Genomic DNA, 115,343 nt, shown 5'->3' with positions numbered 1-115,343 from the left:
TAACAGTAAACTATGAAGAGCGTTTATATGCAGTCGGTAAAATCCCAGGTGGATTCATTAAGCGTGAAGGCAGACCAAGTGAAAAAGCAATCTTGGCTAGCCGTTTAATCGACCGTCCGATTCGTCCTTTATTCGCAGATGGTTTCCGAAACGAAGTTCAAGTTGTCAGCGTTGTAATGAGCGTAGACCAAAACTGTTCTTCAGAAATCGCAGCAATGTTTGGTTCTTCATTAGCATTATCAGTATCTGATATTCCATTTGAAGGTCCTATTGCAGGCGTAATCGTAGGCCGTGTAGACAATGAATTTGTTGTAAACCCAACGGTAGATGAGCTTGAAAAAAGCGATATTCATCTGACGGTTGCTGGTACAAAAGACGCGATCAACATGGTTGAAGCAGGCGCTGATGAAGTACCGGAAGAAGTAATGTTAGAAGCAATTATGTTTGGACACGAGCAAATTAAAAAATTAATTGCGTTCCAAGAAGAAATTGTAGCAGCAGTAGGCAAAGAAAAAGTTGAAGTTGAGCTTTATACTGTTAATGCTGACCTTGAGCGTCAAGTTCGCGAAATTGCAGAAGGTGACATGAATCGTGCTGTTCAAGTTCAAGAAAAGCATGCGCGCGAAAATGCGATTAAAGAAGTGAAAAGCGCTGTAGCTGCAAAATTTGAAGAGCAAGATGTAGAAGAAGAAGTACTAAATCAAGTGAATGAAATTTTGTCGAAGCTTGTTAAAAGTGAAGTGCGTCGCTTGATCACAGAAGAAAAAGTACGTCCTGATGGCCGTAGTATTGACGAAATTCGTCCACTTTCTTCTGAAACAAACTTGCTTCCACGTACACACGGATCTGGATTATTTACGCGTGGACAAACTCAAGCGCTTAGCATCTGTACATTAGGTGCACTTGGCGATGTGCAAATTTTAGATGGTTTAAGTGTAGAAGAATCTAAACGCTTCATGCATCACTATAACTTCCCTTCATTTAGTGTTGGTGAAACTAGACCGATGCGCGGACCGGGTCGTCGTGAAATTGGACATGGTGCGCTAGGTGAACGTGCACTTGAACCGGTTATTCCAAATGAAAAAGATTTCCCTTATACAATTCGTCTTGTATCTGAAGTATTAGAGTCAAACGGTTCTACTTCACAAGCAAGTATTTGTGCAAGTACGCTTGCAATGATGGATGCTGGGGTTCCAATTAAAGCACCTGTAGCAGGGATTGCAATGGGTCTGATCAAATCAGGTGAACACTACTCGATTCTAACGGACATTCAAGGAATGGAAGATCACCTAGGAGACATGGACTTTAAAGTAGCAGGTACCGAAAATGGCGTAACTGCGCTTCAAATGGATATTAAAATTGACGGGTTATCTCGTGAAATTTTAGACGAAGCCCTTCAACAAGCGAAAAAAGGCCGTATGCAAATCTTAAATCATATGATGTCAACGATTGCTACGCCTCGTCAAGAGCTTTCTCAATATGCGCCTAAGATCCTTACAATGGCGATTAACCCTGATAAAATTCGTGATGTTATTGGACCAAGCGGCAAGCAAATCAATAAAATCATCGAAGAAACAGGCGTTAAAATTGATATCGAACAAGATGGTACAATCTTCATTTCTTCTATTGATCAGCCGATGAATGAAAAAGCGAAGAAAATCATTGAAGATCTTGTACGCGAAGTTGAAGTCGGCCAAATGTACTTAGGAAAAGTAAAACGAATTGAAAAATTCGGTGCATTTGTAGAAATCTTCAGCGGAAAAGATGGGCTTGTTCATATTTCAGAGCTTGCAGAAGAGCGTATTGGAAAAGTCGAAGACGTTGTAGCGATTGGTGACGAGCTTTTAGTTAAAGTCATGGAAATTGATAAACAAGGTCGCGTTAACTTATCTCGTAAAGCAATTTTAAAAGAACAAAAAGAAAAAGAAGAAAAAGCAAAAGAAACAAAATAATCTTCTTTTACTACTATATAGATATTGTGAAATCGTCCATACATGAAGAAAATCCATGTGTAGGGCGATTTTATCGTTTGTAGATGTTTGTTCTACCTTGTCCTCTTTATACATATTTTAAATGGTAAAGGGGGAAGGATAAGTGAAGAGAACCATTGTGCAATTTACAGCATTTCTATTTTTACTGGCAATTACATATAAATCTATTTATAATCCTTTTGCTGAAGCATATATAGAAGCACTTAAATCCGATGTACAACTTGTATCAGCTCAGCATGATGCGTTATATCAAAAGATTGAAGAAAAAGCAAAAGATTATGAAAAGCCAGCAGCGAATGCACGAATCGATCCCGTTTGGAAACGGGTTCCTGGCTATAACGGCATAAAAGTTGATCTTGCTGCTTCTTATAAAAATATGAAACCTGCGGGTAAATTTGATGAAAAAAAATTAGTGTACAAACAGGTTAGACCAAAGGTTCACTTGAAGGATTTACCACAGGAACCTATCTACCGTGGACACGATGAAAAGCCTATGGTATCGTTTACAGTGAACGTAGCATGGGGGAACGAGTATTTGCCTAAAATGTTAGAAGTGCTGAAAAAGCACCATGCTAAAGCAACCTTCTTTTTAGAAGGAAAATGGGTTAAAAATAATCCAGATATGGCAAAAATGATTGTAGACGCAGGGCATGAAGTGGGAAACCACTCTTATTCTCATCCTGATATGGCCACTTTATCGGCTAGTCAAATCAATCAGCAGCTTAAAAAAACGAATGATATTATTACATCTACTACGGGACAAAAAGTAAAATGGTTTGCTCCGCCGAGCGGCAGTTTTCGCCCCGAAGTAGTAACGCTTGCTTCTCAGTTAAAAATGAGTACAATCATGTGGACAGTTGATACAATCGATTGGCAAAAGCCAAGTTCAGAAGTGTTAATTAATCGAGTAATGAAAAAGATTCATCCAGGGGCTATTGTACTGATGCACCCAACTGAATCAACGGCTGAATCGCTTGACCAATTGTTAACCGATATTGAACGCAAAGGCCTGAAAGTTAGCGATGTGTCAACAATGCTAGATGAAGAAAGAATGATGAAAATACCTTCTTCTACTAAGAAGTAAGTGAGATAAGCAAAAGGGAGGCACTAGCTTGATAAAACGATATACGTGCAAAAATGGTGTAAGAATTGTATTGGAAAATATCCCAACTGTTCGATCTGTGGCCATTGGGGTATGGATCGGAACGGGTTCTCGAAGTGAACACCCTGAAATTAATGGTGTATCACATTTTCTTGAACATATGTTTTTTAAAGGAACAAAAACAAGATCTGCTCGTGAAATTGCAGAAAGCTTCGACCGCATTGGGGGACAAGTAAATGCATTCACTTCTAAAGAATACACGTGCTACTATGCAAAAGTATTAGACGAACACGCAGATCAAGCGCTAGATGTGCTGGCGGATATGTTCTTTAATTCTTCATTTGATGAAGAGGAATTAGCTCGTGAAAAAAATGTTGTATATGAAGAAATTAAAATGTATGAAGATACACCTGACGATATTGTACACGATCTATTAGGAAAAGCCGTATATGGTAATCATCCATTAGGGTATCCAATTTTAGGAACGGAAGATACGTTAAAAACATTTAACGGTGATTCGCTTCGTCAATATATGGAGCAAATGTATATTCCTGAAAACATCGTTATTTCAGTAGCTGGAAACATTGATGAGAGTTTTATACAACAGGTGGAAAACTATTTTGGTACATATACGTCAAGTCATTCCGCTCATCAATATGTTCAGCCTGAGTTCCATACAAATCATATTGCGCGCAAAAAAGAGACAGAACAAGCTCATCTTTGCCTTGGCTTTAAAGGTTTGCCAATCGGCGGAGAAGATGTATATAGCTTAATTGTATTAAACAACGTGCTTGGCGGAAGCATGAGCAGTCGTTTGTTCCAAGAAGTCCGTGAACAGCGCGGCTTGGCTTACTCTGTTTTCTCTTATCATTCTTCTTATCGAGACAGCGGTCTTGTAACGATTTATGGGGGAACTGGAAGCCATCAGCTCGACGTATTATATGATACGGTTCAAGAAACGCTTTATGATTTGAAAGACAAAGGTATTACGGATAAAGAACTTGCTAACAGCAAAGAGCAGCTGAAAGGAAACTTAATGCTGAGTCTTGAAAGTACAAATAGCCGTATGAGCAGAAACGGAAAAAATGAGTTAATGCTGGGCTATCACCGTTCATTAGATGAGATTTTAGACCTTGTTAATGCCGTGACTAAAGATAGTGTAAATGGTCTTGCACGAGATATTTTCAAAGACGAATTTGCGCTTTCATTAATAAGCCCGAGTGGAGATTTACCTAAGGGTTTTAAAGGAAATTAAACCATAAAAGTAAGGTTGGCTAAAATAATTGAGCCAGCCTTATTTTTATGTCATTTTTTGTATGGTTGTTCAATAAATTAGATGAAAGGAGGGATTTCATGAGATTAAGTGAGCTGAGTGGAAAAGAAATTGTAGATGTTAAGCGAGCAGAGCGTTTGGGTATTTTAGGGCAAACAGATCTTGAAATTAATGAACATACGGGACAAATTAATGCGCTTATTATTCCATCTGTGAAGTGGTTTGGATTTCGAAAACAAGGAGATGAAGTGCGAGTGCCGTGGGGGAATATCGAAAAAATTGGTACGGATATGGTGATTGTAAATGTTCATCAGCTAGAAGACATAAATAATGAGTCAACAAAATAACAAACGAGATGCTTCCTGCATCTCGTTTCTTTTATTTTCAGGGATAAAGATTCACCGATTCCTGTGTGTTTACATAGTATGTTGAAGAAAAGCAATAGGCATTCTAGGGCGTAATGATAGCACTTTACATCTCGATGGTTTAAGCGAAGGATACATCTATTTAATGTTAAAGAAGGTGAAAATGAAACATGTTAACGGATTTGCACATAGCTGTAATTGGCGGTGATGCTAGGCAGCTTGAAGTCATTCGAAAATTAATTCAATTAGATGCAAAAACCTCTCTTATTGGTTTTGATCAGCTAGATCATGGTTTTACAGGTGCGACGAAATATCAGATAGAGGAGCTGGATTTTTCAGATGTTGACGCCATCATCCTTCCAGTGCCTGGAACAAATCACGAAGGGCAAGTAGATACTATTTTTTCAAATGAAAAAGTAGTATTGACTGAAGAAATACTTCAAAAAACGCCTGAGCACTGCATTATTTATTCTGGTATTAGCAATGGGTATTTAAACGAATTAGTCAAAACGACAAACCGTAAACTCGTTCAGCTATTTGAGCGTGATGATGTAGCAATTTATAACTCTATTCCTACTGTTGAAGGTACCATCATGCTTGTTATTCAACATACGGATTTTACCATTCACGGTTCAAATATTTCTGTCCTAGGTTTAGGAAGAGTAGGAATGAGCGTGGCGAGGTCCTTTGCTGCACTTGGTGCCAATGTAAAAGTAGGAGCTAGAAAATCTGAACATTTAGCACGTATTGCTGAAATGGGTTTGCAGCCTTTCTATCTTTCTGAACTCGATAAAGAAATTGCTGATAGTGATATATGTATTAACACCATTCCATACCCCATCTTAACGGCTAAGACATTATCTAATGTCCCGACCCACGCGCTCATTATTGATTTAGCTTCAAAGCCTGGAGGAACCGATTTCCGCTATGCAGAAAAACGAGGAATTAAAGCTATTTTAGCACCTGGTCTTCCAGGGATTGTGGCTCCAAAAACAGCAGGTCAGATTGTCGCTAATGTATTAGTGAATTTATTAAAAGACGCTGCGGATGCGAGAGAGGAGAAAAAATAATGTCATTAAAAGGTAAAAGAATAGGATTCGGCTTGACCGGATCTCACTGTACGTATGATGCGGTTATGCCAGAAATTGAAAAGCTTGTTAATTTGGGAGCAGAAGTGTTACCGGTTGTTTCTTACACTGTACAATCCACAAATACTCGTTTTGGAGATGGAGAAGACTGGGTGAAGAAAATTGAGGAATTAACAGGTCACGCCGTCATCAATACAATTGTAAAAGCAGAGCCTCTAGGACCAAAGATTCCGCTTGATTGTATGGTAGTTGCCCCAATCACTGGGAATACGATGAGTAAGTTTGCGAATGCAATGACTGAATCTCCGGTACTCATGGCAGCTAAAGCAACGCTTCGTAATAATAAGCCAGTGGTACTGGGAATTTCGACTAATGACGCACTAGGGCTAAATGGTGTAAACTTAATGAGGCTAATGGCGACTAAAAATATTTATTTTATTCCATTTGGTCAAGATGACCCGGTGCTTAAACCAAATTCAATGGTAGCGCGTATGACGATGTTATCAGACACGGTGTACGCAGCGCTTGAAGATAAACAGATTCAGCCTGTTATTGTCGAAAGGTTCCGCGACGGTCAAGAGTCATAGGACATATATGCCTCTTGCTGTTGTATGAATCTGTTCAATACTGCGGCTGTAAGAGAACTCTCAATCTCAAAGAAGAGAAGATTTTAAAAATCTTCTCTTCTTTGACGCAATGAAGCATAATAATATGTTAAAATAGTCAGTATATGCAGATAAATGTTGAGTAGTTGAAAATTGTTGGAGGCGGTATTAAAATGACAAGAGAATTACATGTAGCAGTAGTAGGAGCAACAGGTGCAGTAGGACAACAAATGATTAAAACCCTACAGGAGCGTAATTTTCCAGTTGGTAAATTAACGTTATTATCTTCAGCTCGTTCAGCTGGTAAAAAAGTGTTGTTTAACGGAGAAGAAGTTGTTGTGCAAGAAGCAACTCCTGATAGCTTTGAAGGCGTGGACATTGCTTTATTCAGTGCAGGCGGCAGCATTTCAAAAGCACTTGCACCAGAGGCAGTAAAACGCGGAGCAATCGTTGTAGACAACACAAGCGCTTATCGAATGGATGAAAATGTCCCGTTAGTTGTGCCGGAAGTGAATGAAGATGCATTACACGCACATAACGGAATCATTGCTAATCCAAACTGCTCTACAATTCAAATGGTAGCAGCATTACAGCCATTACGCGAAACATACGGCTTATCTAAAGTGCTAGTATCAACGTATCAAGCCGTTTCTGGAGCAGGTGCTGCTGCAATTAATGAATTAAAAGAACAAGCTAAAGCTATTTTAGAAGAAAAAGAGTTTACACCGGAAATTTTACCGGTTGGTGGAGATAAAAAACATTATCAAATTGCTTTTAATGCCATTCCGCAAATTGATAAATTTCAAGATAACGGTTTTACATTTGAAGAAATGAAAATGATTAATGAAACGAAAAAAATTATGAGCATGCCTGAATTGCCAGTAGCTGCTACTTGTGTTCGTCTACCGGTTGTAACAGGTCATTCAGAGTCAGTTTACATTGAAATTGAAAAAGACGGTGTAACGGTAGCTGATGTGAAAAATTTATTGGCTGATGCACCTGGTATCGTATTGCAAGATGATCCAGAAAATCAAGTATATCCAATGCCAGCAGACTGTGTAGGTAAACGAGATGTGTTTGTCGGCCGTATTCGTAAAGATTTAGATCGCGATAACGGTTTCCATATGTGGATCGTTTCTGATAACTTGTTAAAAGGTGCAGCTTGGAATTCTGTACAAATTGCAGAATCACTTATTAAGCTTAGCTTAGTAAAATAAGCGCAACCAGAGTGTCTCGGAACATGATGAGGTGTAAGTATGAAAATAATCGTCCAAAAATTTGGAGGAACTTCCGTTCGTAACGAAGAAGGAAGAGCAAGAGCAATCTATCATTTAAATAATGCATTAAGTGAGGGTTACAAAGTAGTCGTTGTTGTATCGGCAATGGGACGAAAAGGTGAACCGTATGCAACGGATACATTGCTTTCACTTGTTGATGGAAATAAAGCGTCTCTTAACAAACGTGAGCTTGATATGCTTATGGCATGCGGAGAATTAATTTCATCGGTTGTGTTTACAAATTTATTAAACGAAAATGGGATTAAAGCTACAGCATTAAACGGTGCACAGGCAGGGTTTGTGACGAATGATGATTTCACCAATGCCAAGATACTAGAAATGAAATGCGACCGTTTGTTAAAAGAATTAGAAGAATATGATGTCGTTGTCGTAACAGGCTTTCAAGGGGCAACTGCTGAAGGTGATACAACAACGCTTGGACGCGGAGGTAGCGATACATCTGCTTCAGCGTTAGGTGCAGCCCTTATGGCTGATTACATTGACATTTTCACGGATGTAGAAGGTGTGATGACAGCGGACCCGCGTATTGTAGAAGATGCAAGACCGCTATCCGTTGTCACATATAACGAAATATGCAACATGGCTTATCAAGGTGCAAAAGTAGTTCACCCACGTGCTGTAGAGATTGCCATGCAAGCAAAAGTACCGATGCGCGTCCGTTCCACGTATGCTGATTCAGAAGGTACGCTCGTTACATCTCAAGGTGAAGCACAGCAGCGTGGAAGCGATGTGCAAGAACGCCTTGTAACAGGCATCGCCCACGTATCCAACGTGACTCAAATTAAAGTTTTTAGTAAAGAAGGCCATTATGATACGCAAGCAGAAGTATTCAAAGCAATGGCACAAGAAAAAATCAGCGTAGATTTTATCAATATTTCACCGAAGGGTGTTGTATATACGGTAACAGATGAAGCAACTGACAAAGCAATTGATGTGCTTCATGCGCTAGGGTATGAGCCGGCTGTTATTCGCAACTGTGCCAAAGTATCAACGGTTGGAGCAGGAATTGCAGGGGTGCCTGGTGTTACATCTAAAATTGTTACAGCTCTTTCTAGCGAAGGTATTCAGATTTTACAATCTGCTGACAGCCATACGACGATTTGGGTGCTTGTAAAAGAAGAGGATTTAAAGAAAGCCGTTAATGCTCTTCATGGTGCCTTTGACTTGTCAAAAGCACCGCAAAAGAGATAAACTACATGTTCCGTTAGCTATAAGCTAACGGTTCATTATATGAATAGGGATAATGCAATTTCAAGGAGTGAAAACATGATTGATTTTGGGAAAGTCGCAACAGCGATGGTAACGCCTTTTGATCATAAAGGAAATATTGATTTTGAAAAAACAACGCAGCTTATTAACTATTTAATCAGCAACGGTTCAGATGCGTTGGTTATTGCAGGAACAACGGGTGAATCTCCTACGCTTTCAACAGAAGAAAAGCTGGCGCTGTTCCGCCACTCAGTAAAGGTAGTAGATGGCCGTGTACCTGTTGTTGCAGGTACAGGAAGCAATAATACGTATGCATCAATTGAATTAACGAAAAAGGCAGAAGAAATCGGCGTAGATGCGATTATGATTGTAGCACCTTATTATAACAAGCCGAATCAGGAAGGCTTGTATCAGCACTTTAAAACAATTGCTGAAAGTACAGAGCTGCCTGTCATGTTATACAATATTCCAGGGCGATCCGTGATCAATATGTCTGTGGATACAATTGTACGCCTAGCTGAACTGCCAAATGTTGTAGCGTTAAAAGATGCAAGCGGCGACCTTGACGCAATGACAGCTATTATCGCACAAACAAGCGATGATTTTGCTTTATACAGCGGTGATGATGGCTTAACACTGCCGGTATTAGCAATTGGAGGAACTGGGATTATTTCTGTTGCCTCTCACGTTATTGGAAATGAAATGCAAGAGATGGTTAAGCTGTATGAGTCAGGAAATCCGAAAGAAGCAGCAAAAATTCATCAGCGTATTGTACCTGTGATGAAATCTCTTTTTGCGGCTCCAAGTCCAACGCCTGTTAAAACAGCTTTACAGCTAAAAGGGTTAGACGTAGGATCGGTACGATTACCTTTAGTTCCGTTAACGGAAGAAGAACGCCAAACGTTAGTCAGCACATTAAATACGCTATAAGCTATAAGTATGTTTTTTAAACGTCTCTTCATTGACCGTATATACGAGTTGATGAAGAGACGTTTTTTTCTTATAAGATAATAGAAGAGTAGATGACGGAAATAGACGAATGAAATTTCTTGTATTCCAATTCTTACTTCAGTTATAATGTAAGCAAATGAAATTGTACGGGTGAAAGTAAGTAGGAGGAACTTATGGTACTAGAAAAGACAGAAAATATTAAAATTTCAGCCTTGGGTGGAGTCGGAGAACTTGGAAAAAACATGTATGTGGTGGAAATCAATGAAAACATATATGTGTTAGATGCAGGGTCAAAGTTTCCGGGAGGAGAAATGTTAGGAATTGATATTGTCATTCCTGACATTACATATTTAGTAGAAAATCAGCAGAACGTAAAAGGCATTTTTGTTACTCATGGACACGAAGAGCAAATTGGGGCTATTCCCTTTATACTTCAAAAATTGGACGTGCCGGTATATGGTACAGAATTAACGCTAGCACTTATCAAAGAAAAGTTAAAAGAGTATGGAATTAAAAAATATGAAGCTTTACATCCTATCACTTCGTCAACGGTTTTATCGTTTGAAGGAGTGGATATTTCATTTTTTAGAACGCAGCACAGTATACAAGATTCAGTCGGCATTTGTTTACAAACCAATCAAGGTGCGATTGTATATACAGGTGATTTTAAATTTGATCAAAACTCAGTCAGCATTCAAAGCGCTGATATTGGAAAAATGGCTGCCATTGGGGAAAAAGGCGTCCTGTGTTTGCTTTCAGACAGTACAAATGCGGATAAGCCAGGCTATACAGTTTCCGAGGCCGTCATCGGACAAAATATTACCGACGCTTTTTATAAAAGCAAAGGTCGAATCATTGTTGCTGCATACAGTTCCAATCTGCACCGTATTCAGCAAATTATTCATGCCGCATATCAGCATGGCCGTAACCTGATCGTTATGGAAAAGAGTATGCTGAAAATCATTGATATTGCAGCAAAACTTGGACATTTGCAGCTGCCTGAGGATTTAATTGTTCCTGTGCAAAAGCTAAAGGATCTTTCAGAACATAAAACGGTTATTTTAACAACAGGTCATCACGGAGAGCCGATTTCAGGTCTTACTCGAATGGCTAAACAGTCCCATAAATTTATTCAAATCAAACAAGATGACACGGTGCTGCTGGCTGCTACACCCGTGGCGGGGCACGAAACGACCTTTTCAAAAACAATTGACGTCATCTTTCGTTTAGGAGCAAGCGTAGTGTTTGCTCAGAAGAAAGTGCAGGCTTCCGGACACGGCAGTCAAGAAGAATTAAAATTTATGATTAACTTAACAAAGCCGAAATATGTCATGCCTGTGAATGGAGAGTACCGAAAACAAAAAGCTTATGCAAAGCTAGCCGGTCAATTAGGAATATCAGAAGATCATATTTGTTTGCTTGAAAAAGGTGAGCGAGTTGAGTTTAAAGATGCTCGCATGTACCCTAGCGGTTCTATTCAAGCGGGAAATACGCTCATTGATGGACTAGGCGTCGGCGATATTGGGAATATCGTTCTGAGGGATCGCAGGCTGCTGTCACAGGACGGAATCTTAACGGTAGTAGTTACGATTAATAAACGTCAAAAAACAGTAGTAGCGGGGCCAGAAATCATCTCCCGCGGATTCGTCTATGTAAGAGAATCAGAAAAGCTTTTAGAAGAAGCAACGAAGATTGTTCAGCAAATTTTAGAAAAGTGTATGGAAGACAAAGTGATCGAGTGGTCTTCATTAAAATTAAAAATGAGAGAAAGTTTAAATCAATTTTTATATGAAAAAACCCGTCGTAAACCGATGATTTTACCGATTATCATGGAAATCTAATGTGAAGCCTTCCCGCTGGGAAGGCTTTTTATTTGCAGCTGATGCGGATGTAATAACTATGAGAAGTTCATACTACTATTATCAATAAGTGAAAGGAGCTAGAATATGTTTGAAAATAACGAAAGATTACATTCTGATGAAGCGCCTCAGCAGCCTAATAAAAATGAAGAAAGCAAGGGCGGAATATTAGATAAAATTCAACAATTGGGACAGACCAACGTGGCTCAGCTTCCTCAGGATTCTAATATTCACTGTTTAACGATTGTAGGACAAATCGAAGGGCACATGCAGCTGCCTCCTCAAAATAAAACGACAAAATATGAGCATGTCATCCCGCAAATTGTGGCGATTGAACAAAATCCAAAAATTGAAGGATTGCTTATTATTTTGAATACAGTAGGTGGAGATGTAGAAGCAGGTCTTGCCATTGCGGAAATGATCGCTTCGTTATCCAAGCCTTCTGTGTCCATTGTGCTAGGAGGCGGACATTCAATCGGTGTTCCAATTGCGGTTTCAACTGATTATTCGTATATTGCCGGTACAGCGACCATGACCATTCATCCCATTCGCTTAACGGGTCTTGTTATTGGTGTACCGCAAACATTCGAATACTTAGATAAAATGCAAGAGCGCGTGATTAACTTTGTGAGAGAACACTCTCATATTTCAGAAGAAAAGTTTAAAGAACTTATGTTTTCAAAAGGGAACTTAACGCGTGATATCGGGACAAATGTAGTTGGCGGAGATGCTGTTTCATACGGGTTAATTAACGAAGTAGGCGGAGTTGCTCAAGCAATCAAAAAATTGAATGAACTGATTGAGCAAGGACGTCAGAATGAGGAGCAGCTGCTGCAATGATTTTATATACAATGATGCCACAAGAACTGATTTTTCAGCAGTCTTATCATCAAGAACAATCTCAGCCAAAGCTTATTAATCATAATGGAATCCCGGTTATCGTTGAAGAAAATGAACAAAAACAACAGCAAATTGTGAGGGTTTTAAGCACGAATCCTCAAGATTATTTGAATGAAAATTATTATCCTGGTCAAATTTTGTCGTAAGGATTTCAGTATAATTATGGTGAATATGGTATAATGAATATGACGAAGAAGGCAGCCGCTGTATTGGCTGCTTTTTTATTCAACTGATAAAAGAAACAAAATCAACATAGGGTGTTGGACGTTGATTGGAGTGGAAAAATGGCAAAGAAAAAACGAAGAGGTCAAATAAAAAAGGATGAATGGAAACGCATATTGCGCTTTGAGCTTATTGGATTATTTTTATTAGCGTTAACGTTAATTGCCATGGCAGGACTCGGTGCTGTAGGACAGGCTCTTGTACTCGTGGTACGCTTATTTATTGGCGAATGGTATATGCTGTGTTTAATCGGAATGGTTATTCTATCTGTTTATATTATTTGGAAAAGAGAAATGCCTCCTTTAGTGACGCGGCAGCTTATCGGTACATACCTCATTATTTTATCTATTTTACTGTTTAGTCACGTGACGTTATTTGAAAATTTATCGAAAAACGGAACGTTTACAGATCCATCTGTCATTATGAATACGTGGGATTTGTATATGCTCGAAGCAACGGGACAATCGAATCACAGTGATTTAGGGGGAGGGATGATAGGAGCTATTATGTTTGCCATGTTCTACTATCTGTTTGATAGCTTAGGAACAGAACTTATCGCTGCCTTGCTTATTGTGATTGGGGTACTGCTCATTACCGGACGTTCGCTTCACGAAACGGTATTAAAACTTCTGTCACCTCTAGTTAATTTTTTAACAACGGAGTTAAAAGAAGGCTGGCAAGATATTCAGACGTGGAAACATAAGAAGAAAAAAGCCCCTAAAACAACAAAAAAGAGACGCCAAGAAAAAGCTGTTCAAGAACCTGAAGAAAGCGTGGAAATAGAAGTGGAAGCACCTTCGCCTCCAATTATTGAACACTTTGATTATGGAGAGGAAGAGTCTAGTCAATCTCCTGCTGCTCCTATAGCTCCGGTGCCTCCGGTTATGGAATCGAAGCCTGTAGCTGCTGCACCTCAACAGCCAAGGCCGCAAAAGGAACAGGAAGAAGAAAAAGCTCCTATGATTACCTTTACTGAAACGGAAAATAAAGAGTATGAGCTTCCTCCTATCAAGCTATTGACGATGCCAAAGAAAAGTAACCAGGCAAAAGAGCATAAAAACATTTATAAAAATGCCGAAAAGCTTGAAAAAACGTTTCAAAGTTTCGGCGTAAAAGCAAAAGTGGCAAAAGTTCACCTTGGACCAGCTGTTACAAAATATGAAGTATATCCTGATGTAGGAGTAAAAGTAAGTAAGATTGTTAATTTAAGTGATGATTTAGCACTTGCATTAGCTGCCAAAGATATTCGGATTGAAGCTCCAATTCCCGGGAAATCAGCGGTAGGAATTGAAGTGCCGAACGAAGAAGTAGCGATGGTTTCACTTAGAGAAGTACTTGAAGCGACTGAAAATAACCGACCTGATAAAAAGCTATTAGTTGGTTTAGGAAGAGATATTTCAGGCGAAGCTGTGCTAGCAGAGCTTAATAAAATGCCTCATATGCTTGTAGCAGGGGCAACAGGAAGCGGAAAAAGTGTGTGTATCAACGGTATTATTATTAGTATTTTAATGAGAACAAAGCCTCATGAAGTAAAATTAATGATGATTGACCCTAAAATGGTTGAGTTGAATATGTACAATGGTATTCCGCATTTATTGGCTCCTGTCGTAACAGATCCGAAAAAAGCTTCTCAAGCATTAAAGAAAGTTGTAAGTGAGATGGAGCGACGTTATGAGTTGTTCTCACACAGCGGAACGAGAAACATTGAAGGGTATAACGATTTAGTAAAACGTATGAATGATGATGGAGACGCCGATGCAAAACAGCCGACTCTTCCTTATATTGTGGTGATTGTTGATGAGTTGGCTGACTTGATGATGGTTGCTTCATCTGACGTCGAAGATTCGATCACACGTCTTGCTCAAATGGCTCGTGCTGCCGGCATTCATTTGATTATTGCTACACAGCGACCATCAGTAGATGTTATTACTGGAGTTATTAAAGCAAACATTCCTTCCCGAATCGCTTTTAGTGTATCTTCACAAACTGACTCTCGTACGATCCTAGATATGGGAGGAGCTGAGAAGCTTCTAGGAAGAGGAGATATGCTGTTCATGCCTGTTGGAGCTTCAAAACCTGTGCGTGTGCAAGGTGCCTTTTTATCAGATGAAGAAGTAGAAGAGATTGTTGATTTTGTAATTGCACAGCAAAAAGCACAGTATCAAGAAGAAATGATTCCAACAGATGCCCCTGAACAAGTCGATGATTTTGCAGATGAGCTGTATGACGAAGCGGTTCAGCTTGTGGCAGAAATGCAAACAGCTTCTGTTTCTATGCTGCAGCGACGCTTTCGAATTGGCTATAACCGGGCTGCACGCTTAATCGATGCGATGGAAGATCGTGGAGTGGTTGGGCCTTACGAAGGAAGTAAGCCGCGTTCGGTGTTGATTTCTCAGCAAAATGAAGATGTTGGATCTTAATAAGGTTATTAGAAAAGATGGAGCTGGGACAAAAGTATTTTAGCCTAAGTGAAAAACGAATCACTAATCAACATGTCTGATTAGCGGTTCGTTTTTTTTGTTAGGGTGAATATAGGTTTCATCCGTTTCGTTCCTTCTAGCAGTTGACTGAAAGACAAGGTGAAGACTCCTGCGGGAAAAGCGTAAGCGACGAGGAGGCCCATCGCCCGCCCGTGGAAACCGAAGTCCTGCACGGAAATCAACTGCGGTGTCGCAAGCGTTTCAGCTCATGTATCTTATTTGTTTGTCTTTAGATTGGATTCATTTAGTTATGTCTCAACCTCATTTTTTTATGGAAGAAGAGACGGTAAGAATAGTATTATACAAAAATATGTCATGCTAAATAAATAAAATAAAAACGAATATTAAAAAATTTAATGACTAAAATGTTTGGGTTTTATCTAATATTAGAAGAAAAGTAGGTTGTTAGGTATGCTGACATTAAAAAATAACAAAAATTCATTTTTTTTAAAAAATATTAAAAATTTTAACAAAAAATTAATATAACCTATTTATTTATCTGTCGAAAAATGATATATTATTTTCGATTAAGTAGTCGAACATCAGAGGTCTGATGACTTTTTAATATGGAGGAAGAGTGATGTCTATACGTGCGGATAATCGGCACTTGTATTTACAAGTGATTGATAAAATTAAACAAAATATAGAAAAAGGAATTTTTAAAGAAAAGGAAAGACTCCCTTCAGAGTTTGATTTATCAAAGCAGCTAGGGGTTAGCCGCGCAACGCTACGTGAGGCACTTCGCATATTAGAAGAAGAGAATATTATTGTTCGCAGACACGGCGTGGGAACATTTGTCAACACGAAGCCTACTTTTTTGTCAGGGATTGAGCAATTAAATAGTATAACACATATGATTGAACAAGCTGGTATGAAGGCCGGAACAATCTTCTTATCTTCTCAAATACAAGAGTTGTCTGAAAATGATTTAACACGTTTTGCTTGCGGGGAAGACGAACAGATTTTATTTGTTGAACGGGTGAGAACGGCAAACGGAGAGCCTGTTGTATATTGCATGGACAAGGTTCCTCAAAAAATATTGCCTGAAAATTTCGAATATAAACAGGAATCTTTGTTAGAAATTCTTGAAAAACAAGCAGGAAAGCACATTTCATACGCCGTGGCAAATATTGAGCCTCTAGGCTATCATGAAAAAGTTTCTCCTATTTTACAATGCGAGCCAGAAACCGCTTTGCTTGTGCTGAAACAAATGCATTATGACCAGTATGATGAACCCATTTTATATTCCATCAATTATTTTAAAGCAGATCAATTTAGTTTCCAAGTACTGCGTAAACGCGTCTAGTTTTTTTATGGTTAAATGTCAGAAAATTTACAACTATTTAATATTGTCCTTTTAAGGAGGTGTCAAATGTAGGTCACAGGGACGAAATAGAAAATTGGCTTTATACTTTTAAAACTATTCAGGGGGTTAAAACATGTTAAAACGTAAAACGGGACTTGCATTATCACTAGTATTAGCGGCAGGAACACTTTTAAGCGCGTGTGGCTCAAACGACGCAGATAAGAGCAGCGGAGATAAAAAAGCAGCGGATTTTAAAGTGGGAATGGTAACAGATACGGGCGGGGTAGATGATAAATCGTTTAACCAATCTGCTTGGGAAGGTCTAACAAAGTTTGGGAAAGACAACGGACTTGATGAAGGGACTGGATACAAATATTTGCAGTCTACAAAAGCATCTGAATACGAGAGCAACCTTTCTAAATTTGCTGAGAGTGGCTACAACTTGACGTATGGAATTGGCTTTTTGTTAAAAGAAGACATTAAAAAAGCAGCAAAGCAGTATCCAGATGCTAACTTTGCATTAGTAGACGATACATTAAAGTCAGAAAACTTAGATAACGTGGCGAGCATTCTATTTAAAGAAGAGCAGGGCTCTTTCTTAGTAGGTGTAGTGGCAGCGAAACAAACGAAAACGAACAAAATCGGCTTTATCGGAGGCGTTGAATCTCCATTAATCAAGAAGTTTGAAAACGGATTTAAAGCAGGTGTTAAATCTGTAAACCCAGACGCTGAAGTTATTTCTCAATACGCGGAAAGTTTTAACTCTCCAGAAAAAGGCTCAGCTATCGCTTCTACCATTTACAGCAAAGGCGCTGATATTATTTATCAAGCGGCTGGCGGTACTGGAAACGGCGTATTTACAGAAGCTAAAAACCGTTCAAAAGGCGGTAAAGACAAAAAGGTTTGGGTAATTGGAGTTGACCGCGATCAGCATGAAGAAGGTATGCCTGAAAACGTAACGTTAACTTCGATGGTAAAACGCGTTGACCTGGCTGTAGAAGATGTTGCAAAAAAAGCAATGGACGACAAATTCCCAGGCGGTAAAGAGGTTGTGTTTGGCTTAAAAGAAGACGGAGTGGGAATTGCTCCATCACAAGATAATGTAAGCAAAGATGCGTTAAAAGCAGTTGATGAGTATAAGCAAAAAATTCTAGACGGTGACATTACAGTGCCTCAAACGGATAAAGAATTTAAAGAGTTTGAAAAAACGCTTAAAAAATAAGCTGATATCTGTTAAGCAATGATTATATGAGTATAAAAGGCTAGTGAAAACTAGCCTTTTTCATAGCCGAAAAACGGAAGACAGAATCCTGTAGCAGGAAGGAATAGGGAGTGAAAGTAGTGGAATATGTTATTGAAATGCTAGATATTCGCAAAGAGTTTCCCGGTATTGTCGCTAATGACAATATTACACTCCAAGTAAAAAAGGGAGAAATTCATGCTTTGTTAGGAGAAAATGGTGCAGGTAAGTCAACGCTGATGAACGTTTTATTTGGGCTTTATCAGCCTGAAAAAGGGCAGATTCGTGTAAACGGCCAAGAAGTCAAAATCACGGACCCTAACGTAGCGAATGACTTAGGAATTGGAATGGTTCATCAGCACTTTATGCTTGTTCAAAACTTTACAGTCACAGAAAATATTATTCTTGGGAACGAACCGACGCGAACGGGGAAAATCAATATTAAAAAAGCAGCTCAAGATATTCAAGAGCTTTCAAATCAATATGGATTATCGGTAGATCCATATGCGAAGATTCAAGATATCTCAGTTGGCATGCAGCAGCGAGTGGAAATTTTAAAGACGCTTTACAGAGGAGCCGACATTCTTATTTTTGATGAACCTACTGCCGCCTTAACACCTCAGGAAATTACGGAATTAATTCAAATTATGAAAAAATTAATTCAAGAAGGAAAGTCGATTATTTTAATTACGCATAAATTAAAAGAAATTATGTCAGTGTGTGACCGCTGTACAATTATTCGAAAAGGTGTCGGGGTTGGTACGGTAAATGTGCAAGAGACCAACCCTGATGAACTTGCTGCTTTAATGGTCGGAAGAGAAGTACATTTTAAAACTGAAAAGAAAACAGCGACTCCAAAAGAAGCTGTGTTAACAATAAAAGAATTAGTAGTAGAAGACAGCCGAGGAGTAGAGGCTGTAAGTTCACTTGATCTAAGCGTTCGAGCAGGCGAAATTGTAGGCATCGCGGGTGTGGATGGAAATGGCCAAACAGAGCTGATTGAGGCAATTACGGGTCTAAGAAAAATAAAGTCGGGCTCGGTCACGTTAAAAAATCAAGAACTGTCTACGTTATCCACGCGTAAAATTACGGAGTCAGGAGTAGGACATATTCCGCAGGATCGCCATAAGCACGGGCTTGTATTAGATTACACAATTGGTGAAAATATCGGTCTTCAAACGTATTATCAAAAGCCGATGTCTAAATCAGGTATTTTGAATTATAAAGAGCTGTATAAAAAAGCAAAAGAGTTAATTGCAGAATATGATGTGCGAACCCCTAGTGAATATACGCAAGCGCGATCGCTATCGGGCGGAAATCAGCAAAAAGCCATTATTGCCCGTGAAGTAGACCGCAGTCCGGAACTATTAATTGCAGCTCAGCCAACGAGGGGGCTGGATGTAGGAGCCATTGAATTTATTCATAAAAAGCTGATTGAAGAACGAGATAAAGGACGGGCAGTGCTGCTCGTTTCGCTAGAACTAGATGAAGTAATGAATCTAAGCGATCGCATTGCGGTTATTTATGAAGGGAAAATAGTTGACATTGTAGATCCAAAAGAAACGAATGAACAAGAGTTAGGTCTATTAATGGCAGGCGGTACGCGTGAGAAAGCGGGTGGAACAGCATGAATAAACTTGTGAAAAATGAACGTGTAATGATGATTTTGATCCCTGTTGTATCGGCCATATTAGGACTCATTGCCGGAGCGGTTATTATGTTACTAGGCGGCTATGATCCAATGCTTGGCTATCAATCTCTTTTTGACGGGATGTTTGGGACGCCAAAAGCCATTGGAGAAACGATTCGTGCCATGACTCCTCTTGCTCTGGCCGGTATTGCGGTTGCGTTTGCTTATAAAACCGGTCTCTTTAACATTGGAGTAGAAGGACAGCTTTTAGTTGGCTGGTTGGCTTCAGTATGGGTTGGGTATGCGTTTGATTTACCAGCAGTCATTCATATTCCTTTAGCTGTATTAGCAGCAGCTGCAGCTGGAGCAGTTTGGGCGTTTATTCCAGGATTTTTAAAAGCAAAATTTCATGTTCATGAGGTAATTGTTTCCATCATGATGAACTATATTGCCCTTTACACCACGAGCAGCTTAATCCGTACGTATTTATACGCGGGTAATGAAAAATCGTATGATATTAAAGAATCGGCATCTTTAGCATCAAGCTTTTTAGCACAGTTAACCAATAACTCCCGCCTTCATTACGGCATTCTTATTACCATCGCTGCAGCCGTCGTAATGTGGTTTATTTTGAATAAAACAGCTAAGGGCTTCGAGCTAAGAGCCGTTGGTTTTAATCAGCATGCTTCACAGTATGCAGGAATGAATGTAGGCCGAAACATTGTGTTATCCATGGCGATTTCAGGCGCTTTTGCCGGGCTTGCCGGGGCTATGGAAGGGCTTGGAACATTTCAATATATGGGCACATTCACTGCGTTTACGGGTACGGGATTTGACGGTATTGCCGTAGCCCTTTTAGGAGCTAACAGCGCAATTGGAATTTTATTAGCTTCATTCTTTTTCGGAGGACTGCAAACTGCGGCTCCTCAAATGAACTTTATGACAGGCGTACCGTCTGAATTAATTCAAATTGTCATTGCGCTTATTATCTTTTTTGTTGCATCTGGTTATTTAATTCGCTGGGTGCTTGGCCGTGCAGGCAAGGGGGGAGCAAAATGAACTTCTTAGAGGTGTTAGCCATTATTATTCCAGCGGCGCTATATTCAGCTGCACCGCTTATCTTTACCGCGCTCGGAGGGATATTTAGTGAACGTTCCGGGGTTGTGAACATTGGATTAGAAGGGCTGATGATGTTTGGCGCGTTCACAGGTATTGTTTCAACCCTTTTACTTCAGGATTCATTAGGTGCTTGGGCCCCGTGGGTAGCAATAGTAATTGCGGCTGTTGTTTGCGCTGTGTTCTCGCTGATTCATGCTGTTGCAAGCATTACATTAAAAGCAGATCAAACTGTAAGTGGTGTAGCCCTGAATTTTCTAGCTGCGGGTCTTTCAATCTTTTTAATTAAAAAGATTTTTGGGAAAGGACAAACAGATTTTATTCAATTCCGTATCGATAAAGTAAGTATTCCAGGTTTATCAGACATTCCAGTAATCGGTAAAATTCTGTTTTCGAACGTTCCTATTACGTCTTATATTGCGATTGCGCTAGCTTTTGCTGTATGGTACATCATTTATAAAACGCCGTTTGGTCTCCGTCTTCGTTCAGTTGGTGAACACCCAATGGCAGCAGACACGATGGGGATCAAAGTTGTGAGAATGCGTTACGTTGGCGTTATGATTTCCGGCATGTTCGCTGGAATCGGCGGAGCGGTGTATGCCACGTCTATCGCTACAAACTTTGCAGCGGGAACGATTGCTGGACAAGGGTTCCTTGCTATTGCGGCCATGATTTTCGGGAAGTGGCATCCTATTGGTGCTTTAGGTGCAGCCATGTTTTTCGGATTAGCACAGTCTTTGAGTATCACGGGAGCTCAGATTCCGGTTATTCAAGATATCCCATCCGTCCTTTTAACCATTGCACCGTACGTATTAACAATCTTAGCGCTTACTGGTTTTGTAGGACGTGCTGAGGCTCCTAAAGCGCTGGGCGTTCCTTATGAAAAAGGCCGCCGCTAATAAATCCTCTATACGAGGTCTAACAATGACTAAAGTTGGATAAATATAGAAGGTGGAGACAAAGAAATCATATTCTTTTCTCCGCCTTTTTTTCATTGAGAGAAAGAATATGAAAAGAAATGAGGAAGCGCGCGGCAAGTTACTTGAAAATGTTTCCTTGAATTCGATATAGTGGTTATAAGACTAAAATTAGCGTTAAAGATTCAAAATAGAAGTATTGTCTAGTTAATACATCAAAATTTAAAAGGAGGTTTATATATGAAATTATTGACTGAACAAAAACATGAACTAGAAGGATTGACTGTTCATACCATTCAAACAGCTAAGTACAAAACAAACACGTTCATTTTAAAACTAAATGCCCCTTTAGATAAGAAAACGGTGACAATGCGTGCCCTTTTACCTTATGTGCTTCAAAGCGCTACCGAGTCGCTGCCGTCTACGACAAAGCTTCGTACATATTTAGATGAGCTTTATGGTGCTACTTTACAAGTAGACTTAACAAAAAAAGGTGATAACCACGATATTACGATTCGCATTGATATAGCGAATGAAAAATATTTGAAAGATTCAACTCCGCTTTTACAAAAAGCGTTAGCTCTTCTTGGCGATATTTTATTAAAGCCAGCAGTTGAAGGGGACTCTTTTTTAACGGATATTATGACAAAAGAAAAGCGTTCGCTTCGTCAGCGAATTCAAGCCGTATTTGATGATAAAATGCGCTATGCTAATTTAAGACTAGTTGAAGAAATGTGTAAGGAAGAACCTTACTCTTTACATGTAAACGGTCAAATTGACGATGTGGAAGAAATTACAGGTGAAAGTTTGTACGCCTATTATCAGCAGGTGTTAAAAGAAGATGCCATTCACCTTTATGCTATTGGAGATTTGCAAGTCGAAGAGGTTTTACAAACAGTAAAAGAAACATTTACTTTACCAAAGCGCGAGCAAAAAGACATTGAAGATTCTATCACGTCTAAAGAGATCTCGAACGTAAATGAAGTGGTGGAAAAACAAGAAGTCAAACAAGGGAAATTAAATATTGGCTATCGTACAAACGTTGTATACGGAGATAGACAGTATTTTGCTCTTCAAGTATTCAATGGGATATTCGGAGGGTTCTCACATTCCAAGCTATTTATTAACGTTCGTGAAAAAGCGAGCTTAGCTTACTATGCTGCTTCGAGAGTAGAGAGTCATAAAGGATTACTAATGGTCATGTCGGGTATTGATGCTAAAAATTACGACCAAGCTGTTACGATTATTAAAGAACAAATGCAGGAAATGAAACAAGGATCGTTTACAGACGGCGAAATCGCTCAAACGAAAGCCGTTATTCACAACCAGCTGCTTGAAACGGTGGATACTCCACGAGGACTAGTAGAGGTTATGTATCATAATGAATTAACGGGTAAAGATATTTCAATTGATGAATACTTAAAGCATATTGATGCGGTATCTAAGCAGGAAATTATTAAAGTGGCTGAGAAAATTGAAATGGATACAATTTATTTCTTAACAGGAACGGGCGGTGAAGAAAATGGAGAAAATTGAATTTTCGCAGCTTCAAGAACAGCTGTATCATGAAAAAATGGATAACGGGCTGCAGGTATACATTTTGCCAAAACCGGAGTTTAACAAAACGTTTGCCACTTTTACAACAAACTACGGATCGATTGACAATCAATTTGTACCGCTAAATGAAAATGAAATGACAAAAGTTCCGGATGGAATTGCCCACTTTTTAGAGCATAAATTATTTGAAAAAGAAGACGGAGATGTCTTTCAGCAGTTTAGTAAACAAGGTGCTTCGGCCAACGCATTTACTTCTTTTACCCGCACAGCTTACTTATTCAGCTGTACATCTAACTTTGAAGAAAATCTTGAAACATTAGTGGACTTTGTACAAGAGCCGTACTTCTCAGAAAAAACGGTAGAAAAAGAAAAAGGCATTATCGGTCAAGAAATTACAATGTATGACGACAATCCGGACTGGCGCTTGTATTTTGGTACCATTCAAAATATGTACAAAAACCATCCTGTTAAAATTGATATTGCTGGCACGATCGAATCGATTTCACATATTAATAAAGATTTACTGTACACATGCTATGAAACGTTCTATCATCCGAGCAACATGCTGTTGTTCATTGTAGGTCCTGTTGATGCGGAAAAAGTAATGAAGCAAGTTCGAGACAATCAGCAGAAAAAAGATTATAAAGAAATCTCTGACATACAGCGTCATTTTGACGAAGAGCCTGAAACGGTGGATCAAGAAAAACAAGTATTAAAAATGCCGGTGCAGTCTTCGAAATGTATGGTGGGTCTAAAAGCGAAAAATCCGCAGCGTTCAGGCGGAGAAATGCTTAAATACGAGTTAGCAATGAATATCATTTTAGATTATGCATTTGGAAAAAGCTCTTCGTACTATGAGGAGTTGTATGCAGACGGACTCATTGATGAAACGTTTGCGTATGATTATACGGAGGAAAGAGGATTTGGTTTTGCTCTTATCGGAGGAGATACGGATCAACCCGAACAGCTGTATGATCGAGTTAAACAAATTTTACTTGAAATGAAAACAAAATCACTAACAGAAGAGGAACTTGAACGTATTCGTAAAAAGAAAATCGGCGGATTTTTACGTTCATTAAACTCACCTGAGTTTATCGCTAATCAGTTTACACGCTATGCGTTTAATGATATGAATTTATTTGATATTGTTGAAACGCTAGAAAAACTGAAGGTAAACGAAATAAAAGATGTGCTAAACGAGATTATTGATGAAAAGAACTTTACGGTTTGTGAAGTAGTACCTAAATAAAGATGATTGTTGCCAAAAAAGCTGATGTTCATCAGCTTTTTTGCATGTAAAGGAGAGAAGGCTATGGAGAAATTTGCCCTTGTGACAGGTGCAAGCGGAGGAATTGGCACAGCGATTGCTAAGCAATTGGCTGAAGATGGATACTCGCTTATTTTGCACTATCATCAACGAAAAGACAAAATAGAGGCGCTTGCACATGAGCTAGCTGAAAAGGTGAAAACCGTGTTTACAGTACAAGCGGATTTATCATGTAAAGAGGGAGTGGAGAAGTTTTTAAAGGAGATTATTGTTCCGGTAGAAGTTATTATTCATAACAGCGGACGAAGCGTTAGCGGGTTAATGACAGATGCTTCGGCAAATGAAACCGAAGAAATGATCTATCTTCACATCACGGCTCCCTTTGTTATTACAAAAGCTTTGCTGCCTAAAATGATCAGTGCTAAAAGCGGACAAATTATCATGATTTCTTCCATTTGGGGACTTACAGGAGCTTCGTTTGAAGTTCTTTATTCAATGGTAAAAGGCGCCCAAAATACGTTTGTAAAAGCTTTGGCAAAAGAGGTTGCATTAAGTGGAATTCGCGTCAATGGAGTTGCGCCCGGAGCGATTGAAACGGATATGATGGCCAGCTATTCAAAAGAAGAGGTTAAAGAGCTGGCTGAAGAGATCCCTTTAGGAAGAATAGGATATCCAAAAGAAGTGGCAGATACGGTTTCATATTTAATATCTTCACGTGCTTCGTATATAACTGGACAAATATTATCGGTTAATGGCGGTTGGTACATATAAAGTGTGCATAAAATTAAAAACAAGGTACAAACTATGATATGAATAAACCTTAAGGAGGGCTACTCATGTCAGTATTAGAAAACTGGGATAGCTGGAAAGATTTTTTAGGCGACCGTTTACATCATGCACAAAACGAAGGAATGCAAGAAGAAGTTATTCATGATCTTGCTTATCAAATTGGTGGATATTTAGCAAACCAAGTTGATGCAAAAAATGATCAAGAGCGAATTTTAGCAGACCTTTGGAGCGTTGCTTCTAAAGAAGAGCAGCATGCGATTGCGAGCAGCATGGTGAAATTAGTTCAAAATAACGGATCAGTAAAATAAGTTATCGTTTCTAAAAAGGAGCTAATTCACCGCGTGTGAAAGCTCCTTTTTTCTTAGAATTAAATAGTACAAATAAATAAGCGCTTACATACATAACAAATGTAGAACTACTTGCCTTTAGGGTTTATAATATAATGGAAATCATTTATAGTTAAACTAGGTGAAAAAAAGGGGGCACCTCTCGAAGGCCAGCCAAGAAATGGGAGGGGTTTGATGGAGAAAATTGAGTGGTATTTAGAATATCAAATACAAAAAAATCGTCCGGGTCTTTTAGGTGATATTTCATCGCTTCTTGGAATGTTGTCAATTAATATTGTCACAATTAATGGAGTGGATGATATTCGCCGTGGATTATTGCTGCGCTGTGATTCACATGAGCAAATAGACAGGCTTGAATCTATTTTGAAAACAATGGATAATATCATTGTGACAAAAATGAGACCGCCTAAATTGCGTGATAAGTTAGCAGTGCGTCACGGTCGCTATATTCAGCGTGACGCAGATGATAAAAAGACATTCCGTTTCGTAAGAGATGAATTAGGTTTGCTCGTAGATTTTATGGCGGAACTGTTTAAACAAGAAGGTCATAAGCTTATCGGTATTCGAGGTATGCCGCGAGTAGGCAAAACTGAATCCATTGTAGCAGCTAGCGTATGTGCGAACAAAAGGTGGCTTTTTGTGTCTTCTACACTCTTAAAACAAACGATTCGCAGTCAGCTTATTGCTGACGAATACAACGCTGATAATATTTTTATCATTGACGGGATTGTATCGACCAAACGAGCGAATGAAAAGCACTGGCAGCTTGTTCGAGAAGTAATGAATGTACCCGCGACAAAAATCGTGGAGCATCCGGATGTATTTGTACAAAATACCGAGTATTCGTTAGATGATTTTGCCTACATTATTGAAATAAGAAATGACCCCAATGAGAAGATTACATATGAAATAATGGAAGGTCCTCAAATGTTTCAAGACGGTGGATTATCGATGTTTGATTTTTAGCATAATTGGTAGGTGTTAGCATTGACAGAGTTAGGACAAAGGTTAAGACAAGAACGAGAAAGCAAAGGATTGTCGTTAGAGGATTTACAAAAACTAACGAAAATTCAAAAACGCTATTTACTTGGCATTGAAGAAGGCAATTATGAGGTTATGCCAGGGAAATTTTACGTACGAGCGTTTATTAAGCAATACTGCGAAGCAATTGGGTTGGACACAGATGCTATTTTTGAAGAATACAAATCAGACATTCCTTCAACTCAAACAGAAGACATGCCGCAGCAGCTTTCGCGCGTTCGCAGCCGCAAAGAAATTCCTCAGCATACAAAAGGAGTTTCAAAAGCATATGACTACCTTCCAACTGTTCTAGTGGTGGCGGGAGTTGTAGTTGTTGGGATTATTATTTGGGTAATCGCTCAAAATATCGTCTCGGATAAAAACAAGGAGCAGGCTAACCAAGAAGCTCCAAACAGCGAAGTTCAGCAGTCTAACACGCAGGAAGAAACGAATGAAACTACTGCAAAAAATGACAATAGCAAGTCAGAAGATGAACAAAGTGCTGCTGATAAGAAAGAACAAGAAAAAGAAAAAGCTGAAAAAGAAAAAGCCGCAAAAGAAAAAGCTGAGAAAGAAAAAGCTGAAAAAGAAAAGAAAGACAGCGGTAAACAAGAATACAAGGAAGTTCAAAAAACAGGCAGAAGTGCTACGTATGCTCTTTCCGGTACAGATGCATTTAACCTAGAAGTAACATCCACTCAAGCAGATACTTGGTTAGATGTGAAAAATGGAAAAGGAAATGCTTTCTTTAGCTCCATTCTAAAAAAAGGTGAAACAAAAGAATTTGATTTGACGAAAGAAACGGAAGCTCGTGTCAACATCGGTTATTCACCTGGAGTAGAGTTAAAAGTAAATGGAAAAGCGGTTGACTTGCCGTTTGATTCATCCAAGCAAGTTCGACAAGTTGTAACGATTCAATATCAGCCGGCAGAAGCACAGTAAACAGCCTGTTTTAAAAAGTGGTCAGGGTGTAAATAAAGATAATATGTGAATTAAACACTCATTCACGCTATAATAAAACCAAAGCCGTGCAAACAACTTCGTTTGCACGCTTTCAGTTTGTAACAGTAATTGGAGGCAGAAGAAGTGAATTTACCAAACAAGATTACCATTTCGCGAATTTTTCTAATTCCCGTATTCCTCATTTTTATGATGGTGCCGCTACCATTTGGCACAGTGGAGGCAGCAGGAAAAGAGATTCCGATCGCTCATCTATTAGGGGCGGCATTATTTATTATTGCATCTACAACAGACTGGATCGACGGATACTATGCAAGAAAGTACGATTTAGTCACAAACTTGGGCAAGTTTTTAGATCCACTAGCAGACAAGCTGTTGGTTTCAGCTGCGCTTGTAGCTATTGTTGACTTAGATTTAATTGCAGGTGCAGGATGGGCTGCTATCATCATTATTAGCCGTGAATTTGCTATCACAGGTTTAAGACTTGTACTAGCAGGGGAAGGAGAAGTTGTAGCAGCCAATATGTTAGGTAAAATTAAAACATGGACTCAAATTTTAGCTATTTCAGCTATTCTGTTGTACAACTTGCCTTTTGAATGGATTTCCATTCCGTTTGCTAGCGTAATGCTTTGGATCTCAGTGATTTTTACGGTTATTTCAGGCTGGGACTACTTTGCTAAAAACAAACAGGCTTTTGTTAATTCAAAATAAGTAAGATGGAGATGATATGATGAACGCTGAAATTATTGGAGTCGGCTCTGAGCTGCTGCTTGGGCAAATTGCCAATACAAACGCTCAGTATTTATCGAAAAAATTAGCCGAACTTGGAATTAATGTTTACTATCATACAGTAGTAGGAGATAATGCACAGCGCTTGAAAGAAGTGATTGCTACAGCTCAAACACGTGCAGAGTTAATTATTTTCACAGGCGGGCTTGGTCCTACAAAAGATGATTTAACAAAAGAAACAATTGCGAGTGTGCTAGGAGTAGAGTTGACAACAAATGCGGAAGCACTTGAAAGCATTGAAGCCTATTTCAAACAGTCAAATCGTATCATGACACCTAACAATAAAAAACAGGCAATTGTACTTGAAGGTTCGACAGTGCTCCCTAATGATTACGGAATGGCTCCAGGTATGGGGCTTACAGTAGAGGGAAAACACTATATGCTATTCCCAGGGCCGCCAAAAGAGCTCTATCCAATGTATGAAGCATATGGTCAAGAATTTTTAGCTCAAAAGCTTGAATTAAAAGAAAGTATTGAATCACGCGTTCTTCGTTTTTTCGGAATAGGAGAATCACAGCTTGAGACGGAAATTGAAGATTTGCTTGATGCGCAAACAAACCCGACGATTGCACCGCTTGCAGGAGATGGAGAAGTGACGCTTCGCTTAACTGCTAAGCACGCTGATGCTGCTGAAGCACAGCGCATGTTAGACGAAGTGGAAAAAACCATTTCAGAGCGCGTAGGCGAGTATTTATATGGATACGAAGCAACTTCTTTACATAATGAATTGGTAAAAGAATTAACGGCACAAGGCTTGACGATTGCTTCAGCCGAAAGTTTAACCGGCGGGTTATTCAGCGAACGTTTAACAACTGTTTCAGGTGCTGGAGAAGTTGTTAAAGGCAGCCTGGTAGCCTATCATTATGAAATCAAGCAAAATATTCTCGGAGTGAGCGAACACACGCTGAATCAGTACGGAGCTGTTAGCGAGCAGTGCGCGGCTGAAATGGCTCAGCGTATTCAACAGTTATACAAAACGGATATTGGCATCGGTTTTACGGGTGTAGCTGGACCCTCTAAACAAGAAGGACACCCTGTAGGAACAGTGCATATAGGGGTCGCTTATAAGGATCAAACTCCTCAAGTTTACAGTTTGCAGCTATCTGGAAGCCGCCAAGGAATTCGTTCACGAACGGTTAATTACGGCTGTCATTACGTATTGAAGACGATAAAAAAATAAAGAAAAAAGGCTGCTTAGTTTTACCAAAGCAGCCTTTTTTTAATTTTATAAAAAACGAACATTTATTCGCTTTTTGCTTGTCAAACGACCTAAAAACTAGTATAGTAAGTTATAGAAAGTTGTTAATTCGACATTGCTACTACATCGTAGTAAGTTTGCAGTTTATAGATGATTTCAAAGAGATAGAGGAGGAAATTGAGTGAACGATCGTCAAGCAGCCCTTGATATGGCTTTAAAGCAAATTGAAAAGCAATTTGGTAAAGGTTCAATTATGAAATTAGGTGAACAAACGGAAAAAAGAATTTCTACAATTCCAAGTGGTTCATTAGCATTAGATATAGCTTTAGGCGTAGGTGGATATCCACGTGGACGTGTGGTGGAAGTATATGGCCCAGAAAGCTCAGGTAAAACAACAGTTGCTCTTCACGCGATTGCAGAAGTTCAACAGCAGGGCGGACAGGCTGCATTTATCGATGCGGAGCACGCGTTAGATCCTGTATATGCTCAAAAATTAGGTGTTAATATTGATGAGCTGTTATTATCTCAGCCTGATACAGGAGAACAAGCTTTAGAAATCGCTGAAGCTTTAGTTCGAAGCGGCGCAGTAGATATTATTGTTGTTGACTCAGTAGCAGCGTTAGTGCCAAAAGCGGAAATTGAAGGAGAAATGGGAGACTCTCACGTGGGTCTACAAGCTCGTTTAATGTCTCAAGCATTGCGTAAACTATCTGGAGCTATTAACAAGTCTAAAACAATCGCTATCTTTATTAACCAAATTCGTGAAAAAGTCGGCGTAATGTTTGGTAACCCTGAAACAACTCCTGGTGGACGTGCGCTTAAATTCTACTCTTCAGTGCGTCTAGAAGTGCGTCGTGCAGAGCAGTTAAAGCAAGGAAATGATATCGTAGGTAACAAAACAAGAATTAAAGTTGTGAAAAATAAAGTAGCTCCGCCTTTCCGTGCTGCCGAAGTAGATATTATGTACGGAGAAGGTATTTCAAAAGAGGGTGAAATTTTGGATATCGCTTCTGAACTAGATATTGTCCAAAAAAGTGGATCTTGGTATTCATATAATGACGAGCGTCTAGGTCAAGGCCGTGAAAATGCAAAGCAATTCTTAAAAGAAAATACTGATATTCGTCAGGAAATTGCGGGACAAGTGCGTGAACATCATGGTTTAGACCAAGATGGAGAGCCAGCTCCTGAGGATGACGATCAAGGCGATTTAAATATTTAATTTGCTGCGAGATAAAAAAAGACTCCTCTATTTCAAAGAAGGGGTCTTTTTTTTGTAAAAATTGTTAATGCTAGAAAAGTAACATGCGAAATTTCAATATATACTGTAGAGGCAGGCTTGACAATAAAAATGCACAGATTTACAATTAAGATGTATATTTTCCCTTTTTAAAACATTTTAGCGTTTAAAAGCCTTTGTGTGTATATTGAAAGGTGAATACGATGTACATGCCGACATGAAATTTAAAACTTACAAGTTTATAGCAAGGGGAGGTGAAATGATGGATACTAATACAATCATCTTCGCTTTGCTTGGCCTAATCGTCGGTGCAGTTGTTGGCTTTTTTGTTTGTAAATCGATTGCTGAAGCTAAAATTGCGGGAGCAAAGTCTAGTGCAGAACAAATTATTGATGAAGGAACCCGCGAGGCGGAAGCTTTGAAAAAAGAAGCTTTACTAGAAGCGAAGGATGAAATCCATCAGCTTCGTACAGAGGCAGAACAAGATATTCGTGATCGTCGAGCAGAACTTCAAAAACAAGAAAATCGATTAATGCAAAAAGAGGAAAATCTTGATCGTAAAGACGAATCACTTGATAAACGTGAAGCGTTACTTGAAAAGAAAGATGATTCTCTTACTGTTAAACAACAGCATATTGAAGAGATGGAAAGCAAAGTTGAAGAAGTAGTACGTGCACAGCAAACAGAGCTAGAGCGCATTTCAAGCTTAACAAGAGAAGATGCAAGAGCGATTATTTTAGATCGTGTTGAAAATGAACTTTCCCACGACATTGCAATAATGGTAAAAGAAACAGAAAACCGTGCAAAAGAAGACGCCGATAAAAAGGCGAAAGAAATTCTTTCACTTGCTATTCAGCGTTGCGCAGCAGATCATGTTGCTGAAACGACTGTCTCAGTTGTTAACTTGCCAAATGACGAAATGAAAGGCCGAATTATCGGTCGAGAAGGTCGAAACATCCGTACGCTTGAAACTTTGACAGGAATTGATCTTATTATTGATGATACGCCAGAAGCAGTTATTTTATCAGGATTTGACCCAATTCGTCGTGAGACAGCAAGAATTGCACTTGATAAACTCGTTCAAGATGGTCGTATCCATCCCGCACGTATTGAAGAAATGGTTGAAAAATCTCGCCGCGAAGTGGACGAATATATTCGTGAAGTCGGTGAACAAACGACGTTTGAAGTCGGTGTTCATGGGTTGCACCCAGACTTGATGAAAATTCTTGGGCGCTTAAAATTTAGAACAAGCTATGGTCAAAATGTGCTGAAACATTCAATGGAAGTAGCGCATTTATCAGGACTTATGGCTGCTGAATTAGGTGAAGATGAAACGTTAGCCAAACGAGCAGGATTGTTACATGATATTGGTAAAGCAATTGACCATGAGGTAGAAGGAAGCCACGTAGAAATCGGTGTTGAATTAGCTACAAAGTATAAAGAACATCCGGTTGTTATTAACGCGATTGCTTCTCACCATGGAGATACAGAACCAACATCAATCATTGCTGTACTAGTTGCAGCAGCGGATGCATTATCTGCTGCAAGACCAGGTGCTCGCAGTGAGACGTTAGAAAACTACATTCGTCGTCTTGAAAAGTTAGAAGAAATTTCAGAGTCTTATGAAGGCGTTGAAAAATCATTTGCAATTCAAGCAGGGCGTGAAGTTCGTATTATGGTGAAACCAGATACGATTGGTGATCTAGAAGCGCATCGACTTGCTCGAGATATCCGAAAACGAATTGAAGATGAGCTGGATTATCCTGGCCACATCAAAGTAACGGTTATTCGCGAAACAAGAGCAGTAGAGTATGCAAAATAAAAATGAAGTGGCGTTTCGCCACTTTATTTTTTTTCGTAGAGATGAAGATGCAGATTAAGAATGAAGTATAGGAGCTTTTACATGAGAATTTTATTTATTGGAGACGTAGTTGGTTCTCCAGGCCGTGAAATGGTTGAAGAATATTTACCGAGATTAAAAAGAAAATACTCTCCGGGACTTACAATTGTGAATGGAGAAAATGCAGCTTCAGGAAAAGGAATTACCGAAAAGATTTATCGTCAGTTCTTACAAGCAGGGGCTAACATTATTACTCTTGGTAACCATGCGTGGGACAAACGTGAAATTTTTGATTTTATTGACGATGCAAAAAATCTTGTTCGTCCAGCTAATTTTCCTGAAGGTACACCGGGCAAGGGAATTACGTATTTTACGTACAATCAGCTTGAGGTAGCCGTGATTAATTTACAAGGGCGCACGTTTATGGCTCCGCTTGATTGTCCATTTCAAAAAGCAGATGAACTGATTGAAGAAGCACGTCAGCGCACTCCGCTTATTTTTATTGATTTTCATGCTGAAACAACAAGTGAAAAGCAAGCGATTAGCTGGTATGTGGACGGTCGTGTCAGCGCTGTTGTCGGCACTCATACGCACGTTCAAACAGCTGACAATCGTATATTGCCAAAAGGAACAGCCTACATCTCTGACGTAGGAATGACGGGACCTTATGACGGCATTTTAGGGATGGAGCGCGAAGCAGTTATTAAGCGTTTTTTAACGTCTCTTCCTGTTCGATTTGAAGTGCCAAAAGAAGGAAGAACGCAGCTTAGTGGAATCGTTATTGATATTGATCAAAAGACGGGGAAAGCAACAAAAACAGAGCGAATTTTAATCAACGAAGACCATCCGTTTTTTGAATAAAGGGAAAAAGTCAATGTGTCGAAAGACGATACGTTGGCTTTTTTATTTTGTCAAAAACGTAAAAAGAAAAAAGAAAGGTGTAGAAATATAAGTTTTTGAATATTTAGGAAAAACAAGCAGGAATACGTTTGACATATCGTGAATATAGTAACATTGAAATCAATTAAGTCATTGGTCTAATGATCTCTCATCATACATTGTAAAGAATAAGGAGGAGCTAGATATGGAAATATTAAAAGTTTCAGCAAAGTCTAATCCAAATTCAGTTGCTGGTGCCTTAGCAGGCGTGCTGCGCGAACGCGGCGCAGCAGAAATTCAAGCCATTGGGGCCGGGGCGCTTAATCAAGCAGTAAAAGCTGTAGCAATCGCAAGAGGGTTCGTTGCACCAAGTGGGGTTGATTTAATCTGCATCCCAGCTTTTACAGATATTCAAATTGATGGAGAAGAGCGAACAGCCATTAAATTAATTGTAGAGCCGCGATAATTATAAAAACCACGGACCTGTAAAGCGCAGAAGCCAAACAGGTCCTTTTTGTATAGAGCTAAAGGGGTGTGGGTTGTGATATTTGATGCTCATTGTGATGTATTGATGAAGCTCTGGTTAAATAAACGTTTATCTTTTACATATGATTTAGCGCTGCATGTGACGTTAGAAGGAATAAAAAAAGCAAAAGGGAAAGTTCAGCTATTCGCTATTTATATTCCAGAAGCGGTTCCGGCAGCTCAACGCTTTGATGTTGCGTTAGAAATGATCCAGCTGTTTCAGAGTCATATTTTATCGCTTCCCGGTGTGAAATGGGTTCGTTCAAAGCACGATATAGATAGCTTAAAAAAAGGTGAAATAGGAGCAATGCTGACGCTTGAAGGGTGCGATGCCATTGATACCAGTTTAGTTCGTTTAAAGACACTTTTTTCACTGGGTGTACGTTCAGTAGGTTTGACATGGAATTACAGCAATGCTGTGTGTGACGGTATTTTAGAACCTCGAGGCGCGGGGTTATCTTCTTTTGGAAGAGAAGTTGTTGAATTGAATAATGAACATAAAGTGTGGACGGATGTCTCTCATTTATCGGTAAGAGGTTTTTGGGATGTGATTGAGCTAGCGCAATATGTAGTGGCTACTCATTCCAATTCACACGTATTGTGTTCTCATCCCCGGAATTTAAGAGACGATCAAATTCATGCTTTAATAAAGCGAAACGGCGTGATTGGCATCACGTTTGTCCCTGAATTTTTAACGAGCTCTGCCAAAGCGCAAATAGCGGATGTGATCCGTCACCTTGATTACATGTGTGAAAGAGGAGGCGAATACTCCGTTGGTTTTGGCTCTGACTTTGACGGCATTGACAAAACGGTTCATCGTCTCGGAAGATATGAACAGTATACGAATTTAATCGAAGAACTCCTTAAGCATTACACTGAGGAGCAGGTAAAACGTTTTCTGTTTCAAAACTTTGCTGATCGTGTATGCAGCTAATAAAAAAAGAGCTTTTTCTTCTTGGAAAAGCTCTTTTTTTATAGAAGATATTTATATACTAATGCCTCATGTGAAGACAGAAAAGATCATTAAAAAACTTCATCTTATTCATTAAATATAAATATAATTAAAACGATTGAGAATTCAATGGAAAGGGTTGCATTTTTCTGGCAATCGGAATAAAATTGAAAACGGATTATGGAGCTGTTCACGCAGAAACGTATCCTGCACAGCGACAAGGTGCTGTGGGAGTTTTGCGGATGATTTTTGTTCGTGAAATGCAGAAGCAAATGAAATCGTTTGCTAATTTACTTTTTTCAGTTTTTATCAATAAAATAGATTTCTATATTAAGAGCAATTAAAGGAGTGGCGTTGATTTATGGTACAGCAACTTTCATGGAAAGTTGGCGGACAGCAGGGTGAGGGAATCGAAAGTACGGGAGAAATCTTTTCAACCGCTTTAAATCGATTAGGTTATTACTTATACGGCTATCGTCATTTTTCTTCTCGTATCAAAGGTGGACATACAAATAATAAGATCCGAGTGAGTACAACTCAGGTTCGATCTGTGTCAGATGATTTGGATATTTTAGTTGCGTTCGATCAGGAAACCATCGATGTAAACGTCCATGAGCTGCGCGTAGGAGGCGTTGTAATTGCAGATGCGAAATTCAACCCAAGTCTGCCCGAAACATGTACAACTGCTACGCTATACGCTGTTCCGTTTACAGAAATTGCAACGGAACTAGGAACGTCGCTAATGAAGAACATGGTTGCTGTAGGCGCTTCAAGTGCTGTGCTTCATATTGACACAGAAGTATTTGAAGAAGTAGTGCTTGAAATCTTCGGTAAAAAGGGCCAAAAAGTTGTACAAAAAAACATGGAAGCTATTAAAAAAGGTGCAGATTACATTCGTGAACAGCTAGGCGAACAATTAGAAACAATGAAACTAGATCCAGCGGATGGTAAAAAACGTATGTTTATGATTGGAAACGATGCGATTGCACTAGGTGCTTTAGCCGGTGGGGCTCGTTTTATGCCAGCATATCCAATTACCCCTGCTTCAGAAATCATGGAATACTTAATTAAAAAGCTTCCTCAATTCGGTGGAACTGTTATTCAAACAGAAGATGAAATCGCAGCATGTACGATGGCTATCGGAGCTAACTATGCAGGCGTACGTGCGCTGACAGCATCAGCTGGACCTGGTCTATCATTAATGATGGAGTCGATTGGATTAGCGGGCATCACTGAGCAGCCTGTTGTGATTATTGATACGCAGCGCGGCGGTCCAAGTACAGGGCTTCCAACTAAGCAAGAACAGTCTGACTTAATGGCTATGATTTACGGTACGCACGGTGAAATTCCGAAGATCGTCATGGCGCCAAGTACGGTTGAAGAAGCATTCTACGATACGATTGAAGCGTTTAACTTAGCAGAAGAATATCAGTGTCCAGTTATTATGCTAACGGATTTACAGCTTTCACTTGGGAAACAGTCGGTAGAACCGCTTGACTATAACCGCGTTGAAATCCGCCGCGGCAAGCTTCAGCAAGGAGAGCTAGAAGAGTTGGAAGAAAAACAATACTACAAGCGCTACCGCGTAACAGAAGACGGCGTATCACCACGCGTCATTCCAGGAATGAAGCATGGCATTCATCACGTAACGGGAGTAGAACATGATGAGACAGGAAAGCCATCTGAATCTCCGGTGAACCGCGATGATCAAATGAATAAGCGTCTTCGTAAAACAAAAGGAATTCGTTTTAATACGCCAATTCATGTTCACTCTCATGAAAAAGAGTCTGATATTTTATTTGTTGGATTTAATTCGACGCGTGGAGTTATTGAAGAGGCAATGGAACGTTTGGAACAGGACGGTATAAAAGTAAATCACGCTCACATTCGTTTAATTCATCCTTTCCCAGCTGACGAACTGCTTCCTTACGTGCAAGGAGCTAAAAAAGTAGTTGTCGTTGAAAACAATGCTACTGGACAGCTTGCTAATATTTTAAAAATGAATATCGCAAGTCATGATAAAATTCAAAGCGTATTGAAGTACGATGGAAATCCATTTCTTCCGCAAGAAGTATACGCAAAAAGTAAGGAGATGTTTGTGTTAAATGGCAACGTTTAAAGATTTTCGTAACAGTGTAAAACCTAACTGGTGTCCGGGGTGTGGAGATTTCTCCGTACAAGCAGCCATTCAACGCGCATCTGCTAACGTAGGTTTAGAACCTCATGAGCTTGCTGTTATTTCAGGTATTGGATGCTCTGGACGTATCTCTGGTTATATTAATTCATATGGTTTTCACGGTATTCACGGACGTGCGCTTCCAATCGCTCAAGGTGTAAAAATGGCTAATCGTGATTTAACCGTTATCGCATCTGGCGGTGATGGAGATGGGTTTGCTATCGGTATGGGACACACGGTACATGCGATTCGCCGAAACATCGATGTAACGTATATCGTAATGGATAACCAAATCTATGGTTTAACAAAAGGACAAACATCTCCTCGCAGTGAAGTAGGATTCAAGACAAAAAGTACGCCTGAAGGATCAATTGAGTCGTCTTTATCTGTCATGGAGCTGGCGTTAACTTCCGGGGCAACGTTTGTAGCGCAAAGCTTTTCAACGAATTTAAAAGAGTTAACAAGCTTAATTGAACAAGGCATTCAGCATAAAGGTTTTTCTTTAATTAACGTATTTAGCCCGTGCGTAACGTATAACAAAGTGAACACGTATGATTGGTTTAAAGAAAACCTAACTAGTCTTAGCACAATTGAAGGTTATGATGCAAACAATCGTATGCAAGCTATGCAGACGTTAATGGAGCATAATGGCTTAGTAACAGGGCTTATTTATCAAAATGCGCATCAGCCGTCGTATCAGCAGCTTGTTCACGGCTATAGTGAAGAGCCGCTGTCAAAAGCAGACTTAGGTATGACTGAGGAAAAATTTGATGAGCTAGTGGCTGAATTTATGTAAAAGAGGCTGCAATAAAAGCAGTTTAGTAGAGGGAAAATCCGAACGGTAAATTGAGATTCTTAATGGAGAATCCAGCTCGTTCGGATTTTTTCATAGTGATAGGTATAGAAAATAGGTATATGATTGTGTTCGCTACTTGAAAGTTATATACTATGTTAATGTGATGAGTTTTATGCATAAGCATAAGGCTGTCACATTTTTTTGCGATTTACAGGTGCAACGTGACAATTGTCATGGCGAAAGGAGATTTTTTTATGAACGAAAAACAACGTTTAGAAAGCAACCAAGTTAATCCAGCGGACAAAAAATCCGAAAAGGATTACAGCAAATATTTTCAAACAGTATACATGCCACCTTCTTTAAAAGATGCGAAAAAACGAGGAAAAGAAGAAGTTTCCTATCACAACGATTTTGCAATCGATGAACAGTTTCATGGAATGGGACAGGGACGTAAGTTTTATATCCGTACGTACGGCTGTCAAATGAATGAGCACGATACAGAAGTAATGGCTGGTATTTTTCTAGGCCTTGGCTACGAGCCGACTGACTCTGTTGAAGATGCTCATGTTATTTTATTGAATACGTGTGCGATCCGTGAAAATGCGGAAAATAAAGTGTTTGGTGAATTAGGACACTTGAAGGCCTTAAAGCGCGAGCGTCCTGAGCTATTAATCGGCGTCTGCGGATGTATGTCTCAAGAAGAGTCAGTTGTAAATAAAATTTTACAAAAACATCAGCACGTGGATATGATTTTTGGTACACATAACATTCACCGTTTGCCTCACATTTTGAACGAAGCATACTTAGCAAAAGAAATGGTGATTGAAGTATGGTCTAAAGAAGGGGACGTTATTGAAAACCTTCCAAGAGCACGTAAAGGCAGCGTCAAAGCATGGGTTAACATCATGTACGGCTGTGACAAGTTCTGTACGTACTGTATCGTTCCGTATACGCGAGGAAAAGAACGAAGCCGCCGTCCAGAAGATATTATCCAAGAAGTACGTCATTTAGCTGCTCAAGGCTACAAAGAAATTACGCTTCTAGGCCAAAACGTTAATGCATACGGAAAAGATTTTGAAGACATGACGTACGGCTTAGGCGACTTAATGGACGAAATCCGTAAAATTGACGTTGCTCGTATCCGTTTTACAACAAGTCATCCTCGTGACTTTGATGACCGTTTAATTGAAGTTCTTGCTAAAGGTGGAAATCTTGTCGATCACATTCACTTGCCTGTTCAATCAGGAAGCAGTGATATCTTAAAAATTATGGCACGAAAATATTCTCGTGAACATTATTTAGAGCTTGTTCGTAAAATTAAAGAAGCCATTCCAACGGCATCATTAACAACTGATATTATTGTTGGTTTCCCAAATGAAACGGATGAGCAGTTTGAAGAAACAATGTCGCTATATCGTGAGGTTGAATTTGATAGTGCTTATACGTTTATTTATTCACCTCGTGAAGGTACGCCGGCTGCTAAGATGCAAGACAACGTACCAATGGAAGTGAAAAAAGAGCGTCTTCAGCGTTTAAATGCTCTTGTAAATGAAATTTCTGCAAAGAAATTGAAGGAATATGAAGGTAAAGTTGTCGAAGTATTAGTAGAAGGTGAAAGTAAAAATAATCCGGAAGTATTAGCAGGCTACACGGAAAAAAGTAAGCTTGTAAACTTCAAAGCACCTAAGTCAGTGATTGGGCAACTTGTAAAAGTAAAAGTTACAAAAGCCAAAACATGGACATTAAACGGGGAAATGGTAGAAGAAACAGCAGAGGTGAAGTAATATGGCGCAGTATAACAAGAGTGACGTAATTAAACGTGCTCAAGAGCTGGCAAAAATGATCGCTGAAACGGAAGAAGTAGATTTCTTCAAGCGTGCCGAAGCTCAGCTTAACGAAAATCAAAAAGTGCGTGAAACCATTGCAAGCATTAAAAGTTTGCAAAAACAAGCTGTTAATTTCCAACATTATGGTAAGACAGAAGCGTTAAAACAAGTGGAGGCAAAAATCGATCGTTTACAGGAAGAGCTGGATGAACTGCCGATTATTCAGCAGTTTCAAGAGTCTCAAATAAACGTGAATGATTTGCTTCAACTTGTCGCTAACACTATTTCAAACACAGTAACAGATGAAATTATTGTGTCAACAGATGGTGATTTACTGCGCGGTGAAACAGGTTCACAGGTGCGAAACAGCCCTGGATCTAGCTGCTCATAAAGAAAAAATGCCTTAGCAAATTGCTGAGGCATTTTTTTGTGCATCACGTTGCACGAAAATTGGGCAGATTTTCTCTCTAATAATTGTCACGTTTTTCTATATCCTTGCATACAATGGAACATAGGTTTTTTATGCCTTAAACCTAGTTTCTTAAAAATAATGTGCAAACAAGTGAATGAGCCTGCATAGGATGAAATGAAGATAGTTTGAGGAGGGTATGCTCACATGTCACAACACTATAGAGAAATTATTACAAAAGCAGTCGTAGGTAAAGGTCGCAAGTTTACACAATCGTCTCATACGCTTGCACCGAAAAATCGACCAACAAGCATCTTAGGATGCTGGGTGATTAACCATGAGTACAAAGCAAAGAAAAGCGGCAGCAATGTAGAAGTTGACGGCAGATATGATATTAACATCTGGTATTCGTACAATAATAATACAAAAACCGAAGTTTGGACGGAAACCGTATCATACAAAGATAATATTAAGCTGCGCTATAAAGACGAAGATTCGATTGGAGACGATTACGAAGTAATTGTTCGCGTACTGCAGCAGCCAAATTGCCTAGAGTGCACAATTTCACCAAATGGCAATAAAACGATTGTTCAAGTAGAGAGAGAATTGTTGGCGGAAGTGATTGGCGAAACCAAGGTTTGTGTTGCAGTAAATCCGAAAGGCTGCGATGATGAAGACGAGTTTGATTTAGACGTAGATGACGATGAATTTGAAGATTTAGATCCTGATTTTATATTAGGAGACGATGAGTAACTAGGAAGAAGTTCTTCCTAGTTTTTTTATTTTTACTATTTTAAGAAAATTCTTATAAAAATAAAAAAATATATTGCTTTTTGTCGAATGCGCAGTGTATAGTAAATCTAAAGAAAATAATGCATTAATTTTCAGAAAATTTAGTTATATCAGATAAGTATTTTTGGGGGTTTACTATGAGCTTATTTCGTAAAAAATCAATTCAAACGTTAATTAGTGAAACCAACTCTAAAGGTGTTAAATTAAAAAAGGATTTAGGCGCTTTCGATTTAACGATGTTAGGAATTGGAGCCATTATCGGAACCGGAATTTTTGTATTAACGGGCGTAGCCGCCGCTGAACATGCCGGTCCAGCTTTAGTTATATCTTTCATTATGTCAGGACTTGCGTGTGTGTTTGCAGCTCTTTGTTATGCGGAGTTTGCCTCAACAGTTCCCGTTTCAGGAAGTGCATACACTTACAGTTATGCAACATTTGGTGAATTAATTGCTTGGATTTTAGGGTGGGATCTTATCTTGGAATACGGTCTTGCTTCTTCTGCTGTAGCGAGCGGATGGTCGGGGTATTTCCAAGGATTGTTAGCAGGGTTTGGCATACATTTTCCAAAAGCTTTAACAAGTGCATACAATCCTGCAAACGGCACGTACATTGATATTCCAGCAATTATAATTGTTTTCTTAATTACCTTGCTTTTAACACAAGGAGTAAAAAAATCTTCACGTTTTAATGCTATCATGGTTATTATTAAACTGGCTGTTGTACTTCTGTTTATCGGGGTAGGAGTTAGCTATGTTAAGCCAGAAAACTGGACGCCGTTTATGCCGTTTGGTTTCTCGGGAGTAGCGACAGGAGCAGCAACTGTATTCTTCGCCTACATTGGATTTGATGCTGTAGCAACAGCGGCCGAGGAAGTACGTAAGCCTCAGCGAGATATGCCAATTGGAATCATCGCATCTCTTGCGATTTGTACAGTCCTTTATATCGTCGTATCGCTTATCTTAACAGGAATCGTCCCTTATACTGAATTAAATGTTAAAAACCCTGTAGCATTTGCTTTAAGCTACATTAATCAAGACTGGGTAGCAGGATTTATTTCATTAGGTGCAATTGTTGGTATTACAACGGTATTACTCGTTATGATGTATGGACAAACTCGTTTATTTTATGCGATCAGTCGAGATGGTCTATTGCCGAAGCCTTTTTCAAAAATCAGTGAGAAAAAACAAACGCCAGTAGTAAATACGTGGATTACATGTTTACTAGTATCTATCTTCTCTGGTTTAGTACCATTAGGAAGATTAGCAGAGTTAACAAATATCGGTACTCTTTTTGCTTTCATGACTGTATCAATTGGAATTTTATATTTACGTAAATCAAAACAAACTTCAGAATCGACTGGTTTCCGCGTACCGTTCGTGCCGGTGATTCCAATTTTAGCTTTTGTGTTCTGTTTATACTTAGCACTTCAGCTTCCAAAGTTAACATGGATTAGTTTCGTAATTTGGCTTGTACTAGGGCTAGTGGTTTACTTCTTATACGGACGTAAGCATAGTCATTTGAACAGCAGTAAATAATGAAAAGCTTCGGACAAGCTTCTTCCTTCGTCCGAAGCTTTTTTATTTGTTTGATGAAAAGAAATTGAAGATTGTTCTATTTGAATAAATTAAGTTTAAGAAAGACTTATGTTATAATACGTGTAGCAAAAACGCACAACTAGATGTGGTATGGAGGAATAGTATGGCAGCGTATACGCCAATGATACAGCAATATTTGAGAATTAAGGCAGAGTATCAAGATGCCTTTTTATTTTTTAGATTAGGTGATTTTTATGAAATGTTCTTTGAAGATGCTACGACAGCTTCTCAAGAACTTGAAATAACATTAACAAGTCGAGACGGAGGAGGACAAGAGCGAATTCCGATGTGCGGGGTTCCGTATCACTCTGCTCCTACGTATATCGAGCGTTTAATTGAAAAGGGATTTAAAGTAGCTATTTGTGAGCAGGTAGAAGACCCTAAGCATGCAAAAGGTGTTGTAAAGCGAGAAGTGGTGCAGGTGATTTCACCCGGAACACTGATGAATGAACGCGGACTGCATGAAAAGGAAAATAACTATATTTGTTCTGTTACTGCGTTCGAGGATCAAACGTTTGGTCTTGCTCTTTCTGATTTGTCTACAGGAGAAAACAGCGTAACGCTTGTTAGTTCATTTCACGATATCGTCTCAGAGATTTATGCAAAAGAAGCAAAAGAAGTCGTTGTAAGCTCTGAGTTTCCTGCTGACTTATTACAAACACTAAAAGAGCGCATGACGATTACCATTTCTTATGAGAATAGTACAGATCAAGTAGAAGGACTAGATTATTTAGTAGAGTCGCTTCAGCAGCAAAAGCTTATTACAACGTTTGCGCGTATTCTTCAGTATTTAACTCGCACGCAGAAGCGTTCGCTTGAGCACTTACAGCCCGTGCAGTTTTATCAAATCAATGAATATATGAAAATTGATTTGTTCTCTAAGCGAAACCTAGAGTTAACCGAAACGATTCGTTCAAAAGGAAAGAAAGGCTCGCTTCTATGGCTATTAGACCAGACCGTTACGGCAATGGGCGGCCGTTTATTAAAAAATTGGATTGACCGTCCGCTTTTAAAACAAGCGGATATTGATAATCGTTTGAATATGGTAGATGTCTTAATGAAACAGTTTTTTGAACGAGAAGAACTGCGTGAGTTGTTAAAAGACGTATATGATTTAGAACGCTTAGCTGGTCGAGTAGCTTTTGGGAATGTAAATGCTCGTGATTTAATTCAATTAAAAAAATCATTGCAAAATGTGCCTCATATTCAAGAGGTTGTGAATCGTTTGAATCATCCTTATGCCACAAAGCTTGTTGAAGACATTGATCCTTGTGAGCGATTAGCTAATCTTCTTGAAAGAGGATTAAAAGAGCACCCTCCTTTGTCAATTAAAGAAGGAGACATTATTAATGACGGCTATCATGAACAGCTTGATCAATACCGAGATGCAAGCCGAAACGGAAAAACGTGGATTGCGTCACTTGAACAGCAAGAGCGTGAGAAAACAGGGATTCGCTCACTGAAAATTGGTTATAATCGCGTGTTCGGCTATTATATAGAAGTAACGCGGGCAAATCTGCATCTTTTGCCTGAAGGAATGTATGAACGAAAACAGACGTTAACCAATGCAGAACGTTTTATTACGCCTGAGCTGAAAGAAAAAGAAGCGCTGATTTTAGAAGCGGAAGAGAAAATTGTAGAGCTGGAATATGAATTGTTTTTACAAATTCGTGAAGAAGTAAAAGCATATATTCCAAGGCTGCAAGAACTTGCTAAAAAAGTAAGTGAGCTTGACGTACTGCAGTGCTTTGCAAAAATCAGTGAAGAACGTCATTACACTAAGCCTATTTTTTCAAGTGAAGACATTTCGATTCAAAATGGACGCCATCCAGTAGTAGAAAAAGTAATGAATTCGCAGGAATATGTGCCAAACGACTGTCAAATGACAGATGATAGTTCAATTTTACTGATTACAGGACCAAATATGTCTGGTAAAAGTACGTACATGCGTCAGGTCGCTTTAACGGCGATATTAGCTCAAATTGGCTGTTTTGTGCCAGCTGACGAAGCGGTTCTGCCGATTTTTGATCAAGTGTTTACACGTATCGGAGCAGCTGATGACTTAATTTCAGGTCAAAGTACGTTTATGGTCGAGATGCTAGAAACGAAGAATGCAGTGACAAATGCCACTCAGTCGAGTCTGATCCTGTTAGATGAAATTGGACGGGGCACGTCTACGTATGACGGAATGGCTCTTGCTCAAGCAATTATTGAATACGTTCATGAACATATTGGCTGTAAGACACTATTTTCTACTCATTATCATGAATTAACCGTACTCGATGAGTCGCTTCCTGCGCTTAAAAATGTTCATGTAAGCGCGGTTGAAAAAAATGGGAAAGTCGTCTTTTTACACAAAATCAAAGATGGTGCCGCAGATAAAAGCTATGGTATTCACGTAGCGGAACTAGCAGAACTTCCAGATCCGCTTCTGGAGAGAGCTCGCGTCATCTTACACGATTTAGAACAATTTTCTGAGCGTGAACCTGTACGTCAGGCTCCAAAAAGAGAAGAGATAACACAACAAGTTCCACAAGAAGGTGCTTCTTTGGTTCAAGAAGAACGTGCAGATCGTAAAAAAGCAGATGAAGCCAATCAGCTTTCGTTCTTTGAAATAGAAGAGAAAAAAGAAAAGCCTGCGCTTTCAAAACGTGAAAAAGCAATTATCGATCGTTTAAAAGAGCTCGATATTTTAGAAATGACGCCTTTAGACGCAATGAATGCGATGTATGAACTGCAAAAATCATTAAAAAAGAAATAGATTGAGAGGAGTGAGTCTGTGGGTAAAATTGTGCAGCTTTCAGACGAACTTTCAAATAAAATTGCTGCCGGAGAGGTTGTTGAACGACCTGCTTCGGTGGTGAAAGAACTAGTCGAAAATGCTATTGATGCAAACAGTACAGTTATTGAAATTGAACTAGAAGAAGCTGGGCTTTCAAAAATTCGTATATTGGATAATGGAGACGGCATTGCTTCTGAAGACTGCTTGACCGCTTTTAAAAGACATGCGACAAGTAAAATCAAAACAGAACAAGATTTATTTCGAATTCGAACGTTAGGATTTCGCGGTGAAGCTTTGCCAAGTATTGCTTCGGTTTCAATGCTTGAACTCAAAACGAGTACGGGAGAAGAAGCCGGCACTCACCTTAAACTTAGAGGCGGAGAAATCGTTCATCACGAATTAACGTCAAGCCGAAAAGGTACCGAACTTGTTATTGAAAACCTATTTTTTAACACACCTGCACGTTTAAAATATATGAAGACGGTAAACACGGAGCTTGGTAACGTAACGGATGTCGTCAATCGCCTTGCGATGTCTCATCCTGAAGTTTCAATTCGGCTGATGCATCAAGGAAGACAGCTTCTGTATACGAACGGAAGCGGAGATGTGCGCCAAGTGCTTGCAGCTATTTATGGAATGGCAGTCGCCAAAAAAATGATTCCGATTAACGTTCAGTCTCTTGATTATGAAGTGAATGGTTACGTTGCCCTTCCTGAAATTACACGAGCTTCTCGCAACTATATGTCCACCATTATTAACGGTCGTTTTGTTAAAAACTACGGGTTGTTAAAAGCGGTACAGCAGGGCTATCATACCCTTTTACCTATCGGCCGTTTTCCAATCGTGTTTTTAACCATTACAATGGACCCTTTGTTAGTGGACGTGAATGTTCATCCAGCGAAACTAGAAGTGCGTTTAAGTAAAGAAGCGGAGCTGTTTGAGCTTATTGAACAAGGAGTAAAAGCTGCTTTTAAAAAGCAGCAGTTAATTCCGGATGCTGTAGTACCAACCAAGTCAAAATCAGCTGTGCAGCCAACTGAGCAGCAGACCTTTACATTTGATCATCAGTCTAAACCGTCTGGCTATCAGCCGTCTGATACGGTTCGCGAGCCTAGCTTTAAGGAGACTACCGCTCGTGTAGACGAGATCATGCCGCCTGTTAAAACAGAGGTCATACGTCAAGATGAAGAACTTGAGCCAACGTTTCGAGAAATAGAACACTATGAAGAATCGGTGGAAGAAAACGCACCTATTCCAGAACCAAACCGTTCAGCCAAAGAACAGCCAGAACCGCGTGTTCCTGCGATGTACCCAATTGGACAAATGCACGGAACGTATATTTTGGCACAAAATGAAAAAGGATTATTTATTATTGATCAGCACGCGGCGCAGGAGAGAATTAAGTACGAATATTTTAAGCGAAAGCTTGGAGAAGTAGATTCAGAAGTTCAAGAACTGCTTATGCCGCTTACGCTAGAGTTCTCGGGAAATGAAGCCTTGATTTTAGAAGAATACAAAGACATGCTTGCTGAAGTAGGAGTCTTTTTAGAACCGTTTGGACAAAACTCCTATATCGTTCGTTCACATCCGCAGTGGTTTCCAAAAGGAGAGGAACAGGAAACCATTGAAGAAATGATTCAGCAAATCTTTACGATGAAACGAGTCAATATCGAGAAGTTACGAGAAGAAGCGGCTATTATGATGAGCTGTAAAGGATCGATTAAAGCGAATCATCATTTGCGAAACGATGAGATTTTTGCTTTACTTGAAACGTTAAGAAAAACAACGGATCCATTTACGTGTCCGCACGGACGACCAATTATTATTCATCATTCGACGTATGAAATGGAAAAAATGTTTAAGCGAGTGATGTAAGCAATGCGGCTAGCTGCAGCTAGCCGTTTTGTTGAATAAATCATGACCATTTGGATAAAATGGAATGATGTGAATGCCTATAGATGAAAGTAGTGTTGTTATGACGGGAGAGAAACCAAAACTTATTGTCATTATTGGACCAACTGCGGTTGGTAAAACAAAATTAAGCATTGAACTTGCCAAACAGTTAGACGGAGAAATTATTTCAGGTGATTCGATGCAAATTTATAAAGGGATGGATATCGGAACAGCAAAGGTGTCAGAAGAAGAGATGCAGGGTGTTCCCCATTACCTGATCGATATTAAGGAGCCGGATGAATCGTTTTCTGTGGCAGAATTTCAAGAGATTGTAAGAAAACAAATCGATGATATTCATGCTAAAGGAAAAATGCCGATGATTGTTGGAGGGACGGGTCTTTATATTCAATCCGTTATTTATGATTATCAGTTCACAGAAACGCCTAGTGATGAAAAAGTTCGTGAACGAATGGAAGTATTTATTAAAGCTCATGGCATTGATCCCCTGTATGAGAAGCTCAAAGAAATTGACCCAGACAGTGCGGCTGCTATTCATAAAAATAACCATCGCCGTGTAATTCGAGCGCTTGAAGTTTATGAAGTAACCGGCAAAAAATTCAGTGACTATACAAAAGAACAGTCGCAAGAGTTATTATACGATGTAACCATTATTGGACTTACAATGGATCGAGACGTATTATATGAGAGAATTAATCACCGAGTCGATATGATGATGCAGGCTGGACTGCTTGAGGAAGTCAAATCATTGTACGAAAGTGGTCTGCATGATGTACAATCAATTCAAGCTATCGGCTACAAAGAGCTTTATGCTTATTTTGAGGGACGCTGTACGCTCGAAGAAGCCGTTGAACAGTTGAAACAAAATTCACGCAGATATGCAAAGCGTCAGTTAACATGGTTTCGAAATAAAATGCCTGTAAAATGGATAGAGATGGAAGTTGACAAATTTCCCGAAAAGTTTGCTGAAATTTTTACATATATTGCAGGAAAGCTGAAGAAAGAAGCGAATTAAGTAAACAGATAGAGAAACGAGGAGGCCGAATAATGAAACAATCAGTTAATATTCAAGATCAATTTTTAAATCAATTACGTAAAGAAAATATCTATGTGACGGTATTTCTTTTAAATGGTTTTCAATTAAGAGGACTAATTAAAGGATTTGATAATTTTACTGTGCTAATTGAATCTGAAGGAAAACAGCAGCTGATTTATAAACATGCGATTTCGACATTTGTACCAAATAAAAATATTACAGTAGAACTTGAATAGAGATTAAAGAGAAGCATCCGCATATTCGGATGCTTTTTTTATGTAAATAAAGGCTTAGAAAAGTTTCTTAACATTGTTTTTACTCATTGAACATAAACCTTATAATAGACGATTATTTCTTCGGTAATAAGAGATCATTGTCTTCGTATCGTTCATCGCATGCAGCTATGCGATACAGAGAAGTGGGATGAAACGAGAGGTGAACATGGTGGAACAGCCGATAACTCTTAAAAATAATGGGCAAATTAATATCATTTTAAATAATGAAACAAAAAAGGAAAAATCGTATACGACATCAATTCCGCGTCCTGCCAAAAAAGCTGTGATAAATCATGAGCCGCTTCGGGAAATTGAACGAGAAATGAGCGGACTGGTTGGAATGGAAGAATTGAAAAAAATGATAAAAGAAATATATGCGTGGCTATATATTAACAAAAAAAGAGAGGAACAGGGCTTAAAAGCGGGAAAGCAGGCGCTGCATATGATGTTTAAAGGAAATCCAGGAACAGGGAAAACGACGGTAGCCCGCCTGCTGGGTAAATTATTTTTGAATATGAACATCTTGTCTAAAGGACATTTAATTGAAGCAGAGCGTGCAGATTTAGTTGGAGAATACATTGGTCATACCGCTCAGAAAACGAGAGATCTTGTAAAAAAAGCGCTTGGAGGTATTTTATTTATCGATGAGGCTTATTCTCTTGCAAGAGGGGGAGAAAAAGATTTTGGAAAAGAAGCGATTGATACATTGGTCAAACATATGGAAGATTCAAATGATAAGTTTGTATTGATTTTAGCTGGTTATCCAAGAGAAATGGAAAATTTCTTAAGTCTTAATCCAGGACTGCGCTCTAGGTTTCCGTTTATTTTTGATTTTCCGGATTATGATGTTAATGAACTGATGGACATTGCGGGTCACATGATGAATGACAGGCAGTATCAGTTTAGTACAGAGGCCTATAAAAAGCTAAAAGATCATTTTATGGACGTGAAGTACAATCAGACGCCTAGGGATTTTAGTAACGGTCGATATGTGCGAAACATTATTGAACGTTCCATACGTACTCAATCCATGAGGCTTTTAGAAGAAGAAAGCTTTGAACGTAACGAGCTTTTAACTTTAACGTCAAGCGATATTCAGCTGTGAAAAAAAGCCTTTCGTCATGAAAGGCTTTTTTCTACATATTTGGTTGTCGAATCGTTTTAATCGGCAGGCGCCATTTGTAAATGTATGAACACATCCGAAGGCCTACAAGCAAGATAAATAACGTATAAAGTTCTACAGGCGTGTTTGTAATATGGAGCCCTACGCTAAATCCTGCGATAATCGCCCATACGGCATAAATTTCATCTTTAAGAACAGTAGGCTTTCGGCGTGCTAATAAATCTCGGATAATCCCCCCGCCGCTTCCTGTTAAGACCGCAGCTACAATAACCGCGCTAAGCGGATGGTTCATATGAGTGGCATAAAGCGCTCCTTGAATCGCGAATGCTGCAAGGCCAATGGCGTCCGAAAAATTTCCCCATCGCTTCCAATGTTTTAAGATATTGTTTGGAAATAAAAAAGTGGCAGTGATAGATAATAAAGCAATTTGAAAAAAGAGTCCTTGTTCCCAAAGGGCAGACACCGGTACACCGATAAGCAGGTTTCGAATGGCTCCTCCGCCAAAAGCCGTTACGATTCCGAGTATGTAAACGCCTAAAATATCATATTCCTCTTCCATCGCAATGAAAGCTCCGCTGATTGCAAAAGCAATCGTTCCAATAATGCTAAGTACGTCCCAAGTCATGATGCTATCCCCTTTATTCTGTTTTCACCAAGTAGCGACTATTATTTTAAAATCAGGCAGCCTGATTCAAATTTCGATAAGTAAACCAATTCAAATTGTATACAGAATTTCGTGATATTTCAATGTTTTTTTAATCATCGTTTTATAGATTTTAAAAAGGGTGTTAAACTAGTAAAAGACAATGTATTCTGTCTCTTTTGCAAAGATGGAGAAATGGAGATTTTTTTGATATGATATGAATGATTTGTCAATTTAATAGTAAGGGAAGGAAAAATCTTTGACAGCAGAAATGAATACTGAACTTGAACGCGTAATTTTAGTCGGATGTCAGCTTCATGACGATGACGAACGTTTTGAATATTCAATGGATGAGCTAGCATCTTTAACTGAGACTGCAAAAGGCGAAGTGCTGGTAAGGTTAACGCAAAAGCGCGATCGCATTCATCCAGCTACTTATATTGGAAAAGGGAAAGTAGAAGAACTTGTGGCTCTTGAAGAAGAGTTAGAGCCTGATTTAATTGTATTTAATGATGAATTGTCACCCAGTCAAATCCGCAATTTGTCAGCAGGGTTATCTGCGCGTGTTATTGACCGCACGCAGCTGATTTTGGATATCTTCGCACAGCGTGCTCAAACGCGAGAAGGAAAAATGCAGGTGGAACTTGCTCAATTAAATTATCTGCTGCCTAGGTTAGTAGGACAAGGTACCGCTTTGTCGCGTCTTGGAGGCGGAATTGGAACAAGAGGTCCTGGTGAAACGAAACTTGAAAGTGACCGCAGACATATTCGCCGTAAAATTGATGAAATTAAGCGTCAGTTAAAGACAGTGGTAAGTCACCGCGAACGTTATCGAGAAAGACGTAAGCGTAATCATGTCTATCAAATTGCAATTGTGGGCTATACGAACGCTGGTAAATCGACGATCTTTAACCGCTTAACAGAAGCTGGTATTTTTGAAGAAAATCAGCTGTTTGCAACTCTTGATCCAACGACAAGACAGTATACGCTTCCGTCAGGATTAACGGCGCTGTTAACGGATACGGTTGGATTTATTCAAGATCTTCCAACAACGTTAGTAGCCGCGTTCCGTTCAACACTTGAAGAAGTAACCGAAGCTGACCTTGTTCTGCACGTGGTAGATTCATCTAATCCAGATTACAACAACCACGAAAAAACAGTGCATCGCTTACTAGAAGAGCTGAACGTAACGAACATTCCGATGCTAACAGTTTACAATAAAGAAGATATGCAGCATGAACTATTTGTCCCATCCGCTTCAACATCGTTATCAATGAGCGCTTTTAAAGCTACGGATTTAGTGAAGCTTGGGGAAAGAATTCAAGAAGAAATGAAAAAAGAAATGGCGTTTTTTCATGTGCTGCTGCCGGCTTATGAAGGAAAAATGCTCGCTGAACTAAAAACGGTCTCTATTCTTGAGTCGTTAAAGTTCAATGAAGAAACTGAGAAGTATCAGTGCAAAGGGTATATTGCAAAAGAGCATCCCCTTTACAAAAAGCTACAAACGCTTGAAGAAAGTTGAGGAACAAAGAAATGATGTTTGATCAGTTAAAAAACGGGGCACGCATTCGGGAACTTGCTGCAAAAGTAGAAAAGCAGATTAAGCCCGTACATGAGAAAATTGACGAGCGTATTGAAGCAAATCAATTTCGAGTGCTGCAAAGCTTTCAGCAAAACCGAGTGAGTGATTCACATTTTAATCCGACAACGGGGTATGGCTACGACGATCTAGGCCGCGATACGTTGGAGAAAGTATATGCGGACGTTTTTGGAACAGAAGCATGTCTAGTGCGTCCGCAAATTATTTCAGGCACGCATGCAATCGGCATTTCGCTGTTTGGTGTACTGCGTCCTGGAGATGAACTATTATATATAACCGGAAAGCCTTATGACACGCTTGAAGAAATCGTTGGCATACGAGGAAGCGGTGTAGGTTCTTTAAAAGAATATAACATTAGCTATAAATCAGTAGATTTAACTGAGGAAGGTCAAGTGGATTTTGAAGAAGTGAAAGCGTCTATTCATGAGCATACAAAGATGATAGGCATTCAGCGTTCAAAAGGGTACGGCATTCGTCCTTCTTTTACAGTCGCTCAAATAAAAGAAATGATTTCGTTTGTAAAGAGCATTAAGCCTGACGTTGTTGTATTTGTTGACAACTGCTACGGTGAATTTGTAGAAACAATCGAGCCAACGCATGTAGGAGCAGATTTGATGGCGGGGTCGCTTATTAAGAACCCTGGTGGAGGTCTCGCTAAAATCGGTGGCTATATTGCAGGACGAAAAGACCTAGTGGAAGCTTGTTCATACCGAATGACAACTCCTGGAATCGGTGCAGAAGCTGGAGCGACGCTGTATAGCTTGCAAGAAATGTATCAAGGGTTCTTCTTGGCGCCGCACGTAGTAGGTCAAGCCTTAAAAGGAGCGGTTTTCTCATCCGCTATGTTTGAAGAGCTTGGTATGCAAAGTGAACCGAAGTGGGACAGTGAACGAACAGATTTAATTCAATCCGTTCAGTTTGATGACCCCGATAAAATGGTGGCTTTTTGTCAGGCAATTCAATTCGCTTCGCCAATTAATTCACACGTAACGGCGTATCCTGCTTATATGCCAGGGTATGAAGATGATGTGATTATGGCAGCAGGAACGTTTATACAAGGAGCGAGCCTCGAGCTTACGGCAGATGGTCCTATCAGGCCGCCTTATGTCGCTTACGTGCAGGGCGGATTAACGTATGCTCATGTAAAAGTAGCAATATGCATGGCGGTAGATCAATTACTGACAAAAGAACTTTTATAAGATAGAAAGATTATTTCTCCCCGTTAAGAAGGAAAAAGATAAGCTATAAAAATAAACGAAGTGCTATTTATTTGTATAGAAAAAATGTTCAGAAAAATTTATGTTAGAATTACTAACATTCGGTTGACAGGTGAACTAACATAGCATACAATGTAAATAGTTAATCCAAAGGAGGAACTGAAATGAGTGACAACATTCGAAGAAATACGCCACTTTTCCCGATTGGAATTGTGATGCAGTTAACTGAGTTGTCTGCTCGCCAAATTCGCTACTATGAAGAACATGAATTAGTTGCACCGGTAAGAACAGAGGGAAATCGACGACTATTCTCATTTAACGATGTTGATAAGCTGCTTGAAATCCGCGATCTAATCGAACAAGGTGTAAACTTAGCAGGTGTAAAACAGCTGTTTCATCTTCAAAAGGAGCAAAAAGGGCATAAGCAAGAAGAAAAAGTTGTGGCAGAAACAGCAAAGCCAGAATTAACGGACGATGAGTTGCGAAAAATGCTTCGTGCAGAACTTATGCAAGCAGGCCGTTTTAATCGAGCAACTTTAAATCAAGGAGATATGTCCAGGTTCTTTCATTAATAAAGTTATCAATATTTATGCCGTTCGTATATGAGGGGTATAGATTATAAATATTATATAGAGATTTAGGGGAGGATCACACGATGGCAAAGTACACAAAAGAAGATATTTTCCGCAAAGTTCAAGAAGAGAATGTAAAGTATATTCGTCTTCAGTTCACTGACATTTTAGGAACAATTAAAAACGTTGAAATTCCAGTAAGTCAATTAGAAAAAGCGTTAGACAACAAAATGATGTTTGACGGTTCTTCTATTGAAGGGTTTGTACGTATTGAAGAATCAGATATGTACCTATTCCCGGATATTGATACATTTGTTATTTTCCCTTGGACATCTGAAAAAGGTAAAGTAGCACGTTTTATTTGTGACATCTACAATGCAGATAGAACTCCGTTTGATGGCGATCCACGTAATAACTTAAAACGTGTGTTAAAAGAGATGGAAGAGTTAGGATTTACTGATTTTAACCTTGGACCTGAGCCAGAGTTCTTCTTATTCAAATTAGACGAAAAAGGCGAACCTACATTAGAATTAAATGATAAAGGTGGCTACTTCGACTTAGCGCCAACTGACCTTGGTGAAAACTGCCGTCGTGACATCGTATTAGAGCTTGAAGAAATGGGCTTTGAAATTGAAGCATCTCACCATGAGGTAGCTCCTGGACAACACGAGATCGACTTCAAATATGCTGCTGCATTAAAAGCTTGTGATGATATCCAAACGTTCAAACTTGTTGTAAAAACAATTGCACGTAAACATGGCTTACATGCTACATTTATGCCAAAACCATTATTTGGTGTGAACGGTTCAGGTATGCACTGTAACGTTTCGTTATTCAAAGATGGCCAAAACGCATTTTATGATGAGAACGGTAATCTAGAGCTAAGTGATACTGCTCGTCAATTTATCGCAGGTATCATCAAGCACGCACACAGCTTTACAGCAGTAACAAATCCTACTGTAAACTCTTATAAGCGTCTAGTACCTGGATATGAGGCTCCTTGTTATGTTGCATGGTCTGCTCGCAACCGTAGCCCATTAATCCGTATCCCAGCTTCTCGCGGCGTAGGAACTCGTGTTGAAGTACGTAGCGTAGACCCAGCTGCTAACCCATATTTAGCAATGGCTGTTCTATTAAAAGCTGGTTTAGATGGAATCAAGAACAATCTTGAAGCTCCAAAACCTATTGATCGTAATATCTATGTAATGACAAAAGAAGAGCGTGTTGAAGAAGGTATCGTAGATTTACCTGCAACATTAGCTCAAGCTTTAGATAGCTTCCAATCAAACGAAGTGATGGTTTCTGCATTAGGTGAACACTTAGCAGAGCACTTCGTTGAAGCGAAAGAAATCGAGTGGGATATGTTCCGTACACAAGTTCATCCTTGGGAACGTGACCAATACATGAGCCAATATTAATTTTTAAAAGTCGGAGAGATCGTTTGTACGTTCTCTCCGACTTTTTTGTTTTTCACAATGAATAAATAACATTCTACATACGTAAATTGAATAATATAGCTTGTTTATAAAAAAGCTGCCTGTCGTATAATTTACAGGGAGCTTTTTTATTGTTTTGTTACATACAAGAAAGAATTTGTTTACATGAATCAAAAAGGATGAGCTTTTTGTCTCATTGAATCTATAAGTAAAAGTAGTGTATAACAGATAGTGAGATTGTTTATGTGTTCACTCTGCACTGTATTTCAGTATAACTTCAGAGAGTTTTCAGCCAATCATAGTATCGTTAGAAAATACTGTTGGAGAGGAATGTAATAAAAATGAAAGAAGGAAATTTCTTTAAAGGTTTAGTGATAGGGATATTGATAAGCATTCCAATTTGGATTATTCTCATTGTTGTAGGCGTTCTGCTTTTTAAATAGGTCCTAACGTTATAAATAATAGACCCTCCTGATCTATTTAATCAACCAGAATAGAATCTGGACCAAAAGTATGTTAGGAGGAGGGAACCGCACGATGAATTGTGCGGATTTTTTTATTGGTAGGATGAACGTAGATTTCATCTATTTAGTTGCTTCTAGAAGTTGATTGGAGGGCAGGCGAAGACTCCTGGGGGAAAAGCGGAATAGGTGAGACTCCGCAGTAGCGCACGCGACGAGGAGGCTCACCAGCCCCCCCGCGGAAAGCGAAGCCTTGCACGGAATTCAACAGCGATGTAACAAGCCATCCATACTAGCGCATTTATCCCATTTGTTCGTTTTGAGTTTGAAGTGATTTCGTTATGTCTCAATCTCCTTTTTTAGTAATTTTTCACTAAGTAGGCTAGTATACGTAGCACTTTTTTCCCTCATGCATATGTTAACAATAAGGAGGGACAAGTAATATGAAAAAAATTTATCTTGATGCAGGACATGGTGGGGCAGATGCAGGAGCAGTTGGAGCGAATGGACTGTATGAAAAAAACTTAGTGTTAAAAATTCAACAATATTTAATAAGCTATTTAAATAGCACTTACAGTGACTTTACGATTAAAACCACCCGTACCACAGATACTTTTTTATCGTTATCTCAGCGCGCTTCTCAAGCTAATTCGTGGGGGGCAGATGCATTTATGTCTATTCACGTAAATGCCGGTGGAGGAACAGGATACGAAGATTATGTTTATAGAAGCGCTAGCAATGCTAGTAAAACGTTTCAATCGATTGTGCACGGGCAAGTACAGCCAACGCTGCTGTCGTATAATCATCCGAATCGTGGACGAAAATCGGCCAATTATGCGGTGCTTCGCTTAACAAATATGCCTGCAGTACTAACTGAAATAGCTTTTATTGATAGGAGCGCCGATGCAGCACTTCTTCAAAATGAAGCTTTTTTAAAAAGCATGGGTGAATCGTATGCAAAAGGAATTGCCGTATATTTAAATTTACCTCGTCGTGCAGTTCCAAATCCATCGCCATCTCCAACACCGACACCAAATCCATCACCTTCTGAACCAGGTGAAAAAACGTATACAATTAAGCAAGGAGATACGCTGTACAGTATTGCACAGAAGTACGGCATAACAGTACAGGAGCTTCAAGAAGCGAATACAGGGCTTTCTGATCCTTTAACACTACAGGTTGGAAAAACAATTGTTATTCCTTCAGGAACTTCACCAACACCTACTCCAACACCACCTTCTGAACAATATCCACTTCCCAATGGAATTTTAAAACAAGGCGATTCTGGAGAAGCAGTGAAACAGCTTCAAAGAGCATTAAACGCGGTTAGTTTTAAAGTAGGGTCAGTAGACGGAATATATGGAGTACAAACGAAAGATGCAGTCAGACGTTTTCAGCTTGTGTATCTTCCTTATGATGTAGATGGCATTTATGGTCCTCAAACGAAAAACAAGCTAGCAGCCGTTTTAAAAGCAAAAAGTTAAAGAAAGCAGGTCTTCTGTAAGCAGGCAGAAGGCCTTTTGTTTTCCCCTTAAAAGCGCCTTAAGTACTATTTTATCGTTTACGTAAAATAATGCTTTACAAACCATTTGTACGGGAGTATATTATCTAAGAACAAAGGATAGTTATGAAAGAAACATGTTATCGATCATACTCTTTAACCGAAAATTATATTGACCTGTTATCGCTTAATTCGTCAGAAGTGGGGGACCCAAATTTGTGCATTGTCACTTGGGGTGAATCCTTTTTTTTAAAAGGTAGGGCTACTCTCATAGCCCGAATCCGACAGCTAACCCCATAAGCGTTTTGGAGAGGAGGTTTAAGCTGTGTAAAAACGCTGAGAACCCTTAGTGTTTTTTTTGTGCGCTTTTTTAACATAAAAAGGTATTTTTTAGGGATAATATCACTTATTCATGAACTTGTAACGGAGCTTAGCAACGAACAGTGAATAGTAGCTAAGCAATCATCGGAGGGAAATTACGTGAACTATTCAGTTCTCAAGAGATTATTGATTGGAAAGCCGCTCAAAACAAAAGAGTTAGGCGATCAAAAGCTTAGTAAGCTTAAAGCGCTGGCTATTTTATCATCAGATGCCTTATCTTCAGTGGCTTATGGAACAGAACAGATTTTGATTGTCCTTGCAACAGTGGGCGTGCTTGCCTATTGGTATTCGATTCCAATTGCGATTGGGGTATTGGTGCTGCTGACGGCTTTAATTCTTTCATATCGTCAAATTATTTATGCGTATCCGCAAGGCGGAGGAGCTTATATTGTTTCGAAAACCAATTTAGGAGAAAATCCTGGACTTATCGCTGGGGGATCACTGTTAGTAGATTATATTTTAACAGTTGCCGTGAGTGTTTCAGCAGGAACCGATGCTTTAACTTCGGCTTTTCCAACGCTGCATCACTATAACGTAGTAATTGCGTGTTTGCTGGTGATTTTTATTACGGTTTTAAATTTACGAGGTGTAACAGAATCCGCTTCTGTCTTAGCTTATCCGGTTTATTTATTTGTTATTGCTCTTATTTTGTTAATAGCGGTGGGCTTCTTCAAAATAGTGACAGGTCAAGTTTCACCTGAGCTTCATACATCTCTCGGTACCGTGGTGCCAGGTATTAGTTTGTTTTTATTATTAAAAGCTTTTTCATCAGGCTGTTCGGCATTGACTGGTGTAGAAGCTATTTCAAATGCAGTGCCTAACTTTAAAGATCCAGGTGCAAAAAATGCTGTTCATACATTAATGCTGATGGGCGGTATTTTAGCCGTTTTATTTTCTGGCATCACGTTTTTAGCTTATTGGCTTGGCATTTCTCCAAAAGCAGATGAAACGGTTGTATCACAAATTGCATCGAGTGTATTTGGACGAAATGGATTTTATTATTTTATTCAAGGTACCACAGCTCTGATTTTAGTGCTAGCGGCGAATACAGGTTTTTCAGCTTTCCCTTTGCTTGCCGTAAACTTATCGTCTGATAAATACATGCCAAGAATGTTTCAAATTCGCGGCGATCGACTAGGCTATTCAAATGGAATTGTGACCCTTGGAATTGCTTCTATTGTCTTACTTGTCGCCTTTAAAGGAGCGACGGAACAATTAATTCCTCTTTATGCAGTTGGAGTGTTCATTCCATTTACGCTTTCTCAAACAGGCATGATTGTCAAATGGCTTAGAGAAAAGCCGGCCGGCTGGCAAGGAAAGCTAACCATTAACTTAATTGGTGCCCTCATTACCTTAACGGTGCTAATCATTTTGTTTACAACGAAGTTTTCACAAGTATGGTCCGTGCTCGTTTTCTTACCGGTTATCGTTTATATTTTTCATCGCATTCATACGCATTATGAAGCGGTAGGAGAGCAGCTTCGTATTAAGCAAGGAGAAAAGATTGGAAAGCTTGAAGGAAGTGTGGTCATTGTTCCTGTAGCAGGAATGACAAAGGTAGTGGAAAATTCATTGAACTATGCAAGAACGATTGGTGATACCGTTATTGCGGTGCACGTTGCTTTTGACCGAGAAAGCGAAAAGAGAATGGAAGAGAAGTGGGAAAAGTGGCAGCCTGATATTCGTATTGTTACGTTTCATTCTCAATACCGCAGTCTTGTGCGTCCGCTGTTTCGATTCATCGATATGGCTGAAGAAAAAGCCCGTGAAAATAATATGGCTATTACGGTTGTTATTCCGCAGTTCATCACGAAAAAAAGCTGGCAAAACATCCTTCATAATCAGTCCAGTCTGCTGTTAAAAGCACATTTGCTTTACCGTAAAAACGTAATCGTTACAACGGTACCTTATCGTTTTAAAAAATAATGAAACATGACTAAAAACCTCCAACTTATATGTTGGAGGTTTTTAATTTTTAAATTCACATACACTAACCATAATTGAATCTCATCAAAGGCACAAACGGAGGGATTGCATGAGTGAATTAATTAAGTTATTGCGAAAAGGAAATAAATCGGCCATGATGGCCGCTATAGTTAATACCATTATATCCATTATTAAAGGGATTGCTTTTGCTTTAACGGGAAATGTAGCGATGTTTGCTGAAACGATGCACAGCTTAGGGGACGCAGCAAATCAGTTCTTTGTTTTTATAGGTTCAGCATTAAGCAAAAAAGCTCCGACCAAACGATTTCCAAACGGATTTGGACGATTGGTTAATCTCGTTTTATTAGGGGCGGTTCTTGTAGTAGGAATTATGGCATTTGAAACGATTAAAGAAGGGTATCATCATATTCTTCATCCGACGAAGTCTTCAGGCTTTATTTTAAATATTGCAGTACTTGGCATCTCGGTATTACTTGAGATGTTTGTCCTCTTTAAGGCAATGAAAGAAATTTTGCACGATGTCGGAATGAATACTGCAGAGGTCAATGTTTTTACGCAAAGCTTTGTTCATCTAAAGAAAGCAAAGCCAGCAACTAAGCTTGTTTTTATGGAAGATCTGGTAGCTACTGGAGGAGGCGTATTGGCTTTAATCGCCGTTTTTATTTCGCGGTTTACGCCTTTTCATCAAGCTGAAGGAATTGCTTCTATGCTAATTGGTCTTATGATGTTTTTTGTAGTAGGACGAGTATTTTTAGATAACGCTGCCGGAGCGCTTGGTGAAGCAGATAAAGAAATGGAAATGAAAATTGGCGCCATTGTTATGCAAGATGTACAAGTGCGTGATATTCAAACGTTAATGGTGATGAAAGAAGGAGAAGAGCTTCACGTTGAATTAAAAGTAGAAATTGATCCTTCTTTAACAGTAGCAGAAGCGGATGATATTAAAGATCGTCTCGAAAATCGTATTTTACAGGAAAAAGGAATAACGGATGTCATTATTGAATTTGATGAAGATGATGGAATTCCTGACTGGGTGACAAGCGATTTACAGCTTCAAAAAGAATAAAAAACAAGGAAGAAAACAGTTGTTTTCTTCCTTGTTTTTTTAGCTATATACTTTTTCACGCACGTTTTGAGAATCTGTTGAAGCCGCAGAAAAGTTAATAGTTTCACGTACAACGTAAATAGGTCTATTTTTACTTTCATCGTAAATTCTTGCGATGTATTGTCCCACTAGACCTAAACCAAGTAGCTGAATACCGCTAAAGAAAGTGATAGCTACCATAATCGAAGTCCAGCCAGGCTGAATATTTTCACCTATCAGCCAAACAACAATCGAATAACTTAAAACGAGAAGTGATACAAAAACTGATAACAAGCCAATAACCATTACTAAACGTAAAGGTTTCGTTGAAAACCCAATAATTCCATCTGAAGCAAACTTGATCATCTTTTTTAAAGGATATTTTGTTTCACCAGCAAAACGCTCATCGCGCTCATATTCTACATATGTTTGCCTGAAGCCGACCCAAGACATCATTCCTCTTACGAAACGATTGCGTTCAGTCATTTTTTTGAATACGTCCGCAACTTTTCGGTCGATAATACGAAAATCTCCCGTGTCTTTTGGGATTTCAATATCGGACATATAATTTAAAAAGCGATAAAAATACTTAGCCGTTGTCAATTTAAAAAAGGTCTCTCCGCTTCGCTTCTTGCGCTTTGCGTATACAATTTCATAGCCTTGCTGCCATTTAGCAATTAATTCAGGAATCATTTCAGGCGGATCCTGTAAGTCAGCATCAATAATTACGATAGCATCACCTTGAGCATAGTCAATACCTGCTGTGACGGCAGTTTGGTGCCCGAAATTACGGGCAAAATCAATAATTTTTACGTTAGAATCCATAGCTGCTACGTCCTTTAAGATTTCAATTGTTCGGTCTGTACTGCCGTCATTGACGAAAATGAATTCATAGTTAATGTGATTTTCATGCATGACGGAAAGCAAGCGATTATAGCATTCATTAGCTACTTCTTCTTCAAAATACATAGGTACCACGATTGAAATTAGTTCTTTCATGCTTTACCTCCTATCGAGTGATTGTTTGTGTGCTTAAACGTCCATATTTTATTAAGAAAAAAATTAAAAAACATTCCTATACAAGTAGACAACAGTTGTCCAATTATCGGATTAGCAGGTGTATAGTGTACAAGAAGGAATAAGCAAGATGTATTAATTGCTAAAGTAATAAGGTTTACGATGAAAAATTGAGCTAACATCCATTTATGTACAGTTGCTTGAAACACCCACGATTTGTTCCAATAGTAGCTGTTTATGACGCCAATGAAATAGGATAGTACGTTAGCCAATATATAATTCATATCAAAATGAATCAGTGCTAAGTAACTGATAATAGTGAGCAGGGTATTCATTATACCTACAAATCCGAATTTCAGGAATTTTATCACGGTTGCATAATCCCTTCCATTTAATTTATCTCTTCACATTTTGCCTGGGTCTTATTTTTAGTAAACCGTACTAGTAAATAAGATAGAATCACTGAAATACCAAACCCTTCGAGCAGCATAAAGCTTGGGAAAATAAAGAATCGATAGCGAGTTTGAATTTCAATAAGCAAGTGAATAAGAACGTATCCTATGATTAGTAATAAAAACAGTGTATACGGATATTTATCCTGCTTCTTCAGGAATAAACATATAAGTCCAATAATGGAAAGAATAGTAGTTGAAACGTAAATGATTCTTTCATAACTTTGAGCAGCACTAATTAATTTCTCTTTATTAAAAGGTACATCTTCTTGAGGAGTTAATGAAATACTCCAAAATGTAGATGCATCCGTTCCTCCCCACATATTCAGGAATTTAATGTGAAAGAGATCTAAAAGTTGCTCTTTATCTGCTACTCGCTCTTTAATTACTTCTTTTTCTGCTTCAGCTCGTTTTTCTCCAATTGGCATACCCATAAAACGACTAGCATCCTCTGAAGAATAAGAACCGCTTGTTTCATAATTAAAGCCAATAACGAATTTCCATAAAGGATCTCTGTTACTTAAAGGATATTTAGAAATACCGCTCGCTACAAAAGAGTAGTTGATCAGCGCATTTGCAATAAAAAAAGTAGCCAGTACGCCTACGAGGTTTTTTCCTATTTTCTTTCGACGAGTTTTTAACTCAGCAGCATCCTTCGCTTTAATGTAAGGTTGAAGAATTTGCAAGATGAAATAAATGAAAACAGCAACGATAATAATGGGTCCCAGAGGGCGCATTAAATTTCCTAACGACAATAGAAGACCAATATAAAGCCAGCTAAACTTGTTATGAGCAAATCTTTTTATAATAAGGTAAAAAGCTGCATAAAATAAAAAAGTAGCTAAATGCTGATTGGTTAACACTGAGCTGTAGAGAATGTTCGGAATGTAGAACGCATATAGGAAAGCTGCCATTCTCCCAGCAAGTTCGTTAAATACTTTAGCGCCAATTAGATAAATAAAAATAACGGTTCCAGTAGAATAAAAAATATTTAACAATTTTAATGTAAAAATGCTATCTCCAAAACAGCGAATAACAATAGATTCATAGAATGAAAAGCCTAGCTGATATACCCATGTAGTGAAATAAACGCTTTGGTTAAATTCATAATTTCCTTTTGCGATATTACGTGCGGCATCTAACATGACAAGAAAGTCAGATTTTACAGGTGTTTGAACAGAAAGCATCCATGCTAATCGAACACCTAAGGTCAAAACAATCAGTGAAATAAAAAAAACAGTTTTGTTCATGTATCTACTTGCAATAGCTATTAGAAAAATGACAAGGAAAGTGATACATATTCCTTCAATAATAAATGAATTACTTAAAGCCAAGCCTTTTAAGTCCAATGAATTTGTCATCGCACTATAACTGCCCCATAGAGACCATGTAAGAATCATGACACATAAAAGAATCAGGCTTTTGGATAAAAATGAGTTAAGCATATTACCTCCTGCAAATTATTTCAAAGATAAGGTACAAAATTCCTACCCTATGATACCATATTTTATTATTTTGTATATATTTTTCTTATAGAGTATAATGTTAGATTGTTCTGAAATTACAACAGCGGCACAACGTGTAATAAAAGGTTCAGTGGAGTAGGCAGTGATTTAGTAATAGATAAAAGAGGTTGGGAAAAAAGGATTTTAGTCGAAGCGAAAAACGAACCATTAATCATCATGTTTGATTAGTGGTTCGTTTTTTATGGTGCACGTAGGTTTCATTTGTTTAGTTCTTTCCAGCAGTTGATTGGAGGGCAAGACGAAGACTCCTGCGGGAAAAGCGGAAGGGGTGAGACCCCGCAGGAGCGCAAGCGACGAGGAGGCTCACCGGCCGCCCGCGGAAAGCGAAGTCTTGCACGGAAATCAACTGCGATGTCACAAGCAATCCCTGCTAGCTTATTTATTTCATTTGTTTCCCTTTAGACTTGCTTGGTTTAGTTATGTCTCAATCTCTTCTTTTTTATAATGTATTTTCTGATGCGAACAGCTTTTATGTTTTAAATCGATCTTTTAATAAATTCCATAGGGAACTCACTCCGAGACTAATGCTGATCAGAATTCCTGATAAAGCTACTATTAAAGCGATATATTCAAAGATAGAAAACTGCTTCATACTATCCCAATTGATGTTTCCCTTTAGCTTGCTAATAACTAAATTCATTCCGTAAATACCGGAAAGAACGGTATAAATCGTTAAAATTAATAATAAGTAATTGTGACGCTTGGCCGCGATTTTCTCTTGATTTTGATACAAAGTACCAAGGGTTTCTTTGACTTCTTGATAAAGAGAATTGATGTGGAAGATTTTTTTAAAGAGCTCAGAAAACTCTTGACCTTCCGTGCGAGAGCTAATTTCTAAAAATAAATATTTACCTGAAAATACAGTAATAGAGCGAATTAGTCGCTCGATGCCCTCTGAATTTTTATGAAACGTGAGCTGAGAATACTCATAGGATAGTTTTAGCAACACGATTTTATAGAAAAAATGCAAAAATAAATTATAGTAATGTTGGCCAAATAGATGATTCATCAAAAGCTGATCCGTTTTAGAGTCTGTCGATTTAGAAATACACGAAAACACATGGTCTGTTATAACGTAATAGGTTTCAGGAGCCCATCTGGAATACACGTGTTTGGTATTATACGTTTTAATATACTCATGGTTGTGTGCAGAGATAAACGGTTTCCCGTCAGGCGTATAGCTATTTAGCTGCCCAGTACGAAATAAAGTTGTGGAGTTAATCTCTTGCTCTTGATTTACCGTTACATAACTTAATACAAACATCCGTTCATCGATAAAATAAGGAAGACTCCCGACGTGCTGTTCACGCGTCGCTTCTTTTTTGATGTGTTCGTTCAAAAATGGCGCGAGCTGTGAAAAAATATAATCCTGTACTTTGCTATAGCGATGATGTTCATAGGTAATGGTGGATCCATGCTCTTCAGCAAGCTTCGGTTCTAATACACGAAAATGATTCATGAATTCTAAAATGTCATCATAGGTGTAATGATTATGACTCATCTCAGTGCGAATGGTCATGACGCCAATTTCAAAAGGACATAAAAAAACATCCACAGACAGCACGTTGCTAGACACGGTGGTGGAGGAAGTTTGTAGCGTAACGGTATGGTCTATTTTTTTTGAAAATCGAAGCAAGCCTTCTTTTTCGCACGAATCAGGAAATAGAATACATTCAATGTAAGGAAGAAAATATTGATCCAAGCTATCATGAGATACGTAATACTGTTCTCCGTAGTATTCTTTTTCTACATGTTTGTTTTGAATGGAAAAAAACTCAAACATATTTGCTTCTAGTGCATGAACAAGCTGCTCTTTATTTTTTCGATCAAAGGAAAAAGGAAAAAGAAACATGTTCATTGCTTTGGTAGGCATAATAGTTTGAAATGGTTCTGTTTTCCTTGGTGTATTGGTCATAAACTACATCCTTCTTATAGTCGGTTGTATTTTTTTTGAGAGTCGAAAAAATGCAGACAGAAAGTAAAAGGTAAAACAGGCTTTATAAAAACCGCTCTACCTGCCTGTAATGATTCGACGTATCATTTATAATATGCCAATTTTTTTAGAAAACAAACGTAAAAAACCAACTAACATCATGATTAGTTGGTTTTACATACAGTGTGTGATTAGTGAATCGTGCGATATACACCAGTGACTTTTCCTAAAATCGTTACGTGGCGAAGAATAATAGGCGCCATCGTTGAATTTTCAGGCTGTAAACGAACGAAATTTTCTTCTTTAAAGAAACGTTTTACCGTTGCTTCGTTGTCCTCGGTCATAGCGACCACAATATCTCCGTTATTAGCAGTTTGCTGCTGACGTACGATTACCATATCGCCATCTAGAATACCTGCTTCAATCATACTTTCTCCCATAATTTCAAGCATAAATACATGATCATCTGGAGAAACGAATTTATCTGGAAGAGGGAAATATTCTTCCACATTTTCAACGGCTGTTATAGGAAGACCCGCTGTTACTTTACCGATAACAGGAACATTAATGACATTGCTTTTAGGGATGTTTACTTCGTCTAGTTGAAGAACTTCGATTGCTCTTGGTTTTGTTGGATCTCTGCGAATTAACCCTTTACTTTCTAAACGAGCTAAATGCCCGTGTACAGTGGAGCTAGAGGCTAATCCCACCGCTTCCCCAATCTCACGAACAGAAGGCGGATAACCTTTTAATTTTACTTCGTGCTTAATAAAATCTAGTATGTCTTGTTGACGTTTTGATAGCTTCATATTTTTCACCTCGATTTTAGCTATTCTTTAGGTGAATTATACCACGTGATGTGTCAATATACAAACATAAGTTCGAAGAATTCCATTGACAGAAACAAATGTTCTCAATAAAATAAGAACATATATTCTGATAGGGGGATCATAATATGCACCAATTCTTACATTCTATGAAACATTACGCTATTTTTTTTGCAGTTATCGCTGCACTTACATATGTATTGACGCTGGTTTTAGGAGCGGATAAAGTAGATTTAGACAAATATTCAACGGTTACTATTACAAAAGGAGATACGCTTTGGGACTTGTCCAACAAGTATCATAATCACCATCATTTGACCACCAATGAATTTGTCAAATGGGTTGAAGACGTCAATGATCTAAACTCAGACACTGCCCAGTCTTTATCTCCTGGAGATAAATTATATATTCCTGTTTTAAAAAAAGAGTTACATAATCAAGTGGCAATTGAACAGTAGTGTGTAACGGCCGTTCCTGAATATTGTTAGAAGCCGAAAAGGTCGTGATAAAAGTGGACGCCATTATTTATTGCCGTGTAAGTACGGATAAAAAAACCCAAGAAACATCTTTACAGCGCCAGCAAGAAGAATTAAAAAAGCTTGCTGATCTTCACCATCTAAACGTAAAAAAAGTCGTAATGGAAAAAGCAAGCGGATATGACGTAGACAGAGAGGGTATATTGGATGTTCTTCATACAATGAAAGAAGAAAAAATATCTGTGCTGCTCATTCAAGACGAAACGCGATTAGGCAGAGGAAATGCCCGAATTGCGCTTCTTCATGCTTTTCATAAAGAAAATGCTACGATCTATACGATTAGTCATCAAGGTCAGCTTCAGCTTTCAGAATCTGATTCGATGGTGTTAGATATTATTAGCTTAGTGGAAGAGCATCAGCGGAAATTACATAACGCTAAAATTAAAAGAGGAATGAAAAGAGCCGTAGAAAACGGTTATCGTCCGCAGCAAAATTTAAAAAATCAAGGAGTTAACTCAGGAAGAGAAAAAAAAGAAGCGCCGATTGAAGAAATTGTCCGCCTTCGTCATAACGGCTTAACCTTTGCTGAAATTTCAGTTACGCTAAAAGGTTTTGGTTATAATATTTCAAAAGCAACGGTACATCGTCGCTATCAAGAGTATCAAGAGAGTGCTCAATCTCTTGATAAAACGAAAGAGATTTAGTAAGATGACTACATGTTGCCGGAACGGTTCGGTAATTTTAATTATTGATTATAAGGAGATAGGTTTTATATGCTATCAAAAGATAAACTTGCTCGTATTAATGCTCTTTCAAAAAAGGCAAAGGCTGAAGGTCTGACAGAATCTGAAGCGAAAGAACAGCAAGAGCTACGTCAGGAATATTTAAAAGTTTTCCGACAATCTATGACAAACCACCTTCATACGATTAAAGTTGTGGACGAGGAAGGTAAAGATGTTACGCCTAAGAAGTTAAAAGAGAGCAAAAAGAAGCGTCTTCACTAAGACGTTCTAGTAAAACTAGAGGGAGAGTTCCCTCTAGTTTTTTGTATATTTTTAATAAGGCACACAAAAACTGTAAAAGTGGAAATTTTTTTGGTTCAAGTATTGTACAAATAAGCAAATCATTAGTATGATAACATATGTACATAGTTTTGAAAGGAATGAAGAGTATGACACAACGTATTGAAGATCTTTCGATTGCAACAATTCGTACTTTATCAATCGATGCGATTGAGAAAGCAAATTCAGGTCACCCAGGTATGCCAATGGGAGCTGCTCCAATGGCATATACATTGTGGACAAAATTTATGAACATCAATCCAAAGAATCCAAACTGGTTCAACCGTGACCGCTTTGTATTATCAGCAGGACACGGATCGGCACTATTATACAGCTTGCTTCATTTAGCTGGATATGACTTATCAATTGAAGACCTTAAAAACTTCCGTCAATGGGGAAGCAAAACACCAGGTCATCCAGAGTTCGGTCATACAGCAGGTGTTGATGCAACAACTGGTCCACTAGGACAAGGTATTGCAATGGCTGTTGGTAAAGCAATGGCAGAACGTCATTTAGCTGAAACATACAACAAAGAAGGTTTAGAAATTGTAGACCACTTTACGTATGGTATTTGTGGTGACGGAGACTTAATGGAAGGTGTATCTGCTGAAGCAGCTTCATTAGCGGCACACTTAAAATTAGGACGCTTAGTTGTTTTATACGATTCAAATGATATTTCTTTAGACGGAGATTTAGATCGCTCGTTCTCTGAGAACGTAGAAGATCGTTTCAAGGCTTACGGATGGCAAGTAATTCGCGTTGAAGACGGCAATGACTTGACAGCGATTGCAAACGCAATTGAAGAAGCAAAAGGCGATTTAACACGCCCAACGCTAATTGAAGTAAAAACAACAATCGGATTTGGTTCTCCAAACCACGCGGGTACTTCTGGCGTGCACGGTTCTCCATTAGGTTCCGATGAAACAAAATTAACAAAAGAAGCTTATGCATGGACATTTGAAGAAGATTTCTATGTGCCAGAAGAAGTGTATGCTCACTTCAAAGCTACAATTGCTGAAGATGGCCAAAAGAAAGAAAACGAATGGAACGATGTATTTGCACAGTATAAAGAAAAATATCCTGAACTAGGTCGTCAATTTGAACTAGCAGTAGAAGGAAAGTTACCGGAAGGCTGGGAAGAAACGCTTCCAGCATACGAAACGGGTTCAAGCTTAGCTAGCCGTGCTTCTTCTGGAGAAGTATTAAACGCAGTAGCACAAGCTGTACCTCAATTCTTCGGCGGTTCAGCTGACTTAGCTGGGTCAAATAAAACAATGATTAAAGGTTCAGAAGACTTCACTGCAGCTGATTACAGCGGACGTAATATTTGGTTCGGTGTACGTGAATTTGCAATGGGAGCTGCATTAAACGGTATGGCTCTACACGGCGGTGTAAAAGTATTCGGAGGAACATTCTTTGTATTCTCTGATTATCTTCGCCCAGCAATTCGCTTAGCAGCTTTAATGAAGCTTCCTGTAACATATGTATTCACACATGACAGTATCGCAGTTGGAGAAGACGGCCCAACACATGAGCCAATTGAACAATTGCCATCACTTCGTGCAATGCCAGGTCTTTCAGTGGTTCGTCCTGCAGATGCAAATGAAACAGCTGCTGCATGGCGCTTAGCATTAGAATCAACTGACCGCCCAACGGCGCTTGTATTGACTCGTCAAAACTTGCCAACGCTTGAAGGTACAAAAGAAAATGCATACGAAGGCGTGTCTAAAGGCGCGTACGTTGTATCTAAAGCTGGTAAAGACCAAGCGGATGCATTAATACTTGCAACAGGCTCTGAAGTAAGCCTAGCAGTAGAAGCACAAAAAGCATTAGCTGCAGAAGGCATTGATGTATCTGTAGTAAGTATGCCTGCATGGGATCGTTTCGAAGAGCAATCTGCTGAGTACAAAGAAAGTGTTATCCCTAAATCAGTGAAAAAACGTTTAGGTATTGAAATGGCTTCTACACTTGGCTGGGAACGCTATGTTGGAGACGAGGGACAAGTTCTTGGTATTAATCACTTCGGTGCATCTGCTCCTGGTGAAACAATCATGAAAGAATTTGGTTTTACAGTTGAAAATGTAGTAGCAAAAGTGAAAAGCTTGCTTAATGCATAATTCTTTTTCACAAGAAAGAGCAGACTCCTATGGTCTGCTCTTTTTTTTCGACAAAAAAACAAAGAAATTTTTTCATCGATAGACAAGCATTGCGTACACCATTCGGTATAATGGTACAAAAAAGAACGAGCCGAAAGGGAGGATGAATCGTGAGAACGTATGAAGTATATTTAATGGAGGAAGAAGTTGCATCATCCTATTTTCGAAGAGAAAAGCTCATTTATCAGCTGCTGATTGAATATAAAATGAAACGTCACTTGCAGGAAACGCATTTACAAAAACAAGTTCATTACATTACTCGCCAACTGCCCAATTCATTTATTCAACGAGAATTACTTCAGGCGTTTTCTCATTATCCTCATTTTTTTACTCATCAAGAGACGTTTGTGCTGGAATATCCTCATAAAAAAAGTCGAGCATCTATAAAATTAACGAATCGCTGTATAACAATTGAAGGAGATGGCAATGTTGATGCTGAGACAGCTTTTTTTGAAGTATTACGCAAGCTAGATCCTTGTTTTTTAGCAGTGAATTATGGAACGGATGAATACGGCTGGCTGAGGCCTGTGAAAACAAGAAAATTTGTGTAATTATTTAAGGAAATTGGAACGGAAATATTGTATAATAGCGTATGGTCTAGTACACTGTAAGTTAGACAACACGAAGGAGGAAGTAATACCATGGGAATGTATATTCTAGTTGGTGTTCTAGCATTAATTGTTGGGATAGCGCTAGGATTTTTCATTGCTCGTAAGTATATGATGAGCTATCTGAAGAAAAATCCACCAATTAATGAACAAATGTTAAAAATGATGATGATGCAAATGGGCATGAAACCATCGCAGAAAAAAATTAACCAAATGATGAAAGCAATGAACGGCCAAATTAAATAATGGTTAATTGGACAGACACTCTCTATTCAGAAGGGTGTCTTTTGTTTTATGATAGAGATAAGAAAATGGTTGTGGGGCTAGGGGGATACGATGAAAATTTTTCGAGAGTTATGGTGGTTTTTCAAACAGGAAAAAAAGTCTTACATAACGGGGATAGCGCTGCTCATTATTGTGGCAGCATTAGAACTTCTCCCGCCTAAAATTATTGGTTTAACGGTAGATGGCATTAAAGAAGGGACGCTGAATGGAAAGCGCTTAATGCAGATGGTTGGCATTTTGCTAGGAGCTGCTGTTGTGGCCTATTTCACAAGATACATATGGCGTATTATGATATTTGGTTCATCTGTTAAACTAGCCAAGCAGCTGAGAAATACCCTCTACACTCATTTTACCAGGATGAATCAGGCCTTTTATCAGCGGCGGCGAATTGGGGATATGATGGCCCATGCAACGAATGATATTCAAGCTATTCAACAAACTGCAGGTTCGGGCGTTTTGACGCTCGTGGATTCCATTGTCACAGGAGGGCTTGTTCTATGCACAATGGCCCTAACAATCAGCTGGAAATTAACGCTTATTTGCCTTATTCCTATGCCGCTTATGGCCGTTTTAACAAGTTACTATGGTACATTGCTTCATGCGCGGTTTCATCACGCACAAGCAGCATTTTCTACTTTAAATGATAAGGTTCAAGAAAGCATTAGCGGAATTAAAGTCATTAAGACGTTTGGGGAAGAAGCAGCTGATGTCGAAGAATTTCGTATGAAGTCTGCAGATGTTGTTCAAAAGAACATGAAAGTAGCACGAGTAGATGCATTGTTTGATCCGACCATTTCGATTATTGTAGCACTTTCTTTTTTACTTGCTCTTATTTTTGGCAGCAAGATGGTGATTAGTGAAGAGTTAACACTGGGACAGCTTGTTACCTTTACAACTTATTTGGGCCTTCTTATTTGGCCGATGCTCGCGTTTGGCTGGCTATTTAACATTGTGGAACGAGGAAGAGCATCATATGACAGGGTATTTTCTTTATTAAAAGAAGAAAATTCGATTGAAGAAGCAGCGCATCCTAGTGTTGAACTGCCAACAGGAAATATTGAAGCTGTTATTCATAGGTTTTCGTATGGTAAAGAAGACGAATACACGTTAAACGAAATTTACTTTACACTTTCTCGCGGTCAAACGTTAGGGATTGTCGGAAAGACGGGTGCTGGGAAAACCACGCTTTTAAAGCTGTTGCTTCGTGAATTTGATGTAAGCGACGGAGCTGTTTTATGGGGAGGAAAAGACATTAAAGATTATGCTTTTGATTCACTGTACAAAAGCATTGGATATGTTCCTCAAGATCACTTTTTGTTTTCAACAACAGTCGCTGCTAATATCGCGTTCGGAAAAGAAGACGCAAGCAATCAAGAAATTCAAGAAGCGGCTAAAGTTGCAAATGTACATAAAGACATCCTCGATTTTACAGATGGCTATCAAACAATAGTAGGTGAAAAAGGCGTTTCGTTATCTGGTGGACAAAAACAGCGTATCTCGATTGCAAGAGCTCTTCTATTAGATCCTGAGCTTTTAATTTTAGATGACTCGCTATCAGCGGTAGATGGAAAAACGGAAGCGGGTATTTTACAAGCGTTGAGGCAAAAACGTCAAAATCGAACAACGATTATTACAGCGCATCGGCTGAGCTCGGTTACTCATGCAGACCTGATTCTTGTCCTTGATAAAGGGAAAATTATTCAGCGAGGAACTCATGAGGAACTGCTTAGCGTGAGCGGCTGGTATCAGGATATGTACGATAGACAGCAGCTTGAACGTGCGGTAGAAGAAGGAGAGACGAAAAATGAAAATTGAGCATTCTTCGGTACATAAACGTCTGTTTCACTATACAATTCCGCATAAAAAATCATTTTTTTTAGCGTTCACTCTATTATTAATTGCTACGGCTGCTGATTTATTAGGGCCCATTTTGATTAAAATTTTCATTGACGATTATTTAACTCCTAAGTATTTGCCTCTTCAGCCTCTGGTGTGGCTTGCAAGCAGTTATTTGCTTTTACAGCTTTTAAAAATTGTCGTTCAATACTTTCAGCTTCTGCAGTTTCAGAATATTGCGCTTCAAATTATTCAGCAGATTCGAATTGACGTTTTTTCTCATGTTCATCGTCTGGCGCTTCGCTTTTTTGACAACACGCCAACGGGAAGCCTTGTTTCTCGAATTACAAATGACACGGAAGCTATGAAAGAAATGTTTGTAGAAGTCATCGCGGTTTTTATTCAAAATGGGGTATTTTTGATTGGTATTTTTATAGCGATGTTTATGCTAGATGTGAAGCTGGCTTTTTACTGTTTAGTTCTTCTCCCGTTTATTTGGGGACTTATGAAGCTTTATCAGCATTACAGCGCTATTTACTACGGACAGCTCCGAGAAAAGCTAAGTCAGTTAAATGCCAAGCTTCATGAGTCTTTGCAAGGCATGTCCATTATTCAATTATTTCGTCAAGAAAAGCGGCTTCGCTCGGAATTTGAAGAAATTAATGATGAGCACTACAAAGCGGGCATGCGCAATATTAAGTTAGATGGTTTGCTACTGAGGCCTGCTGTCGAAATTCTTTATATTTTAGCCGTTATTCTTGTGCTCAGTTATTTTGGCATTTCCGTAGCTGACAGTCCTGTTAAAATTGGTGTTCTTTACGCGTTTATCAACTATTTGGATCGTTTTTTTGAGCCCGTTAATGAAATGATGCAGCGTCTTTCTATGTATCAGCAAGCGATGGTATCAGCCTCCCGGGTATTTGATTTGATGGATGAGGAAGAAAAAAATCCAGTGATGACAGGAGAACAAAAGCAGGGGGTACAAAAAGGAACGGTAGAATTCAAAAACGTCACGTTTTCCTATGACGGTGTTCGAGATGTGCTTTCTGATATATCATTTACGGTAAACGAAGGAGAAACAGTGGCTTTAGTAGGCCATACTGGAAGCGGGAAAAGCTCCATCATTAATTTATTAATGCGTTTTTATGAGCAGCAAAAAGGAGACATTTTGATCGATAATAAACCACTGTCGTCCTTTTCAAATAAACAGCTTCGAGATCAGGTAGGGCTGGTGCTGCAAGATGCCTTTTTATTTGCCGATACCGTAAAGCGAAATATTACGCTGCATGAAGACCATTTTTCTGATGAGCAAGTAAAAGCAGCGGCGAAATTTGTGCAAGCTCACGCATTTATCGAAGCTCTTCCTAATAAGTATAATGAAGTGCTAGTGGAAAGAGGTTCAACTTTATCAAGCGGTCAGCGTCAGCTCTTAGCATTTGCAAGAACGGTGATTCGAAACCCTAAAATCCTTATTCTTGATGAAGCAACAGCCCATATCGATACAGAAACGGAAGAAGCGATTCAAGAAGTGTTAAGAGATATGGGAAAAGGCCGCACAACGATTGCGATTGCCCATCGTTTATCAACTATTCAACACGCCGATTGTATTTTAGTATTGCATAAAGGGAAAATCGTCGAAAAAGGAACGCATGCTGAACTGCTAGATAAAGGCGGTTTGTACTATAATATGTATCAGCTTCAGCACAGTGAAAAAGAGGAAAATTTCAATAAAGAAACAGGAGTAAAAGAGATTTATAAAGAATTGATAGAGTGAAGGTGAAAAAAAGAAACAACCTTCATGAAGAGGTTGTTTCTGTTGTTTGAGCAGGGAATTCATTGTAAACGTTTAATAAATGATCTAATTCTTGACTATGTTTAATAGCAGGTGGAGAGTTTAATCCACTTACTCGGACTATGCGGATGAGTTCTTCTCGTTTCTTTTCAATCGCTAATAGAATATCTTTTTTGGCCAATGCTATGTATCCCTTCTAACAAGTCGTTTACCTAATTATACAAGATAATGGTACTATTTGAAAGAAGTGAGATAAGACAATTTGGTTACAAAATGGTAACGAAAAAGAACAAAAAGAACAAAAAAGGGAAGTGGGAAATGTGGGAGATTTAAATTTATTTTTGGCATTTGGCGCAGGCTTTTTATCGTTTATTTCACCCTGCTGTTTGCCTTTGTATCCAGCTTTTTTATCGTACATAACGGGAGTATCAGTCAGCGAGCTAAAGGAAGGCGCTAGGTCACATCAGCGCAAAGCTTTTATTCACACAGCTTTTTTTCTGCTGGGATTTTCTGTTATCTTTATTATGATTGGTTTTGCGACATCCTTTATTGGTCAGTGGTTTTTTAACTATAAGGATTTAATTCGGCAGATTGGCGCTATTCTTATTATTTTCTTTGGTCTAGTTGTACTAGGGATTTTTAAGCCTCGAATTCTTATGCAGGAACATAAAGTTCAATTCGCCAATAAGCCGGCTGGACTCTTAGGTTCTTCTTTTATTGGTATGGCTTTTGCTGCCGGCTGGACTCCTTGCACGGGACCTATTTTAGTATCGGTTATGGCGCTTGCAGCGACAAACCCAGGATCCGGTCTTTTGTACATGATAACGTATTCACTTGGGTTTTCTATTCCGTTCTTTATCATGACATTCTTTATTGGAAAAATGAATTGGTTAAAAAAACATATGAATTCCATGATGAAAGTTGGCGGATACGCAATGATTGGCATGGGGTTTATTTTATATTTTGACTGGATGACAAAAATTATTATTTATACAACGAGCGTATTTGGAGGGTTTACGGGCTTTTAAAAAGGGAAAACGATACAAAAAAGAATCTGGAAGTTGGCAGGTTCTTTTTTGTTTTTTAAAGACCAAACGTTCATTTTAGCTCTTAGGAAATAAGCAAGAATATGACTCGAAAAAATATATAGAAAAATTTATTTTTACTATATCTTCTATAAATACGGAGTGATACAATGAAATCGTCATATTTTTAATTGTTAAAAAGAGGTGTATAAATTGAAAGATATTTTGTTAATCTTGCTTTTGCAACTGATCTATGTACCGATCTTGACGCTGCGCACAATTTTTTTAGTCAAAGGTATGAGTATGTATGCCTCAGTTTTTGGATTTGTTGAAGCGTTAATTTATGTATTTGGCTTATCCCTAGTATTTTCAGGAGATCAAAGCACGCTTGCTATGGTTGTATACGCAGTTGGATTTGGAGTGGGAATTATACTTGGAAGTTATATCGAATCTAGGCTTGCTATCGGATATACAACATTCTTAGTTAACCTTATGACCAAAAATGAAGAGTTAATTAACCGCCTTCGACAGGAAGGTTTTGGTGTTACTGTGTACCAAGGTGAAGGAAGAGACAGTGCACGCTATAGATTAGACATTTTAACAAAAAGAAGTAGAGAAGAAGAGCTATTAGCATTCATTGAAGAATATGAGCCTCGTGCTTTCATTATTTCATACGAGCCTCGTAAATTTAAAGGCGGGTTCTTACTAAAAGCAATGAAAAAGCAAAAACAAAAGCAAAAAGCAAAAGCAGATATTACCTCTACTAAATAAAAACAGAAGAGATCCTCTTCTGTTTTTTTGTTGCACTTTTACTTCTGATGTTTTTTGGATTATAATATAAGTACACACTAAACTATAGTAAAGGAAGGATTTCATTGGTTATTGCTTCAACACTTGTCGCAATTTTTATGGCTTCTTTCATATTAGTTGTTCGAATGAAAGCTGCTGATAAACCAACGAATGCAAAAAAAATTATACTTCCGCCTTTTTTTATGAGTACGGGAGCGTTAATGTTTATCTTTCCAATGTTTCGAGTAACGGGTGCAGAACTGCTTGAGGCGTTAATAGCAGGCATGATCTTCTCAATCCTGTTAATTAAAACGTCTAAATTTGAAATTCGTGACGATCATATTTACTTGAAGCGTTCAAAAGCTTTTGCATTCATTATTATTGGTTTGCTTATTATTCGAATTGCAATGAAAATATATTTAAGTTCTTCAATTGATGTTGGCCAGCTTGGCGGTATGTTCTGGATTTTAGCATTTGGTATGATTGTACCTTGGCGCATTGCGATGTACACATCGTACAAAAAGCTCGAACGAAAGCTGCACAATGATCGTCTTGGAAATACAACGATATTAAATTAAAAAAGGTGGCTACGCAGCCACCTTTTTTGATTTAAAATAAATGCTGATAGGGGACGGCATCTATTTTTTGCTTTTTTAATGTTTTTAATAAAAATTTATGATCACGTTTAGGCGTAGCTAAGATGTATCCACGTACGATTAAGTCTTCTGTTATAGAGGCGGCTTGTTCCTCAAGTGCGAGTTCCCCAATTTTCCCTGCAATTTTTTGTTTGGCCACATCGCGAAATAGTTCAGGTACTGGTTCAACAAGAACGTTTAATAGCTGCTTTTGATCCGCTGACCAAAGGTGAATGGTTTTGGAAAGATAGTGATCTTGCCAATCAAGTTCAGACATGCCGTCTTCTTTTGGTAAGCGCTTTAAAAATTTTCTGAACATAAAAAATCCGCCGATAGCAAACATGCTCATTAAAAAGACAACCCAAAATAAAATAACCCATAAAAACCAGCCCTCTAGCATATTTTTCACTCCTTTATAAAGAGATTAATCATAACATTACTATATTTATACATTTATTATAAAAGCCTTGTTCCTTTTATGGCAATATAAAATTCCTGCACTTTATGTGAAAAGAGAGTCATTTTTGACTTGTTGATAAGTTTATATTGACTTATCGATAAGTGAATTATCGTTAGAATTATCTAAAAATGCTTATTTTTCAGCCTTTTAAAAGTTGGCACGTTTTTTGCATATAAACTAATTGAAGAATTATTTAATATGAGAGGAAGATAAAAAATGAGTCAAACTTTTAGCAAAGTAGCAACAAATTTACCGGGAGAAAATGCAAAGCAATTATTAGATAGAAGACACCGTGCCATTCCGAAAGGTGTAAGTTATGGCATTCCGACATTTGCTGATACGGCTGAAGGGGCGATCGTTAAAGATGTCGATGGCAATACGTTTATTGATTTCGTAGGGGCAATTGGCACAATCAATGTAGGTCATAGTCATCCAAAAGTGAAAGAAGCGCTTCACAAGCAAGTAGACCGTTTTATTCACACAGGATTTAATGTCATGATGTATGAGTCATATGTAGAGCTTGCAGAAAGACTAGCAGCAATTGCTCCTGGTGAATTTGACAAGAAAGTATTACTTTTAAATAGCGGAGCAGAAGCTGTAGAAAATGCAGTGAAAATTGCTCGTAAATATACAAAGCGTCAAGGAATTATTTCATTTAACCGCGGTTTCCACGGCCGTACATTAATGACAATGACAATGACAAGTAAAGTAAAGCCATATAAATATGAATTTGGACCGTTTGCTCCTGAAGTATACAAAGCTCCATATCCTTATGAGTATCGCCGCCCACAAGGATTATCAGTTGAAGCATACGAAGAGTTTATGATCACTGAATTCAAAAACTTCTTAAATACAGAAGTAGCACCAGAAACGATTGCAGCTGTTGTAATGGAGCCAATTCAAGGCGAAGGTGGTTTCATTGTTCCAGGTAAACGTTTTGTGCAAGAAGTGTATCAATTATGTAAAGAGCACGGAATTTTATTTGTATCAGATGAAATTCAAGCTGGTTTTGCACGTACGGGACGCTACTTCGGTATTGAACACTTTGACGTTGCACCAGATTTAATTACAGTATCTAAATCACTAGGAGCTGGTGTACCGATTAGTGGTGTCATCGGCCGCGCTGAAATCATGGATGAATCTAATCCTGGTGAGCTTGGCGGAACGTACTGCGGAAGCCCTCTTGGATGTGAAGCGGCTTTAGCTGTACTTGATATCATTGAAGAAGAAAAGCTAAATGAACGCGGTGAGTACCTTGGAAAAGTGGTAACATCACGATTTGAAAAATTAGCAGAAAAATATGACTGTATCGGTGATATCCGCGGATTAGGAGCTATGTCTGCTATCGAGCTTGTGAAAGACCGCGAAACAAAAGAAGCGGATAAAGAGCTTACACAGCGCATCGTAAAAGAAGCAAACAAACGTGGATTATTACTGCTTAGCGCGGGAGTATTCGGAAACGTTCTTCGTATCTTAATGCCGATTGTTATTACAGATGAGCAGCTAGAAGAAGGCTTAGCTATTTTTGAAGCAGCACTAGAAGCAAGCGTGCAGCAAACGGTTGAAGTATAAGAGAAATTGAGGAATGAGTGAAGAGAGAACTCTTCACTCATTCTTCATGAATCACAAAGAATGGATATGTTTGGACACTCTATTTATAGATTTTTCATTTTCTGATAAAATAAAATAATAATTATTTTTTGACGAAAAGGTGATTCAAATGACCATTCATAAAAAGCAGATTCAGCAAATTAACGACGAACTTTACGATATATTTGAGTCATCATTTGATGAAATCTTTGTAACTGATGCAAATGGGTATGTATTAGTTGTAAATTCAGAGTGTGAAAAAAATTATGCTTTGAAAGTGGAAGATTTTATTGGAAAGCACGTAAAAGAACTTCAGGAAATGGGCATCTTTTATCCTTCGGCCACGTTAAAGGTGATTGAATCTAATCAAGCAATTGAATTGGTTCAAAAAACAAACTCAGGCCGATATCTTCATGTGCGGACTAGGCCAGTATTTACTAATGACGGGCAATTGAAAAGTGTTATTAGCTATTCTCGAGATCTCACAGACTTAATGGAATTAAAACGAAAAGTAGAAGAGATGGAAGAACAGCTTGAAAACTATAAAAAAGAGTTAAACGAATCCGTAGATTTAGAAGGAATCGTAACAAAAAGCGAAGCGATGAAAAAAGTTTTTTCAACCATTCAACGAGTTGCTTCTGTAAATACAACCGTTCTCTTACTTGGAGAAACAGGGGTAGGAAAAAGCAGAGTAGCAAAACTGCTTCATCAGCTTAGTACAAGAAAACAGCAGCCGTATCATGAGCTTAATTGTGCAGCGCTTCCTGAACAGCTTATTGAGTCAGAGCTATTTGGCTATGAAGGCGGTACGTTCACTGGAGCATTTCGCGAAGGGAAAAAAGGGATCATTGAGCTTTCGAACGAAGGCACGCTTTTTCTAGATGAGATTGGTGAACTTTCTCTTTCAGCACAAAGTAAGTTGCTCCATGTACTGCAAGACCGTACAATTCGTCCCGTGGGCTCAACAAGAGCAGTATCAATAGACGTACGAATTATTGCTGCTACGAATCAAAATCTGGAGCAAATGGTCGAAGAAGGAAAGTTTAGACGTGATTTGTACTATCGACTTAACGTGGTGCCAATTACGATCCCACCTTTACGAGAGCGAAAAGAAGATATTCTGCCTCTTGTCTATCAGTTTCTTCATCATTTTAATACGGTATACGAACGTAATGTACGCTTATCACCAAAGGCATTAGATGCATTTTTAGGGCAGGAATGGAAAGGAAACGTTCGTGAAGTGGAAAATATCATTGAGCGTCTGGTTGTTATAGGAGAAGAAATGATTACGCTTAAAGACTTGCCATTTGCAAAAGAGTTTGCTATCGATCCACCTGTGCATACGCTTCCTGAAATGATTGAACATGTGGAAAAAGAAATGGTCATCAAGGCGTTTGAACAGCATAGGTCATCTTACAAAGTAGCCGAACAGCTTGGTATTAGTCAATCACAAGCGAGCCGTAAAATTCGAAAATATGTGTCGGACAGTACCGAACAGTGAGTAGATAAATTTAAGCAGGGAGTGAAGAAATATGAAGCAAGCAAACTTATATATTAACGGAGAATTTGTTTCAGCAAATGATACATACGAAGTGGTAAATCCAGCAACAAATGAAGTAGTAGCTACCGTTGCAAAAGGCGGAGAAAAAGAAGCAAAGCTAGCAGCAGATGCTGCCTATGAAGCGTTTCAAACATGGTCTAAAAAAACAGCAGAAGAGCGCGGTAAATTATTATTTAAATGGCATCAGCTGATCGAAGAACACACCGATGAACTTGCTGAAATCATGACAGTCGAGCAAGGTAAGCCTCTTAAAGAAGCAAAAGGTGAAATTGGCTATGCCAACGGATTCGTTTCATGGTACGCAGAAGAAGGAAAACGCATTTACGGAGAAACAATTCCAGCTTCTTCTCCTAATAAACGATTATTTGCTCATAAGCAGCCTGTGGGAGTTATGGCAGCTATTACACCTTGGAACTTCCCAGCAGCTATGATTACGCGTAAAGTAGCGCCAGCTTTAGCAGCTGGATGTACAGCGGTTATTAAACCGGCAGAACAAACGCCACTAACGGCTCTTCGTCTAGCAGAGCTGGCGCAGGAAGCAGGTATTCCAAAAGGGGTAATGAATGTAGTTACAGGAGATGCAAAAGCAATTGGAGAAGCGTGGCTGCAAGATGGACGCGTACGCAAACTATCGTTTACGGGCTCTACAGAAGTAGGTAAACTATTAATGCGCGGAGCAGCTGATACGGTTAAAAAAGTGTCTTTAGAATTAGGAGGACACGCTCCGTTTATCGTAACAGCAAATGCTGATTTAGATAAAGCAGTAACAAATGCAATTGCTTCTAAATTCCGTAACGCTGGTCAAACATGCGTATGTACAAACCGCATCTACGTGCACGAGTCTATTGCTAAACCGTTCGCAGAGCAGTTTGCAGCAGCTGTTAGTCAGCTGAAAGTCGGAAACGGCTTAGAAGAAGGTACGGATATCGGACCTTTAATCGATGAAAAAGCGTTAGAAAAAGTAAAGCGCCACTTAGATGATGTTGTAGCAAAGGGTGGAAACGTCTTGACTGGAGGGGCTGTACGCGAAGAGGGAAGCGGACTTTTTGTTGAGCCTACGGTTGTAGATGGTGCAACGGATGACATGCTTTGTATGTACGAAGAAACATTCGGACCAATTGCTCCAATTGCAACGTATCAAACAGAAGAAGAAGTTATTCGCCGTGCAAATAACTCGCCTTACGGATTAGCAGCTTATGTGTTCACTGAAAATATTTCAGAAGCTATTCGTATTGCTGAAGCTTTAGAATATGGTATTGTAGGGCTAAATGATGGACTACCTTCTACACCACAAGCGCCGTTTGGCGGCTTTAAAGAAAGTGGACTTGGACGTGAAGGCGGACATTACGGAATTGAAGAATATTTAGAAGTAAAATATATTTCTTTAGGCTTTTAATAAAAAGTGATTTCGCTTTCCTGCGAAATCACTTTTTTAGTAATAGTACACGTGGGGAATTTGTGCATGGATTGATTGGAAATTCATGAATAAAAAACAAAACTCCTCAAGAGTACAGCATGCAAGGTCTTCGCAATCGTGAGAATTAAAAAAATCTTCTAGTATAGTTGGTTCGGCGTCTTTAAATAACCAGTGGTGTTCAACATCTTCAAATTTGCCTCGATAAACCTCGCTCAGTCCATAAAAGTCAAATATATCTTCCAACTGCTTTTGGTGCATAGCCATCCCTCCTCTTCTTAGTATAAGAAAAAGAAAGAGATATTAAACAAGCCGTCATACTACTTTGTTTTTTTTGAAAAAATCTCGTATAGTTAATAGTAATGACAAGCAAAGGAGTTTCGGCATGTTTACATATATCACGTTATTTGGTTTTCTTGGATTCGCTGTGTATTCGAGTACGTGGATTTATTCCATTGTCAAAAAAGATGGAAGAGCAAAGAAAAATGGAAAGGGTACTCTTATTAGTTTTCTTGTGATGCTTATCGGGTTAGTCGGTATGCAGTTTACATAACTATAGATTATTTTGACATTTTTACCACCTTCACTTATAGTTAACGTTGGGCGAACATATGTATGATTTTGGTTACGGTGCTTGCCTTAAGTTGAAAAAGAAAGAAGGTGGCATATTTGAGATATCACACACATATTGCAACATCGATTGCTGCCGGTGCCGGTGTGGCTATAACAGGAGAAGCTTCGTTTACATTTCCTTATGTTGTAGGCATTGCGATTGGAGCGCTGCTTCCTGATATAGATGAACCAAATTCATATATTGGTAGAAGATCTCTTGGTCTCGCAAAAGTCATTAAATCTATTTTTGGACACCGAGGTATCACGCATTCTATTCTTGCAAGTGGACTTATTTTTTATTTACATACGATGTATAACAACGATTTTACATTAGGGATAGCCTATGGGTACGCTTTTCATATTCTTGGAGATTTCTTTTCTAAACGAGGGGTACCTTTTTTCTCTCCTCTTAGCAAGAAGAAGTTTAAGCCTCCTTTAACATATGAAACAGGTGGTGGAGCAGAGACTCTCATCTTTTACCTGGCAGTGATAGGAAGTTTCTATATGCTTTATAAGTATCAGCTGTACACCCAGCTGTTTTAAAGAAAGAAGCCATCTGAGTAAATTAGATGGCTTCTTTTACACTTCTACCACATAAAGTTCAGGCGTTTTCATAGGCAGGGTAATGGTAATGCTTGTGCCGTCATTTTCTTCACTTGATACGTGGAAAAAGCCATTATGCTCGTTAATAATTTTGTTGCAAATGGTTAGTCCCAGGCCTATTCCTCGTTCTTTTGTTGTATAAAAAGGCTCTCCTATATGAGGGATACGCTTTGAGTCAATTCCACATCCGCTATCTTTTATCACAATGCATAGCGTTTCTCTAGCTGATTTTTCAATCGATACAGCCAGCTTGCCGCCGCTTTCCATAGAATCAATGGCATTTTGTATAATATGAATAAATACTTGGGTTAGCTGTGTTTTTTGCCCACTAATGAGCAGGGGATATTCTTTTGGATAATGGCGAATGATGTGGATGTCTTTGACTTCGGTAACCGGTTCAAATTGCTTTAATACCTCATCTAGCAAGTCTGTCATAATAAGGCTTTCTGTATATGCGTACTCTCGTTTAGCTAAACTCATAAATTCTGCGATAATATGTTCAATTTGTGAGAGCTCGTGCTGAATGAGATCTCGATAAATCATTGTTTTTTTCGGCTGCTGTGTCTCACTGAACAGTTGTATAAACCCTTTAATGGTTGTCAAAGGATTTCTAACCTCGTGTGCGATACTTGCAGCAAGGTGACCAATGACAGAGAGTTTTTCTGAATTCTGGATCTTTTTCTCTGCTTGTCTTTTCTCTGTTACGTCTCGTGAGATAAATACAAACCCTTCGATTTCTCCAGTAGCTGTGATAATTGGAGCGCCTTTACATTCTAATAAAACGATGGTGCCATTCACGTGAAACTTCCGGTATTCAAATGTGGAGGCATCTTTTGTTTTGCTCATGTTAGCTAAAATAGTCGAGATTAGGTGCTTGTCTTCAGGATACGCATTGATAAGCACATGTTGTCCAATAAGTTCATCAGGATAAACCCCTAATGTTTTAGCGTAAGAAGGAGAAGCGTATTCATAAATGCCATCTTCAGTAATAGCACATACTAAATCATGCGTATGAGATAAAATAGCTTGATGCTTTGGTTCATTGTCATCCGCAATGATTCGATCTTTTAATGGATAAAAAAGCTGATCTTCTTGGTTAGTGAAGGTGTGCCGAACTTGAGTGCCGCACATTCTGCAAAAATTATAATCTTCCTTATAGTTACAAGAAGGACAAACGGGCATCGAATCACTCCAATCAGATCTATGCAGTGAGAGAGTTCTCAAGCACATATAATCATTATTATATATTCAAATTATAGGAAAAAATATGAAAAATCAAATGTGCTATAGAGAGGGGAATTGGGCTTGAAAACCCTATAAAGGGATTTCAAATACATGTTTTTAGTTGCAAATAGATAAAAAATGGGAATTTTTACACATTTAAAAAATTAAGACATCAAATAAGAGGTGAATAATACCTCTTATTTGATGTCTTGATAATGCTCTAGCGCACGCTCTCTAGCTGCTTTATGATCGACAATTGGAGTGGGATATGTTTTATCAAGCGTAACGTTTGCTTTTTCTAATACGTCTGCTGGAGCCTCCCAAGGTTTATGAATGTAGGGGGAAGGCAGATCTCTAAGCTCTGGAAGCCACTTTTTAATATATTCTCCTTCTTTATCAAATTTTTCTGATTGAGCAGTTGGATTAAAGATACGAAAATATGGCGCGGCGTCTGCTCCCGAGCCTGCAACCCACTGCCAGCCCATTGTGTTGTTAGCTAAATCTGCGTCTACTAAGGTATCAAAAAACCAATTTGCTCCGTGTTTCCAATGAATTAAAAGGTGTTTTACTAAAAAGGAAGCAGCTACCATTCGAACTCGATTGTGCATAAACCCTGTTTCCCACAGCTCCCGCATTCCGGCATCGACAAGGGGATAGCCGGTTTTTCCATTTTTCCAAGCTTGAAGCTCTTCATTGCCGTCCGCCCACTGAAATTGCTTGAATTTTTCATTCAGCGGTTCACTTGTAGTGTGTGGGAAATGATAAAGCAGCTGATAAGCAAAATCTCTCCATACAAGTTGGCGAATAAACATTTCAGCTTGATGTTCAAAAGCATTAGAGCTTACTTTTTCTGCTTTATTTCTTAAATAATGATAAAGAACGCGAGCTGAGAGCTGTCCTGAAGCGAAATAAGGAGAAAGGAATGAATTGAATGCTTCAGCAGGAAAATCTCGTCCTTTTTCATAATGCAGCAGCTTATTCTTTAAAAACGTTTTGAAGCTATTAATAGCGCCTTGTTCCGTAGCGTCCCACGTAGACTTAATCGTTTCATCCCACGGTATGCTTGGAAGCAAATCCAGATCTGAGACTGAAAGAGATTCAATCGATGAAGAAAAGGCGTGGATGGAAGTAACTTTTTTTACAGTAGAAGATACGGCATGTTTTTGAGAAGCTTTATAGTAAGCTGTAAATACTTTATAAGGATCTCCATTTTCTTTTTTGATTTTCCAAGGTTCATGAAGGAGAAATCCCTCAAATGTGCGAATATTTATTTGTTGCTCTGAAAAAAAAGCTTGAAGCTCTTTATCTCTTTTTAGCGCATGTGGTTCATAGCGTCTGTTCCAATAAATATCTTGCGCATTCGTTTCATGGATTAACTTTTGCAACACATCTTTAGGGTTTCCTTTTTTTATAATCAGCGTTCCTTCTATTTTTTCGATCGAAGTTTTGAAGTCATTTAGCGCATGGTGAAGCCACCATTTACTTGCACTTCCCATTGAGCTTTCTTCATCGTCATCATGAATATAAACAGGTACAACCATTCCTTCTTTCGCTGCGTGAAATAGAGCTGGGTTATCTACTAACCGAAAATCTTTTCGAATCCATACGATAATGGTTTTCTTCATCATGTGCCACCTTTCTATTTGCAATTTGCCTCGATTATAGCTTTTTTCTTATACGTTCTACAATTTTGAATGTGTAGAAAGCCTATTTTCGTATGGACGAATTTCAGATTGATTGTAAAAAGAATAACGTAAACAGAGTAAGAGAATGGGAAGGAGCCCTTAAAAATGAGAAATTCGTATGGAATGAAACAAACCGGACAACCGATATCCAATCCATATATGCAAGCAGCACCTAAACCTGCTAAAATGCCGCCAATGCCTTCTGCAAAGGAAATGCAGGCAATGCCGATACAAGAAGGCACAAGTCAAATGCCGATGCACGGAGAAATGCCGCCGATGAAAGACGGAATGCCGCCGATGCATGGCGGAATGAGTCAAATGCCAACTATGCAAAAAGACATGAATCAAATGCCAATGTACGGAGAACTACCGCCAATGCATGGAGGGATGGATCAAATGCCGATGAAAGACGGAATGCCGCCAATGCATGGAGGGATGGGTCAAATGCCGATGCAGGGTGGAATGCCGCCAATGCACGGAGGGATGGGTCAAATGCCGATGCAGGGTGGAATGCCGCCAATGCACGAAGGAATGTGCCAAATGCCGATGCAAGGTGGAATGCCGCCAATGCACGGAGGAATGTGCCAAATGCCGATGCAAGGTGGAATGCCGCCAATGCACGGAGGAATGGGCCAAATGCCGATGCAAGGTGGAATGCCGCCAATGCACGGAGGAATGGGTCAAATGCCGATGCAAGGTGGAATGCCGCCAATGCACGGAGGAATGGGTCAAATGCCGATGCAAGGTGGAATGCCACCAATGCACGGAGGAATGGGTCAAATGTCGATGCAAGGTGGAATGCCGCCAATGCACGGAGGGATGGGTCAAATGCCGATGCATGATTGCGGATGCCGCGATTTCTCAGCACCCGTTGGTCATCAGCAGCCTCATTCTTTAAATGAGTGGATGTTCATGCAACAAACAAATCCACGCTCTTTTTAATAAATCCTTTACCCTAGATAAAAGGGATGTATTTTTGGATCTTTAGTATAAATATAGAATTTTATTAATTGAAACGTCATGAGAAAAAGAATAGTTCTTACTCTTTTTCCATGACATTCAATTTTTTGCAAATATTAATCACATCTTTTGGGTGTTTTCTTACATAAGAGAGTTTGGTAGAGTTTTTTAAGTATAAATACAGGGAAAAGAAGGCAAAAGCTCTATATTAAAGGGGAAAGGGTGTTTTTAGAATGATATTAGAAGTCACAGCTGCAACCTTACATGATGCTAAAGTTGCCCAGGAACATGGTGCCGATCGTATAAGTCTTGTAACTGGAATCGGTGAAGGCGGCTTAACCCCAAGCTACGGTTTGATGAAAAAAGTGAAAGAAACGATACATATCCCAATATTTGTGATGATCCGTCCACATAATCAATCTTTTCAATATGATGAAGATGATTTGCAAACAATGATTGAAGATATTCACTATGCAAGAGAAATTGGCATTGATGGAATTGAAATTGGCTGTTTAACAGAAGACAAAATTATCGATGAGCAAGCTTTAAAGCGACTGCTGGATGCGGCAGGAGAAATGAACGTAACGTTTCATTTAGCGTTTGATGAAATCAGTGATCAAGAAAAGGCGCTTGAAACGCTTTTAAGCTATAAGCAAATTCAGCGTGTTATGACTTCGGGAGCGGATAAAAGTGCGCTAAACGGTATTCCTCATATTAAAAAGCTGTTAAGAAGAATGAAAGATAAAGATATTATTTTAATCGGGACAAAAGGGCTGAAGCCTGAAAATCTTCAAGCGTTCTTATCCGTTACTCCCGTGAAAGAAATTCGTATTGGTTCAGGGGTTCGAGTAAATTGTCAGTATACGAAACCGCTTGACCCAAGGAGTGTAAAAGCTGCAAAAGAGACGATGAATAAACAAAAGTAACAGAAGTGCTACAAGAAATTGTAGCACTTTTTTATTTGGAAATAGAAAGGGACTTATTACATAGTTTTCCCTAATTGGAAAACAACATAAAACTCTTTTAACCCTTGATACATAAGAGAAATACTGCGTTTTTCCGACTGTAGAGTGAAATAGGAATAATTTCATATTTTCAGAATAATTATTGACAGTGATAATCATTATCATTTATTGTTGTAATTGTTAATGAAAATCATTATCAATCGAACAAACAGGAGGATATGATATGTCAACGTCAACGAAACAACTTACATCAAACGAAATGCTGCTTGCTATGCAAAATGAACGAGAATCCAATGCAAGATCTTATCCTAGACGCCTTCCTATTGCGATTAAACAGGCAAAAGGCGCCGTGATCACGGATATGGATGGAAAAGAGTATATTGATTGTTTAGCCGGAGCCGGCACACTTGCTCTTGGTCATAACCATCACGTAGTTCATGAAGCAATTCAAGACGTTTTAGCAAAATCTATTCCTTTACATACATTAGATTTAACAACGCCTGTAAAAGAAGCTTTTATCGATGAAGTGTTCGCTAGTTTGCCGGAAAATTTCGCAAACAAAGCGAAAATTCAGTTTTGCGGTCCCACTGGAGGAGACGCAATTGAAGCGGCTTTGAAACTTGTGAAAACAGCAACAGGCAACCGAACGATTTTATCTTTTCAAGGGGGATATCACGGCTCCACACACGGAACATTAAGCATCAGCGGTACAACGAGTCCAAAAAAGCACATTCATGCGCTAGTGCCAGATACACATTTTTTACCCTACCCATATGAATATCGCTGCCCTTTTGGCGTAGGTGCTGAAGGACACACGTATATTAGTACATATATTGAAAATATGCTGGATGATCCTGAAAGCGGAATTGTGACTCCAGCGGGTGTTGTAGTAGAAATTGTACAAGGAGAAGGAGGTTCTGTTCCAGCACCGATTCCGTGGTTAAAAGAGCTTCGCCGAATTACAAAAGAACGAGATATTCCGCTTATTGTGGATGAAGTTCAAACTGGAATTGGACGAACAGGAAAACTGTATGCATTTGAGCACGCTGATATCGAACCGGATGTATTAGTACTGTCTAAAGCAATTGGAGGAAGCCTTCCATTATCCGTTGTTCTGTATGATAAAAGGCTTGATCAATGGGAAGCAGGTGCACATATCGGCACCTTTAGAGGAAATCAGCTTGCAATGGCTACAGGACGGGCTACTCTGCAATTTATAAAACAAGAAAACTTACCTGCGCATGCTCACGAGTTGGGAGCCTACATTCAAAGCCAGCTAAGACATATTCAAAAGCAAGTATTGTCGATTGGGGATGTACGCGGAAGAGGTTTGATGCTGGGTGTTGAAATCATCGACGCGACAAAGCCGGCTAATAAAATCGGCAGTCATCCTGCAAACGGTGAGTTAGCTAAGCTGATTCAAAAAGAATGTTTTGACAGAGGCGTCATTTTAGAAGTCGGTGGAAGGCATGGTGCTGTTATTCGTTTGCTTCCTCCATTAATTTTAACAAAACAACAAACGGATGAAATATTAACGAAATTTGAAGAAGCGGTAAAAGCAGCAGAAGAGAAGTGGGTGAATAAATAGAATGGCACCGTTTGAAAAGTGGTTTTTATCATCAACAAAGGAAAGCCTCGAGAATTATGAAGCGATGATAGGCGGAATGACTGAGATGATCAAACGTCACTACTATGAATTAAAGTCCGCTTATACTCACATCGACGTTGAAGAGCTGTCAAACTTAGTCAATCGTTCTGTCTATTTTAGCAAGCACGAACAGCCGCTAGAAGATTTATTTGATAACGTACAAGCAGTAGTGATGAATCATTCGCTTCATATTTCGCATCCCGGAGCAATGGCGCACTTGCATTGCCCTCCGATTATACCGGCTCTTGCTGCGGAAGTGATGATTTCTGCTTTGAATCAATCTATGGACTCGTGGGATCAAAGTCCGGCAGCTACGTATATAGAAGATAAAGTGATTGATGAGTTAACACAACAAATTGGTTATCCAAGCTCATCTTCAGGCATTTTTACAAGCGGAGGGACGCAGTCAAATTATATGGGACTCCTGCTTGCTCGTAATGAATATTGCCATTCTGCCTTTTCAATGGATGTTAGTAAAGAAGGCTTACCGTTCCAAGCTAAAAAACTGCGGATTTTCTGCTCGGAAAAAGCGCACTTTACGGTGCAACAATCTGCAGCTCAGCTTGGGCTGGGCATGCGTGCAGTGGTGAGTGTAAAGTGCAATGAGCAGCATGAAATGGATATAAAAAGCTTAGAAGAAGCAATACAGGAAGTGAAAGCTCAGGGCAACCTTCCCTTTGCTATTGTAGCAACGGCAGGTACAACAGATTTTGGGAGCGTAGATCCTCTTTTTGAAATAAGTGAGCTTGCTAAAAAAGAAGGGCTCTGGCTCCATGCTGACGCCGCTTATGGAGGAGCGCTGCTATTTTCGCATAAATATCGTGAACGCTTAAAAGCTCTTGAACGAGCAGATTCTATTACGATGGATTTTCATAAATGGTTTTATCAGCCTGTAAGCTGCGGAGCATTTTTGCTGAAAAATTCAGCTATGTTTAAACACATTCAGCTTCATGCAGATTATTTAAATCCTGAAGAAGATGAGCATGTGCACTTAGTAGACCGCAGCATTCAAACGACAAAGCGGTTTGACGCCTTGAAGCTCTGGCTTACTTTCGGTGCAGTAGGTGCAAATGAATACGGAGAAATGGTTGACCACACGATTGAAACTGCTAAGCAAACAGCTGACTACTTACAAAAACAAAGGAATGTAGAAGTGTTAAATGACCCTTATATGAACGCGGTTGTCTTTCGCTATGTACCAGATATTTTATATAGTGATTGTCAAAAGCAGCAGCATTATGAAAATAGGTTGAATCAGCTTATTCAGCAGCACTTATACGAAAAAGGCACGTTTATCATGGCAAAAACAAAGCATAAAGAACGAGTCTATTTAAAACTAACGATGTTAAATCCTATGATTACATTTGATTCTGTTGTCACTCATTTAGAGGAAGTTGTTGCTTTAGGCAAACAGTTGGAGAAAAAGGAGGAGCGATTACGTGAACGCTCAGTTATCGGCTAATTTTATTACGATGCAAAACATTATTAATTGCTATATTCGAGAGACAGGTAAGGGAGTATGGCAGTCCGTTTCAGAAATAAAAAGTGAGGAAACGCTCGTTCTTAGACTAGAAAAACAGCCGGTAACTCTTTACTTTCCAGTAAAGTACCGCTCAGCCACCGGACGTCACTTGTTCTTTTCAAACTTTTCTTATCGTATTCAGCAAGAGGAGATTAAGGAGTTAGATATCGTCACTCTTTTGGCCTTTCTTTTAAAAGAAGTAACGGATCATTTAGTACAAGTAAATGAGCTAATTATACGTGTTCTATTAAGCTATGAAAATATGAAATTATTCATTGAAAAAAGGCAGAAAGAGTTAGAAACGTGCTATAAATGGGACAAAACGTTCTTAGAATCTGAACAGTCCCTGCTTATTGGGCACCAGCTGCATCCAACACCTAAAAGCCGCCAAGGGATATTACCTGAAGAAGAAGAGGTATTTGGACCTGAAGTGAACGGGGAATTTCAGCTTCATTATTTTAAAGCGCATGCATCTCTCGTTGCAGAACAGTCCGCTGGAAATCAAACCGCTTCACAGCTTATTAAAGAGCAGCTGAAAAAAGATAAGACGGTTTCTGAAGAATTCATACAGTCTTATTGCCAAGCGGACGATTATTCACTTATACCTATGCATCCGCTACAAGCTCGTTATCTTTTAGGAAAAGAAGAAGTGTGCCAATGGATTCAAAAAGGCAGGCTTGCTTATCTAGGGCCACACGGTCAGCCGTTTTATCCGACTTCGTCTGTTCGAACCGTATACAGTAACAATGCAGATGTGATGTATAAATTTTCCATTCCGGTAAAAATCACTAATTCACTGAGAGTGAACAAACGCAAAGAATTAAGCAGAGGGGTAGAAGTTAGCCGTTTATTGCAAAAGGGATTACAGGCGGAGCTTCACGAAAATCATCCGGCTTTTCAAGTAATTGAAGACCCTGCTTACATCACGCTTGGAGAAAAGGAGCTTGGATTTGAAGTTATGATTCGAAGCAATCCTTTTCAAGGTAAGCAAGGGGATCGTACAACACTTCTAGCCAGTTTGTGTCAAGATCATGTGTTTGGAGAAGCTTCTCAAATTGAAAATATTATTCATCACATTGCTGCAAGTGAAAATAGCACGACTGAAGATGTAAGCAAGCGCTGGTTTAAACGCTATTTAGACGTATCTTTTCATCCTATGATGTGGCTTTACACTCAAAAAGGAATTGCGCTGGAAGCTCATCAGCAAAACTCCGTTATTAAACTTGATGAAAACGGATATCCATCGGTGTTTTACTACCGCGATAACCAAGGCTATTACTTTATGAAATCAAAGGAACAAGAGCTTCGCAAGCTGCTTCCTTCCTTAAACGGAGAAAGCGATACGGTCTGTGATGACGCTGTAGCAGAAGAAAGATTTCGTTATTACGTATTTTTTAATCATATTTTAGGATTAGTTAACGCTTTTGGTGCAGCTGGCCTCGCTCAAGAATCAGATCTGCTATTGATTTTGCGACAAGAGATCGAGATGTACAAAGAAAATGATCATACAGGGCTTGTTTCATCAATGTTAGAAGAGAAAGTGCTTCCTTGCAAAGCCAACTTCTTAACGCGCGTTCATGATATGGATGAGCTGGTAGGATCTCTTGAAACACAGTCTGTTTATGTAAATGTCGAGAATCCATTGTTCGAATCTGCAGGTGTACGTGTATGAAATCAGCCTTGCAAACGCAGTATCCATTTATGATTCAGCAAAAGGAGCAGAGCATTACCTTTCGCTCTGTTTCTTTTGCAAAAGATTTCGAACGGCTGTACAAGTGGATGCATGAACCGCATGTTATTCCGTATTGGAATTTAAATATTTCAAAACAGGCGTACGAGCAGCATTTAAAAACATTTCTAGCTGATTCTCATCAAAAGCTGCTAATCGGAGAAATTGATGGTGTACCTATGAGCTATTGGGAATCTTATATGGTTGAAGGTGACATAATCAGTAACTATTATCCTTATGAAAAAGGAGATCAAGGAATTCATTTATTGATTGGAGAACCTGCTTTTTTAGGAAAAGGCTATATTTATCCGCTCCTTCTTAGTTTGCTAAAGCATAAGTTTAACGTAGCAGACACTGCTAAAGTAATAGCGGAGCCAGATAGACGAAATGAAAAAATGATTGCAGTATTTAAAAAATGCGGGTTTCAATTCATGAAAGAAGTGTCGCTGCCTGATAAAACGGGTGTACTGATGAAATGTGAAAGAGAAGTATTTGAAAGAAGGTGGAGCGAATGGAACAACGGGACATTTTAGACGTAATTGGAGTAGGAGTTGGTCCATTTAATTTAGGATTAGCCGCTTTAATTGATAAAAAAGATTGTACATATAAATGTTTTGAACAAAAGGATGAGTTTAATTGGCATCCAGGAATGCTTTTAGAAGGGACAACACTTCAAGTGCCGTTTATGGCAGATGTGGTCACGATGGTGGATCCGAAGAGTCCATACACGTTCTTAAATTATTTGCATGAGCATGAGCGCTTGTATCAGTTTTATTTCTTTGAAAAGTTTCATATTCCGAGAAATGAATACAATCACTATTGCCGCTGGGTAGCGAGCCAGCTGAGTGGGCTTGAATTTAACAGCACAGTAAAAGAAGTAAAAATGCATGAAGACGCTAAGCCTTACTACGAAGTAACAGTTGAAAAAGAAGGAAAGCTTTATACCTATTACAGCTATCATCTTGTTACTGGAGTAGGTACGCAGCCCGTAGTGCCAAGAGACTTTCAAACAGTGGCAAGCGATACGTTTTATCACTCCGCTCATTACAAAATGAAGCGTCAGCAAACGCTGCAGGCTAAAAGCATAACCGTAATTGGCTCTGGTCAAAGTGCAGCTGAAATTGTCTATGATTTACTTCAACAGCAGCCTGAGTTTGAGTATAAGCTGAATTGGTATACGCGCTCAAAAGGTTTTTATCCAATGGAATATTCAAAGCTTGGCCTTGAACATTTTTCACCGGATTATACCCGCTATTTTTACAGATTGCCCGAAGAGAAAAAAGAGAGCGTTTTACGAAATCAAGCTCTCCTCTATAAAGGAATAAGCTTTGAAACAATCGGGAATATTTATGATTTGATTTACGAACGAACAATTGGAGGAAAAGAAGTGCCTCTAACGATGCGCGCGCTTACGGAACTTGCAGGCGTTGAAAAGATAAACGATACACATCTTCTGACTCTTCACCAATACGAGCAGGACTCATTTGAAAAAGAAGAAAGTGAAATTGTCATTATGGCTACTGGCTATCATGCAAAAGAGCCTGCTTTTATGGAAGGTTTAAAAGAACATGTACTATTCGATGAAAAAGGCCAGCTGAAAATTAACGAACGCTATCAAGTTGAGATGAAGAAGAAAGGAGCCCCGCTATTTGTGCAAAACGGAGAGCTTCATACACACGGAGTTGGAGCACCGGACTTAGGTTTAGGCGCTTATCGCAATGCTGTTTTGATTAACCAAATTGCAGGCAAAAGCGTGTACAAAATATATAAAAATACTGTTTTCCAAAAGTTCGGATTTTAAGAAATGATTTCTCCGCGCTTTGTTTTTATCTGCTTGTTTATGACCATGACGTCAGAAGTATTATTATCACCATTTTATCCACAGTATTTTACACATGCATTTCATGTAGATGGAGTGGCGATGACGTCTTTTTTCATTATTTGCTGCCGGATTGTGGTCATTGTTATGACACCTTTATGGGGAATGCTGTTTAAGAAATGGAACGTAAAATATGTAGTTGTAACGTCACTTTTAATGACGGCCTTAATTAAAGTCATTTTGAGCGAAGTTTCTACTTTTTATGGATTTTTAGCTACTTCCTTAGTGCTGCTCCTATTTCAAAGCAGTTTATATCTTTTGTACCCCTATTTAGTAGGCGGCATGAAAAAAGGACAGAAAAAGGCAAGTGCTGCAACAACGTATGTATTTATTGTTCATACGGCGATTATTGTCGCTAGCTTGTTTGGAAGTACGGTTATTGCATGGGAAATGCCGCTTAACGTATATCAATACTTTGCTTTAATTGATATGGTACTGGCCGTATGGCTCTTAACAAGAAAAGCATTACCTTTAAAAGCAGAAAAAACACCGGCATCCATTCAAAGCATAAACGAGCCCATCTTTTTTTATTTGCTGGCGATTTTCTTTTTTTACCTTGGGCACAATGTCATTCGCCCTTATTTTACATTGTTTACACATGAAACATATGGCATGAGCAGTCAAGGCGGCGCTTTGCTGTATGCGATGCCGAGTATTATGGCGATTGTCTTAAAGCTTACGGTACCTACCAAACTATTGAACGGCAACGTTATACCGCTTTTTTATGGCATAACGGGTGCTAGTGTTTTGGTGCTGTGTTTGCAGGCATATGCTGATCATCTCAGCGTGTTTATTATCAGCCGAATTTTATATGGAGCCGGGTTTTATCTCAGCATGGTTATACTGGATATCTATTTATTTCGAAAAAGTAAAGAAGCGGCTGCTTACTATTACAGCTGGCTTATTGCTGTTCAAAATATCGCTCTGCTGATTGCACCGATTGTAGCATTAGAAATCAGCAAAGTGGATTTGGCATTTCCTTTAGTAGCGGGAGCAGCTGCTTTGCTAGCTGCTAGCGCTGTAATGCCGCTGCGTAATAAAACAATCCCTATTCTAAGACAAGTAAAGGAGAATGAAGGATGAAAATCAAAGAAACGAATCTTTCCGTATTTAATAAGCAATCATGGGAAAAAGCAAATCGACAGCTTTTAGCTAAAATGCTGCAGGAATTTATGTATGAAAATATTATTGAGCCAAAACAGCTGCAAAAGCAGGGTGCGCTTGCCACGTATCGATGGGAAGATCACCGGGGCGTTACGTATACATATCAAGCGAAACAACGATTGTTTGACAGTTTTTCTGTACTACCAGAAAGTATTAAGTTGACATCTAAAACGTCAACCCCTACATTTTCGGAGGCCTTGCAGCTGTTAATTAGCCTATCTGAAGACAAAGGAATGTCTAGCTCAACCGCAGGTCACTTAGCAAAAGAATATTTTCATACATTAATAGCAGATTTGCATTTACAAAATCGAAAATCAGCTGATGAATTAGCAGATATGGATTACGCAGAGCTAGAAGGTGAAATGACGGGACATCCTTGGATTACGTATAATAAAGGGCGCATTGGGTTTGGTTATGATGACTATCTTCGGTTTGCGCCTGAGCAAAAACAAGAAATTCAGCTTTCATGGATTGCTGTAGAGAAGCAAATTGCTTCATTTCATTCGTTGGATACCCTCGGCTTTGATGATGTTATGAAGCAGGAGCTAAGCGGTGAGAGGCTAGCTGAATTTGAAAAAGAATTAACAAGCCAAGGCCTTTCGAAAGCGGACTATTATTATATTCCCGTTCATGAATGGCAGTGGATGAACGTAATTGTTCCTTTATTCGCTGAATACATTGCAAATGATTTAATTGTTCCGTTAGGAGAAGGTGAAGATCAATACTTTCCTCAGCAGTCGATTCGGACATTTGTGAATACAACAAATCGAGATAAATATCATGTAAAGCTTCCCATGAGTATATTAAATACCCTTGTATACAGAGGGCTTCCAAGTGAGCGGACGGTCATTGCACCTCAAGTCACTCAGCACATTAAAGGCATACGAGATCGCGATGCGTTTTTAAAAGATACGTGCAAAGTAGGACTTTTAGGTGAAGTGGCTACGTTAAACGTAACTCAGCCGACGTTCGCTTCTATTAAAAATGCGCCTTATCAGTATCTAGAGATGCTTGGAGTCGTTTGGCGTGAAAGCATTTATCAAGAGCTAGAAGAAGGAGAGCATGCGATTACGCTAGCTGCGCTTTTACATGTTGACAGTAAAGGGAAAGCTTTAGTTTCGTCATATATTGAAAAGTCAGGCTTAACTCCTAACGAGTGGATTGATGCGCTAACCAGCGCTGTGTTGCCGCCGCTACTTCATTACTTGTATCAATACGGCACTGTATTTTCCCCGCACGGTCAAAATACGGTACTGGTTCTTAAAAACAACAAGCCCGTTCGAATTATTATGAAGGATTTTGTAGACGACGTGAATATTAGCGATCAGCCGTTTGAAGAACTGCAGCAGCTATCTTTTGAATTAAAAGAAGTGCTGCGCAGCGAAGAGCCGGAAGGATTGACGCAGTTTATTTTAACAGGGTTATTTGTTTGTCACTTCCGCTATTTAGCAAGCATCTTAGAAGAGCATGAAGGTGTAGAAGAAGCAGACTTTTGGAAAAGTGTACGAGCAGAAATCTTGCATTATCAAGCATCATTTCCACATTTGAAAAAACGATTTGAACTGTTTGATTTATTACGTCCAACCATTACGAAATTAACGTTAAATCGAAATCGAATGTTTGATTACGGATACGAAGATGACGGAGATCGTCCTCACGCAAGCGAATATGGTACGGTGAGGAATGCCTTGCATGAAGTTAGTGAAAAAGCCGTGCAATAATAAGGAAAAGCAGGAAGCGAAGGGGATGAGCTGCAGCACTTTAGGAAACACTCATTTTATGTATGTGTAGAACGTAAAGATCAGTGAATGAACGATTTGATGGAGTAGATGGTAGAACAACAAATACGCAAGCCGAAGCAAACGTTTCGGCTTTCTTTTGTCAAAGCCTTATTTCAATGTCGCATCGCTACAAGGATAATGGTACAATTGTCTGTATATTTAAAAAAAGAGAGGGAATTACATGAAATCGCATATTCAAAAACATTTAACTTCATATAAAGAGAAATATAAAAACCGAGGTCGGCTGCTAATTAGCTGTCCGGACAAACCGGGTATTGTAGCCGCTGTGTCTACGTTTTTACATGAGCACGGTGCAAATATTGTAGAATCAAGTCAACATTCAACAAACCATGAAGGCGGCATGTTTTTTATCCGTTTCGAATTTGAATGTGAGGATTTATTAGCTAAAGAAGTAAAGCTAGAAGAAAGCTTCAAAAAGATTGCCGATACATTTTCGATGAACTGGCAGTTTACATATGCTCATAATTTGAAAAAAACAGCTATTTTTGTGTCAAAAGAGCCTCACTGTCTGCTAGAGCTGCTGTGGGCGTGGGAAAGCGGAGACTTGATGACAGACATCGCTGTCGTTGTAAGCAATCACGAAGATGCGCGCGAAGTAGTTGAATCGTTTGGCATTCCATTTAAGCATATACCAGCGACAAAAGACATTCGTCAAGAAGCAGAAGCAAAACAGCTTCAAGTATTAAAAGATTATGATATTGATGTAATTATCTTAGCGCGTTATATGCAAATTTTAACGCCGACCTTTGTGGCTGAAAATCCGTATCGCATTATTAATATTCACCATTCATTCTTACCGGCATTCATTGGAGCACGTCCATATGAACGTGCATATCAACGAGGCGTAAAATTAATTGGTGCTACGTCTCACTATGTAACGGACGACTTGGATGAAGGACCAATTATTGAACAAGATATTGAACGCGTGAATCACCGTGATGATGCGGATGACTTAAAGAAAAAAGGCCGCTTAATTGAACGTACGGTGCTTGCACGCGCTGTGAAATGGCACTTAGAAGACCGCATTTTAGTGCATGAAAACCGCACAATTGTATTTAATTAACAAAGACTAAGCTGTTAAAAAGTAGTTTAGCCGAAGGAAGATCCGAACGATGAATCGAGATTCTTGAGAGAGAATGAAATTCGTTCGGATTTTTTTATGGTCATGGTAAACGTAGGTTTCATTGGGTCTCATTCTCGTTTTTTTTTCGGGGAAATCGCGTACCTACATGATAAAGAACTTTTCTATATGAGCTGAGATTTAGTTGTTTACTTAGCGCGTGAACACTTATACAATAGAAAAGGACTTTTTAATAAAGGAAGTGTCGGAAGTGAAACAATATCTTGAACTTTGCGAGCATGTGTTAGCAAATGGAACAAAAAAAGAAGATCGGACAGGAACAGGTACAATTAGCACATTTGGCTATCAAATGCGTTTTAATTTACAAGAAGGTTTCCCGGTATTAACGACAAAAAAACTTCATTTGAAATCAATTATTCATGAACTGCTTTGGTTTTTACAAGGAGATACAAACGTTAAGTATTTACAAGATAACGGCGTGCGCATTTGGAATGAATGGGCGGATGAAAACGGCGAGCTTGGCCCTGTATATGGCCATCAGTGGCGTTCATGGCCAACGCCGGACGGCGAAAAAATTGATCAAATTACAAATGTTATTAATCAAATCAAAAACAATCCTGATTCGCGCCGCTTAATGGTAAGCGCCTGGAATGTATCTGATGTAGACAATATGGCTTTGCCGCCTTGTCACTGCTTATTTCAGTTTTATGTAGCGGACGGCAAATTGTCTTGTCAATTGTATCAGCGCTCAGCTGATATTTTCCTAGGCGTACCGTTTAATATAGCTTCATATGCGCTGCTTACAATGATGGTGGCACAAGTGTGTGATTTAGAGCCGGGTGATTTTGTTCATACGTTTGGTGATGCGCATATCTACAGCAATCACATCGAACAAGTAAACCTGCAGTTGACGCGCGAGCCTCATGCATTACCAAAAATGAAAATCAATCCAGACGTAAAATCAATTTTTGACTTTAAATTTGAAGACTTTGAGTTAGTAGATTATAATGCGCATCCTCACATTAAAGGAGCTGTGAGCGTATGATTTCCCTCATTGTCGCAATGGATCAAAATAGGCTGATTGGTAAAGAGAATGATTTGCCATGGCGTCTTCCGGAAGATTTAAAGTATTTCAAGCGCATCACAACGAGTCATACGATTGTAATGGGAAGAAAAACATTTGAATCAATTGGACGACCGCTCCCTAATCGCGAAAATGTGGTTCTTACGCGTCAAAAAGATTATCAGCAAGAAGGAGCAACCGTTATTCATTCAGTTGAGGAACTAGAAGCATTAGATGCTGAAAAAGAAGACGAGCTCTTTGTGATTGGTGGAGCTACTCTGTATGAGCAAACATTAGACGTTGCAAACCGACTTTATATTACGCATATTGAAGAATCTTTTGACGGCGATACACATTTTCCTGCGATTGATTTGAGCGAATGGAAAGTTATTTCGAAGCAGCAAGGAATTAAAGATGAAAAAAATCCCTACACTTATTATTTTACCGTATACGAGCGAAGCTGATTTCCCTTATTAAAAAAATGCGAGTCTGGGACAAAAGTATGGTAGTTGAAGAAAGATCCGAACGATTCATCGTTCGGACCTTTCTTTGTGATGGTGAACGTAGGTTTCATGTCTGTAGGTGCTTTTAGCAGTTGATTGGAGGGCAAGGCGAAGACTCAGGCGGGAGCGGAAGCAATGAGGAGGCTCACCGCCCGCGGAAAGCGAAGTCTTGCACGGAAATCAACTGCGGTGTAAAAACCGATTCATATTAGACGTCTTTAGGTGGGGTCTATTTCGTTATGTCTCAATCTCTTTTTATATTGATTTTAATTGCTTCATCATTTCGTGAAAAGCGGCTGTGCTAACAAACTGTTCAGCGCTCCAGTTTGCTTCAATCCATTGAATCAGCTCGCTTGGTGTATTAAAAACTTCTCCGCTTGTATCTGCTTTGCGAAGCATATATCTACCGTTTTCTTCATCTGCAACTACTTCGCACGGAATGGCACTTTCATAACTTTGAAGTGAAAACTCCATTTATTCCACAACCTTTCTTAATTTATACCTGTTATAGCATCAGCTGCATGTAGAAAGTATGGGCAATTTTGTAAGTCTATTTAGCGTTTGCTAAACATATGTAAAGTATGTGGACAGTAAAATAGTTAGAAAAGTTTTTTTAGTCATTATTAATGAAAAATAATGATTTTTCTAAATTTTATGTGATATAATGTACAAATTAATAATGGTAGAAGAGGAAGGAAGTTGGTTATGAAACAACAAGTAGATAATCGAACAAAACACGTACATTTAGAGGACATCATGATTGCAAATCAATTGATTAAAGATGTTGTTGTGCATACACCACTACAGCGTAATGACGTTTTGTCTGAACGATATGAATGTAATATTTATTTAAAACGTGAGGATTTACAGGTGGTGCGCTCATTTAAAATCCGCGGTGCGTACAATCGAATCAAAAAGTTATCCCCAGAAGAATTAGAAAATGGAATTGCCTGTGCAAGTGCAGGAAACCACGCACAAGGTGTAGCATATGCGTGCCGTCATTTAAATATCGATGGTAAAATCTTTATGCCGAGCACAACGCCACGCCAAAAAATTAATCAAGTGAAATTTCTAGGCAAAGATAACGTAAAGGTCGTACTAATCGGAGATACGTTTGATGATTCTTATGAACAAGCTATTGCATGCAGTGAAGAGGAGCATCGAACATTTATTCATCCATTTAATGATGTAGACGTTATTGCAGGACAGGGTACAGTAGCCGTTGAAATGTTCAATGACTGTGAAGATGAAATTGACTACGTATTTGCGGGTATCGGCGGGGGCGGATTAATTTCCGGTGTCGGCACATACGTAAAAAGCATCTCGCCTCAAACAGCTGTGATTGGGGTAGAACCAGCAGGCGCGCCTGGTATGCAGACATCTTTAGCAAATGGAAATGTAGTGACGCTACCGGCAATCGATCCATTTGTAGACGGAGCAGCTGTTAAAACAGTTGGAACGCTTCCGTATGACATCAGTAAAGAGCTTGTGGACGATATTGTAGTTGTTCCTGAAGGCAAGGTTTGCACAACCATTTTATCTCTATACAATGAAAATGCGATTGTAGCAGAACCAGCAGGAGCTCTTTCGATTGCTGCTCTTGACTCATACCGTGAGCAAATTAAAGGAAAAACGGTTGTTTGCGTCATCAGCGGAGGCAACAATGACATTGGACGTATGCAAGAAATCAAAGAACGTTCGATGATTTATGAAGGATTACAGCATTATTTTATCGTTAACTTCCCTCAGCGCGCAGGAGCTCTTCGTGAATTTTTAGACGAAGTGCTTGGACCGACAGACGATATTTCGCGCTTTGAGTATACGAAAAAGAATAACAAAGACAGCGGGCCTGCACTTGTGGGAATCGAGCTTAAGCATAAAGAAGATTATTATCCACTAATTAATCGTATGGATAAAAAAGGATTTCCTTACACAGAAATTAATAAAGAAAGCAACTTGTTTCACTTATTTATTTAAATAGAAGGTCGTTTTAAAAAGGAATGCTTCATCAACTGTCGAATAAGTTGATGAAGCATTTTTATTTTAAAAAATATTTGTGTTTTCTTTTTATTTTATCAAGACAGAAAGTACCTCAAGCATTATAATAAAATAAACGGGTAAAAAGAGGGTTGATCGCCTTGCTATTAAAAAGCCTTGAATTTAAACATGTCAATGGTCAAAAAGTAAAAATTACTGAAATTCCAGTTTTAGAGGAAAATAGCACGTTTCGGTTCATGTTATCTGCAAAACTTGATTTATTTATTAGACAAATCACGAACGAATCAGTTCCGAAGCAAACCTACTCGTTTCAAGAATATTTAAAACGCGTGCTGAAATGGAAAGATTACGAACAGCTCTTTAAGTCTCATGTATTAAAGCATAATGCATAAACGTAAAAGTTGACTTTTCTGAATATTTCAGCAGAGTCAACTTTTTTTGTTGATCTAAAAGGTTGAACATGCATTTTACGAATTAGCAAAACTTGCATTCTATTATAACTATATTGTTGTAAGCGTTCATGTTATACTAGTCTGCAATGCATCTTATAGGGGTGAACACATGTCGAAAATTAAAGTGGTAACGGATTCAACAATTGATTTAACGTTGGAAGAAGCTGAAAAATACGGTATTGAGATGATACCTTTATGTATTAATATTGATAATGAAACATATTTGGATCGCGTGGAATTAACGCCGACAGATTTTATTGAAAAAATGAAAAATTCAAAAGAATTACCAAAAAGCTCTCAGCCGGCTATTGGTTCTTTTGTTGAAGTATATGAACGATTAGTGAGTGAAGGGTATGACGTCATTTCCATTCATATGACTGGAGGAATGAGCGGAACCGTTCGAGCAGCTGAAAGCGCGGCTCAAATGGTAGAAGGAAATATCACCGTTGTCGATTCTATGTACATTACAAAAGCTCTTTCGTTTCAAGTCTTTGAAGCGGTGAAAATGATTGAAGAGGGGCATACGGTAGAAGAAATTGTCGCGCGCTTGGAAGAGGTGCGTCAAAATACGAATCTTTTTGTCGTAGTCGATACGCTTGAAAATTTGGTTAAAGGTGGACGTATTGGACGTGGAAAAGGGCTAATCGGTTCTCTTTTAAATATTAAGCCAATTGCTTCCCTAGCTGACGGAGTATATACTCCTGTTGCTAAAGTGCGCAGTCATTCTCAAATTGTTAAGTTTTTAACGAAGCAGTTCGAAGAGCATACAGAAGGAAAAAGTATTAAAGGAGTAGGGCTTGTACATGCAGATGGACTTGGGCTCGCTTCTAAGCTAAAAGAATCAATCGTGAAGGCAAGAGGCTATACGCAATTTTCGATTGAAGATACGACGCCTATTATCTCGACGCATACGGGTATTGGTGCAATTGGTTTTATGTATTTTGCTGAATAAAGTGAGTTGCTTTTTGCAAGTCACTTTTTTGGCTTTCTCTTTTTTGGAAAAAGGAGAAAGAGAAGTGGACGAACGTGTGATATAATAGAATCAACTTTCTACCAGCGAATGCTGTGCTGGTTACTATTCTTTTGAATCCGGAGTATACCGATGAAAAAATATATTCGAAATTTGAGTGTGTTTAACAAAACGGTTTTATTTTCTACTTTAATTGTAGTTGCCCTTGGAGTCATTTCTTTAGCCATTAGCTATCAAGTTCAAAAAAAAATGGCAAAAGAGACGTTAACGCAGCATGTGTTAATTATGGCCGATTTATGGAGGGAGTCTTTATCTAAACAAGACGTAATAGCAGCAGTGGATTCAAGGAACGGGCCGATTCCTGAAAAAGACGAGCTAGAAAAGCAGTTCAGAAAGATTTATGAATTGCATCCGTCGTACTTGCAGGGATATATTATGACGACCGAAAAATTCAAATCGCATGGAAATAAGATTATCGTAACAGCGAATAAGAAAATTAAGCAATCGCTAGAGCCGTCCATGATTTATTATGGGGGAGAAGAATTTTACAAATCATTTAAGGAAGCAGAACGAAAAAAGAAAAATATCGTAACATCTACATACAAAGACGAATTCGGGACGTGGATAACCGTTTTATCGCCTATTACAAACAGCTCTGGAAAAGTTGTGGCTATTCTTGGTGTAGATGTAGATGCAAGCGCTATCTATATCTATCAAAAACGTTTAATTGTGTCTTTGGTCGTTGCGTTTACGCTTCTGTTTACCTTCATTATTGTGATTCAAGACTGGGGACTAAGGCGATTAATGTCGCCCCTTGGGGAATTAATAGAAGGAATTCAAGCGGTGAGTCAAGGGAAATTTGATGTGAAGCTGACACACGAAGATGATTCTGAGTTAGGGAATGTACACACAAGATTTAATGAAATGACCGAGCGGCTGCAGCAGCTTTTTCATCAAGTGTCAGTAACAAAAGAACACCTGAATGTAGAAACAGATCTCAGTCATACAAAAGACGGAATTACCAAAGCGATTGATGAATTGGAAGTTATTATGGAAAAAACGAGGATGCAAAAGGAATTGCAGCGAGCGGAGAAAATGAATGCAATTGGCCAATTAGCTGCTTCTGTAGCGCATGAAATTCGAAATCCTATGACGGTGGTAAAAGGGTTTTTGCAGCTGTTTCAAGATAACACAAAGCTTTCAAACACTGAATTAAGTTACATTCATCTTATGATTAATGAAATGGACAGAGCAGAAGCGATTATTCATGACTATTTATCGTTAGCCAAGCCGGATGTTCACCAGCATCGTTTTATTAACTGCTTGGAGTGTATTACAAGCTTAGTAGATTTATTATCTTCTTATGCTTTATTAACAAACAATATACTCATAGAATTAGACGCAAAAGAAGAGATGTATGTTCGCGGCAGCCGAAACGAATTGAATCAAGTTCTGCTTAATATTATGAAAAATGGAATTGAAGCCATGAGAGCTGGGGGAACGCTTCGAGTGGGGCTTTACAAGCGAGAAGGGCATGTACATATTCAAATTGAAGATACTGGTATAGGCATGACCAGTGAACAAGTGAACCGGCTAGGAACAGCGTTTTATTCTTTAAAAGAAAAAGGAACAGGGATTGGTCTGATGGTTTCTTATCAACTGGTGGAACAAATGAATGGAAGAATTGAAGTGGAAAGCATACCAGGAAAAGGTTCAACGTTTATCTTGATTTTCCCTAGCTATGACTAAACTTTAACCGTGCAGGAGGAACATATGAAAAGCTGGTCTTATAAATTGTTTTTTTTACTGCTTATTAGTTGCATGATGTTAACAGCCTGTGGTTCCAAAATAGAAAATCCGCTTAATTGGAAGATGGACTCTTTTTCTTATGTTAACCAAGATCAAAAGAAAGTAGGGCTAAGTCAGCTGAAAGGGAACGTTTGGGTAGCTAACTTTATCTTCACAAGCTGCGAAACCGTATGTCCCCCAATGACGGCTCATATGGCTAAATTACAAAAAATGGCTAAGGATGAAGGTCTGGACGTTCGCTTTGTTTCATTTAGCGTAGACCCTGAAGTGGACACTCCTCAGAAAATGAAGGACTATGCGACTAAATTTGGCGCTGATTTTTCGAATTGGGATTTCTTAACGGGCTATAAACAAGCGGAAATTGAAAAGTTTGCGCTGGATCAATTTAAGATGATTGTGAAAAAGCCGCAAGAAGATCCGCAGGTTATTCACGGTACGTATTTTTTTCTAATTGACAAAGATGGAGTGGTTCAAAAATCTTATCAGGGAGTGACTGATCCTCCTTATGATGATATGATAAAAGATATTAAAACCCTTCAGTAAGAGCTATAAAATCGTCAAATCTATCCGCCAAACACAGCTATCTTTACAGCGATGTGTGAGCGGATATTTTTATGAAAGAAACATGCTTATCCTTTTTTTTACATATACTATATATAAGAAACGTAGTAAAATATCAACTTGACATAGTATGATAAGATATAAAGATATAGTTATTCAGAGCGGTAAGCAGTATTGCTTGTGACAGCGAGAATACAGCATAGTTAGTAGGTGTTATGATGAGAAAATGGAAAAGTATAGTGATAAGCAGTATGAGTGCGGTGGTGTTAGCGAGCTGTTCGACGACGACTTTTTTGCCAACGGACAATAAAGAAGAAGCCGTTCAGAAAGAAGTGGATTTAACACCTAAAAAGCATATTCCGAAAGGCTTTTTCCCTGTAGATTTAGATATTGTAGCCATTGGCGACTCATTAACTGAAGGAGTAGGAGATGAGTCTAAAAAAGGCGGTTATGTACCATACTTAACTAAATACCTTTCTAAACAAAATGAAGTGCAAAATGTACGAACAGAGAATCTAGGCAAAAGAGGAAACCGGACGGATCAGCTATTAGCGAGGTTAAATCAGCCGGGAGTAGCAGCTGAAGTATCAAGAGCAGACATCGTTTTCTTGACGATTGGCGGCAATGACGTGATGAAAGTGGTAAGGGATTACTTTTACAATATCTCAATTAAGACGTTTGAATCACAGCAGTCAAAATATGAAAAACGTCTAAATGACGTGTTTTCACGCATACGTAAGCTTAATCCTAATGCCCATATTTATTTAATCGGTTTTTATAATCCATTCTTTAAATCGTTAAGTGATGTGAAAGAAATTAATGTCGTTATTAATGAATGGAATGCGGCAAGCGAGAAAATTGCTTCTCAATATGATAATGTAAGTTATGTAAAAATTGATGATATTTTTTATGATTCTGACGTAAATTTATTAGGGAAAGACGAGTTTCACCCTAATAAAAAAGGGTACAAACTAATGGCTGAGCGCATTAGTAAATCAATGGAGGAAGAAGATCCTCTCGTTGGAGACCAGAAAAAGGAAACAGCAGAAGAAGTTACATCTGATGAAAAAGAGAAAAACACGAAAGAGAGTGGGAACGAGTAAGGAGATTGTTATATGAAGAAGTGGAAAACCCTATTTATCGCGTTATTAGGGATTAATGTTCTAGGGGCTATCCTTATTATTGCGTTTATTTTTCAACCGGTTGACAAGGTCAATCCAACTCCCTCTGAAAAAGTAGAAGGAGACGCAGAACTAACTATTTTGGCTAAAAAAGCGGACTTAAATGTACTGATTGATAAATATTTAAAAAAAGAATTTAAGAATCAGCCGCTTAACTACAAAATTACTCTTACCGATGTAGTAAGAGTAGACGGAACGATTCAAGTATTCGGCGATGATATTAATATTCGAATGACATTTGATCCGATCGTACAAAAAAATGGAGATATTGTGCTTGAACAGCAGTCACTTTCTGTTGGAAAGCTGCAGCTGCCTGTCCGCACAGTGCTTCGATACGTAAATAATAATTTTGCGCTACCAGAATGGGTAACAATCGATCCAAAGAATGAATCAGTATACGTAGCGTTACAGCAGATGAAGTTAGAGAGTGATTTTGCTGTAAAAGTACAAAAGTTTGATTTAAAAAATGATGATATTCGCGTACGTTTAATTTCGCGCAGTGAATAAAAAAACCTTCCAATTTGGAAGGTTTTTTTTGTTAACGGTCTTGGGAAATCAGCGCTTCTAATGCAGGACGGTTTTTAGCAAATCCGACGGCATATACCGTATATGTTCGATTCGGGCGAAGGTTCAGTGCTGGGATTTCGAGTACTACATTTTTGGTTCCTGCTATGCGCACACTAAGTTGAACATGCATGGGGGATAAAGGCAAATATTTTGTGACTTCTTTAAACTGCACGCCAGAAAAAATGACGTCTCCACCTCTAGCCGCAATATCCACAGCAGGAGCATCAGGAGAAAGGTGCACAAACCGAAGCTTCGTTTCTCCACTTGGTACATCCGTATTGTCATAGATAAATAATAAATCAAGCTTGTTTAGCTCATCTACCGCCGCTACCGTGTAATTTTGGTTTCCTTCAAATGTAAATGATTCCGTTAAAACAGGTCTTCCCGTTTCTCCAGCGGGATAAATAGAAATTGTGTATCTTCCAGGTTCTTGTAATTCAATATAATCTGTTTCTTGTTTATAAGTTAAGTTGCGAATCACTCGTTTGTTGTTAATATAAATATCTACAGATGGAGAATCTGGAGAAGCGTGAAGTATACGAATTTGCGGCGGATTTACGCGTAAATTCGTATTTTCAGAAGAAGTTAAGATGGCCTGCTGGATATAGTACAAATGCTTTTGATAATAATGAATATGCTTAGATGGATCACTATACTTATAGTAGTTAGCTAGAAAATCGTATTTCATTGCTTTTTTAATATATTGATCAAAGGAATAATTAGCCATATGTTCAGCTCCCTTATTGTCGGAGTATAAAAACATTTCCATACGTAACCAAACATATGCTAAAACTCATAATTTATGCCGATCACTGATCACTCCCGAGACCTCCAAGAAGAAACAATGAGCCAAACGCCCTCTATGTGCATATACTGAATCAAATTATTGGCTGAAGGCTTATTGTACGACCGAATTTAGTATAGAAAAAAGGAGTGAGAGCATGCGTGATTTTTATGCTCGGATGCTACGGTTAATCATGTTAAGTTTTTTACTGCTGCTACTTTTAATTCAATTTACAGAGCGCTCTACTTCATTTAATCACATTACCCCCGCGCTAAATAAAGTAACCGAGCGAATTGAGCTGATTACCTATGATCAATAAATGTATGTTTTCTGCGTTTCGATATGTACTTGTTCTTTATGCAATTTGCTTTACATTTTTATTTGTTAGTACAGTTCCAAGCCTATTTGGTTTCACCGTGACCGTTCAAGAAACGGATTATCACCACCTGCATCGCGGAGATATAGTTGTCTTTAGAGAGGAATCATCTTCTTCAAAGAATGAACTTGTACTGGCCCATAATCAAGACCCTGATGTACTGGTTACAGCTCAAAGAAATTCTTTGCCTGCTTCTTTTAAAGTGATTGGAAGCTACGCATACCATCTCCCGTATATAGGGGTCATTATTGAGTTTATGAAAGATTTTACTACGCTACTGGTGATGGGCAGTATTTTACTTTTGTTGTTTTCGTATACGCTGCAGCCCAAAAGGCGAATATGGCGTAAGAGAAAGTAAAAAATGGGCGAATGCACATACAGGACAATCAACTAACGCATATAAAGTACAGTGTACGAAATGAAAAAAACAAGAGGAGAGATTGCTATGTATAACTACGATTGTTACGACCCATGCCATCACGGAGGCTATCACCACCTATATGATACTTGCCACTATCCAATTGGCGGTTATCATCATTGCGGAACGGGCCAGTCATTTGCATTAATTGTTGTGCTATTTATTTTATTAATCATCATTGGCTGCACTTGTTTTTGCTGATTAGGTCTCATTTGCTCGCATGTGCGAGCTTTTTATAAAAGATGGAAAAGGACAAACTTACATATAAATTGTTTAAATAATAAAAAAATTTTGCCAAATCAACATTTACCATATTATACTATAGCTAGTAACTCAATAAGCGAAGGTGAATATATGGAAAAGGAAAAAGTATTTCAACAGCTATTTTCAATGTCATTTACACCAATGCTCGTAATGAATATGGATGGCGATATTCAAATTTTAAATGAAGCTTGCTGCCACCTTTTTAAAACGACGGAGGAACGGCTTCTTTCCTGTAATGTATTTGAAGAGCCAAATCGCTTTTTTATTGAAAAGCATGAAGTGGAACCGTTAAGAAAGCAAGAGGAAGAAGTTGTTTTACTTAAGAAAAAAGTAGATCAGCAGTTTCCGATGCATATCCATATTCAGCGCACGGAAGAAGATATTCCGCTCTTAGTTGTTCAGTGGAAAGAGTTTTCCTCAAGTATTGAAAAGCAAGAGGAAGTCATTCGGAAAATGAAGCAATATAAGCAGTTTGTCCAGCAAAGTCAAGATGCATTTATTGTAACGAGAGAAGGCAGAATCCAATATTTGAATCCCGCTGGTGTTAAACTTCTTGGCGGCGAGAAAAAAGAAGAGTATATCGGGCGTCCTTGGCTTCACTTTATTCATCCCGAACATTTAGAAATTGTAAAAGAACGAATGGTTCAGCTGATGAATGGAATGTCCGTGAGGCCACGTGTTGATGTGAAACTATTGACTAAAAAAGGGGTCGTCATTATTGAATCTTCGGCAACCAAAATTAAGTTTGAAGGACAGGATGCCATTCAGTATATTATTCGCGACGTAACGGATCGAAAAAAATATGATGAAATGGCAAGCAAATCTGAAAAGCTTACAATGGTGAGCAAGCTAGCGGCAGGAGTAGCACATGAAATCCGTAATCCAATGACGGCGATTAAAGGGTTTATTCAGCTGCTAAAAGCATCGAAACAGTATAATGAAGAATACAATGATATTATGCTTGAAGAATTGAATCGCGTCGAATCCATTATTCAAGAATTTTTAACGCTGGCCAAGCCTAAAATTGAAAATTCATACCATCCGAAAAGTCTCAATCAAATCATACGTCACGTGACATTACTATTAGATACACACGCCAATTATAAAAATTGTCGTATTATTAATGAGATTAGTGATGAGATTACAATCTTTTGTGAAGAAAATGCGCTTAAACAAGTTTTTATTAATTTAATTCAAAATGCGCTTGAGTCAATGAGCAAAGGTACAGTTAAAGTTACCGTTGAGAAAAGAAATGAATACGGCATGGTCATTATCGAGGATGAAGGATGTGGAATTGATGAGCAATCTTTAGCTCGGCTAGGTGAACCATTTTATTCCACCAAACAAACAGGAACTGGGCTAGGATTAATGATTAGCTACCGAATAATCGAACAGCATCAAGGGCATATTTCATTTGCGAGTAAAGTAGGAGTAGGAACAAAAGTAGAAATTGCTCTTCCGTATATTAAAGAACCAGTGAACATTTCGTAGCGCTTGCTATTCGTTCGCTGGTTTTTATTTGGTTGAAATAAAAACGAATGTTTTTTTATTTTTTTATTTTAATGTTCGTGTATATTGTTGACTAAAGGGTTTGTTTTTGATATATTATCAAATGGCTAGAAAATAACCGAATGATAATAAAAAAAGAAAATTCGGTCAATAACTTTTATCTTTTACCCAAAGAAAAAAGATGATGGGAGAATGTACAATGAACTCAAATTATGATGTTATTGTGGTAGGGGCAGGACCCGCTGGAATTTTTACTTGCTATGAGCTAACGTTAAAATTACCGGAAGCAACTATTTTATTAATCGATAAAGGACACGATATCTATCGACGTAATTGTCCGATTCTTCAGAAAAAAATTGAAAAATGTCCGCCTGCAGTTGGCAGAAAAGAGTTTGCTGGCTGTTTGCCTGCTTGTTCTATCACAAATGGTTTCGGTGGAGCCGGCGCATATTCAGATGGGAAGTTTAATATCACCAGTGAATTTGGAGGCTGGATGACGGATTATCTGTCTGAATCACAGGTGGTAGATTTAATTAAATACGTGGATGAAATTAATTTAAAACACGGAGCAACCGATACGATTACGGATCCGTTAACTGATAAAGTTCGTGAAATTGAAAAACGCGGATACGCAGCAGGATTAAAGCTATTGCGTGCCCAAGTGCGTCATTTAGGAACAGAGCAAAATTTAGAAATTTTAAAAAGCATTTATGAATACTTAAAAGAAAAAATTGATATGCAGTATAAAACGGAAGTAGCCGATTTAATAACAGAAAAAGAAGATGGTCAGCATATCGTGCGCGGTATTGAATTGAAGAATGGTGACAGAATTACGGCTGATAAAGTCGTGGTTTCACCAGGTCGAGACGGCTCGAAGTGGATGAGCGACTTACTAAAAAAACGCCGTTTGAAAATGATTAACAATCAAGTAGACATCGGTGTTCGAGTAGAAACATCTAACGTTGTTATGGAAGAAATCAACAAGCACTTGTACGAAGGGAAATTTATTTACAATACGTCTGTAGGTACAAGAGTCAGAACGTTCTGCAGCAATCCTTCAGGGCATGTGGTAGTAGAGAATCATTCAGGGATTATGTTAGCAAATGGACACGCATACAAAGATCCGAAGCTTGGAAGTCAAAATACGAACTTTGCGCTGCTTGTTTCTCATAAATTTTCGGATCCATTTGATCAGCCGAACGAATATGCGCACGAAGTATCAAGATTAGCTAATATGCTGTCAAACGGAGGCTTAGTTGTTCAAAAGTATGGAGATATTTTAAAGGGGCGCCGTTCAACAGCGAATCGAATTAAAGAAGGCTTTTTAGAACCAACGTTAAAAGAAGCTGTCCCTGGTGATTTGGGTTTAGTGCTTCCATACAATACAATGAAAAGCTTAATTGAAATGACAGAAGCACTGGATCATGTAACGCCTGGGTTAGCATCTGAACATACGCTGTTTTACGGTGTGGAAGCGAAATTTTACTCCGCCCGTCCGAAGTTAAACGATAAGTTTGAAACTGAAATTTCCGGTTTATACGTGGGAGGAGACGGAGCTGGTATTACGCGAGGACTCGCGCAGGCAAGTGCGTGTGGTGTGTGGGTAGCGCGTGACATTGTTGAAAAATTAAAGAATCGTAAAGCAAGTTCTGAACCTGTTACTGTATAAAAAAAGAGGCCGTCACGGCCTCTTTTTTTTATGGGTTAAATAACGAGAGGGAATAAGTAAAAAGTAAAGAACTTGTACCGCTCCAACTCCGATAGTTTTATATGATAATTACCCGCTCCTTTTTTAAAAGATAGTAGGAAATCTATACTTCTATCTTGAGCAGAATTAAGTAGAATAAGGGGAATTGATAATGTCGATTTCTTCGCATCAATAAAGTCAGTGAAATTTTAGGGAGTGTATATCAAGCAGTACAAGGATAAAATCAACAGTTGGAAAGAGTTATTTTTTTGATAAGTAAAATATTTATGGAAGCAGTAAAGTACATGGATATTAGAATAATTATACATATTTATGAATGATATTAATGAGAAGAAAGTTCACTTTATAAACTATTTTTTGAATTAATTTTTTATTCATTAGATTGTAAGTCTTGTTAAATAGGTGTTTTTGGTTTATTGAAATATGGTGTAAATATTTTAAAATATAACAATTCTCAACTTTTTACGATAAAATCATGCATTATTTTTGAATAAAAACTTGACAGGAATACATAAAATGAATTTTAATTAAAGTAACAATTATTATCATGCAAAAATATTAAAGAAAATTATTTGCTTAATCTCTTTTGTTTTATAAGAGAACGGAGGACCCATATTTGTGCGTAATGTACTTGGGGTGAATCTTGAATGAATCAAGTAGGGTAACTCACGTACCCGAATCCGACAGCTAACTCCGTAAGCATTCAGTGAGGGAATAACAGGTCTATGAAACCATGATATTCTCATGGTTTTTTGTATAGCTAAAAATATTCCTAAACTATTAATCTGAAAATTTTTAATATATTGTATATTTTGAGTGTTATCACCCTCAATGCATGGTAAAATAAGTATAGTAGTTAGAATCATTCTAATATAATTTATTTATGGGAGGTAAATCTATGAAGCTATCGACAAAGATCATTATCGCGCTAATTGCTGGTGCTGTTGTAGGAGTGTTGATTAATGCTTTTGCTCCAAGTGCTTTTGCTCCGCTGGACAAGTACTTGTTTACGCCGCTTGGGCAAATTTTCTTAAGCTTAATTAAAATGCTTGTTGTACCAATTGTGTTTTTCTCTATCACGTTAGGCGTAGCAGGTTTAGGAGATCCTAAAAAACTGGGAAGAATCGGGGCAAAAACAGTTTCGTACTTCCTAGTGACAACAACCGTTGCTATTGTAATTGGTTTATTATTAGCGTTTGTTATTAAACCAGGAACATTTGGATCTTTTGATACACAAAACGCTTCTTTTAAAGCTGAAAAAGCACCGCCGGTTGGAGAGACATTCTTAAATATGATTCCAGTCAATCCAATCCAAGCGATGGCTGAAGGGAATATGCTTCAACTTATCGTTTTCTCTATCTTTATCGGTTTTGGTATTACGATGCTTGGAAGTAAAACCAAAGGGCTTTATAATTTACTCGAGCAAGGCAATGAATTGATGATGTACCTTGTAAATCTAGTGATGAAGTTTGCTCCTTACGGAACATTTGGGCTTCTTGCAACAGCGGTTGGAAGTCAAGGCTGGCAGGCAATTAAAGCGATGGGGCTTTACATGATTGTAGTCGTGCTCGCACTGTTCATCCATTCGATTGTAACATATGGGGGGTCAGTCGCTCTTATGGCCAGACGTAACCCTATTGAATTTTTTAAAGGTTTTGCTCCTGCGATGACAGTTGGATTCAGTACATCAAGCAGTAGTGCAACGCTTCCGATTTCAATGAATGTGGCTCAAAAAAATCTTCGTGTCCCGGAGTCCATCAGCAGTTTTGTTCAGCCGTTAGGTGCTACCATCAACATGGATGGAACAGCAATTATGCAAGGTGTCGCGACTATTTTTATTGCGCAAGTATACGGCGTTGACCTGTCGCTGGGTGCTCTTGTGACGGTTGTATTAACAGCGGTGCTTGCTAGTATTGGTACAGCAGGCGTGCCGGGAGTTGGTCTCATTATGCTAGCGATGGTACTGAGTTCGGTTGGCCTGCCTGTAGCAGGTATCGGATTGATTATCGGGATTGATCGCTTGCTTGATATGCTTCGTACATCTGTAAATATTACGGGAGACGCTGCGTGTGCCGTTATTGTGGCTGAGTCAGAAGCAAAGCGTATCGATAAATCTGTAACGCAATCAGCTTAATATGTGTAAAAGCTCTAGCTATATGCTAGGGCTTTTTTTATTGGCAAGAAACTCTTCTTTTCAGCATACAGTTTAATAAGAGTATGTGTTTGAAAGGAGAGTGCGGAAATGAATAAGACCCATGTGATAAAGCCGCTGCTCGACGACGACTACCCAGTTATTTCATATGGAAAAGGAATTTATTTGTACGACCAAGATGGAAAAAAGTACATAGATGCTTCGTCAGGGGCAGTTACAGCAAGTATCGGACACGG

At 38.8% G+C, this 115,343-nt stretch carries 106 protein-coding genes and 2 riboswitches (2 of these 108 only partly in view); of the genes, 93 read left to right on the top strand and 13 right to left on the bottom strand.

Annotation, left to right across the window (positions count from 1 at the left end; translation table 11 throughout):
* The 43 genes from pnp to spoVK all read left to right on the top strand — a co-directional run.
* A protein-coding gene (gene pnp, locus CEQ83_RS20035) for a polyribonucleotide nucleotidyltransferase (RefSeq protein ID WP_028411396.1) crosses the window boundary here: on the top strand, positions 1-1,952 show its 3' portion. The gene continues 175 nt to the left of window position 1, outside the view; 1,952 of the gene's 2,127 nt are visible here — the last part of the coding sequence; the start codon falls outside the window, past its left edge; its stop codon occupies positions 1,950-1,952.
* A 142-nt stretch (positions 1,953-2,094) separates the two neighbouring features.
* Positions 2,095-3,075, top strand: coding sequence for a polysaccharide deacetylase family protein (locus tag CEQ83_RS20030; RefSeq protein WP_016765374.1), 981 nt, complete (start codon positions 2,095-2,097; stop codon positions 3,073-3,075).
* Positions 3,076-3,103: 28 nt separating this feature from the next.
* Positions 3,104-4,348, top strand: a complete 1,245-nt coding sequence (locus tag CEQ83_RS20025) for a M16 family metallopeptidase (protein ID WP_028411394.1) — start codon at positions 3,104-3,106, stop codon at positions 4,346-4,348.
* Between the two features lie 98 nt (positions 4,349-4,446).
* Complete coding sequence (locus CEQ83_RS20020) at positions 4,447-4,713, top strand: YlmC/YmxH family sporulation protein (RefSeq protein WP_013058827.1); 267 nt, start codon at positions 4,447-4,449, stop codon at positions 4,711-4,713.
* A 188-nt stretch (positions 4,714-4,901) separates the two neighbouring features.
* Complete coding sequence (dpaA, locus tag CEQ83_RS20015) at positions 4,902-5,801, top strand: dipicolinic acid synthetase subunit A (RefSeq protein ID WP_098999593.1); 900 nt, start codon at positions 4,902-4,904, stop codon at positions 5,799-5,801.
* A complete protein-coding gene (locus CEQ83_RS20010) occupies positions 5,801-6,406 on the top strand; it encodes a dipicolinate synthase subunit B (protein ID WP_013058825.1) in 606 nt (201 codons plus the stop codon). The genes dpaA and CEQ83_RS20010 overlap by 1 nt, the downstream gene beginning before the upstream one ends.
* 191 nt (positions 6,407-6,597) lie before the next feature.
* Entirely contained in the window at positions 6,598-7,641 is a 1,044-nt protein-coding gene (asd, locus tag CEQ83_RS20005) for an aspartate-semialdehyde dehydrogenase (protein WP_013058824.1), read from the top strand.
* Positions 7,642-7,680: 39 nt separating this feature from the next.
* Positions 7,681-8,913, top strand: coding sequence for an aspartate kinase (gene dapG / locus CEQ83_RS20000; protein ID WP_028411393.1), 1,233 nt, complete (start codon positions 7,681-7,683; stop codon positions 8,911-8,913).
* 75 nt (positions 8,914-8,988) lie between these two features.
* The gene (gene dapA, locus CEQ83_RS19995) at positions 8,989-9,861 is read left to right on the top strand and encodes a 4-hydroxy-tetrahydrodipicolinate synthase (RefSeq protein WP_013058822.1); all 873 of its coding nucleotides are present in this window, start codon (positions 8,989-8,991) and stop codon (positions 9,859-9,861) included.
* A gap of 194 nt (positions 9,862-10,055) precedes the next feature.
* The gene (locus tag CEQ83_RS19990) at positions 10,056-11,723 is read left to right on the top strand and encodes a ribonuclease J (RefSeq protein WP_155017480.1); all 1,668 of its coding nucleotides are present in this window, start codon (positions 10,056-10,058) and stop codon (positions 11,721-11,723) included.
* A gap of 105 nt (positions 11,724-11,828) precedes the next feature.
* Positions 11,829-12,581, top strand: a complete 753-nt coding sequence (locus tag CEQ83_RS19985) for a ClpP family protease (RefSeq protein WP_013058820.1) — start codon at positions 11,829-11,831, stop codon at positions 12,579-12,581.
* Positions 12,578-12,787 (top strand): YlzJ-like family protein, encoded by a 210-nt coding sequence (locus tag CEQ83_RS19980; RefSeq protein WP_028411391.1) that lies wholly within the window; start codon positions 12,578-12,580, stop codon positions 12,785-12,787. The genes CEQ83_RS19985 and CEQ83_RS19980 overlap by 4 nt, the downstream gene beginning before the upstream one ends.
* Before the next feature lie 138 nt (positions 12,788-12,925).
* Positions 12,926-15,283 (top strand): FtsK/SpoIIIE family DNA translocase, encoded by a 2,358-nt coding sequence (locus CEQ83_RS19975; RefSeq protein WP_047749914.1) that lies wholly within the window; start codon positions 12,926-12,928, stop codon positions 15,281-15,283.
* A 640-nt stretch (positions 15,284-15,923) separates the two neighbouring features.
* Positions 15,924-16,649 carry a GntR family transcriptional regulator gene (locus tag CEQ83_RS19970; RefSeq protein ID WP_028411389.1) on the top strand — a complete coding sequence of 242 codons (726 nt, stop codon included), beginning with the start codon at positions 15,924-15,926 and terminating at the stop codon, positions 16,647-16,649.
* 133 nt (positions 16,650-16,782) lie between these two features.
* Positions 16,783-17,871: a BMP family lipoprotein gene (locus CEQ83_RS19965; protein WP_071271111.1), complete on the top strand. Its 1,089-nt coding sequence runs from the start codon at positions 16,783-16,785 to the stop codon at positions 17,869-17,871.
* Positions 17,872-17,990: 119 nt separating this feature from the next.
* Positions 17,991-19,520 (top strand): ABC transporter ATP-binding protein, encoded by a 1,530-nt coding sequence (locus CEQ83_RS19960; protein ID WP_028411387.1) that lies wholly within the window; start codon positions 17,991-17,993, stop codon positions 19,518-19,520.
* A complete protein-coding gene (locus CEQ83_RS19955; protein WP_098999597.1) occupies positions 19,517-20,578 on the top strand; it encodes an ABC transporter permease in 1,062 nt (353 codons plus the stop codon). Before CEQ83_RS19960 ends, CEQ83_RS19955 begins: the two co-directional genes overlap by 4 nt.
* The gene (locus tag CEQ83_RS19950; RefSeq protein WP_013084750.1) at positions 20,575-21,534 is read left to right on the top strand and encodes an ABC transporter permease; all 960 of its coding nucleotides are present in this window, start codon (positions 20,575-20,577) and stop codon (positions 21,532-21,534) included. Before CEQ83_RS19955 ends, CEQ83_RS19950 begins: the two co-directional genes overlap by 4 nt.
* A gap of 258 nt (positions 21,535-21,792) precedes the next feature.
* Positions 21,793-23,088 (top strand): EF-P 5-aminopentanol modification-associated protein YfmF, encoded by a 1,296-nt coding sequence (yfmF, locus tag CEQ83_RS19945; protein ID WP_028411385.1) that lies wholly within the window; start codon positions 21,793-21,795, stop codon positions 23,086-23,088.
* On the top strand, positions 23,075-24,358 hold the full coding sequence (gene yfmH, locus CEQ83_RS19940; protein ID WP_025750276.1) for an EF-P 5-aminopentanol modification-associated protein YfmH: 1,284 nt from the start codon (positions 23,075-23,077) through the stop codon (positions 24,356-24,358). The genes yfmF and yfmH overlap by 14 nt, the downstream gene beginning before the upstream one ends.
* Positions 24,359-24,421: 63 nt before the next feature.
* Positions 24,422-25,147, top strand: coding sequence for an elongation factor P 5-aminopentanone reductase (ymfI, locus tag CEQ83_RS19935; protein ID WP_028411384.1), 726 nt, complete (start codon positions 24,422-24,424; stop codon positions 25,145-25,147).
* 65 nt (positions 25,148-25,212) lie between these two features.
* Positions 25,213-25,473 carry a DUF3243 domain-containing protein gene (locus CEQ83_RS19930; RefSeq protein WP_013058809.1) on the top strand — a complete coding sequence of 87 codons (261 nt, stop codon included), beginning with the start codon at positions 25,213-25,215 and terminating at the stop codon, positions 25,471-25,473.
* A gap of 213 nt (positions 25,474-25,686) precedes the next feature.
* Entirely contained in the window at positions 25,687-26,478 is a 792-nt protein-coding gene (locus CEQ83_RS19925) for a DUF3388 domain-containing protein (RefSeq protein WP_028411383.1), read from the top strand.
* Between the two features lie 12 nt (positions 26,479-26,490).
* Entirely contained in the window at positions 26,491-27,474 is a 984-nt protein-coding gene (locus CEQ83_RS19920; protein WP_223546233.1) for a helix-turn-helix domain-containing protein, read from the top strand.
* Between the two features lie 144 nt (positions 27,475-27,618).
* Complete coding sequence (pgsA, locus tag CEQ83_RS19915) at positions 27,619-28,203, top strand: CDP-diacylglycerol--glycerol-3-phosphate 3-phosphatidyltransferase (RefSeq protein ID WP_028411382.1); 585 nt, start codon at positions 27,619-27,621, stop codon at positions 28,201-28,203.
* A gap of 16 nt (positions 28,204-28,219) precedes the next feature.
* Entirely contained in the window at positions 28,220-29,461 is a 1,242-nt protein-coding gene (locus CEQ83_RS19910; RefSeq protein WP_028411381.1) for a competence/damage-inducible protein A, read from the top strand.
* 199 nt (positions 29,462-29,660) lie between these two features.
* Positions 29,661-30,698: a recombinase RecA gene (recA, locus tag CEQ83_RS19905; RefSeq protein WP_013058804.1), complete on the top strand. Its 1,038-nt coding sequence runs from the start codon at positions 29,661-29,663 to the stop codon at positions 30,696-30,698.
* A gap of 280 nt (positions 30,699-30,978) precedes the next feature.
* Positions 30,979-32,538, top strand: a complete 1,560-nt coding sequence (gene rny, locus CEQ83_RS19900) for a ribonuclease Y (RefSeq protein WP_013058803.1) — start codon at positions 30,979-30,981, stop codon at positions 32,536-32,538.
* Between the two features lie 81 nt (positions 32,539-32,619).
* The gene (locus CEQ83_RS19895; protein WP_028411380.1) at positions 32,620-33,417 is read left to right on the top strand and encodes a TIGR00282 family metallophosphoesterase; all 798 of its coding nucleotides are present in this window, start codon (positions 32,620-32,622) and stop codon (positions 33,415-33,417) included.
* A 223-nt stretch (positions 33,418-33,640) separates the two neighbouring features.
* Positions 33,641-33,901 carry a stage V sporulation protein SpoVS gene (gene spoVS / locus CEQ83_RS19890; protein WP_003181955.1) on the top strand — a complete coding sequence of 87 codons (261 nt, stop codon included), beginning with the start codon at positions 33,641-33,643 and terminating at the stop codon, positions 33,899-33,901.
* Positions 33,902-33,976: 75 nt separating this feature from the next.
* Entirely contained in the window at positions 33,977-34,894 is a 918-nt protein-coding gene (locus CEQ83_RS19885; protein ID WP_042991934.1) for a dipeptidase, read from the top strand.
* Between the two features lie 185 nt (positions 34,895-35,079).
* Entirely contained in the window at positions 35,080-35,256 is a 177-nt protein-coding gene (locus CEQ83_RS19880; RefSeq protein ID WP_155017479.1) for a hypothetical protein, read from the top strand.
* A 17-nt stretch (positions 35,257-35,273) separates the two neighbouring features.
* Positions 35,274-37,031 carry a 2-oxoacid:acceptor oxidoreductase subunit alpha gene (locus tag CEQ83_RS19875; RefSeq protein WP_013058800.1) on the top strand — a complete coding sequence of 586 codons (1,758 nt, stop codon included), beginning with the start codon at positions 35,274-35,276 and terminating at the stop codon, positions 37,029-37,031.
* Positions 37,018-37,884 carry a 2-oxoacid:ferredoxin oxidoreductase subunit beta gene (locus CEQ83_RS19870; protein WP_013058799.1) on the top strand — a complete coding sequence of 289 codons (867 nt, stop codon included), beginning with the start codon at positions 37,018-37,020 and terminating at the stop codon, positions 37,882-37,884. Before CEQ83_RS19875 ends, CEQ83_RS19870 begins: the two co-directional genes overlap by 14 nt.
* Before the next feature lie 254 nt (positions 37,885-38,138).
* The gene (miaB, locus tag CEQ83_RS19865) at positions 38,139-39,668 is read left to right on the top strand and encodes a tRNA (N6-isopentenyl adenosine(37)-C2)-methylthiotransferase MiaB (protein ID WP_025601388.1); all 1,530 of its coding nucleotides are present in this window, start codon (positions 38,139-38,141) and stop codon (positions 39,666-39,668) included.
* A gap of 1 nt (position 39,669) precedes the next feature.
* Complete coding sequence (locus CEQ83_RS19860) at positions 39,670-40,101, top strand: YlbF/YmcA family competence regulator (RefSeq protein ID WP_013058797.1); 432 nt, start codon at positions 39,670-39,672, stop codon at positions 40,099-40,101.
* Between the two features lie 225 nt (positions 40,102-40,326).
* The gene (locus CEQ83_RS19855; protein WP_013058796.1) at positions 40,327-40,872 is read left to right on the top strand and encodes an outer spore coat protein CotE; all 546 of its coding nucleotides are present in this window, start codon (positions 40,327-40,329) and stop codon (positions 40,870-40,872) included.
* A 176-nt stretch (positions 40,873-41,048) separates the two neighbouring features.
* A complete protein-coding gene (locus CEQ83_RS19850; protein ID WP_028411378.1) occupies positions 41,049-42,446 on the top strand; it encodes a branched-chain amino acid transporter BcaP in 1,398 nt (465 codons plus the stop codon).
* A 163-nt stretch (positions 42,447-42,609) separates the two neighbouring features.
* Entirely contained in the window at positions 42,610-45,267 is a 2,658-nt protein-coding gene (gene mutS / locus CEQ83_RS19845; RefSeq protein WP_028411377.1) for a DNA mismatch repair protein MutS, read from the top strand.
* Between the two features lie 18 nt (positions 45,268-45,285).
* Entirely contained in the window at positions 45,286-47,163 is a 1,878-nt protein-coding gene (gene mutL, locus CEQ83_RS19840) for a DNA mismatch repair endonuclease MutL (protein ID WP_028411376.1), read from the top strand.
* 100 nt (positions 47,164-47,263) lie between these two features.
* Positions 47,264-48,214, top strand: coding sequence for a tRNA (adenosine(37)-N6)-dimethylallyltransferase MiaA (gene miaA, locus CEQ83_RS19835; protein WP_098112974.1), 951 nt, complete (start codon positions 47,264-47,266; stop codon positions 48,212-48,214).
* 32 nt (positions 48,215-48,246) lie between these two features.
* Positions 48,247-48,471 carry an RNA chaperone Hfq gene (gene hfq, locus CEQ83_RS19830; protein WP_013058791.1) on the top strand — a complete coding sequence of 75 codons (225 nt, stop codon included), beginning with the start codon at positions 48,247-48,249 and terminating at the stop codon, positions 48,469-48,471.
* 205 nt (positions 48,472-48,676) lie between these two features.
* Complete coding sequence (spoVK, locus tag CEQ83_RS19825; RefSeq protein WP_223546698.1) at positions 48,677-49,615, top strand: stage V sporulation protein K; 939 nt, start codon at positions 48,677-48,679, stop codon at positions 49,613-49,615.
* 31 nt (positions 49,616-49,646) lie between these two features.
* Here the strand turns inward: spoVK and CEQ83_RS19820 are convergent, their stop codons facing one another.
* Complete coding sequence (locus CEQ83_RS19820; protein WP_013058789.1) at positions 49,647-50,258, bottom strand: trimeric intracellular cation channel family protein; 612 nt, start codon at positions 50,256-50,258, stop codon at positions 49,647-49,649.
* 277 nt (positions 50,259-50,535) lie between these two features.
* Between CEQ83_RS19820 and hflX the strand changes: the two genes are divergently transcribed.
* The 7 genes from hflX to CEQ83_RS19785 all read left to right on the top strand — a co-directional run bounded on the left by hflX (position 50,536) and on the right by CEQ83_RS19785 (position 60,457).
* Complete coding sequence (gene hflX / locus CEQ83_RS19815) at positions 50,536-51,798, top strand: GTPase HflX (RefSeq protein WP_155017478.1); 1,263 nt, start codon at positions 50,536-50,538, stop codon at positions 51,796-51,798.
* Positions 51,799-51,812: 14 nt separating this feature from the next.
* The gene (locus CEQ83_RS19810) at positions 51,813-53,075 is read left to right on the top strand and encodes a methionine gamma-lyase family protein (protein ID WP_028411374.1); all 1,263 of its coding nucleotides are present in this window, start codon (positions 51,813-51,815) and stop codon (positions 53,073-53,075) included.
* Between the two features lie 182 nt (positions 53,076-53,257).
* Entirely contained in the window at positions 53,258-53,665 is a 408-nt protein-coding gene (locus CEQ83_RS19805) for a MerR family transcriptional regulator (RefSeq protein ID WP_014458504.1), read from the top strand.
* An 83-nt stretch (positions 53,666-53,748) separates the two neighbouring features.
* Positions 53,749-55,083: a type I glutamate--ammonia ligase gene (gene glnA, locus CEQ83_RS19800; protein ID WP_013084732.1), complete on the top strand. Its 1,335-nt coding sequence runs from the start codon at positions 53,749-53,751 to the stop codon at positions 55,081-55,083.
* A 922-nt stretch (positions 55,084-56,005) separates the two neighbouring features.
* Positions 56,006-57,046, top strand: a complete 1,041-nt coding sequence (locus tag CEQ83_RS19795; RefSeq protein ID WP_028411373.1) for an N-acetylmuramoyl-L-alanine amidase — start codon at positions 56,006-56,008, stop codon at positions 57,044-57,046.
* A gap of 191 nt (positions 57,047-57,237) precedes the next feature.
* Positions 57,238-57,381: riboswitch (cyclic di-AMP (ydaO/yuaA leader) on the top strand.
* Between the two features lie 162 nt (positions 57,382-57,543).
* Positions 57,544-59,370, top strand: coding sequence for an APC family permease (locus tag CEQ83_RS19790; protein WP_028411372.1), 1,827 nt, complete (start codon positions 57,544-57,546; stop codon positions 59,368-59,370).
* A gap of 109 nt (positions 59,371-59,479) precedes the next feature.
* Positions 59,480-60,457 (top strand): cation diffusion facilitator family transporter, encoded by a 978-nt coding sequence (locus tag CEQ83_RS19785; protein ID WP_028411371.1) that lies wholly within the window; start codon positions 59,480-59,482, stop codon positions 60,455-60,457.
* Positions 60,458-60,496: 39 nt separating this feature from the next.
* Here CEQ83_RS19785 and CEQ83_RS19780 read toward each other — a convergent pair whose 3' ends face one another.
* Genes CEQ83_RS19780 through CEQ83_RS19770 form a run of 3 tightly spaced genes read right to left on the bottom strand, consistent with a single transcriptional unit; the run spans position 60,497 to position 63,389 of the window.
* Positions 60,497-61,474 carry a glycosyltransferase family 2 protein gene (locus CEQ83_RS19780; RefSeq protein WP_155017477.1) on the bottom strand — a complete coding sequence of 326 codons (978 nt, stop codon included), beginning with the start codon at positions 61,472-61,474 and terminating at the stop codon, positions 60,497-60,499.
* Entirely contained in the window at positions 61,471-61,863 is a 393-nt protein-coding gene (locus tag CEQ83_RS19775; RefSeq protein WP_028411369.1) for a GtrA family protein, read from the bottom strand. Before CEQ83_RS19775 ends, CEQ83_RS19780 begins: the two co-directional genes overlap by 4 nt.
* 20 nt (positions 61,864-61,883) lie before the next feature.
* A complete protein-coding gene (locus CEQ83_RS19770; RefSeq protein ID WP_028411368.1) occupies positions 61,884-63,389 on the bottom strand; it encodes an ArnT family glycosyltransferase in 1,506 nt (501 codons plus the stop codon).
* Between the two features lie 282 nt (positions 63,390-63,671).
* Between CEQ83_RS19770 and CEQ83_RS19765 the strand changes: the two genes are divergently transcribed.
* Positions 63,672-63,872, top strand: a complete 201-nt coding sequence (locus CEQ83_RS19765) for a hypothetical protein (RefSeq protein WP_223546232.1) — start codon at positions 63,672-63,674, stop codon at positions 63,870-63,872.
* Between the two features lie 67 nt (positions 63,873-63,939).
* On the opposite strand, the gene CEQ83_RS19760 is transcribed toward CEQ83_RS19765, so the two are convergent.
* Together CEQ83_RS19760 and lexA are read right to left on the bottom strand one after the other, a co-directional pair.
* Complete coding sequence (locus CEQ83_RS19760; RefSeq protein ID WP_034270839.1) at positions 63,940-65,385, bottom strand: magnesium transporter CorA family protein; 1,446 nt, start codon at positions 65,383-65,385, stop codon at positions 63,940-63,942.
* A 209-nt stretch (positions 65,386-65,594) separates the two neighbouring features.
* A complete protein-coding gene (lexA, locus tag CEQ83_RS19755) occupies positions 65,595-66,212 on the bottom strand; it encodes a transcriptional repressor LexA (RefSeq protein WP_013058778.1) in 618 nt (205 codons plus the stop codon).
* A 146-nt stretch (positions 66,213-66,358) separates the two neighbouring features.
* Between lexA and yneA the strand changes: the two genes are divergently transcribed.
* From yneA to CEQ83_RS19715, 8 genes are all read left to right on the top strand, one after another.
* Positions 66,359-66,688, top strand: a complete 330-nt coding sequence (gene yneA / locus CEQ83_RS19750) for a cell division suppressor protein YneA (protein WP_028411366.1) — start codon at positions 66,359-66,361, stop codon at positions 66,686-66,688.
* 53 nt (positions 66,689-66,741) lie between these two features.
* Positions 66,742-67,410 carry a YneB family resolvase-like protein gene (locus tag CEQ83_RS19745; protein WP_028411365.1) on the top strand — a complete coding sequence of 223 codons (669 nt, stop codon included), beginning with the start codon at positions 66,742-66,744 and terminating at the stop codon, positions 67,408-67,410.
* Between the two features lie 69 nt (positions 67,411-67,479).
* Positions 67,480-67,710 (top strand): DUF896 domain-containing protein, encoded by a 231-nt coding sequence (locus CEQ83_RS19740; RefSeq protein WP_013058775.1) that lies wholly within the window; start codon positions 67,480-67,482, stop codon positions 67,708-67,710.
* 167 nt (positions 67,711-67,877) lie between these two features.
* Positions 67,878-69,884, top strand: coding sequence for a transketolase (gene tkt / locus CEQ83_RS19735; RefSeq protein ID WP_013058774.1), 2,007 nt, complete (start codon positions 67,878-67,880; stop codon positions 69,882-69,884).
* A 149-nt stretch (positions 69,885-70,033) separates the two neighbouring features.
* Entirely contained in the window at positions 70,034-70,474 is a 441-nt protein-coding gene (gene sirA / locus CEQ83_RS19730) for a sporulation inhibitor of replication protein SirA (RefSeq protein ID WP_028411364.1), read from the top strand.
* A 90-nt stretch (positions 70,475-70,564) separates the two neighbouring features.
* Positions 70,565-70,777, top strand: coding sequence for a YneF family protein (locus tag CEQ83_RS19725; RefSeq protein WP_013058772.1), 213 nt, complete (start codon positions 70,565-70,567; stop codon positions 70,775-70,777).
* Positions 70,778-70,867: 90 nt separating this feature from the next.
* Positions 70,868-72,631, top strand: a complete 1,764-nt coding sequence (locus CEQ83_RS19720; protein ID WP_028411363.1) for an ABC transporter transmembrane domain-containing protein — start codon at positions 70,868-70,870, stop codon at positions 72,629-72,631.
* Positions 72,621-74,426 carry an ABC transporter ATP-binding protein gene (locus CEQ83_RS19715; RefSeq protein ID WP_028411362.1) on the top strand — a complete coding sequence of 602 codons (1,806 nt, stop codon included), beginning with the start codon at positions 72,621-72,623 and terminating at the stop codon, positions 74,424-74,426. The genes CEQ83_RS19720 and CEQ83_RS19715 overlap by 11 nt, the downstream gene beginning before the upstream one ends.
* Positions 74,427-74,448: 22 nt before the next feature.
* Here CEQ83_RS19715 and CEQ83_RS19710 read toward each other — a convergent pair whose 3' ends face one another.
* The gene (locus CEQ83_RS19710; RefSeq protein ID WP_013084718.1) at positions 74,449-74,625 is read right to left on the bottom strand and encodes an aspartyl-phosphate phosphatase Spo0E family protein; all 177 of its coding nucleotides are present in this window, start codon (positions 74,623-74,625) and stop codon (positions 74,449-74,451) included.
* A 139-nt stretch (positions 74,626-74,764) separates the two neighbouring features.
* Here CEQ83_RS19710 and CEQ83_RS19705 point away from each other — a divergent pair, with 139 nt between their 5' ends.
* The 3 genes from CEQ83_RS19705 to CEQ83_RS19695 all read left to right on the top strand — a co-directional run bounded on the left by CEQ83_RS19705 (position 74,765) and on the right by CEQ83_RS19695 (position 76,836).
* A complete protein-coding gene (locus CEQ83_RS19705) occupies positions 74,765-75,472 on the top strand; it encodes a cytochrome c biogenesis CcdA family protein (protein WP_028411361.1) in 708 nt (235 codons plus the stop codon).
* Positions 75,473-75,682: 210 nt separating this feature from the next.
* The gene (locus tag CEQ83_RS19700; protein WP_013058767.1) at positions 75,683-76,240 is read left to right on the top strand and encodes a DUF2179 domain-containing protein; all 558 of its coding nucleotides are present in this window, start codon (positions 75,683-75,685) and stop codon (positions 76,238-76,240) included.
* A gap of 104 nt (positions 76,241-76,344) precedes the next feature.
* Complete coding sequence (locus CEQ83_RS19695; RefSeq protein ID WP_013084715.1) at positions 76,345-76,836, top strand: CcdC family protein; 492 nt, start codon at positions 76,345-76,347, stop codon at positions 76,834-76,836.
* A gap of 31 nt (positions 76,837-76,867) precedes the next feature.
* Here the strand turns inward: CEQ83_RS19695 and CEQ83_RS19690 are convergent, their stop codons facing one another.
* On the bottom strand, positions 76,868-77,293 hold the full coding sequence (locus tag CEQ83_RS19690) for a DUF2621 domain-containing protein (protein WP_028411360.1): 426 nt from the start codon (positions 77,291-77,293) through the stop codon (positions 76,868-76,870).
* Between the two features lie 276 nt (positions 77,294-77,569).
* On the opposite strand from CEQ83_RS19690, the gene gabT reads away from it, so the two are divergent.
* The 3 genes from gabT to CEQ83_RS19675 all read left to right on the top strand — a co-directional run bounded on the left by gabT (position 77,570) and on the right by CEQ83_RS19675 (position 81,900).
* Positions 77,570-78,925, top strand: a complete 1,356-nt coding sequence (gene gabT / locus CEQ83_RS19685) for a 4-aminobutyrate--2-oxoglutarate transaminase (protein WP_028411359.1) — start codon at positions 77,570-77,572, stop codon at positions 78,923-78,925.
* A gap of 148 nt (positions 78,926-79,073) precedes the next feature.
* Positions 79,074-80,444 carry a sigma-54 interaction domain-containing protein gene (locus CEQ83_RS19680; protein WP_155017476.1) on the top strand — a complete coding sequence of 457 codons (1,371 nt, stop codon included), beginning with the start codon at positions 79,074-79,076 and terminating at the stop codon, positions 80,442-80,444.
* Positions 80,445-80,475: 31 nt separating this feature from the next.
* A complete protein-coding gene (locus CEQ83_RS19675; RefSeq protein ID WP_028411357.1) occupies positions 80,476-81,900 on the top strand; it encodes an NAD-dependent succinate-semialdehyde dehydrogenase in 1,425 nt (474 codons plus the stop codon).
* A gap of 36 nt (positions 81,901-81,936) precedes the next feature.
* On the opposite strand, the gene CEQ83_RS19670 is transcribed toward CEQ83_RS19675, so the two are convergent.
* On the bottom strand, positions 81,937-82,179 hold the full coding sequence (locus tag CEQ83_RS19670; protein WP_028411356.1) for a hypothetical protein: 243 nt from the start codon (positions 82,177-82,179) through the stop codon (positions 81,937-81,939).
* A gap of 124 nt (positions 82,180-82,303) precedes the next feature.
* Here CEQ83_RS19670 and CEQ83_RS27260 point away from each other — a divergent pair, with 124 nt between their 5' ends.
* On the top strand, positions 82,304-82,471 hold the full coding sequence (locus tag CEQ83_RS27260) for a hypothetical protein (RefSeq protein ID WP_165573659.1): 168 nt from the start codon (positions 82,304-82,306) through the stop codon (positions 82,469-82,471).
* Between the two features lie 116 nt (positions 82,472-82,587).
* Entirely contained in the window at positions 82,588-83,073 is a 486-nt protein-coding gene (locus CEQ83_RS19665) for a metal-dependent hydrolase (RefSeq protein WP_028411355.1), read from the top strand.
* Between the two features lie 36 nt (positions 83,074-83,109).
* On the opposite strand, the gene CEQ83_RS19660 is transcribed toward CEQ83_RS19665, so the two are convergent.
* Positions 83,110-84,315: an ATP-binding protein gene (locus tag CEQ83_RS19660; protein WP_028411354.1), complete on the bottom strand. Its 1,206-nt coding sequence runs from the start codon at positions 84,313-84,315 to the stop codon at positions 83,110-83,112.
* 239 nt (positions 84,316-84,554) lie between these two features.
* Positions 84,555-85,982: a cryptochrome/photolyase family protein gene (locus CEQ83_RS19655; RefSeq protein WP_154973162.1), complete on the bottom strand. Its 1,428-nt coding sequence runs from the start codon at positions 85,980-85,982 to the stop codon at positions 84,555-84,557.
* A 165-nt stretch (positions 85,983-86,147) separates the two neighbouring features.
* On the opposite strand from CEQ83_RS19655, the gene CEQ83_RS19650 reads away from it, so the two are divergent.
* The 12 genes from CEQ83_RS19650 (at position 86,148) to CEQ83_RS19595 (ending at position 100,319) form a co-directional block, all read left to right on the top strand.
* The gene (locus CEQ83_RS19650) at positions 86,148-86,984 is read left to right on the top strand and encodes a polyadenylate binding domain-containing protein (RefSeq protein WP_155010515.1); all 837 of its coding nucleotides are present in this window, start codon (positions 86,148-86,150) and stop codon (positions 86,982-86,984) included.
* Between the two features lie 251 nt (positions 86,985-87,235).
* Entirely contained in the window at positions 87,236-87,928 is a 693-nt protein-coding gene (locus CEQ83_RS19645) for a copper homeostasis protein CutC (RefSeq protein WP_014458532.1), read from the top strand.
* Positions 87,929-88,190: 262 nt separating this feature from the next.
* Positions 88,191-89,555, top strand: a complete 1,365-nt coding sequence (locus CEQ83_RS19640; protein WP_099331244.1) for an aspartate aminotransferase family protein — start codon at positions 88,191-88,193, stop codon at positions 89,553-89,555.
* A 1-nt stretch (position 89,556) separates the two neighbouring features.
* The gene (locus CEQ83_RS19635) at positions 89,557-91,077 is read left to right on the top strand and encodes a pyridoxal phosphate-dependent decarboxylase family protein (RefSeq protein WP_099331243.1); all 1,521 of its coding nucleotides are present in this window, start codon (positions 89,557-89,559) and stop codon (positions 91,075-91,077) included.
* Positions 91,055-92,809, top strand: coding sequence for an IucA/IucC family protein (locus CEQ83_RS19630; RefSeq protein ID WP_028415138.1), 1,755 nt, complete (start codon positions 91,055-91,057; stop codon positions 92,807-92,809). Before CEQ83_RS19635 ends, CEQ83_RS19630 begins: the two co-directional genes overlap by 23 nt.
* Positions 92,806-93,399, top strand: a complete 594-nt coding sequence (locus CEQ83_RS19625) for a GNAT family N-acetyltransferase (RefSeq protein ID WP_028415137.1) — start codon at positions 92,806-92,808, stop codon at positions 93,397-93,399. Before CEQ83_RS19630 ends, CEQ83_RS19625 begins: the two co-directional genes overlap by 4 nt.
* Positions 93,378-94,667 (top strand): lysine N(6)-hydroxylase/L-ornithine N(5)-oxygenase family protein, encoded by a 1,290-nt coding sequence (locus CEQ83_RS19620; RefSeq protein WP_028415136.1) that lies wholly within the window; start codon positions 93,378-93,380, stop codon positions 94,665-94,667. Before CEQ83_RS19625 ends, CEQ83_RS19620 begins: the two co-directional genes overlap by 22 nt.
* Positions 94,668-94,670: 3 nt before the next feature.
* Complete coding sequence (locus tag CEQ83_RS19615; RefSeq protein WP_028415135.1) at positions 94,671-95,828, top strand: MFS transporter; 1,158 nt, start codon at positions 94,671-94,673, stop codon at positions 95,826-95,828.
* The gene (locus tag CEQ83_RS19610) at positions 95,825-97,630 is read left to right on the top strand and encodes an IucA/IucC family protein (RefSeq protein WP_098999601.1); all 1,806 of its coding nucleotides are present in this window, start codon (positions 95,825-95,827) and stop codon (positions 97,628-97,630) included. Before CEQ83_RS19615 ends, CEQ83_RS19610 begins: the two co-directional genes overlap by 4 nt.
* Before the next feature lie 241 nt (positions 97,631-97,871).
* Positions 97,872-98,774, top strand: a complete 903-nt coding sequence (gene purU / locus CEQ83_RS19605) for a formyltetrahydrofolate deformylase (protein ID WP_028415133.1) — start codon at positions 97,872-97,874, stop codon at positions 98,772-98,774.
* A 268-nt stretch (positions 98,775-99,042) separates the two neighbouring features.
* On the top strand, positions 99,043-99,837 hold the full coding sequence (locus CEQ83_RS19600) for a thymidylate synthase (RefSeq protein ID WP_013058746.1): 795 nt from the start codon (positions 99,043-99,045) through the stop codon (positions 99,835-99,837).
* A complete protein-coding gene (locus tag CEQ83_RS19595) occupies positions 99,834-100,319 on the top strand; it encodes a dihydrofolate reductase (RefSeq protein ID WP_028415131.1) in 486 nt (161 codons plus the stop codon). The genes CEQ83_RS19600 and CEQ83_RS19595 overlap by 4 nt, the downstream gene beginning before the upstream one ends.
* Before the next feature lie 294 nt (positions 100,320-100,613).
* Here CEQ83_RS19595 and CEQ83_RS19590 read toward each other — a convergent pair whose 3' ends face one another.
* The gene (locus CEQ83_RS19590) at positions 100,614-100,832 is read right to left on the bottom strand and encodes a hypothetical protein (RefSeq protein WP_028415130.1); all 219 of its coding nucleotides are present in this window, start codon (positions 100,830-100,832) and stop codon (positions 100,614-100,616) included.
* A gap of 231 nt (positions 100,833-101,063) precedes the next feature.
* Here CEQ83_RS19590 and ilvA point away from each other — a divergent pair, with 231 nt between their 5' ends.
* The 7 genes from ilvA (at position 101,064) to CEQ83_RS19555 (ending at position 107,836) form a co-directional block, all read left to right on the top strand.
* Complete coding sequence (ilvA, locus tag CEQ83_RS19585; RefSeq protein ID WP_013084697.1) at positions 101,064-102,335, top strand: threonine ammonia-lyase IlvA; 1,272 nt, start codon at positions 101,064-101,066, stop codon at positions 102,333-102,335.
* A gap of 161 nt (positions 102,336-102,496) precedes the next feature.
* Complete coding sequence (locus CEQ83_RS19580; RefSeq protein WP_137738921.1) at positions 102,497-102,748, top strand: DUF2535 family protein; 252 nt, start codon at positions 102,497-102,499, stop codon at positions 102,746-102,748.
* Between the two features lie 169 nt (positions 102,749-102,917).
* Positions 102,918-103,760 (top strand): DegV family protein, encoded by an 843-nt coding sequence (locus tag CEQ83_RS19575; RefSeq protein ID WP_028415129.1) that lies wholly within the window; start codon positions 102,918-102,920, stop codon positions 103,758-103,760.
* A gap of 150 nt (positions 103,761-103,910) precedes the next feature.
* Complete coding sequence (locus tag CEQ83_RS19570; RefSeq protein ID WP_028415128.1) at positions 103,911-105,527, top strand: ATP-binding protein; 1,617 nt, start codon at positions 103,911-103,913, stop codon at positions 105,525-105,527.
* A gap of 24 nt (positions 105,528-105,551) precedes the next feature.
* Positions 105,552-106,130 (top strand): SCO family protein, encoded by a 579-nt coding sequence (locus CEQ83_RS19565; protein ID WP_028415127.1) that lies wholly within the window; start codon positions 105,552-105,554, stop codon positions 106,128-106,130.
* A 236-nt stretch (positions 106,131-106,366) separates the two neighbouring features.
* Complete coding sequence (locus CEQ83_RS19560) at positions 106,367-107,251, top strand: SGNH/GDSL hydrolase family protein (RefSeq protein ID WP_014458541.1); 885 nt, start codon at positions 106,367-106,369, stop codon at positions 107,249-107,251.
* A gap of 12 nt (positions 107,252-107,263) precedes the next feature.
* Positions 107,264-107,836, top strand: a complete 573-nt coding sequence (locus tag CEQ83_RS19555) for a YpmS family protein (RefSeq protein ID WP_028415126.1) — start codon at positions 107,264-107,266, stop codon at positions 107,834-107,836.
* A 31-nt stretch (positions 107,837-107,867) separates the two neighbouring features.
* Here the strand turns inward: CEQ83_RS19555 and CEQ83_RS19550 are convergent, their stop codons facing one another.
* Positions 107,868-108,623: a DUF4397 domain-containing protein gene (locus tag CEQ83_RS19550; protein WP_014458542.1), complete on the bottom strand. Its 756-nt coding sequence runs from the start codon at positions 108,621-108,623 to the stop codon at positions 107,868-107,870.
* A 214-nt stretch (positions 108,624-108,837) separates the two neighbouring features.
* On the opposite strand from CEQ83_RS19550, the gene CEQ83_RS27255 reads away from it, so the two are divergent.
* From CEQ83_RS27255 to CEQ83_RS19520, 7 genes are all read left to right on the top strand, one after another.
* Positions 108,838-108,999, top strand: coding sequence for a hypothetical protein (locus CEQ83_RS27255; protein WP_165573653.1), 162 nt, complete (start codon positions 108,838-108,840; stop codon positions 108,997-108,999).
* On the top strand, positions 108,989-109,414 hold the full coding sequence (locus tag CEQ83_RS19545; protein WP_224980524.1) for a hypothetical protein: 426 nt from the start codon (positions 108,989-108,991) through the stop codon (positions 109,412-109,414). The genes CEQ83_RS27255 and CEQ83_RS19545 overlap by 11 nt, the downstream gene beginning before the upstream one ends.
* Positions 109,415-109,501: 87 nt before the next feature.
* On the top strand, positions 109,502-109,675 hold the full coding sequence (locus tag CEQ83_RS19540; protein ID WP_080518349.1) for a YjcZ family sporulation protein: 174 nt from the start codon (positions 109,502-109,504) through the stop codon (positions 109,673-109,675).
* Positions 109,676-109,828: 153 nt separating this feature from the next.
* The gene (locus CEQ83_RS19535; protein ID WP_028415123.1) at positions 109,829-111,229 is read left to right on the top strand and encodes an ATP-binding protein; all 1,401 of its coding nucleotides are present in this window, start codon (positions 109,829-109,831) and stop codon (positions 111,227-111,229) included.
* Between the two features lie 217 nt (positions 111,230-111,446).
* On the top strand, positions 111,447-112,916 hold the full coding sequence (locus CEQ83_RS19530) for an NAD(P)/FAD-dependent oxidoreductase (protein WP_028415122.1): 1,470 nt from the start codon (positions 111,447-111,449) through the stop codon (positions 112,914-112,916).
* 602 nt (positions 112,917-113,518) lie between these two features.
* A riboswitch (cyclic di-AMP (ydaO/yuaA leader) is annotated at positions 113,519-113,673 on the top strand.
* A 180-nt stretch (positions 113,674-113,853) separates the two neighbouring features.
* Positions 113,854-115,089 carry a dicarboxylate/amino acid:cation symporter gene (locus CEQ83_RS19525; protein WP_098113565.1) on the top strand — a complete coding sequence of 412 codons (1,236 nt, stop codon included), beginning with the start codon at positions 113,854-113,856 and terminating at the stop codon, positions 115,087-115,089.
* A 108-nt stretch (positions 115,090-115,197) separates the two neighbouring features.
* Positions 115,198-115,343 carry the 5' end (the start) of an aspartate aminotransferase family protein gene (locus CEQ83_RS19520; RefSeq protein ID WP_098113566.1) on the top strand. The gene runs 1,204 nt beyond the window's last position, so the window shows 146 of its 1,350 coding nt (coding positions 1-146); the start codon lies at positions 115,198-115,200; its stop codon lies off the right edge, out of view.

The sequence above is a fragment of the Priestia megaterium genome (assembly GCF_009497655.1).
In the GTDB taxonomy this organism is placed as follows: domain Bacteria; phylum Bacillota; class Bacilli; order Bacillales; family Bacillaceae_H; genus Priestia; species Priestia zanthoxyli.
This window is presented reverse-complemented; position numbering and strand designations above follow the sequence as displayed.

Bases quoted from the DNA above. Each gene is read 5' to 3' on its own strand.
- CEQ83_RS19540 (WP_080518349.1), top strand. From the start codon at position 109,502: ATGTATAACTACGATTGTTACGACCCATGCCATCACGGAGGCTATCAC.
- CEQ83_RS19795 (WP_028411373.1), top strand. From the start codon at position 56,006: ATGAAAAAAATTTATCTTGATGCAGGACATGGTGGGGCAGATGCAGGA.
- lexA (WP_013058778.1), bottom strand. From the start codon at position 66,212: ATGAAGCTATCAAAACGTCAACAAGACATACTAGATTTTATTAAGCAC.
- CEQ83_RS19530 (WP_028415122.1), top strand. From the start codon at position 111,447: ATGAACTCAAATTATGATGTTATTGTGGTAGGGGCAGGACCCGCTGGA.
- gabT (WP_028411359.1), top strand. From the start codon at position 77,570: ATGAGTCAAACTTTTAGCAAAGTAGCAACAAATTTACCGGGAGAAAAT.
- CEQ83_RS19860 (WP_013058797.1), top strand. From the start codon at position 39,670: ATGGCGCAGTATAACAAGAGTGACGTAATTAAACGTGCTCAAGAGCTG.
- CEQ83_RS19625 (WP_028415137.1), top strand. From the start codon at position 92,806: ATGAAATCAGCCTTGCAAACGCAGTATCCATTTATGATTCAGCAAAAG.
- CEQ83_RS19590 (WP_028415130.1), bottom strand. From the start codon at position 100,832: ATGGAGTTTTCACTTCAAAGTTATGAAAGTGCCATTCCGTGCGAAGTA.
- CEQ83_RS19965 (WP_071271111.1), top strand. From the start codon at position 16,783: ATGTTAAAACGTAAAACGGGACTTGCATTATCACTAGTATTAGCGGCA.
- CEQ83_RS19565 (WP_028415127.1), top strand. From the start codon at position 105,552: ATGAAAAGCTGGTCTTATAAATTGTTTTTTTTACTGCTTATTAGTTGC.
- CEQ83_RS19650 (WP_155010515.1), top strand. From the start codon at position 86,148: ATGAGAAATTCGTATGGAATGAAACAAACCGGACAACCGATATCCAAT.
- CEQ83_RS19555 (WP_028415126.1), top strand. From the start codon at position 107,264: ATGAAGAAGTGGAAAACCCTATTTATCGCGTTATTAGGGATTAATGTT.
- CEQ83_RS19675 (WP_028411357.1), top strand. From the start codon at position 80,476: ATGAAGCAAGCAAACTTATATATTAACGGAGAATTTGTTTCAGCAAAT.
- CEQ83_RS19535 (WP_028415123.1), top strand. From the start codon at position 109,829: ATGGAAAAGGAAAAAGTATTTCAACAGCTATTTTCAATGTCATTTACA.
- CEQ83_RS19955 (WP_098999597.1), top strand. From the start codon at position 19,517: ATGAATAAACTTGTGAAAAATGAACGTGTAATGATGATTTTGATCCCT.
- CEQ83_RS20020 (WP_013058827.1), top strand. From the start codon at position 4,447: ATGAGATTAAGTGAGCTGAGTGGAAAAGAAATTGTAGATGTTAAGCGA.
- dapA (WP_013058822.1), top strand. From the start codon at position 8,989: ATGATTGATTTTGGGAAAGTCGCAACAGCGATGGTAACGCCTTTTGAT.
- asd (WP_013058824.1), top strand. From the start codon at position 6,598: ATGACAAGAGAATTACATGTAGCAGTAGTAGGAGCAACAGGTGCAGTA.
- CEQ83_RS19780 (WP_155017477.1), bottom strand. From the start codon at position 61,474: ATGAAAGAACTAATTTCAATCGTGGTACCTATGTATTTTGAAGAAGAA.
- CEQ83_RS19595 (WP_028415131.1), top strand. From the start codon at position 99,834: ATGATTTCCCTCATTGTCGCAATGGATCAAAATAGGCTGATTGGTAAA.
- CEQ83_RS19620 (WP_028415136.1), top strand. From the start codon at position 93,378: ATGGAACAACGGGACATTTTAGACGTAATTGGAGTAGGAGTTGGTCCA.
- CEQ83_RS19655 (WP_154973162.1), bottom strand. From the start codon at position 85,982: ATGAAGAAAACCATTATCGTATGGATTCGAAAAGATTTTCGGTTAGTA.
- CEQ83_RS19760 (WP_034270839.1), bottom strand. From the start codon at position 65,385: ATGACCAATACACCAAGGAAAACAGAACCATTTCAAACTATTATGCCT.
- CEQ83_RS19610 (WP_098999601.1), top strand. From the start codon at position 95,825: ATGAAAATCAAAGAAACGAATCTTTCCGTATTTAATAAGCAATCATGG.
- CEQ83_RS19635 (WP_099331243.1), top strand. From the start codon at position 89,557: ATGGCACCGTTTGAAAAGTGGTTTTTATCATCAACAAAGGAAAGCCTC.
- CEQ83_RS19740 (WP_013058775.1), top strand. From the start codon at position 67,480: ATGCTATCAAAAGATAAACTTGCTCGTATTAATGCTCTTTCAAAAAAG.
- spoVK (WP_223546698.1), top strand. From the start codon at position 48,677: ATGGTGGAACAGCCGATAACTCTTAAAAATAATGGGCAAATTAATATC.
- CEQ83_RS19550 (WP_014458542.1), bottom strand. From the start codon at position 108,623: ATGGCTAATTATTCCTTTGATCAATATATTAAAAAAGCAATGAAATAC.
- rny (WP_013058803.1), top strand. From the start codon at position 30,979: ATGGATACTAATACAATCATCTTCGCTTTGCTTGGCCTAATCGTCGGT.
- CEQ83_RS19875 (WP_013058800.1), top strand. From the start codon at position 35,274: ATGGTACAGCAACTTTCATGGAAAGTTGGCGGACAGCAGGGTGAGGGA.
- CEQ83_RS19645 (WP_014458532.1), top strand. From the start codon at position 87,236: ATGATATTAGAAGTCACAGCTGCAACCTTACATGATGCTAAAGTTGCC.
- CEQ83_RS19785 (WP_028411371.1), top strand. From the start codon at position 59,480: ATGAGTGAATTAATTAAGTTATTGCGAAAAGGAAATAAATCGGCCATG.
- CEQ83_RS19560 (WP_014458541.1), top strand. From the start codon at position 106,367: ATGAGAAAATGGAAAAGTATAGTGATAAGCAGTATGAGTGCGGTGGTG.
- CEQ83_RS19690 (WP_028411360.1), bottom strand. From the start codon at position 77,293: ATGCTAGAGGGCTGGTTTTTATGGGTTATTTTATTTTGGGTTGTCTTT.
- CEQ83_RS19680 (WP_155017476.1), top strand. From the start codon at position 79,074: ATGACCATTCATAAAAAGCAGATTCAGCAAATTAACGACGAACTTTAC.
- glnA (WP_013084732.1), top strand. From the start codon at position 53,749: ATGGCAAAGTACACAAAAGAAGATATTTTCCGCAAAGTTCAAGAAGAG.
- CEQ83_RS19615 (WP_028415135.1), top strand. From the start codon at position 94,671: ATGATTTCTCCGCGCTTTGTTTTTATCTGCTTGTTTATGACCATGACG.
- CEQ83_RS19660 (WP_028411354.1), bottom strand. From the start codon at position 84,315: ATGCCCGTTTGTCCTTCTTGTAACTATAAGGAAGATTATAATTTTTGC.
- CEQ83_RS19895 (WP_028411380.1), top strand. From the start codon at position 32,620: ATGAGAATTTTATTTATTGGAGACGTAGTTGGTTCTCCAGGCCGTGAA.
- spoVS (WP_003181955.1), top strand. From the start codon at position 33,641: ATGGAAATATTAAAAGTTTCAGCAAAGTCTAATCCAAATTCAGTTGCT.
- CEQ83_RS19810 (WP_028411374.1), top strand. From the start codon at position 51,813: ATGTTTGATCAGTTAAAAAACGGGGCACGCATTCGGGAACTTGCTGCA.
- CEQ83_RS19720 (WP_028411363.1), top strand. From the start codon at position 70,868: ATGAAAATTTTTCGAGAGTTATGGTGGTTTTTCAAACAGGAAAAAAAG.
- CEQ83_RS19715 (WP_028411362.1), top strand. From the start codon at position 72,621: ATGAAAATTGAGCATTCTTCGGTACATAAACGTCTGTTTCACTATACA.
- CEQ83_RS19980 (WP_028411391.1), top strand. From the start codon at position 12,578: ATGATTTTATATACAATGATGCCACAAGAACTGATTTTTCAGCAGTCT.
- yfmH (WP_025750276.1), top strand. From the start codon at position 23,075: ATGGAGAAAATTGAATTTTCGCAGCTTCAAGAACAGCTGTATCATGAA.
- CEQ83_RS27255 (WP_165573653.1), top strand. From the start codon at position 108,838: ATGCGTGATTTTTATGCTCGGATGCTACGGTTAATCATGTTAAGTTTT.
- yneA (WP_028411366.1), top strand. From the start codon at position 66,359: ATGCACCAATTCTTACATTCTATGAAACATTACGCTATTTTTTTTGCA.
- miaB (WP_025601388.1), top strand. From the start codon at position 38,139: ATGAACGAAAAACAACGTTTAGAAAGCAACCAAGTTAATCCAGCGGAC.
- CEQ83_RS19970 (WP_028411389.1), top strand. From the start codon at position 15,924: ATGTCTATACGTGCGGATAATCGGCACTTGTATTTACAAGTGATTGAT.
- CEQ83_RS20010 (WP_013058825.1), top strand. From the start codon at position 5,801: ATGTCATTAAAAGGTAAAAGAATAGGATTCGGCTTGACCGGATCTCAC.
- CEQ83_RS19820 (WP_013058789.1), bottom strand. From the start codon at position 50,258: ATGACTTGGGACGTACTTAGCATTATTGGAACGATTGCTTTTGCAATC.
- CEQ83_RS19725 (WP_013058772.1), top strand. From the start codon at position 70,565: ATGGGAATGTATATTCTAGTTGGTGTTCTAGCATTAATTGTTGGGATA.
- dpaA (WP_098999593.1), top strand. From the start codon at position 4,902: ATGTTAACGGATTTGCACATAGCTGTAATTGGCGGTGATGCTAGGCAG.
- purU (WP_028415133.1), top strand. From the start codon at position 97,872: ATGAAATCGCATATTCAAAAACATTTAACTTCATATAAAGAGAAATAT.
- CEQ83_RS19975 (WP_047749914.1), top strand. From the start codon at position 12,926: ATGGCAAAGAAAAAACGAAGAGGTCAAATAAAAAAGGATGAATGGAAA.
- CEQ83_RS19575 (WP_028415129.1), top strand. From the start codon at position 102,918: ATGTCGAAAATTAAAGTGGTAACGGATTCAACAATTGATTTAACGTTG.
- CEQ83_RS19950 (WP_013084750.1), top strand. From the start codon at position 20,575: ATGAACTTCTTAGAGGTGTTAGCCATTATTATTCCAGCGGCGCTATAT.
- CEQ83_RS19570 (WP_028415128.1), top strand. From the start codon at position 103,911: ATGAAAAAATATATTCGAAATTTGAGTGTGTTTAACAAAACGGTTTTA.
- CEQ83_RS19855 (WP_013058796.1), top strand. From the start codon at position 40,327: ATGTCACAACACTATAGAGAAATTATTACAAAAGCAGTCGTAGGTAAA.
- CEQ83_RS19640 (WP_099331244.1), top strand. From the start codon at position 88,191: ATGTCAACGTCAACGAAACAACTTACATCAAACGAAATGCTGCTTGCT.
- CEQ83_RS19910 (WP_028411381.1), top strand. From the start codon at position 28,220: ATGATGAACGCTGAAATTATTGGAGTCGGCTCTGAGCTGCTGCTTGGG.
- CEQ83_RS19870 (WP_013058799.1), top strand. From the start codon at position 37,018: ATGGCAACGTTTAAAGATTTTCGTAACAGTGTAAAACCTAACTGGTGT.
- CEQ83_RS19850 (WP_028411378.1), top strand. From the start codon at position 41,049: ATGAGCTTATTTCGTAAAAAATCAATTCAAACGTTAATTAGTGAAACC.
- ymfI (WP_028411384.1), top strand. From the start codon at position 24,422: ATGGAGAAATTTGCCCTTGTGACAGGTGCAAGCGGAGGAATTGGCACA.
- CEQ83_RS19525 (WP_098113565.1), top strand. From the start codon at position 113,854: ATGAAGCTATCGACAAAGATCATTATCGCGCTAATTGCTGGTGCTGTT.
- CEQ83_RS19925 (WP_028411383.1), top strand. From the start codon at position 25,687: ATGGAGAAAATTGAGTGGTATTTAGAATATCAAATACAAAAAAATCGT.
- yfmF (WP_028411385.1), top strand. From the start codon at position 21,793: ATGAAATTATTGACTGAACAAAAACATGAACTAGAAGGATTGACTGTT.
- CEQ83_RS19990 (WP_155017480.1), top strand. From the start codon at position 10,056: ATGGTACTAGAAAAGACAGAAAATATTAAAATTTCAGCCTTGGGTGGA.
- CEQ83_RS19985 (WP_013058820.1), top strand. From the start codon at position 11,829: ATGTTTGAAAATAACGAAAGATTACATTCTGATGAAGCGCCTCAGCAG.
- CEQ83_RS19930 (WP_013058809.1), top strand. From the start codon at position 25,213: ATGTCAGTATTAGAAAACTGGGATAGCTGGAAAGATTTTTTAGGCGAC.
- hfq (WP_013058791.1), top strand. From the start codon at position 48,247: ATGAAACAATCAGTTAATATTCAAGATCAATTTTTAAATCAATTACGT.
- CEQ83_RS27260 (WP_165573659.1), top strand. From the start codon at position 82,304: ATGTTTACATATATCACGTTATTTGGTTTTCTTGGATTCGCTGTGTAT.
- ilvA (WP_013084697.1), top strand. From the start codon at position 101,064: ATGAAACAACAAGTAGATAATCGAACAAAACACGTACATTTAGAGGAC.
- mutS (WP_028411377.1), top strand. From the start codon at position 42,610: ATGGCAGCGTATACGCCAATGATACAGCAATATTTGAGAATTAAGGCA.
- dapG (WP_028411393.1), top strand. From the start codon at position 7,681: ATGAAAATAATCGTCCAAAAATTTGGAGGAACTTCCGTTCGTAACGAA.
- CEQ83_RS19545 (WP_224980524.1), top strand. From the start codon at position 108,989: ATGATCAATAAATGTATGTTTTCTGCGTTTCGATATGTACTTGTTCTT.
- tkt (WP_013058774.1), top strand. From the start codon at position 67,878: ATGACACAACGTATTGAAGATCTTTCGATTGCAACAATTCGTACTTTA.
- CEQ83_RS19670 (WP_028411356.1), bottom strand. From the start codon at position 82,179: ATGCACCAAAAGCAGTTGGAAGATATATTTGACTTTTATGGACTGAGC.
- CEQ83_RS19770 (WP_028411368.1), bottom strand. From the start codon at position 63,389: ATGCTTAACTCATTTTTATCCAAAAGCCTGATTCTTTTATGTGTCATG.
- miaA (WP_098112974.1), top strand. From the start codon at position 47,264: ATGACGGGAGAGAAACCAAAACTTATTGTCATTATTGGACCAACTGCG.
- CEQ83_RS19805 (WP_014458504.1), top strand. From the start codon at position 53,258: ATGAGTGACAACATTCGAAGAAATACGCCACTTTTCCCGATTGGAATT.